A 114,423-nucleotide genomic window follows, 5' to 3' on the forward strand; every position below is an offset into this window, starting at 1 on the left:
GCGGTACGTCGGCCCGCCCGCCTTCTCGCGCAGCAGGCGAAGGTCCGCCGCGAAGCTCACGACGACGTCGTCGCCAGGCCCCAGCGGTCGCTCGCGTCTCGGCACCAGGCCCCCTGATCGTCCAAGCGTTATCGAATGGACATTGTTCACCGAAAACGGCCGGACACTGTACAAAAGTTCTGCGCTACAACCGATGGCGTGCCGATTCGAACCCATGCGGTGACCGTGGTCTTCGCGGGCGTCCCCGAACCGCCCGCGTCCTCGGAGCTGGAGGTGGTCGCTCACACCCCCGACGAACGCGAAGCGGTCTGGCACGCCAGGGCGCTGAAGCCGGACGTCGTCGTCCTGCCGGTCCACCCGCCCTCGCTCGACGGGCTCGCCGTGACACGCGAGGTGTCGTCCCGCGTACCGGGCACCGCCGTACTGGTGCTGACCCCGCCCGGCGACGGCGAACTCGTGGTCGCCGCGATGCTCGCGGGCGCGCGCGGCGTCCTGTCCCGCGGCGCGGGCCCCGACGACCTGGTCCGCTTCATCCGCGGGGTGGCGGCGGGCGCGGTGCTCTTCGGCGAGCGCGCCGCGGACCGGCTCTACGGCCTGCTCGCCGCTTCACAGCCGATGCGGGCGTTCCCGCGGCTGACCCCGCGCGAACACGAGGTGCTCGACCTCCTGGCGGGCGGCCTGACCATCCCGGCCGCCGCGCGGCAGCTGGGGCTCGCGCCCAAGACCGTGCGCAACGTCGTCACGTCGATCCACGCCAAGGCCGGCACGGACGATCGGGAGGTGTTGCTCGCCCAAGCCCGGAACGCCGGGCTCGGCCATCACTCGTAGGTGCGCGGTGTCCAGACGACGCCGTTCTCGGCGCGGGTCTTCGACGAGCCGATGATCAGCAGGCAGCGCATGTCCACACTGGCCGGATCGAGGGTGCCGAGGGTGACCACGCGGATGTCCTCCTCGGGCCCGCCGACGTCTCGGGCGACGACCACCGGCGTCTCCGGCGCGCGGTGCCGGAGCAGGACGTCGCGGGCCTGCGCGAGCTGCGCGGTCCGCGTCCGCGACGCCGGGTTGTACAGCGCGAGCACGAGATCCGCCGCGCCCGCCGCGTCGAGCCGTCGTTCGATGATCTCCCACGGCTTGAGCCGGTCGGAGAGCGAAAGCACGCAGTAGTCGTGGCCCAGCGGCGCGCCGACCCGGGACGCGGCCGCCTGCGCGGCGGTCACACCCGGCACGACCCGCACCCGGGCACCCGCGCCGTGCCCGGCCGCGACCTGCTCCAGCACGGCCGACGCCATCGCGAACACGCCGGGATCGCCCGACGAGACCACCGCGACCTTGGCGCCGTTCGCGGCCAGTTCCAGTGCCTCGACGGCGCGGCCGGCCTCGACGCGATTGCCCGACGCGTGCCGCTGCTGGCCCGCGCGCTGCGGCACCCGGGCGACGTACGGGCCGTACCCGACGATGTGCTCCGCCGCGGCCAGTTCCGCGGTCGCCTCGGGGGTCAGCCAGTCCGGACCCGCCGGGCCCAGGCCGACGACCACGACCTCGCCGCCGGTGTGCGTTTCCACCTCACGGGTGACTTCGGGTTCGTCGGCGAGGCGGGAGGCGTAGGCGGGACTGGGCAGCAGCGCCAGCGAGAAGTACGGCACCGACTCCGGGTCGACGTCGGCGAACGGCTCGACGCGCTGCGCCGGCCAAGTCGCCCGTTCGACGTAGAAGGCGTCGTCCAGCTTCCCGGCTTCGGCCAGTGCCTCGCGGACGTTGCCGAACGTGCGGCCGAGTTTGAGCACCGCCGCGGCCTGCGTGTCGGCCAGGCGCCGCGCGAGCTCCGGGGCGGGCAGCGTGCCCGGCAGGATCGTGAGGACCTCGTCGCGTTGCACCAGCGGGCGGCCGAGCACCGACGACGCCGCGCTGACCGACGTCACGCCCGGCACCACGGTCGCCTCGTAGCGGTCGGCGAGCCGTTCGTGCATGTACATGTAGGAGCCGTAGAAGAACGGGTCGCCTTCGCAGAGCACGACCACGTCGCGTCCGGCGTCGAGGTGTTCGGCGAGCCGTTTCGCGCTCAGCTCGTAGAAGTCGGCGATGGCGCCTTCGTAACCGCCGGGGTGGTCGGTGGTCTCCGTGGTGACCGGGTAGACCAGCTTCTCCTCGATCTGCCCGTCCCGCAGGTACGGCTCGGCGACCGAACGCGCGATGCTCCGGCCGTGCCGCGCGCTGTGATAGGCGATGACGTCGGCCTCGCCGATCAGGCGCGCGGCCTTGACCGTCATCAGTTCCGGGTCACCGGGTCCGAGCCCGACACCCCAGAGTTTCCCGCTCATTCGACCTCACTCGCCATCGCGTTGATCGCGGCGACGGCCATCGCGCTGCCGCCGCGTCGTCCGTGCACCACCAGGTACGGGGCGGGCGCCCGCTTCGCGAGCTCCACTTTGGACTCGGCCGCGCCGATGAAGCCCACCGGCACACCGATGATCGCCGCCGGCGCGCCGACGCCCTCTTCGAGCAGTTCCAGCAGGCGGAACAGCGCGGTGGGCGCGTTGCCGATCGCCACCACTGAACCGGGCAGCTTGTCGCGCCACAGCTCCAGCGCGGCCGCGGACCGGGTGGTGCCCATCCGCTCGGCCAGCCCGGGCACCTTCGGATCGGACAGCGTGCATAGCACCTCGTTGGCGGCAGGCAAACGTTTGCGGGTCACCCCGGAGGCGATCATGTTCGCGTCGCACAGGATCGGCGCGCCCGCTTCGAGCGCGGCACGGCCGGATTCCACCACGTCCAGGCTGTAGCGGAGATCGTCGACCAGGTCGACCATCCCGCAGGCGTGGATCATCCGCACGGCCAGCACCGCGACGTCGTCGGGCAGGATCGCGAGATCCGCCTCCTCACGGATGGTGGCGAACGAATGCCGGTAGATCTCGGCCCCGTCCCGGATGTAGTCGATCACTGTGTCCCTTTCTCCGCCAACGTCCTCGCCAGCTCGCCGACCGGGACGAACGCCCCGTCGACCAGATAACCGTCCCCCGTCGCGAGCACGTCGACGTGCTCGCGCGCGGGTTTGCCGCAGCGCCGTTCACAACCGGCGAAATGGGCTCGCGGGGCCTGCCTGACCCGCGCCGCGTCGGCCCGCACGTCGGCGAGCGACTTGGCGCAGCCCGGCTGCCCGATGCAGGCGCTGATCCCGAGCGAGGGTGCGTCCGGATCGGTGATCAGCCCTGTGCCCGGCGCCAACGGACCGAGGACCAGGATCGACCGCCACGGCGTGACCACGGCGTTCCCGGCCTTCGCGATCGCGCGTGCCTGAGCCGAGGTGAGCCTGCCGAAGACCGGGGCGACCCCGATCGCGTCACCGATCGGCCCGATCGGGAGGCCCGGGTTCACCTCGAACCGCCGCGGCTCCGTCGTCTCGCCGGGAATGCCGCCGAGCAGTGGCTCGACGTCGGCGAGTTCGCCGATCCGCCACGCCGTTCCCCTCGCGCGAAGGAACGCGCGCGCGACCGCGAGCAGTGTCTCGACGGCCTGCCCGGCGTGGACGCGCAGGCCGGTGTCCTCGCCGGCGAGCAGCACGGCGCCGTCGCGCCAGCAGACATCGGCACCCTCACCGGCGACGTCACCCTGGCCGCCGTCGAAGGCGAAAAGGAAGCGTCCCGGGAGTTCGGCCAGCTCCGGAACGGCACACAAGGCCTCGTCGAGTTCCCGGGCGAGCTTTTGCGCGGTCTCGCTCAGCGGCGACGCGAGGATGTTGCGGACGCGTTCGTGCGACGGCGAAGGCAGGAGCCCGGCCGCGGCGAGCCTCCCCGCGAGACCCGGCCGGGTGACGCCGCGCAGCTGCACGTTGCCGCGGGAGGTCAGGTGGAGTGCGCCGTCACCGAGGTCGTCGGCGGCGTCGGCGAGCGCCCGGAACTGGGCCGCCGAGATCGCGCCGCCGGGCAGCCGGATCCGGGCGAGCGGACCGTCGGCCGCGTCGTGCGTGGCGAAAACACCAGGGCACGCGTCGGCTCGGACACGTGCGCTCGTGGACATGCGCTCACTGTAGATGGCCCGTTTCTACGAGAGTATCTCTCTGATTGAATGTAGTAGGTGTGCTACATTCGATCGCAGCACTGAGATGGGGGTGACCAATGAGAGATCCACAGGACGTGATGATCTCCGTCAAAGATCTCCGGATGCGGTACGGCACGAACGACGTCCTCCACGGCGTCGACTTCACCGCGCACCGCGGCGAGGTGATCTGCCTGCTCGGCCCGAACGGGGCGGGCAAGACCACGACGATCGAGATCCTCGAAGGCTTCCGGATGCGGTCGGAGGGCGAGGTCAGCGTGCTGGGCGTCGACCCGGCGCACGCCGACGAGAACTGGAGGGCGCGGCTGGGGGTCGTCCTCCAGGCCTGGCGCGACCACGCGAAATGGCGGGTGCGCGAACTACTGGAGCACCTGGGCGGCTACTACGCGCCGTACTCCACGGACCGCATCAAGCGGCCGTGGGATCCGGACGAACTGGTCGCCGCGGTCGGCCTGACCGAGCACGCGGACAAGAGGGTCCGGATGCTCTCCGGCGGGCAGCGGCGACGGCTCGACGTCGCGATCGGCATCGTCGGCCGCCCGGAACTGCTGTTCCTCGACGAGCCGACCGCCGGGCTCGACCCGGAGGCGCGGCGCGAGTTCCACGACCTCGTGCACCGGCTGACCGATGACGACGACACGACGATCCTGCTGACCACGCACGACCTCGACGAGGCCGAGAAACTGGCCGACCGGATCCTGATCCTGAACCACGGCCGCATCGTGGCCGACGGTTCGGCCGACGCGCTGAGCAGGCAGATCGCCGGCGAGGCCGAGGTGCGCTGGACGCTGCACGGCCAGCGGTTCGTGCATTCCACGACCGAATCGACGAAGTACGTGCACGAACTGTTCAAGCAGCACGGGGACGCCATCGGCGATCTCGAGGTGCGGCGGGCGTCGCTCGAAGACACGTACATGACCCTGGTCCGCAAGGCCGAGTCCCTGGAGGCGGTGGGCGCGCGATGAACACGATTCAGCACAGTGTCCGGCTGGGCGTCCGGCGCGGCTGGCTCGAAGCCCGCCAGATGATGACCAACCGGGAAGACCTCTTCAACACCTTCCTCTTCCCGGCGATCTTCGTGATCGTCATGTTCTTCATGCGCGGCGCGAAACTGCCGGGCACGGAGTTCTCGCTCGGCGCCGCCACCGTGCCGAGCGTGCTGGGCGCGTCGATCGTGTTCAGCGGCATGCTCGGGATGGCGGGAGTCCTCGCCGTCGAACGGGAAGACGGCACGCTCCTGCGCGCCAAGGCCACGCCGAACGGCATGATCGGCTACCTCGTCGGCAAGGTCGTCACGGTGTCGTTGAGCACCGTCATCGGCATGCTGCTGGTACTGATCCCCAGCCTGATCCTGTTCGACGGCATCGCGCCCGGCGGGCTGACGTCGTGGCTGGGCCTGCTGTGGGTGCTGGTGATCGGCCTGCTCGCCACCATGCCGATCGGCGCGATCTTCGGCTCGCTGACCTCGAACGCGCGCAGCATCGGGCTGATCATGCTCCCGACGCTGGGAATCGGCGCGATTTCGGGGATCTTCTACCCGATCACCGCGCTACCGGAGTGGCTGCAGTACCTCGGGCAGGTGTTCCCGATGTACTGGCTCGGCCTCGGCATGCGGTCGGCGCTGCTGCCGGACTCGACGGTGATCATCGAGATCGGGCAGTCCTGGCGGCCTTGGGAGACCCTCGGCGTGCTGTCGGTGTGGGCCGTGATCGGATTGACGCTGGCCCCGGTCGTCCTGCGGCGCATGGCGCGGCGCGAGTCCGGGTCCTCGGTGGCGGCACGACGGGAAAAGGCGATGCAGCGAATTGGCTAGCTCATGAGCGAGGTCGTTTACAACCGGATCGCGATGTTGCGGGCGGAACGGGGCATCTCCCGCCGCGAACTCGCCGATGCGCTGGGCGTGCACTACCAGACCATCGGCTACCTCGAACGCGGCGAGTACAGCCCGAGCCTCTACCTCGCCCTGCGGATCGCGGAGTTCTTCGAGGTGGCGGTGGAGATCATCTTCTCCACCGCCCCCTTCCCGCGGATCGGCGACTCTTCGTCGGAGCGGTCGGCGTGAGCCTGCTGGAGCGGGCGCACGCGCACGCGATCCGGCTGGGACACGACCGCATCGGCGGTGAGGAACTTCTGCTCGCGGTTCTCGACGATGGTGTGGGGTATGTACTCCCTGGCGCTTTGGGGATCTCTCGCGATGTCCTTGTGTGGCAACTGGAGAAAGCTCCTTCGTCGCCTGCCGCCGGGAGCATCGACGGCTATCCGGTCACGGCCGAAGTCCTTGACGTGCCTCGATCATCGGGTTTGGTGGAGCTGATCGCCGGCCTGCTGGCCGCCGGGGGCGGAGCGGCTCGCGTCCTGGGCGAGCACAGGGTGACCGAGGAGCGGGTGCGGGAGGCTTACGCGCGGATCTGGGCTCCCTTTCTGGATGAGAACGCCGTCTGGGGAGGCCCCGGGCCCGGCACTCCGACACCCGGCCCTGCGGACCCGCCTGCCGAGATCGAGGTGCTGACATCCCAGATCGCCGAATTTCGGCGACGCAAGGAAGCGGCCGTCGATGCGCAGGAGTACACCCAGGCGGGCCTCATCCGCGACAAGGAGAAAGAGGTCATGCAGCGGCGGTCCGAGCTCATCCGGGAATGGGCGGCGACCGTCGATCCGGTGGATCTGGCCGAGGCGGTCGTTTCGCTGCGGGAAATGGTCGCCGCCCTTCGCCGCATTTAGCCGACTAATTGCGTGGAACCCTTCGCATTTAGTCGACTAAATGCGTGGGGTGCCTTCGCAGGGTGATTGCCCGGCACCGGTGACCGTGTGGATTTCTGGTCATCCAACGCCCCAAAATCCACACAGTCCATCACCAACGGACCGGTCACGACCGAAACACCGGCACCAGGAACCCTGAGCCTCTCGGGACCTGCCCGCCGTCTCGCCGGCCACACCCGTGAAAGCCGCCACCAAGCTGATCATCATGACTGGACCGGCCAGGCATGACTGTGTGGATTTTGGGACATCTGACGTCCCAAAATCCACACACTCCCTCATCAACGGACCGGCGACGACCTGCCCGCCGCACGGCAACAGCCGCGAAGCCAACATGAAGACCTCCTCATCCGTCCTTAACGGACGATTCAGGAGCGCGCCACAAGCTGATCACCGTGACCGCCTACACCTACACGACCAGCCCACCAAGAAAGCCCACCGAACCCGAAAAACCCAAACCCACCAAGGCATGGCTGATCCCCACAGCCGCCATCCCGGCGCTGGGCACCGCGCTCGTACCCGGCGGACCGGGCTGGCAAGGCGCACTGGTCCTGGCCGTCTTCGCCGCGGCTGTGGGTGCGTGGGTATTGACCAGCCTGGACGACACGTGGATCGCGCTGGCGGCGGTGGCCGTCCTTGCTGTGGCAGGGATTCTGGCGCCCGCCGACCTGTTCGCCACCCTCGGCGCCGATCTGGTGTGGCTGCTGATCGCGGCGTTCGTGCTGGCGGCCGGGCTGACCGGGTCGGGGCTGGTCGACCGGTTCGTGGCCATGGTTCCCGCACGGGCGCGATCGGTGCGCGGGCTGGCGCATTTGTCGACGGTCGCGTTGGTGGTCTCGTCGCTGGTGGTCCCCTCGACGTCGGGGCGGGCGGCGCTGGCCGTGCCGGTGTTCACCGCCTTGGCGGGCGCGCTCCCGCGGATGGTCAAGGCGCTCTCGGTGCTGTTCCCGACGGTGGTGTTGCTGTCGGCGGTCTCGACGCTCATCGGCGCGGGCGCGCATCTGGTGGCCGACCAGCTCCTGCGTGAAGCGACCGGCGACGGCATCGGCTTCCTGCGCTGGCTCTTGCTGGGCCTGCCGCTGGCGGTGGTGTCATCTCATCTCGCGGCCGAGGTCGTTCTGCGGCTGTTCACCACCCGCGAGGACCGCCGTGAGCGGTTCGACCTGCGCGCCGAGTTCCCACCGCGAGGGCCGTGGACGCGGACGGAGCGGTTCGCGGCGGTCACCATCGGAGCCGTGCTGGTGCTGTGGTGCACCGAGCCGTGGCACGGACTGCCGCCCGCGCTGGTCGGCCTCGTCGGCGCCTTGGCGATGTGCGTTCCGCCGCACCGGGTCACCACGGGTACGGCGCTGAAGACCGTGCCGTGGTCGTTGCTGCTGTTCACCGCCGCGACGGCCGCGCTGGGCGGCGCGCTGGTGGCGTCGGGCGCGGCGGCGTGGGTGGCGGACGTGGCTTTGAGTCCGGTCCGCGGCGCGCCGGCGTGGGTCGTACTGATGGCGGTGATCGTGGTGAGCACGGCCGCGCATCTGGCGGTGCAGTCCCGGTCGGCGCGGTCTTCGGTGCTGGTGCCGGTGGTGATCCCGCTCGCGGCGGCCACCGGGCTGGCCCCGGCCGCGGCGGTGTTCGCCTCCACCGCGGCGGCGGGGTTCTGCCACACCCTCACCTCGTCCGCCAAACCCGTCGCCCTGTTCTCCGGCATCGACGGCGTGCCGACCTATTCGTCCAGCGACCTGCTCCGGCTTTCGAAAGTGCTCGCGCCGCTGCACGTGGTCGTGGTCGCCGTCTTCGCCTTGCTCGTCTGGCCGCATTTCGGCCTCTCGCTCATCCCGTGACCCATCAGGAGGAAGTAATGCGGATCGTTGTCGCCCCCAGTGGGTTCAAGGAAAGTCTCGGTGCCGAAGCCGCCGCCGACGCCATCGCCGAGGGAGTGCTGCGGGTCGTCCCGTTCGCGGAGATCGACCGCGTCCCGCTCGTGGACGGCGGGGAGGGTTCGGCCGCGGCGCTGGCCGGGAGCACCGGCGGGAAGATCGTGGACACCGTCGTCACCGGACCGGTCGGGCTGCCGGTGCGCTCCCATTTCGCGATTCTCGGCGACGGCTCGACGGCGGTGGTCGAGATGGCGGCGGCCGCGGGGCTCCGCCTGGTGCCCGCCGATCGCCGCGACCCCGGGCGCACCACCAGCCGCGGCGTCGGCGAGCTGATGATCGCCGCGCTCGACTCGGGCTGTTCGTCGGTGCTCGTCGGCTGCGGTGATTCCGGCGTGTCCGACGGCGGGGCCGGAGCGCTCCAGGCGCTGGGTGCCCGGGTGCTCGACCGCGCAGGTCAGGAGGTGGGCCCCGGCGGGACGGAGCTGGCGCGGGCCCGGCATATCGACGTGTCCGGCCTCGATCCGAGACTCGCGGACACCGAGCTCCGGCTGGCGGTCAACCCGCACAACGTGCTGTGCGGTCCCCGCGGCGTGGCGAGGGTGTTCGGCCCCCAGAAGGGCGCGACCCCCGAGCAGGTGGAAAGACTCGCCGCCGCGCTGGACAACTGGGCCGGCGTCCTGCGCCGCGACCTGGGCGCCGACGTCGCGCTCGTCCCCGGATCGGGTGCTTCCGGCGGTCTCGGCGCGGGACTGTGCGCGGCGCTGGGAGCCCGGCTGCTGCCGCGTTTCGAGGTCCTGCTGGACCACGTCGACCTCGACGCGCGGCTGGCGGCGGCCGATCTCGTGGTCACCGCCGAGGGCACGATCGACGCCCAGACCCCGCACGGGAAGGTGCCCGCCGAGGTGGCGCGCCGGGCCAAGGCGCACGGCAAGCCGGTGGTCGCGCTCGCCGGGCGGATCGGCCTGGACGCCGACACCACCTACGCCGTCGGCATCGACGCCTTCCAGGCCATCCAACCGGGTCCGGTGGACCTGGACGAGGCGATCCTGCGTGGCGCCGAATTCCTGACCGACGCCGCCGAGCGGATGCTGCGGATAGTGCTGGTCGGAACCCGCCTGTCCACGCCCGTTATGTGAAGATTCCTTCATCTTGTCCTCATCTTCGCCACATCGACGACCAGGAGGGTGGAGCCATGCCCCGCTCGCGAATCGCCCTGCTCGTCGCCGCCGTGGCGCTCCCGCTCGGTGCCGCGGTGGTCACCTGGGCCTGGCCGGAGCCGCCCGCGCCAAGGGCACCGATCGAGGTGAAACTGAGAGAGCACCCGGCACCGCCCCCGGCACCGGCCAGCAGCTCGACGCCGGTCGTTGTGCCACCGCCGCCGGTGGTCCCGCCCGGCGACGACCAGGACGACGACGGTGCCGACGACGACTGAACGCAGGACGCGGGCGATCCCCGCGCGGATCCGGATCATGGGCTGGCTGCTGCTGCTCGTCGCCGTGGTGACGGTGGCGACGACGCTGGTCACCTACAACCTCTTGCTGCGCGAGGTCGACAGCGACGTCAACGCCGCGCTCGAACAGGAAGCCGCCGAACTCGGCCAGGTGCTGGAAGAAGGCGTGGACCGCGCCACCGGGCAGCCGTTCCCGGACGTGCGGTCCGCGCTGTCGGCGCATCTGCGCCGCCAGTACGTCGACGACGACGAAGTGGTGCTGGCCTGGACGCCGTCCTCCGGTCCGATCCTGCAGGACCGCGAGGAACCGTTCCGCCTCGGCGAAAGCCCGGGACTGCTGAACCCGATCCTCGCGGACCCGGCGCGCAGCGGCAGCGTCGAGACCCCCGCCGGGGAAATGCGCTGGATCCGCGTCGACGCCTCCGGCACCCGCGAGGGTGACCGGGGTTCCTTCGTCGTCGGCTACTTCGTGGACCGCGACCGTGCCGAGATCGCCACCACCGTGCGGACCCTGCTGTTCGTCGGGTTGCTCGGGCTCGTCCTGGCCGGGGCCGCGGCCTGGCTGGTCGCCGGGCAGATCCTCGCCCCGGTGCGGCTGGTGCGCCGCGCCGCCGCCGAGATCACCGAGCACGACCTGACCCGCCGCATCCCGGTGGACGGCCGCGACGACGTCGCCGCGCTCGCCGAACAGTTCAACGCCATGCTCGACCGGCTCGACCTCGCGTTCGCCACCCAGCGGCGCTTCCTCGACGACGCCGGCCACGAGCTGCGGACGCCCATCACGATCGTGCTCGGCCACCTCGAACTGCTCGACGACGACCCGGTCGCGCGGGCCGAGGCGATCCGGTTGTGCGTCGACGAACTGGACCGGATGAACCGCATCGTCGGCGATCTCCTGCTGCTGGCCAAGGCCGAGCAGCCCGACTTCGTCACCCTCGCCCCCACCGACGTCACCGAGCTGACCAGCGACCTTTACGCCAAGGTCCGCACCATCGGCGATCGTCGCTGGCGGCTGGAGGCGCTCGGCGAAGGCCAGGTGCCGCTCGACGAGCAGCGCACGACCCAGGCCGTGGTGCAGCTGGCCCAGAACGCCGTCCAGCACACCGAAGACGGCGACGAGATCCTGATCGGCTCGGCCGTCTCCGAGGACACCGTGTCGTTCTGGGTGGCCGACCACGGTCCGGGTGTCCCGCAGGAGGACGCCGAGAGGATCTTCCAGCGGTTCAACCGGGGGCCATCGGGCGGCCACCGGAGCGGGGCCGGGCTCGGACTGGCGATCGTGCGCGCCATCGCCGAGGCTCAGCACGGCCTGGTGCGCCTGGAGTCGGCACCCGGCCGCGGCGCCCGGTTCACCATCGAGATCCCTGTTCATCCAGCCGAAGGAGGCACGCCGTGGCCCGCATCCTGATCGCCGAGGACGAGGAGCGCATCGCCTCGTTCGTCCGCAAGGGCCTCGTCGCCAACGGCTTCACCACCACCGTCGTCGCGGACGGTGAGCAGGCCCTCCAGTACGCCCTCGGCGACGGCTACGACCTGCTGGTGCTCGACCTCGGCCTGCCCTCCCGCGACGGCCTGTCCGTGCTTCGGACGCTGCGCGAACACCACAACACCACCCCGGTGGTGATCCTCACCGCGCACGATTCGCCGCAGACCACCCTGGCCGGGCTGGAGGGCGGCGCCGACGACTACATGGCCAAACCGTTCCGCTTCGACGAGCTGCTGGCCAGGATCCGGCTCCGGCTGCGCCGCACCGAACTCGTCGCCGAGACCACCGTGCTGCACGCGGGCCCGCTGTCGCTGGATCTGCGCACGCGCCGCGCGGACGTCGACGGCACCGGCGTCGACCTGACCTCGCGCGAGTTCGCCCTGCTGGAGCTGTTCATCCGCCACCAGGGCCAGGTGCTGACCCGCGAGCAGATCCTCTCCCACGTGTGGGGGTACGACTTCGACCCCGGTTCCAACATCGTCGACGTCTACGTCCGCACCCTGCGCCGCAAGATCGGGGCGGGCCACATCCGCACCGCGCGCGGCATGGGTTACGCGTTCGACCCCGGTCGCACATCACCTTGACTCGCGCCGGGGCGCACCGGAGAGTGAACCGGAGACCCATGCGACGGCAGAGGGAGGAACCCGGTGAGAGTCCGGGGCGGTCCCGCCACTGTCACCCTCCTAGCCAGGGAGGGGAGCCAGGAACTCCGGCCGTCGCGACCACACGACCCGGGGCGCGGACACCCCGAGTGAGGACTGCCGTGATCCTGCTTCTGTCCACTTCGGACACCGACCTGCTCAGCGCCCGCTCCAGCGAGGCCGAGTACCGGCTGGCCAACCCGGCCCGCCTCGACCTCGCCGAGCTGCCCGCCCTGCTCGACGGCGCCAAGATCGTCGTCGTCCGGATCCTCGGCTCCGAGCGCAGCTGGCAAGAGGGGCTCGACACGGTTCGCGCGAGCGGCGCGCACGTGGTGGTCCTCGGCGGTGAGCAGACGCCGGACGCGCAGCTCATGAAGCTGTCCACCGTCCCGGCGGGCACCGCGGCGGAGGCGCACGCGTATCTCGCGCAGGGCGGCCCGGCCAACCTCACCCAGCTGCACCGGTTCCTGAGCGACACCCTCCTTCTGACGGGTGACGGCTTCGAGCCGCCCGCCGTGCAGCCGCTCTGGGGTGTCCTGGAGCGCGAGCCGAAGAGCACCGAGGGTCCGGTCGTCGCGATCCTCTACTACCGGGCACATCACCTGTCCGGGAACACCGAGTTCGTCCACGCCCTCTCCGACGCCGTCGAGGACGCAGGTGGCCGCGCGCTCCCGATCCATTGCGCCTCCCTGCGCACCCGCGAGCCGGAGATGATGGCCGAACTGGCCAAGGCCGACGCGCTCCTGGTCACCGTGCTGGCGGCCGGCGGCACCCGGCCGTCGGAGGTCGGCGCGGGCGGGGACGACGAGGCGTGGGACGTCGCCGAGATGGCCGCGCTCGACATCCCGATCCTGCAGGCGCTGTGCCTCACCAGCGACCGCGAGACCTGGTCCGCGAACGACGACGGCCTCTCCCCGCTCGACGCGGGCAACCAGATGGCCGTCCCCGAGTTCGACGGCCGCCTCATCACCGTCCCGTTCTCGTTCAAGGAGATCGACGACGACGGCCTCCCCAAGTACGTGCCGGACGCCGAACGCGCGTCCCGCGTCGCGAAGATCGCGCTCGCGCACGCCCGGCTGCGCCACACTCCCCCGCCGGAGCGCCGGATCGCGCTGATGCTGTCCGCGTACCCGACGAAGCACTCCCGCGTCGGCAACGCCGTGGGCCTCGACACGCCCGCGTCCGCGATCGAACTGCTGCGCCGCATGCGCGACCAGGGTTACGACCTCGGCGAGGACCCGTTCCCCGGCGTCGAGCCCACCGGCACCGACCAGCCGGACGGGGACGCGCTGATCCACGCGCTCATCGCCGCGGGCGGCCAGGATCCGGAGTGGCTCACCGAGGAACAGCTGTCCGGCAACCCGATCCGCGTGCCCGCCGACAAGTACCGCCAGTGGTTCGCCGAACTGCCCGCGGAACTGCGCGAGGGCATGGAGGAGCACTGGGGTCCCGCCCCCGGCGAGCTCTATGTGGACAACGGGGACATCGTGCTGGCGTCGCTGCAGTCCGGCAACGTCATCCTGATGATCCAGCCGCCACGCGGCTTCGGCGAGAACCCGGTGGCGATCTACCACAATCCGGACCTCCCGCCGAGCCACCACTACCTGGCCGCTTATCGCTGGCTCGAAGAGGAATTCGGCGCGCACGCCGTCGTCCACCTCGGCAAACACGGTTCGCTGGAATGGCTTCCCGGCAAGACCGCGGGTCTCTCGGACTCGTGCGCGCCGGACGCGGTGCTCGGTAATCTGCCGCTGATCTACCCGTTCCTGATCAACGACCCCGGCGAGGGCGCGCAGGCGAAACGGCGCGCGCACGCCACGATCGTCGACCACCTGATCCCGCCGATGGCCCGCGCCGAGAGCTACGGCGACATGGCCCGCCTGGAACAGCTCCTCGACGAGCACGCCAACATCGCCGCGATGGACCCGGCGAAACTGCCCGCGGTCCGCGCGCAGATCTGGACGCTGATCCAGGCCGCGAAACTGGACCACGACCTCGGTGTCGAGGAACGCCCGCACGACGCGGAGTTCGACGACTTCCTGCTGCACATCGACGGCTGGCTGTGCGAGGTCAAGGACGCCCAGATCCGCGACGGCCTGCACATCCTCGGCGCCGCGCCGGTGGGCGAGGCGCGGATCAACCTCGTGCTCGCCATGCTGCGCGCCCAGCAGATGTGGGGCGGCAAACAGGGCGCGGTCCCCGGTCTGCGGTCCGCGTTGGGGCTCAAGGAGAACAGCGACACCCCACTGTCCGAAGTGGACGCCATCGAGCAGACTGCGCGCTCGCTCGTCGAGGCGATGGAGGCCAGGGACTGGTCCCCCGCCGCCGTCGCCGAGGTCGTCGCCGAAGTGCCGGAACACCAGGAGGTCGCCCGCGTGCTGACCTTCGCCGCCACCGAGATCGTGCCGCGGCTGGCGGGCACCGGCGCCGAAATCGACGCCGTGCTCCACGCGCTCGACGGTGGTTACATCCCGGCGGGCCCCAGCGGTTCTCCCCTGCGCGGCCTGATCAACGTGCTGCCGACCGGCCGCAACTTCTACACCGTCGACCCGAAGGCCATCCCGAGCCGCCTCGCGTGGGAGACGGGGCAGGCGCTCGCGGACTCGCTTCTCCGCCGCTACAAGGAGGACACGGGCGACTGGCCGCGTTCGGTCGGTCTCTCGGTCTGGGGCACGTCGGCGATGCGCACGTCGGGCGACGACGCGGCGGAAGTCCTTGCCCTGCTGGGTGTCCAGCCGATCTGGGACGAGGCTTCGCGACGCGTCACCGGTATCGAGGCGATCCCGCTCGCCGAACTCGGCCGTCCGCGGATCGACGTCACCGTGCGGATCAGCGGGTTCTTCCGCGACGCCTTCCCGCATGTGATCACCCTGCTGGACGACGCCGTGCGCCTGGTGGCGAACCTCGACGAGCCGGACGAGCAGAACTTCGTGCGGGCCCACACCCGCGCGGATCTGGCCGCGCACGGCGACGAACGCCGGGCCACCACGAGGATCTTCGGCTCCAAACCGGGCGCGTACGGCGCGGGCCTGCTGCCGCTGATGGATTCCGGGAACTGGCGCGACGACAAGGATCTCGCCGAGGTCTACGCGGTCTGGGGCGGGTTCGCCTACGGCCGCGACCTCGACGGCAGGCCGGCGCGCGAGGACATGGAGAATTCGTACAAGCGGATCGTGGTCGCGGCGAAGAACACCGACACCCGTGAGCACGACATCGCCGACTCCGACGACTACTTCCAGTACCACGGCGGGATGATCGCGACGGTCCGCGCGCTGACCGGGACCGCGCCCGCGTCCTACGTCGGCGACAGCACCACCCCGGACGCCGTCCGCACCCGCACGCTCGGCGAGGAGACCGCCCGGGTCTTCCGGGCCCGCGTGGTCAACCCGCGCTGGCTGGCGGCCATGCGCAAGCACGGCTACAAGGGCGCTTTCGAGCTGGCGGCGACCGTCGACTACCTGTTCGGTTTCGACGCCACCGCCGGGGTGGTCGGCGACTGGATGTACGAGAAGCTCACCGAGTCCTACGTGCTCGACGAGGTCAACCAGGAGTTCCTGCGCCAGGCCAACCCGTGGGCGCTGCGCGGCATCATCGAGCGGCTGAACGAGGCGGCCGATCGAGGGCTGTGGGCGGAGCCGGATGCCGATCTTTTGGCTCAGCTGCGCGAGGTCTACCTATCGCTGGAGGGGGATCTCGAGTCCTGACATCACCCGCTGGAGCAGCGCCGTGGCACTCCCGGCGGTACCACTGTCGTATGCGCAGAACTTAGCGTGACAAGGGCGGTGGGACGTCAATGATCGGGAGGACAGCGATGATCAAGCGTCTGTTGAAGGTCGTGCTTCGCCACGGTTGCTGCTCGGCGTGCACCGGTCTGGGCTGCGGCTGCTGCGACGCCTGCAAGTAGGAACTCAGAGGTGGACACCCGGGATATGGGTGTTCGCGCGGCGGACGTCGGCGGCGAGGGCGGGTACCTCGATCACCCGGCGTCCGGCCGCCTCCAGTGTCTCGGCGCCGACGCAGTCGACGAACACCGACGGCTCGCGCCAGGCGAAGACGACGCGCGGGATGCCGGCGTCGAGGATGAGCCGGGTGCAGCTTCGCGGATGTGACGTCCGAGAACTGCACGGCTCCAGTGACGTGTACATCGTCGCCTCCGCCAGCCTCGGATCACCCGGTTCGAGTTTGGCGAGCGCGGCTTCTTCGGCATGGTTGGCGGGATCACCGCCGCCCGAGAAACCGGTGGAGATCACCTCACCGTCGGCGGCGGTGATCACCGCCCCGACACGGAACGTACGCGGCGGGCAGTTCTCGGCCAGCGCGATGGCCTCACGCAGGTGTTGAATGTCCACATCGGACGGTTCCGGCGTCGCGTGGTACTCCAGGACGGCGATGTCGCCCAGCCTTGCGCTTTCGACCAGGGTCAGCCCGCGCGGGAACGCGCCTGGCCCGACGAAGCGCGGCGCGTTCGGGTCGCCGACGAAGAACGGCGCGATGGCCAGGTGCAGCTCGTCGACCAGGCCCTCGGTGAGGAACTGAGTGTGGATCGCGCCGCCGCCTTCGACCATCAACCGCCGGACTCCGCGCGCATGGAGATCGGCCAGCACTTCCCTCAGGCCGGACAGTTCGACGACGGTCGCCTTCACTCCCGTGACGACGCCGGGAGGGGCGTAGACCAGCTTCTCGGCGTCACCGACGGTGAAGAACTGCGCCGCCGGATCGAGTGACCCGCTCCGTGTGAGGGTGACCTTGACCGGTTGCTCCGGGCGTCCTTCCGCGACCCTTTTCGCGACGAGCTCCGGCGAGCGGACCAGCAACCGCGGGTCGTCCGCGCGCACCGTGTTCGCGCCGACGAGGATCGCGTCCGACGCCGCACGCAGCCCGTCCACCCTGGCCCAGTCCTCCTCGTTGGACAGCACCAGCCGGGTGTCGCTCGCGTCGTCGAGGTAGCCGTCGAGCGAGACCGCGGCGGAGAGCAGGACATGAGGGCGTTGGATCACGATCGCCAGTATGCCCCTCGCTGGCCGTCGAGGTGACGGACCGTGTCTTGGGGGTGGGGTTGTGGCCGGTCGGTTGTTGCCGGGAATCGGCGATGGCTGGGCTGGCCCGATGTTGCGCCGGGGTCGCCCGCAACCGTTGCCGGGTTTCGGCGACGGCTGCGTGCGGGGACCGGCCCTTGATCGGGGCTTGCGCTGTTTGCCGAAATTCGGCAACGGTTGACCATGGGAGCCGGGGAACCACCCGAAACCACATGGCCAAGATCGACACTAGCGCCGTTGCCGAAATTCGGCGACGACTGGCTGCGGGAGCCGGGGGCCGTCCCGTGATCGAGGCCCGCACCGTCGCCGGAATTCGGCAACGACTGCCCGCGAGCCCCAGAGCACCACCCGAAGCCACGCGCCCAAGAGCGACACCAACGCTGCCGCCGGAATTCGGCGACAGTTACGCGCTGAGCCAGGAACCGCCCCGTGATCGAAGCCCGCACCGTCGCCGAGATTCGGCAACGACTGCCCACGGAGCGGCCCGTTGTCACGTCGGATCGACGCACCAGCGCCGTTGCCGGAATTCGGCGACGACCAGCAGGGCCCACAACTCGACCCGAAGTCACGACACCGACGTCAACGCACCCGCGCCGTCGCCATAATCCGGCAATACAAGACACCTGAATCCAGGCAGCTCCCTAAGAAATCCCGCCGACGATGGCACCAGTCCATGATCCAGAACCTCCAGCGGACGGCAACGATGCCGCGTCGGAACATCCTCCCGACGGCCGAACGCCGCAGACCAGATGCCCGCTCAAGCTCCGCAAAAATCGATCGCCACACGACCACCCACGAGGTAACCTGCCACGGTGATCTTCTGAGACGAACCTGCGCCCCCATCCACCTCCTTCGCAGGGAGTCTCATGTCTTCTTCCTTGACGCTTTCCGACGTCACCTACACCTGGCCCGACGGCGCACCGGCGTTCGAGCGCCTTTCGCTCACCCTCGGCACCGGCCGCACCGGCCTGGTCGGCACCAACGGATCCGGCAAGTCCACGCTGCTCAGGCTGCTCGCCGGCGAGCTGCGGCCCACCACCGGTTCCATCACCACACCGGGTGAGCTCGGCTACCTGCCGCAGAACCTCGTCCTCGACACGGAACGCCGCGTCGACGACGTCCTCGGCGTCACCGCGATCCGCGCGGCGATCAGGGCCGTCGAGGACGGTTCCGCCACCGAAGAGCACTTCGCCACCATCGGCGACAACTGGGACGTCGAGGAACGCATCCGCGCGATCCTCGACCGGCTCGGCCTGGGTGCCGTCCGCCTGGACCGGCGGGCGGGAGAGCTGTCCGGCGGCGAGCTCACGCTGCTCGGGCTGGCCGCTCTGCTGCTGCGCCGTCCCGCGGCGTTGCTGCTCGACGAGCCCACGAACAACCTCGACCTGCGGGCGCGTGAACTCGTGCACCGCGAGGTCGCGGGCTGGGGAGGGCTCCTCGTGGTCGTCTCACACGATCGCGAACTGCTCCGGCTGGTCGACCGGATCGCCGAGGTCCGCGACCACGAGGTCACCCTGTACGGCGGCAACCTCGCGGCCTACGAACACGCCGTCGAGGTCGCTCAGGAGGCCGCGCGGCGGCACGTGCGCGCGGCGGAGTCGGACGTCAAACGGCAGAAGCGGGAGCTGGTCGAGGCCGGGATCAAACTCGCCCGGCGCGCCCGCTACGGCCAGCAGATGTGGGACCGGAAACGCGAGCCCAAGGTACGGATGCGCAAACGCCAGGAGGACGCGCAGATCGCCGCGGGCAAGTACCGGAACCTGCACACCGACCGGCTGGAAGGCGCCGTCGAGGCGCTGAAGGCCGCCGAGGAACTGGTGCGGGAGGACGCCGAGATCCGCGTCGAACTGCCGGAAACGACCGTGGCACGCGGCACGGACGTGCTCCGGATCGACGCCGTGCCCCGATTCGGACCAGCGGTGGACCTGCACGTCATGGGCCCAGAGCGGATCGCGCTCGTCGGCCCGAACGGTTCGGGGAAGACCACCCTGCTGCGGACGATCACCGGCGAGCTGCCGCCGAAGTCGGGCGAGGTGGGGCTGTTCGTCCCCGCGAGGCTCCTCCCCCAGCGGATCGACGTACTGGACGACACGCTGTCCATTGTGGACAACGTGCGGCTCGTCGCGCCATCGCTCACGGACAACGAGATCCGCGCGAGGCTCGCGCGATTCCTGTTCCGGGGCAAGGCGGCCGACCGCGAGGTGGCGTCGCTGTCCGGCGGGGAACGGTTCCGGGCCGCGCTGGCGACGTTGCTGCTGACCGAACCGACGCCCCGGCTGCTGCTGCTCGACGAGCCGACGAACAACCTCGACCTGGCGAGCGTGCGGCGGCTCACCGAGGCGCTGCTGGCCTACCGGGGCACGCTGATCGTGGCGAGCCACGACCGGCCGTTCCTCGACGACATCGGCATCACAAGGCAATTAGTCCTCTGAATGCGGTACTTGCACGCGCAAGTACCGCATTCAGAGGACGAAATGCAGGCGGTCAGGCGTCGAAGTCCACGGTGACGGCATCGGAGACGGGCACCGACTGGCAGGTGAGCACGAAACCGGCGTCGACCTCGGCCTTCTCCAGCGCGAAGTTGCGCCGCATGTCCACCTTGCCGTCGCAGATCTTCGCCCGGCAGGTGCCGCACACACCGCCCTTGCAGGCGAACGGCAGATCCGGACGGAACTTCTGCGCGCCGTCGAGCACCGAGGTGCCGCGCGGCAGCGTCATCGTCGTCGACCGGCCGTCGAGGACCAGCGTGACCTCGCTTGACGCACCCACGACGGCCGGGTCGACGTGGTGCACCGGCTCCGGCGGAGTGTCCACATAGAACAGTTCCTGATGCACCCGCCCGTCGGGGACGTCCAGCGAGCGCAGGAGTTCCTGCGCACCGGTCACCATCTCGAACGGCCCGCACAGCCACCAGTGCGCGACGTCCTCGACCGGGATCAGCACGCTGCACAGGCGCCGCAGCTTCTCCGCATCGAGCCGCCCGGTGAACAGTTCGGCCTCGCGCGGCTCACGGGAGAGCACGTGGACGAGTTCCAGCCGCGCGGGGTAGCGGTCCTTCAGATCCGCGAGGTCGTCGGCGAACATGACGGTGTCCGTGCGGCGGTTGCCGTAGAGCACGGTCACCGTCGCGTCGGAGTCGCCGAGCAGCGAGGACGCGATCGACAACACCGGCGTGATCCCGGATCCGGCCGCGATCAGCACATGATGCCCGGCGGCTTCCAGATCGGGGCTGAAGCTGCCGGTCGGCGGCGCGACCTCGATCTCGTCGCCGGGTTTCACGTCGTGCACGAGCCACGACGAGAACAGCCCGCCCGGCACCTCGCGGACACCGACCCGCGGCGCCGCGCCGGCGGGCGCGCAGATCGAGTACGAGCGGCGTTCGTCGCGGCCGTCGATCTCCCGGCGCAGGGTCAGCGACTGGCCCGCCTTGAAGCGGAAGGTGTCCGCGAGGTCTTCGGGCACGTCGAAGGTCACCGCGACGGCGTCGTCGCACAGGCGCTGGACGTCCGCCACCTTCAGGGCGTGGAATCCCGTGTGGCGCAGGGTTGCGGTCACGCTAGATCTCCTTGACGTGTTCGAACGGTTCGAGGCAGAACCGGCAGCGGCGCAAGGCTTTGCACGCGGTCGCGCTGAACCGGGACTGTTCCTCGGTGTCCGCGGAACCGCAGTTCGGGCAGCGGACCGACGACACCGGCGGGCTCAGCGTGAGCGGGATCGGCCCGGTCCGCCGCGGCGCGGCTCCCGGCGGCGCGATCCCTGCTTCGGCCAGTTTCCGTTTGCCGTCCTCGGTGATCCAATCGGTGGACCACGCCGGCTGGAGCACCGTGCGGACCTCGACCTCGCCGTAGCCCGCGCCGGTCAGCGCGTGCACGAGGTCGTCGCGCATGGTGTCCATCGCCGGGCAGCCGGTGTAGGTCGGGGTGATCGCGACGACCACCCGGCCATCCTCTTCGGACACTTCACGCAGCACGCCGAGGTCGGCGAGGGTGAGCATCGGCAGTTCCGGGTCGGTGACCGTGGCCGCCACGGCGTACGCGGTCACCATGTCGCGTCCGGATGTTCCCTGGCGACACTCTGCAGCGTCGCCAGCAGGTAGCCCATCCGCTCGGTGTGCACGCCGTCGCGGCCCATCCGGCCCGAAACCCCGGCGATGGCACCGATTTCGGGACGCTTCAGCGTCGCGACGGCCAGCACCTGGTCCAGGATCGCGTCGAACTCCGGCCGCAGCGACGGCGACTCGACGAACTCGACTTCGTGCGCCGCGAAAAGCTCGTCCACGTACGGCCAGACGGCGTCGAGACCTTCCTGCATCCGCGCGTGGGACAGCTCGGTACCGTCGCCGAGGCGCACGGCCCACTGGGCGGCGTAGTCGCGGTGGTACGCGACTTCCTTGACACCCTTGACCGCGATGGCCGCCAGCACGGGGTCCACAGAGGACTGCAAACGCTGGAGCAGCGCGAGGCGCCAGATCGAGAACACCAGCAGCCGCGCGATCAGATGCCCGAAGTGCCCGCCTTCGAGTTCGGCGAGGCGGACGTTGCGGTATTCCTGCTCGCTGCGGAAGAAGGCGTACGAATCCTCCGAACGCTCACTGCCGTCGGCCTTGCCCGCGCGGGCCAGCAGCAGCCGGGCCTGCCCGAGCAGGTCGAGCGCGATGTTCGCGATCGCGACCTCGTCCTCGAGTTCGGGCGCGTTCGTGCACCACTCCTGCAGCCGGTGCGAGAAGATCAGCGCGTCGTCGCCGAGCATCAGGCAGTAGGCCGCCAGCCGCGCACTGTCCACACCGGACGGAACCGTGGTGTCCACACCGGACAGCGGATCCTCGAACCCGGTGCCGAAGGCCCAGCGGGAGTCGTTCTCCTCGGTGATCGCCTCGTAGGCGTTGTCGAAGCTCATGTCAGATGTGGGGAACGTTGTCGGGGATTTCGTAGAACGTCGGGTGCCGGTACACCTTGTCGCCGCTGGGCGCGAAGAACGGGTCCTTCTCGTCCGGCGAGGACGCCGTGATGGCGCTCGCGCGCACGACCCAGATCGACACGCCCTCGTTGCGGCGGGTGTACAGATCCCGCGCGTGGTGCAACGCCATGTCGTCGTCCGCCGCGTGCAGCGAACCCACGTGCACGTGGTTCAGCCCGCGCTTGCCCCGGACGAACACCTCGTACAACGGCCAGTCGTGTTTCATCGCGAACCCTTCTTCGCTGCGTGCGCCGAGGCGGCTTCCCGCACCCACGCGCCGTCTTCCTGGGCCCGCCGCCGGTGCGCGATGCGCTGGGCGTTGCAGGGGCCGTTGCCCTTCAACACGTTCTTGAACTCGTCCCAGTCGACGGCGCCGAAGTCGTAGTGCCCGCGTTCGGCGTTCCACTTCAGGTCCGGGTCCGGGAAGGTGACCCCCAGCGCCTCGGCCTGCGGAATGGACATGTCGACAAAGCGCTGGCGCAGCTCGTCGTTAGTGTGCCGCTTGACCTTCCACGCCATCGACTGCGCGGTGTTCGGCGAATCCGCGTCCGGCGGGCCGAACATCATCAGCGACGGCCACCACCAGCGGTTCACCGCCTCCTGCACCATCTCGCGCTGCTTCTCGGTGCCGCGCATCATGGTCATCAGCAGTTCGTAGCCCTGCCGCTGGTGGAAGGACTCCTCCTTGCAGATGCGGATCATGGCGCGCGCGTACGGCCCGTACGAGCTGCGGCACAACGGGACCTGGTTGCAGATCGCCGCGCCGTCCACCAGCCAGCCGATCACGCCGACGTCGGCGAAGGTCAGCGTCGGATAGTTGAAGATCGACGAGTACTTCTGCTTGCCGTTGATCAGCTTGTCGGTCAGATCCGCGCGATCGGCGCCGAGCGTGGCCGCCGCGGAGTACAGGTACAGCCCGTGCCCGGCCTCGTCCTGCACCTTGGCGAGCAGGATCGCCTTGCGCCGCAGGGAAGGCGCGCGGGTGATCCAGTTGCCCTCGGGCTGCATGCCGATGATCTCCGAATGCGCGTGCTGCGCGATCTGCCGGATCATCGTCTTGCGGTAGCCCTCGGGCACCCAGTCGCGCGGTTCGATGCGCTGATCGCGCTCGATGGTCGCCTCGAAATGCCGTTCGAGGTCTTCTTCCGGCAACGTCGCGGTCATGACTGCTCCTTCGCCACCAGGGTGAGCACGTCGTACTTGGCGACCGAGTCGCCGTCGGCGTTGGTGACGTCGGCGTCCCAGCGGACCTCGCCGTACTCCTGGTCGATGCGCGGGGTGATCTGCTTGGCGGTCAAGGTCACCGTCAGCGAGTCGCCGACCTTGACCGGGGTGAGGAACCGCAGGTTCTCCAGGCCGTAGTTCGCCAGCACCGGGCCGGGCTCCGGCGAGACGAACAGACCGGCGGCGAACGAGACCACGAGGTACCCGTGCGCCACGATCCCGCCGAACAGCGGGTTCGCCGCCGCGGCCTCGGGATCGGTGTGGGCGTAGAAGGTGTCGCCGGTGAACTCGGCGAAGTGGTCGACGTCCTCCTGGGTGACGGTGCGCGGACCGGCGACCACGGAGTCGCCGATCTTGAGCTCCGCCAAGGACTTCCGGAACGGGTGGACGTCGCCTTCGGTACGCGGCGCACCCGCGACCCAGCGGCCGGTGACCGTGCTCAGGGCGGCGGGCGAACCCTGGACCGCCGTGCGCTGCATGTGGTGCAGCACGCCGCGGACGCCGCCCATCTCCTCACCGCCACCGGCGCGGCCGGGGCCACCGTGCACCAGCTGCGGCATCGGGGAACCGTGACCGGTGGACTCCTTGGCGTCTTCGGCGTCGAGCACCAGCAGGCGGCCGTGGAACGGCGCGACCCCGAGGACGACCTCGCGCACGAACTCCTTGTCGGCGGAAACGACGGAACCCACGAGGCTGCCGCCGCCGCGGGCGGCGAGCTCGATGACCTGCTCGGTGGAGGTGTAGGGCAACAGCGTCGACACCGGGCCGAACGCCTCGACCTCATGCGGCTCGGAGCGCTCCGGGTCGGCCTTCAGCAGCACCGGCGAGATGAACGCGCCACGCTCGGCGTCGGCGCCGACGACCTCGACCTGCTCCGGGTCGCCGAAGACGACCGTGCCGACGTCCAGCAGCGCCTTGAGCGACCGCCGGACCTCCTCGCGCTGCTCCAGGCTGGCCAGGGCACCCATTCGGACGCCTTCGGCGGTCGGGTTGCCGACGGTGGTCTTCGCCAGCCGTGCGCTCGCGGCCGCGGCGACGTCGTCCAGCAGGTCGGCGGGGACGAACGCGCGGCGGATGGCGGTGCACTTCTGGCCCGCCTTGACCGTCATCTCGGTGGTCAGCTGCTTGACGTAGAGATCGAACTCGGTGGTGCCGGGTTTGGCGTCCGGGCCGAGGATCGACAGGTTGAGCGAGTCGGCCTCGGCGTTGAACCGGACGGAGTTGCGCACGATCGCGGGGTGCGCGCGCAGCTTCTGCGCGGTCGACGCGGAGCCGGTGAACGAGACGAGGTCCTGCGCGGTGACGTGGTCGAGCAGGTCGCCGACGCTGCCCGCGACGAACTGCAGCGTGCCCTCGGGCAGGATGCCGGATTCGATGATGATCTCGACCAGCCGCGCGGTGAGGTACGCGGTCTGGCTGGCCGGCTTGATCAGGCTCGGCACGCCGGCGAGGAACGCGGGCGCGAACTTCTCCAGCGGACCCCAGACGGGGAAGTTGAACGCGTTGATCTGCACGGCGACGCCGCGCAGCGGGACGGCGATGTGCTGGGCGACGAAGGTGCCGCCCTTGCTGAGCGGCTCGACGTTGCCGTCGACGTAGACGGTGTCGTTCGGCAGTTCGCGCTTGCCCTTGCTGGAGTAGGCGAACAGGACGCCGATGCCGCCGTCGATGTCGACCATCGAGTCGCCCTTGGTCGCACCCGTGCGCGCGGAGAGCGCGTACAGCTCCTCGCGGTGTTCGCGCAGGTGGGAGGCCAGCGCCTTCAGCAGCGCGGCACGCTGGTGGAAGGTCAGCTCGCGCAGCGCGGGGCCGCCGACGCGACGCCCGTGGTCCAGCGCGGCGGCGAAGTCGATGCCCTCGGACGAGACCCGGGCGACCTCTTCACCGGTGGAGGCGTCGTGCAGCGGTACGCCGTCGTTGTCCGCCGTGTGCCATCCGCCGGAGACGTAGCTGCGCAGCAAAGCCATGGGGCGACCCTTCATGGTGGATTTACAGACCGTCCGTTCAGTAATTCACTGTAGCTCCTGACCGGGGTCTTGCAAACCCCCCCGACGGCGGTGGACCCTTGACATCTGCCCGAAAGCGCGCCTTTACTTGCGGCACCCTTCACCAACCGTCCATTCGGTCAGTAACTAGGTGGTCAGGCTTGACTAGCAACGCCGCGCACACGATGTTCGCCGACGACCAGGCGTCGAAGGCGCTGGGCATCGAGCTGATCGAGGCCGCCGAAGGCCACGCCGTCGCCACCATGCGGATCACCGAGACGATGGTCAACGGCCACGACATCGCCCACGGCGGCTACGTCTTCCTGCTGGCCGACACGACCTTCGCCTGCGCCTGCAACAGCCACGGCCCGGTGACCGTCGCGTCCGGCGCGGAGATCTCCTTCGTCGCGGCGGGCAAACTCGGCGACCATCTCATCGCCACCGCCACCGAGCGGACCCGCTACGGCCGCAACGGCATCTACGACGTCACCGTGCACCGGGAGACCCCCGACGGGCCGGAGGTCGTCGCCGAATTCCGCGGCCGCAGCCGCACCATCCAGAAGGCGTGACGATGACTTTCAGCGACGAAGCCGAGAACCTCACCATCGACGAACTCCAGGCGCTGCAACTGAAACGCCTCCAGTGGACGCTGCGGCACGCGTACGACAACGTGCCCTTCTACACGCGGAAGTTCGACGAAGCGGGCGTTCACCCGGACGACTGCAAGGCGCTGGAAGATCTGGCGAAGTTCCCCTTCACCACCAAGCAGGATCTGCGCGACAACTACCCGTTCGGCATGTTCGCCGTGCCGGAGTCGCAGGTCAGCCGCATCCACGCGTCCAGCGGCACCACCGGGAAACCGACCGTCGTCGGCTACACGTCCGAAGACATCGACACCTGGGCGACGGTGATGGCGCGCTCGATCCGGGCCGCGGGCGGGCGGCCGGGCGACAAGGTCCACGTCGCCTACGGATACGGCCTGTTCACCGGCGGGCTCGGCGCGCATTACGGCGCCGAAAAGCTCGGCTGCACGGTGATCCCGGCGTCCGGCGGCATGACCGCGCGGCAGGTGCAGATCATCACCGATTTCAAGCCCGAGATCATCATGGTCACCCCGTCGTACATGCTGACGCTGCTCGACGAGTTCGAGCGGCAGGGCATCGACCCGCAGACGAGCTCGCTCAAGGTCGGCATCTTCGGCGCTGAGCCGTGGACCGAGCAGATGCGCACGGAGATCGAGGAACGCGTCGGCATCGACGCGGTCGACATCTACGGCCTGTCCGAGGTGATGGGCCCCGGCGTCGCGCAGGAATGCGTCGAGACGAAGGACGGGCTGCACATCTGGGAGGACCACTTCTTCCCCGAGGTGATCGACCCGTTCACCGAAAAACCGACCGACGCCGAGGGTGAGCTGCTGTTCACCTCGCTCACCAAGCAGGCGCTGCCGATCATCCGGTACCGCACGCGCGACCTGACCCGGCTGCTGCCGGGCACCGCGCGGCCGGCGTACCGGCGGATGGAGAAGGTGACCGGGCGTAGCGATGACATGATCATCCTGCGTGGCGTCAACGTCTTCCCCACGCAGATCGAGGAAGTCGTGCTGGTGACCCCCGCGCTCGCGCCGCATTTCCAGCTCATCCGGTCGACGAAGGGCCGGATGGACCACCTGACCGTCCGCGTCGAAGCGCGTCCGGACGCGACCACCGAACAGCGCGCCGAGGCCGCCGCCCGGCTGATCGCCGGGGTGAAGGACGGGGTCGGCGTGAGCGTCGGCGTCGAGGTCGTCGATCCGGACACGCTGGAACGCTCGCTGGGCAAGATGCGCCGCGTCCTCGACGAACGGGACCGCGGTTGAGCACCCCCGCCCGCCGGGGGCGCCCCGGCTACGACCTCGAGTCGCTGCTGCTGGTCGCGGTGAAGCTGTTCAACGAGCGCGGCTACGACGGCACCAGCATGGAGGACCTCTCCCGCAAGCTCGGCATCACGAAATCCGCGATCTACCACCACGTGCCGAGCAAGGAGGAGCTGCTGCGGCTCGCCGTCGACCGCGCGCTGAACGGCCTGTTCGCCGTCGCCGCCGAGACGGAATCCTTCGAGGGCAAGGCGATCGAAAAGCTGGAGCATCTGGTGCGGGGCAGTGTCCTCGTGCTGGTCGAGCAGCTGCCGTTCGTGACCCTGCTGCTGCGGGTGCGCGGCAACACCAAAATCGAACGGGCGGCGCTCGCGCGGCGGCGCGAATTCGACCGGCTGGTCACGGAACTGGTGAAACAGGCCGAAACCGAGGGCGACGTGCGGCCGGACATCGATCCCGCCGTCACCGCGCGCCTGCTGTACGGCATGGTGAACTCGCTGATCGAGTGGTACCGGCCGCGTCGTGGTTCCGCCGGGACCGAACTGGCGGACGCGGTGTGCAAGATCGCCTTCGACGGCCTGCGGACCCAATAGCCGTAACACGCGTGATTGGGGCCGCGACTCGCGTGATTGGAGCCGTTCCGCCTTCAATCACGCGTGTCACGCCTTTGCTGCGCCAGCCTTGTTCGTCGGCCAAGGTTCCCAATGTCGCATTAGGGACGCTGAGCGACTCAAATGCGACATTGGGAACCTTCCCGCGAGCCGCGGCTACTCCCCCGCGGCCTTCGGCGGCCGCCGCGCCTGCCAGACCAGCGCGTCGCGCAGCTGCTGGATGAGCTGTTCGTCGTCGGCCTCCGACGGATCCACCCCGAGCGGGATCCAGCGCTCGCAGACCTCGGCGCCGTTCTCGAAACTCGTGATCACGATCCCCGCGTAGGAGACGCTTTCCTCCCCGGTGTCACCTTGGATGCGGACGTCACGATGCTGCAGCCGCACACTGACCCACCGCCCGGCGCGGCGAACCGGATCGCGTTCAGCACTGGTCATTCGTCCCTACCCATGACACCCGGTCCCCCCGCCCCGAACGTCGCCGTGCGGGCCCCAGGGGTTACCAGCGGGTTGTTCCGAATGAGTAACGGCAGGCGGTCACGTGAAACGGTTACGCTCGGCCCATGAGCACCGACCGGGGTTCCCGGCCGCACGAGCGGTAGCCTGCGAAATCGTGGAACTTCTGCCCTTCGGTGAATACGCGGCCTCTCTCAACCGGAAGCGCACGGCTGCCGGAGTACTGCTCCGCGATGACCGATCGCGAGTGCTGCTGGTGGAGACCACGTACAAACCTGAGTGGGAGATCCCCGGAGGCGCGGTCGAGGCGGAGGAAACGCCGTGGGCGACAGCGGCCCGCGAGCTCCACGAAGAGCTGGGCATCACCCGGTCTCTAGGCGCGTTGCTGGTCGTCGACCACGTCCCCACACAAGGAGTCATGCCGGAGGGCTTGGCCTTCGTGTTCGACGGCGGTTTGATCACCGAAGAAGAAGCATGCGCTATCGAGTCGACAGACCCTGAGATCCGGTCTGTGAGGCTGTGCTCACCGAGGGAGGCTGGCCGGTTGGTGAAGCCGACCCTCCATCGCCGGATCAACGCTGCGCTGTATGCGGTGAACAGCGGCGAGACGATGTTCTGCGAGTCCGGTAGCCCATCCAAAGCTCCCTTTGAAACGGTTACGCTCGGCCCATGAGCACCGATCCGGAGGCCAGGCGGCGCCGCCTCGAACCGGCCGCCCGGCGCGCCGAGATCCTGACCGCGGCCCGGCGGCTGTTCGGCGAGGGCACGTACGCCTCGGTTTCGACCTCGGACATCGCGAAGGCCGCCGGAGTGGCCCGGCCGCTGATCAACCACTACTTCGGCGGCAAACGCGAGCTGTACCTGGAAGTCGTCCGGCAGATGATGATCGTCCCGGCGCCGGTGATCGAGAACCTGCCGGAAACGACCGCCGAAGAGCGGCTGGCGATCAGCGTCCGGCACTGGATCGAGGTCGTCGAGCGCAACGAGCAGGCCTGGCTGACGGCGATCGGGCCGGAGGCGGTGGGCCGCGACCCGGAGATCGAGCGGATCATGCTGGAGGGTGACGAGATCGCCGCCGATCGCGTGCTCGCCGCCGCCTTGATGAGCGACGTCACCGAGGGTCGCGAAGAACTCCGCGCGATGATCCGGTCGTACGGCGGGATGCTGCGCGCGGCGTCACGCGAATGGCTGATCCGCGGCACGCTCGGCCGGGAGGAGCTGCGGGTGTTCCTCACCGAGTCGATCCTGCACCTGCTGCGGGTCACCTACCCGGCCGTGCTCGCAACGCGTTCCGCCGGGCGTAGGCCGCCGGCGTCATCCCCTTCCAGCGTTTGAAGGCGTAGATGAAGCTCGACGCCTCCGCGTAGCCCAGCCGCAGGGCGACGTCCTCCACGGTGAGAGCGCCGGTGTCCAGCATCTCCTCCGCCAGCGCCTGGCGGACCTCGTCGAGCAGGGCCCGGTAGCCGGTCCCGGCCTCGAACAGCCGTCGCCGCAGCGTGCGCGGACTCACCGCGAGCTGCCGCGCGACCTCCTCCATACCGGCGTCGACCCCGCCGAGCCGCACCAGTCTTTCCCGCACCTGCTGGGCGATCCCGGACCGCTCCCGTTTCCGCGACACCAGCAGGTCGCATTGCGCGGCGCACACCGCGACGGTCTGGTCGTTGGCCTGCGGCAGCGGTTTGTCGAGGAGGAGCGGGTCCAGGGTGGCGACGTGCGACGGCGCCGAGAACGACGGCGCCAGCCCGAAGGTCCGCACGTATTCGTCCACAGTGGAGGGTTTGTCGTGCCGGAAGGCCAGGGAGCGCAAGGAGATGTCCGGCAGGATGTCGCGCATGACGGTGTGGATGGCGCCGAGGTCGCGCAGCAGCAGGAAGCGGGCGACGTCACTGGGCACGCGGCTGTCGTCCATGGCGAGCGCGAGCCGTCCCGCCTCGACGGTCACGTGCGGGATGCAGAAGGTGAAGCTCAGGTCCAGGTAGCGCAGAGCGAAGCGCATCGCGTCCCCCAGCGTCGGGCTGCTGATGCACGCGAACCCGAAGATGCCGAACGCGCTGACGCGGTATCGCCTGCTCAGCCGGAGCGCGATCGCGTCCTCCCCGCCGAGCGCGCGGACCAGGGCCCGGACCACTGCGAGTTCCTGACGCGCGTCGACCTGGCCGTCCACGGGGGCGTACTCGTAGGACTCCAGGCCCTCGACGCCGTTCTCGGCGGCGAAGCGGGCCATGAGCACGATGCTCGCCGTGCCGCGCGGGTAGTCCCAGTCCCGGATCACCGGCGGCGGTAGTTCCATGGCCGGGATTATGGATCCCCGGACGACGATCGGCCCATTGAGGACCGTAACTGTCCTTGATCCCCTTTAGGGTGAGCGGTATGTCCGACACGTTGAGCAGGCGCGCGCTGAACCGCGCCATGCTGGACCGGCAGTTGCTGCTCCGGCGTTCGAAGATGACCGCGCTCGAAGCGGTCGAGCATCTGGCCGGGTTGCAGGCGCAGGCGCCGAACCCGCCGTACTTCGCGCTGTGGACGCGACTGCACGGCTTCCGCCAGGAAGACCTGGCGAGTCTCCTGCTCGACAAGAGCGTCGTGCGGATCGCGCTCATGCGCGGCACGGTGCACCTGGTCACGCCGTCGGACGCGCTCGCGTGGCGCCCCATCGTGCAACCGCTCTACGACCGCTCGGTGCTCGGCAACACCCAGTTCGGCCCGGACATCAAGGGCCTCGACCAGCAGGAGATCGCCCGTACCGCCCGCAAACTGCTCGGCGAGCGGCCGCTTTCGTCGGCGGAACTCGGCGCGGAACTGGCGAAGCGGTGGGAGGGCGTGGCGCCGTCGTCGCTGGTGCACGTCGCGCGGGCGTTGCTGCCGCTGGTGCAGATCCCGCCGCGCGGCGTCTGGGGCAAGTCCGGGCAGCCGACATACCAGACCACCGGGGACTGGCTGGGCGCCGAACCGGACGCCGCGCCGTCGCCGGAAGCGATGTTCCGGCGCTACCTGGCCGCGTTCGGACCGGCCAGTGTGCAGGACGCGCAGGCCTGGGCCGGGATCACGAAACTCGGCGACGTCGCCGAGCGGCTGCGCCCGGAGCTGCGGACGTTCCGCGACGAGAACGGCCGCGAGCTCTTCGACCTGCCCGAAGCCTCCCGTCCGGATCCGGACACCCCCGCGCCCGCCCGGCTGCTGGGGCCGTTCGATCAGACCGTCCTGTCCTACGCCGACCGCACGCGGGTGATCAGCGACGAGCACCGCAAGGTCGTCATCACGCAGAACGGCCTGGTCAAGGGCACGATCCTGGTCGGCGGGATGGTGAAGGGCTTCTGGGAGATCAAGACGGTGAAGAAGACGGCTTCGGTGGTGATCACGCCGTTCGAGCGCATCCCGAAGCGGGATCTGGAAGCCCTGGAGAGCTCGGCGCACCGCCTCCTGGCCTGGGCGCATCCGAAGGCCGAGACCCACTCGGTGCATTTCGTCCTCTGAATGCGGTGGTTGGCAGCGCGAACTACCGCATCCAGAGGACGAAATGCGGGAGGGGAGTGGCCGAAAATCTCGATTGAGTGGCCGGTCGTGTACTTCCACCAGGGATGACCGCTGGGTAACTTCGATCGGCATGGGCGATACGAGCGTGCTGATCGTAGGGACGGGCTTCGGCGGAGTCGGGACGGCGATCGAGCTCAAACGCGCCGGGTTCGAGAACTTCACCATCCTGGAGAGCGCCGGCGAACCCGGCGGCGTCTGGCGGGAGAACACGTACCCCGGCGCGGGCTGCGACATCCCGTCGCCGCTGTACTCGTTCTCCTACGAGCCCAACCCCGACTGGCCGAAGCGGTTCTCGCTGCAGCCGGACATCCACGAGTACCTCAAACGCGTGGTGCGCCGCTACGGGCTCGAACCGCATATCCGGTTCGGCGTCCGCGTCACCTCCGCGGCCTTCGACGAGGAGCGCGGGCTGTGGCGGGTGGAGACCGCGGGCGGCGAGACGTTCGAGGCGAACGTCTTCGTGCCCGCCGTCGGCCAGCTTTCGCGGCCCGTCCAGCCGGACATCCCCGGCCAGGAGACCTTCGAGGGCATCAGTTTCCACTCCGCGCGCTGGGATCACGACGCCGACCTGCGCGGCAAGAAGGTCGCGGTGATCGGCACCGGCGCGAGCGCGATCCAGTTCGTGCCCGAACTCCAGCGCCAGGCCGGCGAACTGACGGTGTTCCAGCGCACCGCGCCCTACATCATGGCGAAACGGGACACCAGTTACCGGCGCTGGCAGCAGCGGCTGTTCCGGCACCTGCCGGCGACGCAGCTGCTCGGCAGGCTCCGGATCTTCCTGCTCGCCGAGTACGCGACGTACGCGATGACGAAGCATCCGTTGCTGGCCAAGGTCTTCGAGCTGCGGACGGCCCAGCTGCGCCGCCGTCACATCAAGGACCCGGCGCTGCGCGAGAAGCTCACCCCGGACTACCCGCTGGGCTGCAAACGGATCCTGTTCACCAACGAGTACCTGCCCGCGCTGGCGCAGCACAACGTCGCCGTCGAGACGCGGCGGATCAGCGCGATCACCCCGTCCGGTGTGCGCACCGAGGACGGTGTCGAGCACGAGGCCGACGTCATCGTCTACGGGACCGGCTTCGCGGCGACCGACTTCCTCGGTGAATTGAAAGTGGAAGGCCTCGGCGGAAAAGCGCTGTCGGACGCGTGGAAGGGCGGCGCGCGGGCGTACCTCGGCATGACCGTGCCGGGCTTCCCGAATCTGTTCTGCGTCTACGGCCCCAACACGAACCTCGGTGCCGGCTCGATCATCTACATGATCGAACGGCAGGCCCGCTACATCCGCCAGGCCGTCGAACACCTCGCCAACCCCGGAGTGTCCTATATGGACGTCGTCCCGGAGGTCGAGCAGCGCTACGACGAGGAGATCCAGCGACGGCTCGGCCGCAGTGTGTGGACGACCTGCGCCAGTTGGTACCGCCAGGAGAACGGCCGTGTGAGCACGAACTGGCCCGGTCTGGTCACCGAATACGACCGCCGGACGAAGACCCTCGACCTCGGCGACTACCGGACGGCGGGACCGCGATGAACTACGACGTGCTGGTGATCGGCTCCGGTTTCGGCGGCAGCGTGACCGCGTTGCGGCTCACCGAGAAGGGCTATCGCGTCGGCGTGCTGGAGACCGGCCGCCGGTTCGCCGACGACGAGTTCGCGAAGACGTCCTGGCGGCTGCGGAAATACCTGTGGGCGCCGAAACTGGGCTGCTACGGCATCCAGCGGCTGACCCTGCTGAAGAACACGTTCGTACTGAGCGGCGCGGGTGTCGGCGGCGGCTCGCTCGTCTACGCGAACACGCTCTACGAACCACCGGACACCTTCTACCGGGATCCGCAGTGGGCGCACATCACCGACTGGAAGGCCGAACTCGCCCCGCATTACGACCAGGCGAAACGGATGCTGGGCGTGGTGGAGAACCCGCTGGTCACCCCGGCCGACCGAGTGCTGCGCGAGGTCGCCGAGGACATGGGCATCGCGGACACCTACCGGCCGACGCCGGTCGGCGTCCACTTCGGCGAGCGCGACGTCGACCCGTTCTTCGGCGGAGAGGGCCCGCTGCGCAAGCCGTGCACGCACTGCGGCGAGTGCATGACCGGCTGCCGGGTCGGCGCGAAGAACACGACCGTCAAGAACTACCTGTACCTGGCGGAGAAGGCGGGCGCGGAGGTCCATCCGCTGACCACCGCGGTGTCGGTCCGGCCGGTCGACGGCGGCTACGCGGTGGACACCGTCCGAACAGGACGGTGGGCTCGCAAGGGCAAGCGGACCTTCACCGCCGAACAGGTCGTGTTCGCCGCCGCTTCCCTCGGCACGCAACGGCTTCTGCACTCACTCAAGGATTCGGGCACGCTGCCGGAGCTGTCGCCACGGCTGGGTCTGCTCGCCAGGACGAACTCCGAGGCCGTGCTCGCCGCGCGCTCGCTGCGGAAGGACACGGACTTCACCCGCGGCGTCGCGATCACGTCGTCGATCCATCCCGACGCCGTGACGCATGTCGAGCCGGTGCGCTACGGCAAGGGCAGCAACTTCATGGGCCTGCTGACGACGGTGCTCGTCGACGCCGAGCCGGGTAAACGCCGATGGGTGCTGGGCGCGCGCGAACTGTGGCGGAACCGGCGGCGGCTGGTGCGGCTGCACAACCCGCGACGGTGGTCGGAGCGGATGGTCGGGCTGCTGGTGATGCAGACGCTGAACAATTCCGTGACCACGTACACGAAACGCGGGCTCTTCGGCCGCCGGATGACCACGAAACAGGGCATCGGCGACCCGAACCCCGAGTGGATCCCGGCCGGGCACGAGGTCACGCGGCGGGTGGCGGACAAGATCGGCGGGCTGGCACAGGGCGCGTGGACGGATCTGGCGAACATCCCGATCACCGGGCATTTCATCGGGGGCTGCGCGATCGGCGACAGCGCCGAGACCGGCGTCGTCGACCCGTACCAGCGGGTGCACGGGTATCCGGGGCTGCACATCGCCGACGGCTCGGCGATCTCGGCGAACCTCGGCGTGAACCCGTCGCTGACCATCACCGCGCAGGCGGAACGCGCGATGTCGTTGTGGCCCAACAAGGGCGAGGAGGATCCACGGCCGCCGCTCGGCTCCGCCTACCGGCGCCTGTCCCCCGTCGCCCCGCTGAAGCCCGTCGTCCCACCGGAGGCCCCGGCGGCGTTGCGGTTGCCCCTCACGCCGCTCTGACCCCCGCGCGTTTCGTCCTCTGGATGCGGTAGTTCGCCCTGCCAACTACCGCATCCAGAGGACGAAACGCGTGACATGGAAAGGGCGGAGCACCGTCGCCCGCGCGACGACGGTGCCCCGCCCCGGTCTAGCGGGTCGTCACGGGAGGCCGGCCAGGCCCGCGCTCACCGTGTTCGACCACGCGTAGCCCTGCGAGGCGTCCCAGTTGATCGACCAGGTCATCGCGCCCCGGATCGTCGGGTACGTCGTCGAAGGCTTGAACGAGCCGCAGTTCGTGCCCTTCGCCAGGCAGTTCAGCGCGTTGACCGTGTTGCCGGGCGCCTGGTAGCCACCACCGGCCGCCGAGCCCGACGCGGGCAGGCCGAGACCCACCTGGTCGGCCCGCAGGCCGCTCTGCAACTGGATGCAGGCCAGCGCGGTGAGGAAGTCGACCGTGCCCTGCGAGTAGACTTTCTGGTCGCAGCCGAGCATCGTGCCGCTGTTGTAGTACTGCATGTTGACGATGGTCAGGATGTCCTTGACGTTCAGCGCCAGCTTGAAGTACTCCGCCGCCGGGCTCTGCATGTCGATCGTCTGCGGCGCCATGGTGATGATCGAGCCGCCCGCCGCGTGGATGCTGCGCAGCGCCTGCGCCATGTAGGTCGCGTTGACGCCGTTCTCGAGGTCGATGTCGACGCCGTCGAAGCCGTAGGTCGCGATGAGCGACTTCATGCTGTTGGAGAAGTTCGTCGCCGCGGCCGCGGAGTCGACGCGGATCGTGCCCTTCTCACCGCCGACGGACAGGATGACCTTCTGCCCGCGCGCCTGCGCCGTCTTGATGTCGGCCTTGAACTGCGCGTCGGTGTAGCCGCCGAGCTGGCTCGACAGACCGGAGTCGAGGGTGAAGCTGACCGCGCCCGGCGTGGCCGTCGCGTCGGCGAAGGACACCGCGATGATGTTGTACTTCGTCGGGACGTCGGCGAGCTTGAGCGCCTTCGCGCCGTTGTAGAAGTTCTGCCAGTAGCCGGTGATCACGTGCTTCGGCAGGTTCCCCGTCGGCGGGGTGCTGGTCGTGGTGGTCGGCGGGTTCGACGTGGTGGTCGTCGGGCTCGTGGACGTCGTCGGCGTGGTCGGCGTCGTGGTGGGCGAGCCGCCGGGGCCGTCGAGGTTCACGTCGTCGGCGAAGTACGCGGGCTGGCCGTACCAGCCGTGCAGGTAGATCTCGACGCTGGTGGTGGACGCGCCGGTGGTGAAGCTCAGCGAGAGCTGGCTCCAGGTGCCGCCGCCCTGGGTCCAGGTGTTCTTGTCACCCGTCCCGGTGCCGGTGACACCGAGGTAGGTGTAGCTGCCCTGCACCCACGCCGAAAGCGTGTACGCGGTGTTGGCCTTGACCGCCACGCTCTGCGAACAGCGGGCGTTGTCCTGTCCGGCCGGGGTGGCGCTGAGCGCACGGGTGCCCGAATGGACCGGCGTGGTGACCACCGCGTTGGTGCCGGAGCAGGTCCAGCCGCTCGTGGTCCCGAGTTCGAAGCCCGGGTTGGTCAGGATGTTGGCGGCCGAGGCGTTGCCCGAGACCGCGAAAGTCACCCCCAGGCACACGGCCAGTGACGACAGCAGGGCGAGGAACGCGTGTTTCGGCTTCACTTTCACGACTGGCCTCCACGAACGGGTGATGTCGGCCACATCAAAATGGTACAGACCAATACAACTGTCAAGGGTTCGGTTAGGGGAGGCCATACGAAAGTCGGCTCGGCGCGAGCGGCAGAATGCAGGGTCCGAGAGCACCCGAGGGCGGATTTCAGGAGCGTGGGAGTGAGCGTGCAGGGCCTGCAGACAGTCGAGCAGAAGATCGCCGAAGAACTCGGCGTGCGCGAGGGGCAGGTCAAGGCGGCCGTCGACCTGCTGGACGGCGGATCGACCGTGCCGTTCATCGCCCGGTACCGCAAAGAGGTCACCGGGATGCTGGACGACACCCAGCTCCGCACCCTCGAAGAACGCCTCCGCTACCTGCGGGAACTCGGCGAGCGCAAGGTCGCGGTGCTGGAGTCGATCCGCAGCCAGGGCAAGCTGGACGAGGCGCTCGAAGCCTCGATCATGGCGGCGGACACCAAGTCCCGCCTCGAGGACATCTACCTGCCGTACAAGCCCAAGCGGCGGACGAAGGCGATGATCGCCCGCGAGGCCGGTCTGGAGCCGCTCGCCGACGGGCTGCTGAGCGACCCGAACACCGATCCGCAGGCCGCCGCCGCGGTGTTCGTCGACGCCGACAAGGGTGTCGCCGACGCGCAGGCCGCGCTGGACGGCGCCCGCGCGATCCTCGTCGAGCGCTTCGCCGAGGACGCCGACCTGATCGGCGAGCTGCGCGAGAAGATGTGGGCGGAAGGCCGCCTGGCCTCGAAGGTCCGCGACGGCAAGGCCGAAGAGGGCGCGAAGTTCTCCGACTACTTCGACTTCTCCGAGCCCTACACCAAGCTCCCCTCGCACCGGATCCTCGCGATGTTCCGCGGCGAGAAGGAAGAGATCCTCGACCTGTCGATGGAGTCGGAGGAGCCCTCCGAAGAACCGCGCACCGGGCCGACCGAGTACGAGAACCGGATCGCGCACAAGTTCGGCATCGCCAACGAAGGCCGTCCAGCCGACAAGTGGCTCGGCGACACCGTCCGCTGGGCGTGGCGCACGAAGATCCTGCTGCACCTGGGCATCGACCTGCGGATGCGGCTGCGCCAGTCGGCCGAGGACGACGCCGTCCGCGTGTTCGCCGCGAACCTGCGCGACCTGCTGCTCGCCGCCCCGGCCGGCACCCGCGCCACGATGGGCCTCGACCCGGGCTTCCGGACCGGCGTCAAGGTCGCCGTCGTCGACGCGACCGGCAAGGTCGTCGACACGCACGTGATCTACCCGCACCAGCCCGCGAACAAATGGGACCAGTCCATCGCCGAACTCGCCGCGCTCTGCGCCCGGCACAAGGTGGACCTGATCTCGATCGGCAACGGCACCGCGTCGCGCGAGACCGACAAGCTCGCCGGCGAACTGATCAAGAAGCACCCGGAACTGAAGCTGACCAAGGCCGTCGTCTCGGAGGCCGGCGCGTCGGTCTACTCGGCGTCGGCGTTCGCGTCGCAGGAGCTGCCGGGCATGGACGTCTCGCTGCGCGGCGCGGTCTCCATCGCGCGGCGGCTGCAGGACCCGCTGGCGGAACTGGTGAAGATCGACCCGAAGTCGATCGGCGTCGGGCAGTACCAGCACGACCTGTCGGAGATCTCGCTGTCGCGTTCACTCGACGCGGTGGTCGAAGACTGTGTGAACGCCGTCGGCGTGGACGTCAACACCGCGTCGGCGCCGCTGCTGACCCGCGTTTCGGGCATCACGACGACGCTGGCGGAGAACATCGTCGCGCACCGCGACGAGAACGGGCCGTTCAAGACCCGGAGCGGGCTCAAGGAGGTCGCGCGGCTGGGTCCGAAGGCCTTCGAGCAGTGCGCGGGCTTCCTCCGGATCCCGGACGGCGACGACCCGCTCGACTCGTCCTCGGTGCACCCGGAGGCGTACCCGGTGGTGCGGCGGATCCTTTCGTCCACCGGTACCGACATCCGTTCGCTGATCGGCAACACGCGGACGCTGCAGGCGCTGAAGCCGTCCGAGTTCGTCGACGACACCTTCGGTCTCCCGACCGTGACCGACATCCTCGCCGAACTCGACAAGCCGGGCCGCGACCCGCGTCCCGCGTTCAAGACCGCGACGTTCGCCGACGGCGTCGAGAAGATCGGCGACCTGAAGCCGGGTATGCGTCTGGAAGGCGTCGTGACGAACGTGGCCGCGTTCGGCGCGTTCATCGACGTCGGCGTGCACCAGGACGGGCTCGCGCACGTGTCGGCGCTGTCGAAGAACTTCGTCAAGGACCCGCGTGAGGTCGTGAAGCCGGGCGACATCGTCAAGGTGAAGGTGCTGGAAGTCGATGTGCCGCGCAAGCGGATCTCGCTGACCCTGCGCCTGGACGACGAGCCCGGCAAGCCCGCTCGCGAGCAGGGCGGCGGCGGTCGTGACCGCGGCCAGGGCGGCGGCCAGCGTCAGGGCGGCCAGCGCGGCGGCCAGGGCGGCCGTGGCGGCGGCCGGGACCGCGGCGGCAATTTCGGTGGCGGCGGCGCCATGGCGGACGCGCTCCGGAAGGCCGGCTTCGGCAAGTAGGTCACTTTGCGCGTGAAGGCCCCCTTCCCTCGGCTGAGCCGAGGGAAGGGGGCCTTCACGGGACTTTACGGGTTCATCGCGTAGGCGCCCGAGAGATCGCGGACCAGGGACCACACGTGGTCGAAGCGGGCCGCGTCCACGACCGGCTTCCGGATCGAAGCCAGCGCGAGCGCCTGCTGCGCGTCGGTCGAGGACGACTTCCCGTGCAGGTCGATCGCGGCGACGCTGAAGTCCTGCACCAGCACGGCGAAGATCTGGTCGACGACCTCGGTCTCGATCCCGGTGATCTCCGCCTGCTCCAGCACCAGCTGCCCGTAGACGACCAGCGTGAACAGCTCGGTCAGCGCGAGCCCGAAGTCGAGGTCCTGCTGCTGCGCCTCGTCCGGGGCCGCGTCGGTGAACAGCTTCACCAGCGCCTCGGCCTGTTCGGTGAACCGCGCGGCGTTCGGGATCGCGGACGCCTTGGCGTACGCCTCACGCCAGTCGTGGAACCGCACCTTCGACAGCCCGCGCGCGGGGCCCTGGCGGAACAGGAACTCGTCGTCCGCCGCGTCGGAGCGGGTCGGCACCGGCTCGTAGGCCTGCGGCGCGAACAGGTACGCGGGCACGAACTTCGCGATCAGCGCGAGGTTCACCGCCACCGTGCCTTCGAGCTTCGGCAGGCCGTCGATGTCGTTCTTGGACATCGCGAGATAGGTGTCGGCCTCGAAACCCTTGGCCGCCACCACATCCGCGACCAGGCCGATGACCTTCTGCGCCTCGGTGGTCACCTTCATCTTGGTGATCGGGTTGAACAGCAGGTACCGGCGGTCGTCCGCGTTCGCGCTGCGGAAGTAGTCCACGGCGCGGTCGGAGAACAGCTTCATCGCGACGAGCCGCGCGTACGCCTCGACGAATTCCCTGCGCACGTGCGGGAAATCGGTGACCTTCTTGCCATAGAGCACCCGGTTGTGCGCGTGTGTGATCGCCTCGTACAGCGAGTGCGTCGACATCCCGATGCCGCCGAAGCACAGGTTGAACTTGCCGATGTTGACCGTGTTCAGCGCCGCGGAGAACGCCTCGGCGCCGACGTGCAGGATGTCCTCTTCGGACACCGGATAGTCGTTCAGCTCGAACTCGGCGACGTACATCTGCGACGGCACGACGTTCTTCACCACGCGGTAGTTCGGGTGCTCCGAGTCCGCGTAGAAGAACACGTACTGGTCCGGGCCCTCGACACCTTCGATGCGGCCGAAGACCGACACCGTCCGCGCGCAGTTCCCGTTGCCGATGTAGTACTTCGAGCCGTTCGCGCGGTAGCCGCCCGCACCGTCCGGGGTGAGCACGAGGTCCGACGAGTAGATGTCGGCCCCGTGCTCCTTTTCGGACAGTCCGAACGCGGCGACGCCGCCGGCCGCGAGCGAGTCCGCCGCGCGTTTGCGGGCGGCCTCGTTCGCGCTCTGCCACACCGGGCCCAGGCCGAGGATGGTGACCTGCCACGGGTACCAGTAGTTCAGGCCGTAGAAGCCGAGGATCTCCGACAGGGCCGCGACCCGCGCGGTGTCCCAGCGCTTGTCGGGGTTCCCCTCGGCGTTCGCGCCGGGAGTGAGGAAGGTCGAGAACAGGCCTTCCTTGCCCGCGAACTCGATGAAGTCCGCGTAGAAGGTCCGGTCGTGGTAGTCCTCGACGAGCTTGCGCTTGCCACGCTGTTCGAACCACTCGATGGTGGCACGCAACAGGCGACGCGTCTCCGGGTCGAACTGCTGGGGGTCGTACCCGCCCGGGTTCAGCAACAACGCGGTCGCCGTTTCGCTCATGGTCACTCCTGGTCAGCCGAAGTTACTACCCGGTAACCGTAGCGTCCCGCTTCGCCGTCCGGCCACCGAACTCGACCGAAGTCACCCGTCCACGCTCGTCGCGCAGGAACCGCGCGGTGGGCTTGCGGGTGTCCGCGGCCGGGGCGATCGCGTCTCCGCCGACGAAGACGGCCTCGAACGGCGGAGGCGACGGGAAGTCTTCGATTTCCGCGACGAGCTGGGTCCAGAGGGCGCCGTCCCGGTCGCTGACCACGAACGCCAGGTCACCGGTCCGGTAGCGGCCCAGGTACTCGGCGATATCCGGCTGGGGCACCGGCGGCGGGCTCGCGAGCGGCGGCAGCCCGACCACGTTCTCCAGGCACCAGTCGACGATCTTGGCGCCCAGCGCGGATCCGCCCGCGCTGTTGGTCAGCACCGTGACGGCGAAATCCTCCTCCGGCAAGGTCACGAACTCCGACAGCTGCAGGTTGCTCACGTTGCCGCCGTGCCGGACCAGCCGGGCCTCGCCGTGCGTCGTGTGCAGCCAGCTCAGGCCGACCTCCTCGAAGCGCAGCGCGGCCTTGCGCTGCGGCGCGCGCATGAGATCGCGGGTGGCTTCGCTGAGCGGCGGCTCGCCCTCGGCCTCGCCGGTCAGGAAGAACCGTGCCCACTTCAGCTGGTCGCCCGCCGTGGACCAGAGGCCGCCGCTCGCACTGTCGGCCCGGGTCAGGCCCACGGTGTGCTCGACCGCCGGTCCGTCGTCTCGCAGCACGTGACCGACGGCGTGACGGCGGGTGAGCACCTCCCACGGCAGGTAATACGACTCGGTCATGCCGAGCGGTTCGAGCAGCCGGGCGCGGACGACGTCCTCGAAGGCCTCGCCCGCCGCCACCTCGACGACCCGTCCGGCCAGCTGGAACCCGGCGTTGCAGTAGGAGAACACCTCACCGGGCGTGAAATTCTGCGGGAGGTCGCCGAACTTCGCGATCGCGAGGGCGAGCGCGTCGTCACCCCACCCGGTGGTGAAGTCCACGTCGCCGAGGAACCCGGCCGAATGCGTGAGCAGATGGCGCAGGGTCACCGTCTTCCGCGCCGCCGGATCCACCAGCGGGAGATCGGGAAGGTGCTCGACGACCGGCCGGTCCAGGTCCAGCACCCCGTCTTCGACCAGTGCCAGCACGGCGGCCGCGGCGAACGTCTTGCTGGTGGAGCCGATCATGAACAACGTGCCGGGATCGACCGGGAGCCCGGTGTCCACACTGGACACTCCGGTGGCGAACACCGACTCCTCGCCCCGGTGCGTCACCCCCACCACGGCGCCGGGGACGCGCGCGCGGCGCGCCTCCTCGTCGAGCACCCCTTGCAGTTCCTGAACGTTCGACACCCGTGTCCCCTTTCGTCCGGTCGGGTCAGCGTTTCACCGCGAGGCCGGGTCCGGCTCGTACGAACCGACGAACATCGGCGGGCCGGTGCGGGCGATATCACGTAGCCCGGGAGATCACGACCCAGTACACTGGGCCACGCGGTCCGCTCAGTTCTGCCTCGGGCCGCGTTTCGTTGTCGAAGACCACGCGCCGCGGCCCCCGAGGTCTGCGCCGGGCAGGACAACCGTTTCTACTCTTACGGAGATACCAGGGCGCCCGTGCGCCCACACGCTTATGAGCACACCTACCTTCACCGAGCTCGGCCTGTCCAAGACCCTCGTCGACGCACTCGCCGAACAGGGCGTCACCAGCCCGTTCCCGATTCAGGCCGCCACGCTGCCGCATTCGCTGGCCGGCCGGGACGTCCTCGGCCGCGGCCGCACCGGCTCCGGCAAGACGTACGGCTTCGTGCTGCCCGTCCTCGCCCGGCTCGCCGACGGCCCGACCCGGCGCCGTCCCGGCCGCCCGCGCGCGCTGGTGCTGGCGCCGACCCGCGAGCTGGCGACCCAGATCGAGGCGTCGTTCCTGCCGCTGGCCAAACCGCTCGGCCTCAAGGTCACCACGATCTTCGGTGGGGTCAGCCCGAACCCGCAGATCACTCGCCTGCGTGACGGCGTCGACATCGTCGTCGCCTGCCCCGGCAGGCTCGCCGACCACATGCGCTCCGGCGAGGCGAAACTCGACCACGTCGAGATCACCGTGCTGGACGAGGCCGACCACATGGCCGACCTCGGCTTCCTGCCCGACGTGCGGCGCATCATGGCCGAGACCCCGGAGCGCGGGCAGCGGCTGCTGTTCTCCGCGACCCTCGACGCGGGCGTCGACGTGCTGGTCAAGCGCTTCATGCACGACCCGGTGACGCACAGCGTCGACTCGGCGCAGTCCCCGGTCTCGACCATGAAGCACCACGTGCTGCACCTGGAGGAGACCCACCGGCTGCCGGTGCTGATCGACCTCACCGCCGCCCCGGGCCGCACGCTGGTGTTCACCCGCACGAAGCACCGCGCGAAGCAGCTGACGCGCAAGCTCATGGCCTCCGGCGTGCCGGCGGTCGAACTGCACGGCAACCTCGGCCAGACGGCGCGGACCCGCAACCTGGAGGCGTTCGCCTCCGGCGCGGCGAAGACGCTGGTCGCGACCGACATCGCCGCGCGCGGTATCCACGTCGACGACGTCACGCTCGTCATCCACGCCGACCCGCCGGTCGAGCACAAGGCGTACCTGCACCGGTCCGGCCGGACGGCGCGGGCCGGGGCGTCCGGCACCGTCGTCACGCTGATGACCGACGCGCAGATCGGCGACGTCCGCGACCTCACCCGCAAGGCGGGGATCAAGCCGACCACGACGCAGCTCGGCCCCGGCCACCCGCTGCTGTCGGAACTGGCGCCCGGTGAGCGTTCGTTCACCGCGTCGCCGCGGCGGCCGATCGTGGACACGCGGCCTAAGAAGGTCACCGCGTCCGGCGAGGCGATCCCGGCCAAGGGTGACGACGAAGAGCGTCCGGCTCGCGGTGGACGTGGCGCCCGCGGTGGACGTGGCCGTGGTCCCTCGGCCGGTGGCCGTGGCGCTTCCGGCGGCGGACGGGGCGCTTCGGGCGGCGGACGTCGCGGTGGCGCCTCGGACGGCCGCTCGCGTTCCGAGGGCGACCGTCGCGGTGCTTCCGCGGGCCAGGGCCGTCGCGGCGCCGAGTCCACCGGACGTCGCGAAGGCGCGCCCAAGGGCGGTCAGGGTCGTCGTGCCGCCGCCGAGGCGCAGCCGCGCCGCGGCTCCGGCGCCGCCAAGTCGCAATCCTCGCGGAACCAGTCCGGCGGCGCTCCGGCCCGCCGCGGCGGTGCCGCCGCGTTCTCCTCGGGGACCCGGGCCGGCTCGCGCCGCTCGCGCTGACCCACCCCGGGCACGCGTGATTGAAGGCGGATCACGCGTGTCCGGAGGCGTAACTCGCGTGACTGAAGGCGTAACTCCGTGATCCGGCTCCGATCACGCGAGTTGCGCCTCTGATCACGCGAGTTACGGCTCCGATCACGCGTGGCGGGCGGCGGCTCGGGCTTCGGCGGCCGCGCGACGCTCTTCGAAACGCGACGCCTGGGTGTCGAGGGCCTTGAGGAACTGGTCGAGTTCGTCCCGCGCCTTCTCCCCCACCTCGCCGAGTCCTTCGAGCTCGAAGATCTTCCACTGCCGCAGCAACGGCCAGATCACCTCGTCGTGGTGGATCCGCAGGTCGTAGATGCCCGCCTTCGCGATCAGGGCGGCCTTCCGCACGAAGCTCGGGATCACCGCGCCCGGCATCTGGAACTGGACGACCTCGTCGGTGATGGCGCGCATCATCGCGTCGGGTGACAGCTCCAGCGACGCCTGCACCAGGTTCCGGTAGAAGAGCATGTGCAGGTTCTCGTCCATCGCGACCCGCGCGAGCAGCTTCTCGCACAACGGATCCTGCGTGTACTTCCCGGTGTTGCGGTGCGAGATCCGCGTCGCGAGCTCCTGGAACGACACGTACGCGAAGACGTTCAGCAGCTCCTTGTCGCCGCTGTCGTACCCGGCCTGCATGGTCTGCATCCGCATCCGTTCCAGCTCGACCGGATCGACCGCGCGCGTCACCAGCAGATAGTCGCGGATGCAGATGCCGTGGCGGCCCTCTTCGGCGGTCCAGCGGTGCACCCACGTGCCCCACGCGCCGTCCCGGCCGAAGGCGCGCTCGATCTCGCGGTGGTAGCTCGGCAGGTTGTCCTCGGTGAGGAGGTTGACCTCCAAGGACGTCCGCGCGATCGGCGACACCCTCGACTGCTCGGGATCCCACGCCTCCCCGCCGAGGTCGGCGAAGTTCCGGCCCTCGTCCCACGGCACGTATTCGTGCGGCATCCATTCCTTGGCGACCGAGAGATGCCGGTTGAGGTTCTCCTCGACCGTCCCTTCGAGTTCGAGCATCAGCCGGGTGGTTTCGGGGACCGCCATGCGTTTCGTCCTTCCAGGGTACGGAAAACGCTACCTACGACACCGTAACTTACGGTGTCGTAGGTTTGCCACCCGCGGAAGATGAACGCTCAGGAGCCCGCCAGCTTCGGCACCAGCTGCTCGATCGCGTACGGGATGCTCAGCACGGTGTTGAACGAGATCGCGGCACCGACCGGCGGGTTCTCGTAAGTGATGAACAGATCCCGCTTCTCCGCCGACACCTTCAGCTTCCCGTACACCGGATCGGCCCGCACCCTGCTCTCGGCGCCGACGTCGGAGTTCAGCCACACCAAGCGGTCCGCGTCGAACAGGTCGAACCGCTCCGACGTGACCTCGACGACGTTGTTCTCCGGTTTGCTCAGCGCCTTCACCGGCTCGAAGGGCCGGAAGCCCAGCTCGGTCATGAAGATCATCTTCGGATCGGTCGTGGTGAACGCGGAGAACTTGCCCGCCTCGAAGGTGTCGGCGACGACCATCGTCAGCTTCGCGAACTCGGGGTGCTCCGCCCGAGCCCGCGCGAAGCGGCCGTCGATGCCGGCGATCAACTCGTCGGCTTTCTGCGGCAGCCCCAGCGCGCGGCCGACCATCCGGGTCATCTCCTGCCACGGCGCCGCGTAGTCCGCGAACTTCGACGGCTGCGCGACGACCGGCGCGAGCTGCGCGAGTTTGTCGTACTGCTCCTTCTTCATCCCGCTGTACTGGGCGAGGATGAGATCCGGCTTCAGCGCGGCGATCTTCTCGAAGTTGTAGTCGTCGCGTTCGCCGACGACCTCCGGCGCCTTGTCGCCCCAGCGCGCCTGGGTCCACGGCCACTTCCCGTACGGCCGCTCCTTGAACCAGTCGACCGCGCCGACCGGCCGGATCCCGAGCGCCAGCACGGCGTCGTGGTCGGACAGGCCGAGCGTGACGATCCGCGACGGCTGCTTCTCGACCGTCGTCGACCCGTACTTGTGCTCGACGGTCACCGGAAAGGTGCCCCGCGCCTCCGGCGGCACCAGGGTCTCGTCGACCGACTGCGAGGAACCACAACCGGCCACCAGCAACGACATCATCAGCGCGGTCAGGAACGCCTTGACCCGCACCCCAGGAACTGACATGCGGGTAAGGCTAGCCTGCCCAAAGTCCTAAAGGGACGCGGTGAGACCACGGGCACGCAGGACCGAACGTTCCAGCGGACGGAACACGACCAGCTCGATCCCGACCCCGACCAGCAGGATCAGGAAGATGGCCGACATCACGGCCTCCATGCTGTTGAACGACGAGCCTTCGTGCAGGTACGCGCCGAGCCCCTTGCCGAGCGCCGGGGACAGCGCGATCAGCTCGGCGGCCATCAGCGAACGCCACGAGAACGCCCAGCCCTGCTTGAGCCCGGCGAGGAATCCGGGCAACGCGGCGGGCAGCAGGATGTGCCGCGCCGACGAGAGCCGGTTCGCGCCCATCACCTGGCCGACGCGCGGCAGGATCGGCGGGATCTGGTCGATCCCGGCGACCAGGCCGTTCGCGATCGAAGGAACCGAACCCAGCAGCACCACGAAGTAGATCGACGCGTCGTTCAGCCCGAACCACAGGATCGCCGCGGGCACCCAGGCCACCGACGGAAGGCTCTGCAGCCCGGTCAGGAACGGCCCGACGGCAGCCCGGACGACCCGGACCTTCGCCACCAGCAGGCCGAGCGGGGTCCCGATGACCACGCCGATCAGGAAGCCCAGCGCCGCCCGGTGCACCGACGTCCAGACGAATTCGAAGATCTCGCCGTCGACGGTGATGCCGACGAGTTCGTCCCACACCGCGAGCGGCGCGGGCAGCATCGCTTCCGGCCAGAACGCGGCGGCCCACAGTGCCTGCCACAGCGCGACCAGCAGCGCCAGGAAGACCACCGGCGGCACGAAGCCGCGCAGGAACCGCTTGCCCCGGCTTTCCCGGCGTTCGCCGGTCGGGGTGTCGAGCGAGTCGAGCCCCGCGCCGACGGCCTCGTCGGCGTCCTCCACCGCGGTTTCAGGGCGGTCAAGCCGCGGCATGGGTACTGATCACCTCCCGGAGATGACCGGTGATCTCCAGCGTCAGCTCTTCGGCGTCGGAGCCCTGGACGTCGCGCCATTCCCGCACGACCCGGCCCGGCCGCGACGACAGCAGCACCACCCGCTGGCCCAGCCGGACGGCCTCGCGGACGTCGTGGGTCACGAACAGCACCGAGGTGCCGGTGCTGCGGTAGACGCGCAGCAGTTCACCCTGCAGGACGTCGCGGGTGATGGCGTCGAGCGCGGCGAACGGCTCGTCCATCAGCAGCAGCGACTGTTCCGCGTCACCGCCGACGCGCAGGGTCGCGGCCAGCGCCCTGGCGAGCGCGACGCGCTGCCGCATCCCGCCGGACAGCTCGTGCGGCCGCTTGCCGCCCGCGCCGCCGAGGCGGACGAGTTCGAGCAGTTCGGCCGCCTTCTCGCGGCGCTCGGCCCGGCCGAAACCGGCGAGCCGCAGCGGCAGTTCCACGTTGCGGGCCGCGGTCAGCCACGGCATCAGCGCGGCCTCCTGGAACATGACCGCCGGCCGGGAGGTTTCGAGCGTGATCGACCCCGACGTCGGCTGGTCGAGGCCGGCGACCAGGTTCAGCAGGGTGCTCTTGCCGCAGCCGGAGGCGCCGAGGAGACAGACGAATTCGCCGGGCGCGACCGTCAGGTCCATCCCGTCGAGGGCCACGACGGCGCGGCCGGTCGGCCCGAACGCCTTCCGCACCCCGTCGAGCCGCACGGCGACCTCGGTGGACAGGCCGGGCTCCAAGGTGGTCGTCATCGCTGATCCCCTCCGGTCACTTCGTCAGCCCGGGCGCGTTCACGCCGGGCTTGCCCTGCTCCTTGAGCACGGCGTTGAGCGGGCCGAAATCGGCGAACCCCTTGAGGTCCACCGCGGACTTCACCACGCCCGCGGTCACCGAGTCCTGCGCGAGCTGGGTGAAGGTCGACGCCACCGGATCGATGCCGAGTTCGATGCCGGAGAACGCGCGGTCGAGAACGGCCTCGCTCAGTGTGCTGCCCGCGAGCGCCTTGAGTTCTCCGTTGACCACCTTCTTCGCCTCGGCGGGGTTGGTCTTCGCCCATTCGATCGCGGCGAGTTCACCCTTGAGGATGGCGGTGACGGTCTCCGGGTGCTGCTGGAGGAACTCGCTGCGGACGATCACGACCGTGGTCGGGAACTTGCCCTCGGGCCACAGGTTCTTCTCGTCGATCAGGACCTTCGCGCCCGCGTCCAGCACGAGCCGCGAAGACCACGGTTCGGGCAGCCAGCCGCCGTCGAGCTCGCCCTTCTTGAAGGCGTCGAACGTCTTCGGGTTGTCGAGGTTCGTGACCTTGACGTCCGGCAGCTTCTTCTCGGCGACGAACTTCTTGAGCGCGACGTCCTGGGTGTTCGCCAGCGACGGCGTCGCGATGTTCTTGCCGCTCAGCTGCTCGGGGGTGGTGATCTCGGGCTTCACCACCAGCTGCGCGCCGCCGGTGACCGCGCCGGAGACGAGCTGGATGGCGCCCTTGGACTTGGTGAAGGCGTTGATCGCGGGCCCGGAGCCGATGAAGGCGATGTCGAGCGAGTTGCCGAGCAGCGCGTTGACCTCTTCGGGGCCGGCGTTGAACGTCTGCGTGGTGAGCTTCGTCGAGCCGAGTTCCTTGGCGAAGAAACCGTTCTTGGTGCCGATCAGCGCGGGCGCGTGCGTCACGTTGGGGAAGTACCCGACGCGCACCTCGGCCGCGGCGCCCTGGCTCTTCTGCTCCGCCGGGGCGGCGCCGCTGTCCGCGCGTGAACACCCCGCGATCCCGCCGGCCAGTGTCAGGGCGGCGAAGGCCGCGGCCAGCAAGCGGGTTCTGTGGTGGGTGCGCACGGGAGGTCGCCTTTCGGAGGGTACGACTCGGCTCGGGTGACGGCGCGAGAGTCGCATGTTCACCCACGTGCCTGCATCGCCATCCGAATGACGGGAAAGATGCTGAGAAAGCTTGACACCTGGCGGAACAGTTGTTCCACATTTCAGGACCGGTGTAACGGTCCGGGCCGAACGGACGAATCACGGTCAGTGGTGACGCACCCTCGGACCGTCGCGATGGCGGGCGTGCTGACCGCCGGGATCGGCATGGGCGTCGTCGCGACGACCCTCAAAATCGCCGACGGCGGACACACCGTTCTCGACACCACCTTGTCGTCCGCGACGGGATTCCTCTTCCTCCTCGCCGGCGCCGTCGCGCACGTACGCCGCGCCTCGAACCCCATCGGCCTCCTCATCGCCCTGGTGGGGCTCGCGTTGTTCACCGAGGACCTCCAATTCGCCGACGAGCCGCTGACGCACACCGTCGGCCTGGCACTCGCGGCCGCGTCCAGCCCGGTGATCGCGCATCTCGTGCTCGCCTTCCCCCACGGGAAACTCCAGTCGCGCGGGGAGCGGGTGCTCGCGTTCTCCGCGTACGCCGTGGTCTTCTCTTCGGCCGTGCTCGGCCTGCTGGTCAACGACGATCCGCGGAACCTCGCCGCGGTCGCCGCCTCACCGGAGGCCGAAGAGCTGGTGAAACGGCTGCTGGAGCTGGTCGGCGCGCTGATCGGCGGCGGGGTCGTGGTGGTGCTGCTCTACCGCTGGCTCACCGGGCGGCTTCCGCAGCGCCGGCTGCTCTCCCCCGTCCTCGCGATCGCCGTGGTGGGCGCGGTGAGCACCACGGTCGGCAGCGCGCTCGGCTCCGGGCACCCGTTCTCCGAGCCGCTGCTGGACGTCTACCGGATCTCGTTCTGCCTGTGGCCGCTGACGTTCCTGATCGGGGTGCTGCGGGCGCGGGTCGGCAACGCGGAGATGATCCGGCTCCTGCTGGAACGCGACGGCTCCGGGCTGGCCGCGCTCGTGCAGGACGACGAGGTGTGGAAGGACAGCCGGTCGATCGACGCGCTCAACGCCGCGGCCGGGCTGGTGCTGGACAACCAGCGGCTGGCCGCGGAACTGGAGGAGCGGCTCGTCGAGGTCCAGGCCTCCCGCGCCCGGATCGTCGCCGCCGCGGACGACGAGCGGCGGCGGGTCGAGCGGGACCTGCACGACGGGGCACAGCAACGCCTGGTCAGTGTCGTACTGCTGCTGCGGATGGCGGAACGGCGGCTCGGGGACGACCTCACGCCCGCCGTCGCGACCCTGCTGGGGAACACGATCGACGAACTGCAGGCCACTGTCACCGAACTGCGTGAACTCGCGCGCGGGCTCCGGCCGCCGATCCTCACCGAGGCCGGACTGATCCCCGCGGTCCGCTCGCTGCTGGACCGGGTGCCGATCGCCGTGGACCTCGCGGGGGCGGACGTGCCCCGGCTCAGCGGTGCCGTCGAGGCCACGGCGTACTTCGTCGTCTCCGAAGCGGTCACCAACGCGTTGAAACACGCGCAGGCCGAGCAGGTCCGGGTGTGTATCCGCGTCGAGGAGGACGGCCTGCGGGTGGACGTCCACGACGACGGCGTCGGTACGGCCGACATCGGCGGCGGTTCCGGGCTGCACGGGCTGCGCGACCGGGTCCGCGCGCTCGGCGGTGAACTGACGGTCGCCAGCGAACCCGGCTCGGGCACCACGGTTTCCGCCGTCATCCCGACGGACGGTTAGACATCTGCTGCGGTCCGGTGCCCGTGACTGCTCGGACGACACGCGTGATCAGGTGGACGACACGCGTGTCCAGGTGGACGACACTCGGCGGACCCGGCCGCGTGCGCGTGTCGTCCATCTAGTCACGCGTGTCGTCCATCCGATCACGCGTGTCGTCCCCGCAGTCACGCGAAATGCCCGATCGCAGGTGTTTGGGCCACGGCTCCAGACCGAATCGCGCTGACGACCGACGGACGGTTAAGCGAGTCCTCGGATCGCGCGTGCGGGCGGCCGTGTCCCCTGGATCGACGCGACCATCTCCAGCACCTGCCGGGTGCGCCGGACTTCGTGCACCCGGAACACCTTCGCGCCTTCGGCCACCGCCCAGGCCGTCGCGGCGAGGGTGCCGTCGACGCGCTCCGCGAGTTCCACGCCGAGCGTTTCCCCGACGAAGTCCTTATTGGACAGTGCCATCAGCACGGGCCAGCCGGTGTCCGCGAGTTCCCGCGCGTGCCGCAGGAGTGCCAGGCTGTGCCAGGTGTTCTTGCCGAAGTCGTGCGTCGGGTCGATCAGCACCCCTTCACGCGGGACGCCGAGCGCCACGACGGCTTCGGCGTGCGCCGTCGTCTCCGCGACGACGTCCGCGACGACGTCCGGGTACCGCACGCGGAACGGGCGGGTGCGCGGGACGGCGTTCCCGGTGTGCGAGCAGACGTAGCCGGTGCCGAATTCCGCGGCGACCTCGGCCAGTTTCGGATCGGCGCCCGCCCAGGTGTCGTTGATGAGGTCCGCGCCCGCCTCCGCCGCGCGCCTGCCGACCTCGTGACGCCAGGTGTCGACGCTGATCACCAGGTCGGGATGCAGTTCGCGGATCCGCTCGACGAACGGGACCACCCGTCGGATCTCTTCCTCGACGTCCACGTCCGCGCCGGGGCCCGCCTTGACCCCGCCGATGTCCACGATGTCGGCCCCCTCGGCCACCACCCGGTCGACGGCGGCGAGCGCGTCCGGATCCGAGAAGGTCGCGCCCTTGTCGTAGAACGAATCGGGGGTCCGGTTGACGATGGCCATGACCAGGGCGCGGTCCCGGGCGACGCGGCGCCCGCGGAAGGTCAGCTCGTTCACGCACCGATCGTAGGCGAGCGGAAGGAAAGTGCCGCCCAGCGGGACCGTCCCGCCGACCGGGAGCGCCCATTCGGGTGGCGTATCTGATATATGACGTAAGAGATCGGATCTCTCTTGACTCGCCGACGAACACGCGGGTAGACGTTGTTCAGCCGGGATGGCGACGGACGGCGGATCGGCATCCCGGCCACTCATTCCCCCGGTTTCCCCGGCGCAGGAAGGACCTCGAATGGCACCGGATCCTCTTCGCGCGGCACGACTTTCGCGGCGCACCGTGCTGGCGGGAACCGCGGGCGCCCTCGGCGCGCTCACCCTGCCCGGCGTGGCCACCGCGGCTCCGGTGGACTGGTCGCGCGCGGTCGTCGATTCGACCATGAAGCGCCACACGCCTGCCACGCTCGGCGGCTGGGGCTACACCCGCGGCCTCTACCTCTACGGCCAGTACCTGGTGTACCGGCGCACCGGCGAGAAGTCCTACCTCGACTACATCCTCGCCTGGTACGACCGCTTCGTCACCGACAGCGGCATTTCCAACGGGTTCACCAATCTCGACGCGATGCGCTCCGGGCAGATGTTCCCCTTGCTGTACACCGAAACCGGGCAGGCGAAGTACAAGACCGCGGCGGACCAGCTGCGCGCCAGGTTCCCGTCCTATCCCCGGACGTCCGACGGCGGGATGTTCCACGCCACGAGCCGGGTCGGGCAGCTGTGGGCGGACGGCGTGTACATGGCGCAGCCGTTCCTCGCCCTGTACGGCAAGACTTTCGGCGATGCCGCCTACTGCTACGAAGAGGCCGCGAAGAACGTCAGCGTCTACTTCGACCATCTCAAAGAGCCCGCCAAGGGCCTGCTCTACCACGCCTACGACGAAGACGGCTCGGAACCGTGGGCTTCGGGCACCGGACGGCATTCGAAGTACCACTGGGGGCGGGCGATCGGCTGGCTCGGGATGACGGCGATCGACCTCCTCGAAATCCTCCCCCGCGACCATCCGCGACGGCGTCGTCTCGTGGAGGTCGTCAGATTCCTCGCGGCCGGCTACACGCGCTGGCAGGACCGGGCTTCGGGCCGCTGGTTCCAGGTCGTCGACCGGGGCGGCGACAAGGACAACTGGCTGGAGACCTCGGCTTCGGCGATGTACACGTTCCTGCTCTCCCGCGCGGTGCAACGCGGCTACGTGGGCCCGGAGTACGGCCCTGTGGCCGCGAAGGGCCACCGCGGGGTGCTGTCCCAGGTTTCGACCAATCCCGAAGGATTGACCGATATCGCGAACATTTCCGAAGGCACCAACGTCGGCGACACGGCGTATTACTACGCGCGTAAACGCAACACCAACGATTTCCACGGTCTCGGCGCGTTCCTCATCATGAATGAGCAACTGGCCCGCTGAGGTCGCCGCACCGGCCGAAGGACGCCTTCCCCGCTTCCGACCTGGGGAAAGCGTCCTTCGGTCGTTTTCCGGGCGGATGCCGGGTATTGACGGGAGGCGCTAACATCGCGTGCTGCGAAGCCCACTCCCAGGAGGGACGACCGGATGCGCGAGACGCCGCCCCCGGCTTCTTATACCCGGCTCGAACTCGGTGACACCAGCACGATCCCGGTCGGTGTGACGGTTTCACCGCACATCTCACTGGTTTCGATGCTCGTCGAGGTCGTCGGCGGGTACGACCGCGGCCTTCCCGCCCCCTGGCGGCGTCAGGTGGGCTCGGCGATCCCCGAGCAGGGATACCGTGCGGCGGGCGCGCTCGCCCGCCGCGGCACCTCGGTGCAGCCGGACTTCATCGTCCCGATCAGCCCGGGCGAGGACTCTTCCGCCGCCGCCCAGGCGGAGATGCTGCGCGAACTGCCGGAAGCCGACGTCCTGAAAGGCCTGGAAGAGGTCTTCGGCGACCGGTTACCCGCGCAGTGGCGGCAGGCCGCCGACCATCCGAGACGCTGGGTCGCCTCGCTCGCGGACGCCTTCACCGCGACCAGGCTGGCGACCGAAAACCTCTGGACCAAGGCCCGTCCCCTGCTCGACCGCGAGATCGAACGTATCGGCGTCGCCTCCGTCCGCGGCGGGACGGACGCGGTACTCGGCCTGCTGCGGCCGCATTTCCGGTTCAGCAACGGGTGTCTCCTGCTGCCCGACGCCGAACCGGCGCGGTACACCACGCGTGGCCGCAAGCTGATCCTCGTCCCGATGCTCGCGGGCAGCCGCTCGGTGGTGTCCAACTTCGACGAAGAGGACGCCATCTGGATCGGCTACCCGCTCCCGGGGCTCGACGGCCTGCTCGACGGTGGCAAGACCGAGCCGGCGCCCGGTGTCGACGGGCTCGATCTGGTGGTCGGCGCCCACCGCGCGAAACTGTTGCGGCATCTGGGAAAACCCGCCCGGATGGGCGAGATCGCGAATCTGCTGTCATGCGCCGCGAGCACCGCCACCTATCACTGCGAACAGCTCGTTTCGGCGGGGTTGATCCAGCGGCACCGCGAGGGCCAGGTCGTCCTGGTGGTCCGGACTCCTCGCGGTGACGCGCTGGTGGACCTGCTCTCCTGACTAGACCCGCTGTAGCCCCGGCTTCCCCGCTTCGACGACGTACGAGCGGTCCGCGGCCAAGGTCACCTTCGAGAAGTCGTACTCGCTGGTGTCCGAAACCGTCATGAAATCCGCCCGCATCTGCGTTTGCGACGCCGTCACCCGGACATAGCCGCGCTTTCCCCGGCAGTACTTGATGTGCGGGTTGTGCGAAAGCCACGTCGACGACGGGTCGGTCGCGGTGTCGCTGTTGCTCGTCACCGAGGTCGTCACGAGTTCCGAACCGAACACCGGGTCGCTGTGGTTGAAGTAGTCGCGGCGCAGATCGGCCGCCCAGTGCCGGTGGACGTCGCCGGTCAGCACGATCGGGTTCGGCACCTTGCGGTCCACGATGCCCTTCGCGATCCGGTCGCGCGAGGCCTCGTAACCCTGCCAGGAGTCGGGGCTCTCGCACGTCGCCTTGTTGCCGTCGCCGTCACGGGTGGCGAAGAAGACCTGCTGGCCGAGGAAGTCCCACTTCGCCGGGTGGGTCTCCAGCGCCTTCAGCAGCCACGCTTCCTGCGTGGCACCCAGGATGCCGCGCGACGTCGACCGCATGTCCGTGCACGCCGGCCCCGCCGAACCGGACGGGTCAGGCACCTGCGCGCTGCGGTACTGACGGGTGTCGAGCATGTGGAACCGCGCGAGGTTGCCCCACGTGAACTGGCGGTACAGGCGGATCGACGCGCCGCTCGGCTTGGCGGTCGACCGGATCGGCATGTTCTCGTAGAACGCCTGGAAACCGGCGGCCTTGCGCGTGTCCGTCGCCGGGCTGGTGGTGCCGTTCCAGTTGTTCATCACCTCGTGGTCGTCGAAGACCACGAGCCACGGCGCCATCGCGTGCGCCTTCTGCAGATCGGCGTCGGTCTTGTGCTGGGCGTGCCGCGCGCGGTACTGGGCCAGGGTCGTGACGTCCTCGGTGAAAGCCAGCCTGCGCGGGTTCAGCTCGGCGGCGGCGCGGCCGGACTTCCGCTCGTACATGTAGTCGCCCAGGAACAGTACCAGTTCCGGGTTGTCGGCGAGCATGCCCTTGTACGAGTGGTACCAGCCCTCCTCCCAATGCTGGCAGGAGGAGAAGCAGTACTTCAGCTGGTTCACCGCGGCACCGGCGGCGGGAGCGGTCCTGGTCCGGCCGACCGGCGAGATGTAGCCACTGGTCTTGAACCGGTAGAAGTATTCACGTCCCGGCTCGAGTCCGACCGGTTCGATGTGCACGCTGTGCCCGGAGGCGCGGGCCGCGGTCGCGGTGCCCCGCTGCGCGATCGAGGAGAACGCCTGGTCGTTCGCGATCTCCCAGTCCACTGTGTACGAAGCGTCCGGCATCCCGCCGAAACCGTCGGGGTTCAGCGGGGCGGGCGCGAGCCGCGTCCACAGCACGACGCTGTCCGGCAGCGGGTCACCCGAGGCGACACCGAGCTGGAACGGGTCGTGGATGGCGGGCGCCGCCGCCAGCGTTCTCGCGTTCGCCCACGAAGGCACCGTCGACGACAACGCCGCCGCCGAAACCGCCGCGGCACCGCCGAGGAGTACCGCGCGCCGATTCACCTGGCCCATGAAAATTCAACCTTTCGAAGTGGGGAAGAAGAGGGAGGGATTTCACGCGGCGTAATCGGTGATGCCGCCACTACAGGCTTCGAGCGTCGGATTGGCGGCGGCGTTGGCGACGCAGACCTTGTAATAGACCCACGAGCCCTTCGCGACCGGCACGGCCTTGTCGACGTGGGTGCCGTTGCCGCCGGAGGCCCAGACGTAGAACGGGCCGGCGCCGCCCTTCAGCCAGTAGGCGACCACGGCGGACTTGCCGTCGGCGTCCTTGTCGTAGACGAGGAAATGCGCGTCCGACGAACGGAACTGCCCCTCACCCGCGCAGACGCCGGTGGAGCATTCGGCGCTACCGGAACCGACTCCGCAGTCGGGCGCGATCCGCTGGTCCGAGCCGGTGTAGACGTAGCTGTCGGAGATGTAGCCGCCCAGCGCGGGAACGTAGTCCCACAACGTCGTCGTGCCCAGCGGGCCGGCGACCGAGGTCCCGGTCGTCTGGCAGTCGATGGTCACCGTGGCGCCGTTGGCCACCGTGCGCACCGCGGTCGAGGAGGTGCTGGGGGCGCGGCGGACGTTCAGCGGATCACCCGCCGTCTTCACCGTCCCGGTGGCCGCGGCCATCGCGGGAGTGGCTCCGGCGAGGCCCAAGGCGCCCGCCGTCACCAGCACGAGAAAGAAACCGGCGAGCCGCCGGACACTTGAACGCTTCATGACCGCAGGGTCGACCGGCGTCGTACACATCACGTACAAACGCCGACCCGGTGTCTGCACATGCATGCGAATGGATCTAGCCAACCATGGCGGGACGGCAATATTATCGGCGGATATGGGGCTCCTGCCGTATTGGCGGTTTAGGTGACTATTCTCGGGTTTCGCGTTCTCGGTCCGCTCGAAGTGGCGGTGGACGGGCAGGTGGTGCCGCTCGGCGGCCCCAAACCACGTCTGCTGCTGGCCGCTCTCCTGCTCCAGCCCAACGTCGTCGTCTCCACCGAACTGCTGATCGAGGTCCTGTGGCCGTCGTCGGCGCCCCGGTCGGCGGCCGCGAACATCCGTACCTACGTCCATTCACTCCGCAAACGCCTCGCCGACCACGACCCCGCGCTCGGGGAACGCATCGGGAGCCGGGCGTCCGGCTACATCCTCAAGGCCACGCCGGAGGAGATCGACCACATCCGGTTCGGCGAATTGGCCGCCCGCGCGCAGGACGCGCTCGGCCGGGGTGACGCCGGAGCCGCTCTCGACCTGCTGGATCAAGCCGAAGCCCTGTGGCGCGGGGAAGTACTCGAGGGTCTCCCCCACGACCACGGCTGGGGCGCGACCGTGGCGCGGCTGTCGGAACTGCGGCTGGCGGTGCAGGAACAACGGCTGCGGGCGAGGATCGAACTCGGCCGGACCGACGGGGCCGTCGCCGAACTGCGCGGCCTGGTCACCGAGCATCCCCTGCGCGAGGAGCTCTGGCAGCAGCTGATCCTCGCGCTGCGGGCCGACGGCCGCACGGCCGACGCGATCGAGGCCTACGAAACGGCCGAGAAGGTGCTGGCCGAGGAGCTCGGCACCGAGCCGGGCCCGCGGCTGAGGGAGCTGCGGGCCTCGCTGGTGATCACGCCGTCCGCGACCCAGGACGCGGTGTCCGCCGCCCTCACCCGGCCGATGGCGCCGGTCTGCCAGCTGCCGCTGGACCTGCCGGACTTCACCGGCCGCGACGACGTGGTCGGCGAGCTCGTCGGCCTCTTCCGTGAACGCCGCGAGCAGGGAAAGCCGGCGATCGCGGTGCTTTCGGGGGCGCCGGGGATCGGCAAATCCTCCGTCGCGATCCGGGTGGCGCACGCGGTCCGCGACGATTTCCCGGACGGTCAGCTGCACGTCGACCTCGCCGGGACGTCGTCCTCGCCCCGGCCCCCGATGACCGTGCTCGCCGAACTGCTCCGCGCGCTGGGCGTCCCGGACGCGGGGCTGCCGCGCGATCTCCCCGAACGCGCGGCACTGCTGCGGTCCCGGCTGTCGACCATGCGGATGTGCGTGGTCCTCGACGACGCCGGCAGCGCGGCGCAGGTCCGGCCGCTGCTGCCCGGCGCGGGTTCGTGCGCGGTGCTGATCACCAGCCGGATCCGGATGCCGGATCTGGCCGGGGCCACCCCGGTCGACATCGAGCTCCTTCCCGAAGCCGAGGCCGCGGCGCTGCTCGAAGGCATCGTCGGCGCCGAGCGGGTCGCCGCGGAACCGGAATGCGCGGCCGCGATCCTGCGCCACTGCGGGTATCTGCCGCTGGCGATCCGGGTCGCCGGGGCGAAGCTGACGCACCGGCCGGGCTGGACGTTGCGCGTGCTGGCGGACCGGCTGCGGGACGAAAGACGAAGATTGGACGAACTCCGCGTCGGCGATCTCGCCGTCCGGGCGAGTGTCACCCTCAGCTACGACCTGCTGCCCATGTCGGCGGCGACCGCGTTCCGCGGCCTCGGCGGCCTCGGTTCGGTGCAGTTCCCCGGCTGGGTGGTGGCGGCCCTGCTCCGCCGCGAGCACGGCGACGACGTCCTCGACGTGCTGGTGGACGCCCATCTGGTCGAACTCGGCGGCTCGGACACCACCGGCGAGCCCCGGTACCGCCTGCACGACCTGTTGCGGTGTTACGCGCTCGAACTCCGCGCGCAGGACGTGCCGTCGAAGGCGCACGACGCCACGAAACGGGTGCTGGAGGGCTATCTCGCGCTCGCGGTCGAGGCCGCGGACCGGCTGCCGATCCACTTCTTCGGCCTGTACCGGGACGACACCGCGGCCCAGCCCGCCCTCCCACGGGGGACCGGACGGCTGATCGAGGATCCGGCCGCGTGGTTCGCCGCCGAGCGGCACACCTGTGTCGCCGCCGTCTCGCTGGCCGCCGACCTCGGCTTCGATGCGCTGGCCTGGCGGCTAGCCGCCGCGCTGGCGCCGTATTTCGACCAGCGCGGCCACCAGGACGACTGGCTGCACACGCACGCCGTCGCACTGGCCGCCGCCCGGCGCTCCGGCGAGGTCCGCGGCGAGGCGATCATCCAGCGCAACCTCGGGCAGATCCAGCTGTACCAGGACAGCTACGCCGAAGCCCTGGTCGCGTTCGAGCAGTCGCAACTGCTGTTCGACAAGGTCGGCGACGCGCAGGGCGCGGCGATCGCGCTGGCCGGGCTCGGCACCGTGCTGCGGATCAAGGGCGAGGACACCGTCGCGCTGGAGCACTGTCACGCGGCGCTCGACCAGTTCTCGGCGGCAGGCGATCCGCACGGCGAGGCCCTCGCGCGGATCGCGATCGGCGCGGTGTGGCTGGCGCGGCGCCGGTTCGACGAAGCGGAACGCTGGTTCACCGAGGCGCTCGAGCAGTCCGCCCGGATCGGGGACCGGCATCGGGAGGCACACGCGTTGAAGCGGCTCGCGATGCTCCGGCAGCACCAGGGCGACCTCGCGGGCGCGCGGGAGTGGGTCGACCGCGCCATCGCCCTCTTCAACGAACTCGGCGACGACCACTGCGTCGGCTACGCGAACCAGAATCTCGGTGAGCTGTACCTGCACAGCGGCGACCTGGCGCACGCGCAACTGCTGCTGGTCAATTCGCTGAGCGTGCACCGGCGCAACGGGGACCGCCGGTCCGAGGCCGAGGTGTCGCAGTTGCTCGGGGAACTGCACGAGGCGCTGAGCCAGCCCGAGCGGTCGCGGACGTATTCGGAACGCGCGCTGGCGTTGTGGCGGGAACTCTCCGCCCGGCCGCAGGAATCCGCGCTCGCTTCGCGCCTTCAGGAGTCGGCCGAAGCGTCCTACAACGACTCGGCGAGCGCCTGACCTTTTCGCCTTTCGGCACCTGATCGCGCTGTTCACGCACCGCGATCAGGTGCCGACTTGCGTTTGTATCGATCGTGTACAGGCCCCGGCGAAGCTCCCTTCGTAGCAACCGAGAGTGCTCGAAGGGAGACCGGAATGGTCCGGACCGTGAAGGCCCGCCGGGTGATGGCGGCCGTGCTGGCCATGGGGGCGGTCACCGCGCTCGCCGCCAGCCCCGCGAACGCCGCGCCCGAAGGAAGCTGGCGCGCCGACCTGTCCACTGTGGACGGCGATGACGTCAACGTCCGCAGCGACGGCGGTGTGCTCAGCCTGGAAAACGCCGCCTGGCACAGAAAACCCGACTCCATCGGCAGCCAGGGCTACCTGCTGCTGGCCGAGCAGAAGCTCGCGAAGCCGGTCAACCGCGTCACCGCCCAGGTGACCGCCGACGCGCCGAAGGGCACCGAGGTCGAGGTCGACGTCCGCGGCAAGCTCAACTCGCAGGACTGGACGGAGTGGACGCCCGCCGACGGGGGCACCCAGCTGTCCGCTTCGGTCTCCACGGTCCAGGTCCGCGTCGGACTGCGCACGGTGAACGACGGCGTGACCGCGAAGGTCAGCGACGTCACCCTCCTGGGTGAGCTCGCCCCGCAGGTCAACGCGATCGGCGCGGCCGCGGCCCCGCTGACGTACAAGGTCTACGGCACCCGCGAAGGCCTCGTCGGCGGCACCACCGCCAACGGGCACGTGATCAAGTCCCGCGACCACTTCGTCGCGCTCCCCTCGGGCCGCGGTCTGGCGCCGAAGAACACTGGCAACTACACCGTCCGCATCTGCCGCACCGACAACAGCCGCTGCGAATACGCGCCGGTGTGGGACGTCGGCCCGTGGAACACCAAGGACGACTACTGGAACCCGTCGGCCACCCGCCAGATGTGGAAGAACCTGCCGCAGGGCAAGCCCGAGGCGCAGGCCGCGTACCAGGACGGCTACAACGGCGGCAAGGACGAGTTCGGCCGCAAGGTGGCCAACCCGGCGGGCATCGACCTCGCGGACGGCACCTTCTGGGACGGCCTGAAGATGACGGACAACGGCTGGGTCAACGTCTCCTACCTGTGGACCGGCTCCGGCCCGACCGGCGTCGTCAGCACGGCCGGCGACCCGATGAACGTCCGCGCGTCGGCGAGCACCTCGGCGGCGATCAAGGGCCTCGCGGCGAACTACGCGAAGGTCAACATCGAATGCTACGTCGAGGGCGAGACCGTCACCGGCAAGTTCGGCACCAGCAACATCTGGGACCGGATCGGCCCGGGACACTACATCTCCGACACCTACCTGCAGACCGGATCGGACCTGCCGGTGGCACCCAAGTGCTGACGCACTCCTGATCGCGAAGGCCCGGCGTACCCCATAACGCCGGGCCTTCGCCCTTTTGTCCGCCCTTTCCGCCGCTCGTGCGGACCTGGGGCCGGGGCGTGCGCCATCGAGACTTGCGGTAGCCACGACCTGAGGGGGTCCCCATGAATCCGCCCGAAACGACCACGTTGCGCGAGAAGCTCTCCGGCACGGTGATCACCGCCGCCGATCCCGGTTACGACACCGCCCGCGCCGTGTGGAACGGCGACATCGACCGGCGCCCGGCGGTGGTCGCCGAATGCGCCACGCGCGAAGACGTCGTCGCCGCACTGGCCTTCGGCCGCGAAAAGGGCCTCGAAATCACGGTGCGCGGCGGCGGGCACAGTTTCAGCGGCTCCGCCGTGGCCGACGACGGCCTGGTGATCGACCTCGGCGGGCTGCGCCGGATCACCGTCGATCCCGGCGCCCGCACCGCGGTGGTCGGAGGCGGCGCCGTCTGGGCCGACGTCGACGAAACGACGCAGCGGTACGGGCTCGCGACGGTGGGCGGCACGGTGAGCGACACCGGCGTCGGCGGGCTCACCCTCGGAGGCGGCTTCGGCTGGCTGACGGCGAAACACGGGCTCACGATCGACAATCTGCTTTCGGCGGAGGTCGTGACGGCCGACGGCCGGATCCTGCGGGCGTCGGAGGCGGAGCATCCGGATCTGTTCTGGGCCTTGCGTGGTGGTGGCGGGAACTTCGGCGTGGTCACGGAATTCGAGTTCCGGCTGCACCGGGTCGGCCTCGCCGAGGTCGGGCTGTTCTTCTGGACGCTGGACGACGCGCCCGAAGCACTCCGCTTCGCGAAGGACGTGATCGCGACGCTGCCGCCGGGCACCGGTTCCATGCTCGTCGGGATCACCGCGCCGCCCGCGCCGTTCGTCCCGCCGGAGCATCACCTCGCGCCGGGGCTCGCGCTGGTCGTCGCCGGCTTCGACGGCCCCGAGCGGCACGCCCGGATCGTCGAGCGGATCCGGGAGGGGCTGCCCGCGGCGTTCGAACTCGTCACCCCGATGCCGTACGCGGAGCTGCAGAAACTACTCGACCCGACCGCGCCACGGGGCATCCTCGCCTACGAGAAGTCGCTTTACGTCTCCTCACTGTCCGAAAAGGTCATCGACGTGATCGCCGCGCGCCTGCCGGACAAGGCGTCGCCGACGACCGTGCTGCCGATCGTGCCGTTGCAGGACACGTTCTCGACGGTGCCCGACGACGCGACGGCGTTCGGCGGGCCGCGCACACCCGGGTTCGTCATCGGCCTCGCAGCGACCGCTCCGACACCGGAACTCCTGGCCACCGACCGCGCCTGGGCGCGGGCGCTCTGGGAAGAACTCCTGCCGCATTCCAACAACTACGGCGGTTATCTGAACTTCATGAACGAATACGACGAAGACCGCGTGCGCACGGCGTTCGGCGCGGAGAAATACGCCCGGCTGGCCGCCATCAAGGCGGTGTACGACCCGGACAACGTGTTCCATCACAACGCGAACATCCGTCCCGCTGAGTGACGCATTTATTCACAACCATGAACGCTCTTCACAAGCCCGTAATCGCCGTGCGAAACTCCCGTGACGCATTTCCCACTGACGATTGGCGGGCATGGTGAGCGTTTCCCGGCGAACCCTCCTGACCACCGCCGCCGGGGCCGCCGTCGCGGCGACGACGACGATCACCCCGGCCGCCAGTGCGGCCGGGGAACTGAGGACTTTCCGCCGAACGGCCGATTACGCGGTGACCAAACTGCGCGCCGTCGCCCCCGGCGTGACGGCCTTTCCGGAGATCACCCGATTCGAGAAATGGACCTATTCACAGAACGGCGGCTGGATCGGCGGATTCTGGCCGGGCACATTGTGGCTCGCCTCGATCTACAGTGGTGATGCGCGATTCCGCACGCTCGCCATGGCGTCGGCGGAAAAGCTCGCGCCGCGTCAATACGAGACACGGGATCACGACCTCGGATTCCTCTTCTATCCGTCGTGGGTGACCGGCTGGCGGCTGACCGGCGACGAGAAGTGGCGCACCGGCGCGCTCAACGCCGCCGCGTCGCTCATCCAGCGCTACAACGAAAAGGGGCGGTTCATCCGGGCGTGGGGCGCGCTCGGCACTCCGGGCAACGCGGGCCGGGTCATCGTCGACACGATGATGAACCTGGACCTGCTGACCTTCGCGAGCAAGCAGACCGGCGACCGGAAGTACCTCGACATCGCCGTCTCGCACGCGAAGACCACCGAACGGGTCTTCGTGCGCCCGGACGGCTCGACACCGCACGTGTTCGACTTCGATCCGGACACCGGCGCCGAGATCGGGCCGAACACCGTGCAGGGCTACAGCCCGACGTCGTGCTGGTCGCGCGGCCAGGCCTGGGGGATCTACGGGTTCACCACGATGTACCGGCGCTCCGGGGACCCGCTGTTCCTGCGGACCGCACAACGCATGGCCGACTTCGCGCTGCGCGCGCTGACTCCGGACCACGTGCCGGTGTGGGACTACCTCGCCCCGCAGGCGCCGTACGACATCAAGGACTCCTCCGCCGGAGCCGTGATGGCGTGCGGACTGCTCGATCTGGCGAAGGTGGCGAACCGGCCGCAGTACCGCGAAGCGGCGATCCGGATCCTCACCGCGCTGTGCGACACGTGCCTGACCGTGAAATCCACGCGGGCCGAGGCGATCATGGCGCGGGGCACGCGCAACCGGCGGGCCGAGGACGGTGTCGAGGTTTCGTTGCCGTACGGCGACTACTACCTGCTGGAGGGGATTCTGCGGGTGCTGATGCCGCGGGAGATCGACCGGGCCATCGATCTGTCGAGCGTCTGATCCTGGAGTTTCCGCGGCTGCGCATGACCAGTGGTGCAGCCGCGAAGCCCCCGACGGCCGGCTCAGTGACCACCGTGGTGCGCGTGGACCTTCGCGTGCCCCAGCCCCCGCCCGATCATCCACTTGTTCACCGGCACCGTCAGCACGAACGCGACGGCCAGCGAGAACGCCAGCGCACCCCAGAACAGCAGGCTCCCGAGCCCGGCGTCCATGGCGCCCGGCACCACCAGCATGACCGCGTTGTCGACGATCTCCATGACCGCGATCGACACGGTGTCCGCGGCCAGCGCCACCTTGAGCGCGGCGCCGAACGGCAGCCCCGACTTCAGCACGCCGCGCATGGTCAGCGCGTAGCCGAAGACGAAGGCGAGCGCCACCGCGAGGACGATCGTCGCCAGGTTGCCGAAGCCGAGTGCCGTACCGATGACCATGCCGAGGATCTCACCGATCGCACAGCCGGTGAGGCAGTGCAGGGTCGCCGATACCGCCATCGACCAGCTTGCTCCATGCCGTGCGTCATCCATGCCGCAGACCATACCCCCGGCCCGTATGTAATGCGCGATGAGCCGTCGCTCACCGTCACCCCCGTAGGCCGACTGGGTAATCGTCCCAGGTCGATGAACTCACTTCCGTAACCCTTTGCGCTCATCCGGTTGACCGGGGTAACCAGGAGCCCTAGTTTCGCCGGAGGTCTCCACCGCGCGTAGACCGATCGGCTGGTTCAGATGGTTCCGTGACTATGGGGTGGAGATGCGAGGGCCGACGAAGACGCTCGTCGTTGCCACTGTGCTCGCTTTGGGCATGGTGTTCGGGCTGGCGGGCTGTGACGGCGAAGAACCGGCGGGCATGGCGGCCAAGCCGATCCGGATCGCGTTCGTGCCGAAGGTCGCCGGCATCCCGTACTTCGAGGCGATGAACACCGGCGGGCAGGCCGCGGCCAAGCAGCTCGGTGTCGAATGGAGCTCGACCGGTCCGGCGACGGTGGACCCCGCGGCGCAGGTCTCGATCGTCCGCGGGCTCGTCGACCAGCAGGTGGACGTCATCGCGATCGCGCCGAACGACCCCAGGGCGATCGCGCCCGCGATCACCGACGCGCGGGCCAAGGGCGTCCACGTGATCACTTCGGACACCGACGCGCCCGGCACCGATCGCGAGCTCTTCGTCAATCAGGCGACCCCGGAAGGCATCGGCAAGGCGCTCACCGACGCGCTGATGAAGAAGATGGGGAACGCGGGCAAGTACGCGATCGTCTCCTGTGGCGAGACGGCCGAGAACCTCAACGCGTGGATCGCCGTTCAGCGCGCCTATACGGCTACCGCGTATCCCCATGCCCAGCTCGTCGAGACGGTCTACGCCGGCGAGGACAAGGACAACGCCACCGCGCTCGCCAAACAGCTGATGACCAAGTACCCGGACCTCACCGGCCTGGTCGGCGAATGCACGACGTCCGCGCCCGGCGTCGCCGAAGCGGTCCGCTCGCAGCAGAAGATCGGCCGCGTCTTCACCGTCGGCGTCGGGACACCGCAGGCGATCAAGCCGTACCTGCTGGACGGTTCCGCGTCGCTTTCGGTGCTGTGGAACGTCGAATCGCTCGGCTACCTCACCGCATGGGCGGGCAAGCAGATCGCCGAGGGCAAACGGCCCGGCCCGTCGAACAAGGTCAACCTCGAACTCCCCGCGATCAAGTACGAGGAAGACACGAAGACCCTGCTGCTGGGCGACCCGCTCCTGATCACGCGCGAGAACGTGGACCAGTTCAAGTACTGACTCACCGGGCCCGCCGGACGGCACCGGCCGCCGCGCCACCGCCGAGGATCAGGACCAGCGCGGTCAATCCCCAGCGCCGTTTCTCCTTCGTACGGGCGTGCGGGTCGACCTCCTCCGCCGTTTCCTTCCGTTCCCTGGGCGCCACCGAACGAGCGGGCCTCGGCGCGGAAACCGGCGGCTGCGGCATCACCTGAGGAGCGGACGTGGGCGCCGGGCTCGACGACGGCGTAGGGCTCGGTGAAGAAGACGGACTGGGCGACGGCGGCGAGGAACTGGAAGTAGGCGTGGGGGAAGGAGAAGACGTCGGCGTAGGTGCCGGCGTCGGCTTCGGAGGCTCGGGTTTGGGTGGTTCAGGTTTGGGCGGTTCAGGCTTGGGCGGCTCGGGCGCGGTGAGGCAGCCCGCGGCGTCCGAACCCGCCAGCGGTGGTCCTGAAAGCACCACGCTCACCTGCCCGCTCCGGTCCAGCCGGTAGAGCACGCTGCGCCCGCCGATCCGGTTCGCCGTGGCGTACAGGGCACCGTCGCGACCGAGCACGACCGAGCCGTAGACGTCGGCGGGCGGGAAACGCGCGTCTTCGGCCTCACGGACCTTGCCGGTTTCCGGGTCGATGGTGATCACGGCGCCCTTTCCGCGCCAGGTGGTGGAAACCCCGTACAGCAATCCGTTGTGGTACGCGAAATCGTTGACGTCGTGGGCGAGCGTGATCGGCCGCAGGAACACCGTCCGGATCACCCGCAGATACCGCTCCCCCGGCGTCAGGTCCACTGTGTACAGTGTGCCGTTCCTGAGCAGGTACCAGGAATTCCCGCCGATCGCGCCGGCGGTCACCCCCGCGACGGGGCTCCACAGCGGCAGCCGGTTCCCGGCACGGGTGATCGGGCCGAGGTCCTGGGTCTTCCCCTCCCGGTCGATCGTCACCGCGTGCGCGCCCCGGCTGAGTCCTTCGGCGACGCCGAAGACCAGATTCCGTGTCGCGGAGTAGCCGAGCGCGTTGAGCCGGTAGCCCGGCTCGGTCACCCGTGACGTCGTACCCGAGCCGACGTCGAGCCAGCGCAGCTTCGACTTCCCGTACGACCCGGTCTCCGCCTGCACTACCAGGCAGGACTCGGCGGCTCGCGCGGCCATCGGCGCCAGCAGCGCCGACGCCCCCACCAGCCCGGCGACGGCCACCGTCGCCGCCCCCCGGGTCACCCGGTCCACTGTGCTCACCGGCTCAAGAGATCCTCGCCAGCGCGGCGGTGAACGCGTCCGGCGGGATCCGCACCCCACCCCCGAACGGGTTCTGCAGCTGGTAGATCGCGAACAGCAGCAACGTGACCGTGCCGGCCAGGGTGGACACGATCACCAGATGCGCGGCCAGCCGGGTACCGCCGAACAGGTTGGGCAGCAGTGCCGAGATCAGGCTGCCGAGAATGAGCGCGAACCACACGACGCCGCCGACCCGGCCGCCCACGACCGCGTTGAGCCGCTCCTGCCGGGCCTCGTAGACCTGCCAGAGCTGTGTGTTCGCCTCGGTCTTGCGCTCGCGGAGCCAGTCGTCGTCCGTCGGGGCCTTGTCCACCGCCTTGCGCAACCGGTCGAGCAGCGTCCAGCCGGTGTCCGGAAGGGTCGTCTCGCCCCCGGCCATCAGCGGCCATTCCTTCTGCTCGACCGTGGTCATGTACTCGGTGCTCAGCTTCCGCACCTCGTCCTTGACCTCGGTCCCCAGCGAGTCGGCGGCCCAGACGGCGGCGACCAGGCTGTCCGCTTCGTGGTACGAGCCCTCGCGCGCCGCGCTCGCGGAGTCGAAGAGGGAGATCAGGATGAACGCGACCAGGACGGCGTGCAGCCCGCCGACGATGGTGAACACCTGGCCGGCGGCGTCGTTGTTGTCGGGCCGTCCTTCGTCCCAGCCGAATTTGCGGACGAGGTAGCCGACGAGACCCGCGAGGGCCGCCGCGCCGACGACCCAGGCGATGCCGGTCAGGTAAATGCCCATTCGAGTCCTTCCAGGCGGAGACTGCTGAAACTAGTTCACGCTTCGCCGAACGGAAAAGACCGGTTGAATCAATTCATACCTGCGGCGGACCGACACCAGTCGATCATCACCGGCTCGGCCCAATTTCCCACGACTCGAAACCATTTCCGACACGCGCCGGAAAGGCCCGTCACCGGTCGGAGAGCGCGGCTTCACGACCGAGTGAGCGGCCACCACGAGAAGTCACCACCCTCGTCCCGTACCGGCATTTCGCGCGGTGACGGCACCCGATCGGCCGTCCGGCACCGCGCATCCGGCCCAATCCGGCAAACAGGTGAACCTCTCCGTAGACCCGATCGAGTTGTTTGACCCGGCATTACCCCTTGCTATGTTGATTTTGCGCCCACCCCACTCGAATGGGTATCCGCGAATTGCGAAAAATCGCGGCTCACCGGGTCGAATGAAAGGGAGTCCGTTGACGACCATCGAGACCCATACCGGCGCCCGGCCCGCCGGTGAGGTACTGACCTGGAGCCGGAATCTGCTCGATCCGGCACTGCGTGAGGCCGTCGACGGATTGCCCGAATCGATGCGGCTCATCGCCGGCTACCACTTCGGCTGGTGGGACGAACACGGCCGTCCGTCCACTTCGGACAGCGGGAAGGCCTTGCGGCCCGCATTGGCGTTGTTGTCGGCTCAAGCGGTCGGCGGCGACGCCGAGATCGCCGTCCCGGTGGGCGTCGCGGTGGAGATGGTGCACAACTTCTCCCTGCTGCACGACGACGTGATGGACTCCGACACCACACGGCGGCACCGCCCGACGGCCTGGACCGTTTTCGGCACCGGCGCGGCGATCCTCGCCGGGGACGCCTTGCTGTGCCGGGCCTTCGAGGTGCTGGCGCCGTTCGGGCAGACCGCGTTGCGGGTGCTCAGCACCGCCGTGATCGACCTGCTGGAAGGGCAGAGCGCGGATCTGAAATTCGAGGAACGCGGTGACGTCGACACCGCCGAATGCGTGCGCATGGCCGAGGGGAAGACCGGCGCGTTGCTCGGGGCGTCGTGCACGCTCGGGGCGCTGGCCGGAGAAGGGAGGCAGGATCAGATCGACCGGCTGACCGAGTACGGGAGGGCACTCGGGCTGGCGTTCCAGCACATCGACGATCTCCTCGGGATCTGGGGTGATCCGGCGGTGACCGGGAAACCGGTCCACTCGGATCTTTCCAACCGGAAGAAGTCCCTGCCGGTGGTGGCCGCGCTCCACTCGGGGACGGACGCCGGGCGAGAGCTGGATGCCTTGTACCGCAAGGAAAGTCTCGACGCCGCGGAGTTGCCCCACGCGGCGGAGCTGGTGGACCGGGCGGGCGGCCGGACGTGGAGCCAGGAGCAGGCCGACGCGCTCCTGACCGGCGCGCTGCACCATCTCGCCGTCTCGAACCCGGTGCCCCGCCCAGGCGCCGAGCTCGCGGCCCTCGCGAAACTGGTGGTGCGGCGACGTTATTGAAGGCGGGCGCGGTAAGGCAGGGGTGGGCAGGGAAGAGCCCACCCCTGTCCCCTCAGCTCAGCGACCGGGACGGGTCAGGCCCTTGTCCGCGGCGCCACGGCTGAGGACGACCTCGTCGGTGGCCTTGAGCGCTTCCGCGCCGGCGTTCCCGGCCGGTCCCGCGGTCAGGTCGAGCAACCGGATCGGCGGGCCGAGCTGGACCAGCGTCGGAACGTACTCGGCCTTGTCGACCTTCCAGCGTTCGCCGTCCCGTACGAACCGGAACCGCGCCGCGGCGCCCTGTTCGGTTGAGCCCTTCGGCTCCGAATGCCGGGCGACGCTGTTGCCGAGACCGTAGGCGACCCACTTGCCGTTGATCTGCTCGAAGGGCTGCACGACGTGCGCGTGGTGGCCGATGATCAGGTCGATCGAGTCGTCACCGAGGAGTTTCTTCGCCAGCGTGCGCTGTTCGGCGGTCGGGTCGTGCTGGTATTCGGTGCCCCAGTGCAGGCTCGCGAGGACGACCTGGGCGCCCGCCTTCCGCGCGGCCTTGGCCTGGGAGATCACGTCTTCGGCGTCGATCTGGTTGACCAGCCAGGGTTTGCCCGCGGGCACCTTGATCCCGTTGAACCCGTAGGAGAAGGAAATCTGCGCGACCTTGACGCCGTTGACGTCGACGATCAGCGGCTTCTTCGCCTCTTCGGCCGAACGCGCCGAACCGGTGTGCTTGATCCCCGCCTCGTCGAGTTTGTCCAGCGTGCGTGTGGCGCCGTCCACACCTTGGTCGATCGTGTGGTTCGACGCCGTCGAGCAGTTGTCGTACCCGGTGTCCTTGAGCGCGTCGACGATTTCGGGCGGCGCGCTGAAGGACGGGTAGCCGCTGTACGGCCCGCCTTTGGGCGCGAGCGGGGTCTCGAGGTGGCAGATGCCGAGGTCGGCCCCGGAGATCAGCGGCTTGATCCCGGCCAGTAGCGGCCGGTAGTCGATCTTGCCGCCACCGTCCTCCTTCGCCTGCTCGGTCAGCGCGGGGTGGATCAGCACGTCACCGGTGGCGACCACGGTGAACGACCCGTCCGGCGCCTGGCTCGCCTGCGGCGCTTCGGGCGCGGCGGGCGGTTGCCGCTGCTCAGGGGTGCCGCTGCACGCGGCGAGCAGGACGGCGGCGCCGAGGAGGGCGGTGGCTTGACGGAGGCGGGAGCTGAACATCGATTCCCTCGATCGGGTGACAGTCCCCTCCATCCTGCCTTACGCGCGGTCACTGGACAGCGTCACGCCTGGTCGCGCAGTATCGCTGCCATGACCGCGCGCCCCCGGTTCGGCCTGATCGCTTTCGTCGTCGCCGTGTTCTGGCTGACCGCGGCCTGCGGATCTTCGGCCGACCGGACGACGGCGGACGGCACCGCCGGGGCGATCGCGAACGCGATGACCGACGGCGACAATCCCGCGCTACTGGCCTTGACCTGCCCGCGCACGCCGGACAAGCCCGCCGCTCCCGACAAGCTGGTCTCCGGCGAAACACCGGTCACCGTCGGCAGTGTGGATCAGAAGGGACAGGCCGCGATGGTCGTCCTGAACGACCAGCGGAACGAGAAACGCGCATACGGCGCCCTGCTGATCGAAGGCGACGACGGGAATTGGTGCATCTTCGGCTTCCGCAACTGCCCTCGCGAGGTGCAGGTGACCAGCTCGAATTTCGTGACGGTCTGCCGCGGCTGACTCGGCCGGAGGCCGCACACCGTGATCGCTCTTCAATCACGTGAGTTCGCCGCCCAATCACGCGTGTGCGCCGTCTGATCACGCGTGTGCGCCGTCTGATCACGCGTGTGCGCCGTCTGATCACGGGGCCCTCAGGCCAGGCAGTCGCCGGGTTCTCCCCGGCGCAGCGCCGGATCCTCCTGAGTGAAGGTCCGCGCGACCCCAGGCCCGCTGGATCGCGTCTCGAACCGGACGGTCACCCGGCCGTGCCCGGCGCCCTGCACCCAGCCGGTGCCGAACTCGTCGTGCACGACGTCGTCGCCGGGCCGCCAAGTCGACGCGACCACGGGCGCCGGCGCGGGCGCCCGCTCGACCACCGGCACGTCCGGAGCCGGCACGGAAAGCGTGAACAGCGGATCCTGATGCGGTACCGAAAGCCCGGACAACGCGACACCGGCCAGCCGCACCCCGCCGAATTCGGTCGGGTCGATCAGCAGCCGTTCCGCCATCGCGGCGAGCTGGTCGAATTCGTCGGTGGGCGAGGCCATCGTCTCCGAACGCGTCACCGTGCTGAAGTCGGTGTGCCGCAGTTTCACCACCACCGTCCGCGCGACCCGGCCGGCGTTGACGAGCCGCCGGTGCGCGTGCACGGCGAGGTCGCGGACCTCGCGCCGCAGGCTCGGCAGGTCGATCAGGTCCCGGTCGAAGGTCGTCTCCGCGCTGACCTGCTTGAGTTCCGCGCGGTCGGACACCGGCCGGTCGTCGACACCGGTGGCCAGCCGCCGCAGATCCCGCCCGACCACACTGCCCAAAGTGGACACCGCGTCGGCGTCGGAGAGCGCGGTCAGCTGCCCCAGCGTCCGGACGCCGATCGCCCGCAGTTTCCCCTCCGCCACCGGGCCGATCCCCCACAGCACCCTGGTCGGCAGCGGGGCGAGGAAATCGCGTTCGGTGCCCTGGTCGACGACGAGCAGCCCGTCCGGTTTCGCCAGATCCGAAGCGACCTTCGCGACCTGTTTCCCCGACGCCGCCCCGATCGACGCGACCAGGCCGATGTCGGAGCGGATGTGCTCCCGCAGGCGCGCGCCGAACTCCCGCACGTCTTCCGACGACGCGCCGACCAGCGACGGCGGTTCCGCGAAGGCCTCGTCGAGGGAGATCCGTTCCAGCACGGGCGCGTACGTGGCGACGAGGTCGAACACCCGGGTGCTCAGCAGTTCGTACAGTTTGAACCGCGGCGGCAGGATGACCCCGTTCGGCGGCAGCAGCCGCCGGGCCTGCGACATCGGCATCGCCGATTTGATCCCGTGTTCGCGCGCCTGGTAGCTCGCCCCGGCGACCACGCCGCGCGGGCCCGCGCCGCCGACCAGGACCGGACGGTGCGCCAGGGTCGGCCGGGTCAGCTGTTCACAGGAGGCGTAGAACGCGTCCATGTCCAGGTGGATGACCCACCGGTCATGCCCGCCCATCGCCCGGCACCTCGAGAAGACGGTGCAGGGCCTTCGTGTACTCCTCGAACGCGGCCCGGCCGCGGGTGGTCAGCTCGACCAGCGTCACCGGCGTGCGATGTTCGAAGGCCTTGGTGATCCCGACGTAGCCGGCGTCCTCGAGTTTGCGCAGATGCGTCGACAGGTTGCCCGGCGTCATGTCCAGCAGTTGCTGCAACCGCGGGAAGGTGATGCTGTCCCCCGGCCCCAGGCTCGACAGGGCCACCGTGACCCGCAGCCGCGCCTGCGCGTGGATCACCGGATCGAGCTGGGGCAGCCCGTCGTCGGTCATCGCGCCCGTACCAGGAAGACCAGGGACGCCACCAGGAAGCCACCGCCGCCCGCGACGCTCAGCACGAGGAAGTTGTACGGTCCCCCGGCCAGCACGCTCGCCGCGCCGCACGCGATGATCCACACGCCGAGGCCGTACTGCAGTTTGCTCTGCCACAGCATTCCGCCGGCGAGGTACATCAGGCCGGTCAGCATGAGCGCGGTCCCGGACCACAGCAACGGGATCAGGTCGGCGTCGATGCCCAGCCGGATCAGCGCGGTGTTCACCACCGTCAGCCCGCCGAACGCGATCATCCAGCTCCACCCGTACATCGCGCCGACGAGCCGGGACGGGCCGTGCACGCCGCGGCTCGAACGGATGCCGTAGATCGCCGAGTACGTCATGGCCCCGGCGAAACCGACGACGGTGAGCACGGCGGCGACCCACAGCGGCATCAGGGCGGTCGGCGGGGCGGAGACGTAGATCAGCCCGAAGCCGAACAGCCACACCAGACCCCAGACGCCGAGCAGCACGGCCGGATTCGGCCCGATCTCGCGCCGGGTCCGCTCGGCCTGCGTGGCGATGAGCGCGAGCGACTCCTCGGGCGTCATCGGCCGCTCGTCGCCGTCCCGTTCATCCTCCACCACTTGGGAAAACTAACACGGGTTCACAGCCTCGCCGTGTCGAGCCGGAACCTCGCCATCACCACGAGCGCGGGCACCACCAGCCACGCCGCGAGCACTCCGGCGGCGGTCAGCAGGCCCGAACCGCCGAGCACCGGCGCGCGGCCGATCTCGCCGAGCCAGTACGTCGGCATGAGGTGCCCGGCGGTGTTCATCCAGCCGGGCAGGACCTGCAGCGGGATCCACAATCCGCCGAACATGCCCAGCGGCAGCATCAGCGCGCCGGTCACGGCCTGGACGGTGTCGCCCTTGCCGAACAGGCCGATCATCAGGCCCAGTACGGCGAAGGGCAGCGTCCCGAGCCACAGCGTGCCGAAGATCGTGAGCCACTGGCCGGTTTCGAGCCGGATGCCGCGGATCATCCCGGCCGCGAAGATCACCAGCAGGACGGGCAAGGCGACGAACAATCCGGCCGCCACCTTGACCATCAGGTAGCCGGGCGCCCGCAACGGGGTCAGCCGCAGGGTGCGCTGCCAGCCGTCGGTGCGTTCGGTGGCGACGCGGGTGCCGGTGAACAGCGCGGCGGTCATGGCGCCGTACGCGGCCATGTTCACCATGGTCACGGTCGCGGTCGAGATGCCAGGGGCGATCTCGCGGGCGCCGAAGATGCCGCCGAACAACAGGAACATCGCCAGCGGCATACCGATGGTGAACAACGCGAACTGCGGGCTGCGCACGATGCGCTTGATCTCCAGCGCGAGGTAGGCCGGGTTCATCTCAAGGCTCCTTCAGCCTCATCGGCGGTCAGCGCGATGAAGGCTTCTTCCAGTCCCACAGCGGTGATTTCGATGTTCGCGGCGAGCGGGAACTCGCGCAGCAGGCCGCGGATGGCGGCGTCGGAGTCGGCACAGTTCAGTTCCGCGTGCCCCGCGCGCAACACGGCTCGCGAGACCCCGGGCAGCGCGGCGAGCGCGGCTTGGGTGGCGTCCGGGACGACGGCGCGCAGCACCCGCCCGGCGACCGCGGCCCGCACGTCGCCGACGGGACCGTCCGCGACGACCCGGCCGTGCCGCATGAGCACGACGCGGTCGGCGTAATCCTCGGCCTCGGCGAGGTAATGCGTCGCGAAGAGGACGGTGCGGCCCGTCCCGGTGAACTCGCGCATCGACGCCCAGAACCGGCGCCGCCCGTCGACGTCCATGGCCGCGGTGGGTTCGTCGAGCACCAGCAGATCCGGATCGCCGACCAGTGCGAGCGCGAACCGGACCCGCTGCTGCTCGCCGCCGGAGAGCTTGCCGCAGCGGCGGTTCGCGTACTCGGTGACGCCCGCCCGCTTGAGCACCTCGCGGACCGGCAGCGGATTCCGGTGCAGCGACGCGAACAGGCCGACGAGTTCGGCGACCGTGGCGTCCCGCAGCAGCGTCCCGTTCTGCGCCATCGCGCCGACCATCCCCCGGTCCATCGCCTCGGCCGCGCTGAGCCCGGCGACCCGGATCTGGCCGGAGTCCGGCCTGCTCAGCCCCAGCAGCATGTCGATGGTGGTCGACTTGCCCGCGCCGTTCGGCCCGAGCAGCGCCACCACCTCCCCTGGCGCGACCCGCACACTGACGTCTTCGACGGCCAGGACGTCACCGAAGCGCTTGACCAGCCCTTCGAGGCTGAACGCGTCCGCCATGACTCTCCCCCTTCGAGCACTCTGAACCACAAAGCTCACATGCACTTTGTAACACAAAGTCCCCTGACTCGGAAAGCTTGGAGCGCGTGAAGGCCCCCTTCCCTCGGCTGAGCCGAGGGAAGGGGGCCTTCACGCGCATCCTTTAGGCGGGCACCCGAGAGGTGGCGGCCTGAGGAACCGAAGCGGGTGCCGGAGGCGGCACCGGGAGCGGCAGCGGCGCGCATTCGACGTCGGCCGTGCGCCCCGGCTTGCGGTCGGGCAGCGCCCCGGTCGCCAGGTAATCGGCGATCCGGTTGTCGACGCAAGCGTTTCCGCGCGGGGTGATGGCGTGGCTCGTGCCGCCCGGCTCACCGATCAGGCGAGCGCCCGGGAACCGGCTGCGCACCTCGAGGCTGCCCTCGTACGGCGTCGCCGCGTCGAGCGTCTCGCCGATCATCAGCACGCTCGGCACCTTCGAGCCGTCGACCTTGACCGGCTTGGCGGGTTTCGCCGGCCAGAACAGGCAGGGCGCGTTGAACCAGGCGTTCTGCCAGGTGAAGTACGGCGCCTTCTCGTACGTCCGCCAGTTGTCGCGCTTCCACTGCTGCCAGCTCGGCGGCCACTTCACGTCCGTGCACTGGACGGCGAGGTAGACGGCGTACCCGTTGTCGTCGCCGCGACCGCCGAAGGCCTCGAACAGGCCCTTCATCGTCTGCCAGTCGCCGTTGTTGACGAACTTCGCGAGCGCGTCACCGAGCAGCGTCCACCGCAGCTGGTAGTACGACGCCTGCTGGAAGACGTCGAGGAGTTCGTCCGGCCCGATGAAACCGCCGGCCGGGACGGCGGCCACCTTCTTCAGTTGTTCATTGAAGACCTGCTTCACCGCGGCCTGCGTCTTGCCGAGGTGATAGACGCCGTCGTGCTGCGCGACCCAGCCGAACCAGATGTTGAGGTTGACGTCGAAGGCCACGTCCTGGTTGAGGTTCGCCTGGTACCAGACGTTGCGGGGGTCCACAGTGGAATCGAGGACCATCCGCCGGACGTGCTGCGGGAACAGCGTCCCGTAGACCTGGCCGAGGTAGGTGCCGTAGGAGTACCCGTAGAAGTTCAGCTGCTCCACGCGGAGCGCCTTGCGGATACTTTCCATGTCCTTGACCGTGTCGGTCGTCTTGATGTTCTCCAGCAGCGCGCGGCTGTTCTTCTCCGCGCACGCGTCGGCGTAGGACTTCGAGCGCTGCAGCCAGGTCTTCTCCAGCTGCCGCGTGGTCGGCACGTAGTTCGGCCGGTTGTAGTCCATGTAGTCGGGGATGCACGAAAGCGCGGGCTTGCTGGAGCCGACGCCGCGCGGGTCGAAGCCCACCCAGTCGTAGGCGTCACCGGCGCGGTTCGGCACGCGGGTGCCGCGGGTGGCGAGCAGCAGCCCGGAGCCACCCGGACCGCCGGGGTTGGTGAGCATGACGCCCTGATACTGCGCGTCGGGCGTCTTGTGCTTGACGCGGCTGAGCGCGAGCTGGATCTTCTCGCCGCGCGGCCTCGAATAGTCCAGCGGAACGGACAGGTAACCGCATTCGGCGCCGGCGTTGATCAACGTCGGGTCGGTGCAGGCTCCCCAGGTGATCGTCTCGACGGGCTGTGCCGCCTCCGCCGCGCCGGCGGGCGCGGTCACCGCGACCGAGGCGAGCGTGGCCGCGGCCAGCGCGGTGATGAGAACACGTCTCAAGGTTTCTCCCTTTCCCTCCAAAGGTGAAAGCCCCGAAACCCTATCCACGTCCGTGACCTGCGGAACCCTTCCGGCGAAGGTCCCTACCAACGGCGGGTCCCGATCGCGGCAAACCGGGCAACCGGTTAATCGGTTGGGATGCTTCGCCGACCTCGCTAGGCTGTCGATCATGATCTACTTCATCCGCCTGCGCACCGCCTGAGACGGCGTGACCGCAGGGCCGCCCGCGATCGGGAGGCCCCTTTTTCTGCGCGCCGTCTGACGTCCCTCCACGGATTCAGACAGGACATCATGCAGAACCAGCACATCGCCATGATCGGCTCCACCGCGCCGAGTCATATCTATCCCTCGCTGGCGATCATCCGTGAGCTGGTCGCTCGCGGGCACCGGGTCAGCTACGCCGTGGGCGAGCCGCTCACCGGGCTGATCGAGCCGACCGGGGCCGAGGTCGTCGCGCACCCGTCGATCCTCCCGCTCGGCGACCAGTCGGCGTGGCCGGAGGATCCGGCGTCGCAGATGCGGGTCTTCCTCGACGAGGGTATCCAGGCGATGCCGGTGCTCACCGATTTCTACGACGAGAACCGCCCGGACCTGCTGCTGTACGACATCGGCGGGCTTCCGGCGCCGCTGCTGGCCAGGCGGTACGGCGTGCCGGCGGTGCAGCTTTCCCCGACGTACGTCGCCTGGGAAGGCTACGAGGAGGACATGGGCGAGATCGTCACCGCGATCCGGACCTCACCGTCCGGAAAGGACTATTTCGCCACGTTCACCCGCTGGCTGAACGAAAACGGCATCGAGGCCGACGCCTGGGACTGGATCTCCCATCCGCCCCAGGTGCTCGCGCTGCTGCCGAGGGCGATGCAGCCGAACGTCGAACGGGTGCCGTCGACGGTCCGGTTCGTCGGCCCGGCGCTGGACCCGGAACGCCTCGCCGACCGGAGCTGGACCCCGCCGTCGAACGGCCGGAAAGTCCTCCTGATGTCGCTCGGCACGGCGTTCACCGACCAGCTCGACCTGTTCCGTGCCTGCGTGGACGGGTTCCGCGACTCGGACTGGCACGTGGTCATCTCGATCGGCCAGACCGATCCGGCCGCGCTCGGGCCGCTGCCGGAGCACATCGAGGTCCATCGGTTCGTGCCGCAGCTCGCGGTGCTGGAGGCCGCGTCGGCGTTCATCACGCACGCCGGTATGGGCGGCAGCACGGAATCGCTGTGGTACGGCGTGCCGACCGTCGCGATCCCGCTGGCCACCGACGGCTTCGGCAACGCGGCGAAACTGGCCGAACTCGGCGTCGGTGAGCAGCTGCCTGCCGACGAGGTGACGGCCTCGACGCTGCGGGCCGCTGTCGAGCGGGTCGCCGGGTCGGCCTCGGTGGCCGCGCGCCTGGCCGAGGTGCGGGCCGAGACGCGCGGGAACGGCGGGATCGACCGGGCCGCCGACGCGGTGGAGTCCTTCCTCGCGTAGCTCCCCAGTGCTATGAACGGTCCGTTCCTTGCAAATTTTGCAAGGAACGGACCGTTCATAGCACGCGCGTCAGGTGCCCCGGATCTCGTTCAGGTAGTTGTAGATCGTGTACCGCGTGACGTCGAGTTCCCCGGCGAGGTGGTCCACCGAGTCCTTGATGAGGAAGAAGCCCGCCTCGTCCAGTTCCCGGACCACGGCCGCCTTGTGCCGTTTCTTCATCAGGTCCACCGGGATCCCGGCCTTCGCCACCGCACGCCCGACCAGGAACCGCTGCAGGCTGTCGACGTCGGGCGGGAACGTCTCGGGCTCGTGCCCATTGGCCTTCGGCGCGCCGTCGGACAGCCGGTTGACGCACAGGCAGCCGATCGCGACCCCGTCGGCATCGCGCAGGAACAACGTCGACGAGCGGATCGCGCGCCCGTCGGGGCCGTGGGTCTCGTAGTTCGTCAGGTCCTGCGTGGTGCCGCGGCGGACGAGCCCGAGCAGCAGATCCGTCATCGGCCCGCCGACCGTCCGGCCGGTGAGGTCGCCCGCGATGGCGACGATCGAATCCGGCAGCCTGCTCAGATCGTGCAGCAGGACCTCGTTGCCCGGCCCCAGCATCGCCGCGAGCGCGTGCACCGCCGGGACGAGCGCGGTGAGCAGATCGCCGGACGCCGCCGACGCGATGACGGGCGTCTCGAAGACCCGGGCCGGTTTCTTCAGCCGGTCCAACGCCGAACGCACCTGTTCCGCCGCGCTCGCCGGAGTGGACGCGTGCGGCGACAGCCGGACGTGTTCCGGCCGCACGGTCGCCGCGATCCCGGCGTTCGCCAGCGCGGACCCCACCTGTTCGGCCGCGTGCCCCGGCAGGGTGAAGGCGAGGATCCCGGCCCGTCGCTCGACGGCCGAAACCACCTCGCCACCAACGGCTTTCACGACGTCTTCGAGTTCGCCGACCCGTTCGGCGATCCGCCCGGCGATGGCGCCGACACCCGCTTCCTCGACCAGTTCCAGCGCGGCCGCGAACGCCCCCGAGGTGATCGGGCTCAGGTTCGAGATCGACCACGCGGCCGCGGTGTCGTCGGCCGGGTGGATCTCGTCGTCGAACAGGCCGGGATCGCGGGCACCGGTCCAGCCGGAAAGGATCGGCTCCATCCGCTCCAGCGCGCGGTCGGACAGCACGGCGAAACCGGTGCCCCAGCCCGCCCGCAGCCACTTCTGCCCGCCGACGACGAGCACGTCCGCGACCTCCCACGGCGCCTCGGCCACCCCGAAGCCCTGGATCCCGTCCACCACGAGCAGCCGGTCCCCCACCGCCTCCCGGATCGCCGCCAGATCGGCGCGGTACCCGGTGCGGAAGTCGACCGCGCTCACGCTCACCAGCGACGTCTCCGGGGTCAGCGCCGCCTTGACCGCGTCCGCGGTGACGTTGCCCAGCGGCAGCCGCCGCACGGTCAGCCGGCCCGCCTGTTCCGCGCGCGCCCACGGGTAGGTGTTGGCCGGGAACTCCGCCGCCGACACCAGCGCCTCGCCGCCCGGCGCGTTGAACGCGGCCTGGAACAAGCCGAGACTGGTGTGCGGCAACAGCACCGTGTGGTCGGTGTCGCTGCCGGAAAGCCGCGCCGCGGCGGCCTTGGCCCTGGTCTCCTGCCGCATCAGGTCGTCCACTGTGGACGGACCAGCCTTGGTCGAGGCGTCGAGCAGGCTCGCCGTCGTGTCGAGCACGGCGTGCGAGGGCGGGCCGAACCGGGCGAAGTCGAGGTACCCGGCGGGCTCGCCGAACTGCAGCAGGTACCGCGGCGAGATCCGCGTCATGCGAGGACCCTGGCCAGGAACTGCTTGGTCCGCTCGTGCTTCGGGGCGCTCAGGATCTCCCCCGGCGGCCCGGTCTCGACGACCGTGCCGTCGGCCATGAACACCACCTCGTCCGCGGCCTCGGCCGCGAACCCCATTTCGTGCGTCACCACGACCATCGTCATCCCCTCCGCGGCCAACGTACCCATCACCGCCAGCACCTCGCCGACGAGTTCCGGATCCAGCGCCGACGTCGGCTCGTCGAACAGCATCAGCTTCGGTTTCATCGCGAGCGACCGGGCGATCGCGACCCGCTGCTGCTGCCCGCCGGAAAGCTGCGCCGGGTACGCGTCGGCGCGATGCGCGAGACCGACCCGGTCGAGCAGATCGAGCGCCTGCTCCCTGGCTTCCTCCATGGGGACGCCGAGCACCCGCACCGGCCCCTCGACGACGTTCTGCAGCGCCGTCCGGTGGCCGAACAGGTTGAACCGCTGGAACACCATGCCGATGTCGCGCCGCTGCCGGGCGACCTCGCGTTCCTTCAGCTCGTACAGCTTGCCGTCACGCAGCCGGAACCCGATCGGCTCGCCGTCGACCCAGACCTGCCCGGCGTCGATCGTCTCCAGATGGTTGACACAGCGCAGGAAGGTGCTCTTTCCTGCGCCGGACGGGCCGAGCAGGCATACGACCTGTCCTTTGTGGACTTCGAGGTCGATGCCGCCCAGCACCTCGGTGTGGCCGTAGCTTTTGCGGACGCCGACGGCCTTGAGCAGTGGCTCAGACACGTTCACTCCTCACCAGTGGCGCGGTGCGCAGGGCCTTGGCGGCGCGGGAGAACGGGCTCCGCGACCGGTCTTCGGAGTCGAAGGCGCGCTCCAGGTAGTGCTGCCCCACCCCGGCGACGGTCACCACGACCATGTACCAGACGGCGGCGGCCAGCAGGGTCTCCATCACCAGCAGGTTGTTGGACGAGATGTTGTTGGCGGCGTGGATCAGCTCGGTCACGCCGATCACCGACGCCATCGACGTGCCCTTGAGCATGTTGATGAAGTCGTTGCCGGTCGGCGGGATGATCACCCGCATCGCCTGCGGCAGCACCACGCGGCGCAGCGTCGCGCCCGGCGACATCCCGATCGACTTCGCCGCCTCGGTCTGTCCACTGTCGACACTGTTCAGCCCGGCGCGGACGATCTCCGCCATGTACGCGCTTTCGTTGAGCGCCAAGCCGAGCAGCGCGGCGGTGAACGCGGTGATCAGCACGTTGGTCTGCTCGTGCAGCAGATAACCGCCGAACGGCAGCGGGATCGAGATGAACTCGAAGACCAGCGCCAGGTTGTACCAGATCAGGATCTGCAGCAGCACCGGAAGCCCGCGGAACAGCCAGATGTAGCCCGCCGCGAACCAGCGCGCCACCGGATTCGCCGACCGGCGCATCAACGCGATCACGATCCCGATGACGATCGCCGAACCCTGCGCGATCACCGCGAGCAGCACGGTGTTGAGCAGACCGACCGCCATCACGCGGTACCACAGGAACTCCGGGACCGAATCCCACTGGATCTGCGCGTTGCCGAGCGCGATCCCGAGCAGGATCAGCAGCGTCAGGATGATCGCGCCGCTGACCCACCGGCCCCAGTGTTTGCGCCGGACGATCGGCAGCGGCTCAACTTCCGCCATTGAGCTTCGCCTCCTTGACCGCGCCTTGCTCGACGCCCCAGGCCTGGAGGATCTTGCCGTAGCCGCCGTCGGCGATCAGCAATTGCAGTGCCTTCTGGATCGACTCGGCGAGCGGCTTGTTCTCCTTGTTGACTCCGATCCCGTACGGACCGCCGTTGATCGGCTCGCCGGGGACGACCTCGAAGAACTTGCCCTCGCCCGCGGTCCGCGAGATGTAGACCGCACTGGGCAGGTCGTTGAGGATGGCGGCGACCCGGCCGGTGCGGAGCTGGTTCTGGTTCTGGGTGTCGGAATCGGTCGCGGTGACGGTCAACGCGGGCTTGCCCGCCTGCGTGCATTTGCCGTTCTGCTCTTCGGCGAACTTCTGGTGGCTCGTCCCCTGAACCACCGCGACGTTCTTGCCGCACAACGTGTCCGGCCCCGAGATCTGGTCGGGGTTGCCCTTGCGGACCATGATCGTGATGCCGGACGAGAAGTAGTCGACGAAATCGATCTGCGCCTGACGGGTCTTCGTGTCGTTCATCGCGGCCATCGTGAGGTCGACGCGGCCGGACTGGAGGCTCGTGATCAGCGAACCGAACGCCATGTCCTGGTGGTGCACGGTGACGCCCAGTTTCTTGCCGATGGCCTTGGCGAGGTCGACCTCGTAGCCGATCGGGGTCTTGCCGTCGGCGGCGTAGAAGTTGTTCGGCGCGGACTGCAGGTTCGACGCCAGGTGCAGCATCCCCGCCTGCGCGTACTTCGCGGGCAGGGTGCCGGCGACGGCGGCGTCCTTCTGGACGGACTCGATCAGCGCGGTCGTGTCCGGGATCGCGGCGGGCGCTCCCGGGGCCGCCGGTTCCTGGCCGCCGGCGCCGTCGGGCCCGCCTCCGCAGGCCGCGGTGACGAGCGCGGCCAGGCCGGTGAGCACGGCCAAGCGCCAGGTTCGGTTCAGAGTGAGCGGCGTCGACGGCATGACGGACCTCCACGGTGCCTCGGGTGGTCGCCGACGCTACAACTGGGTGTTGAAGAGGTCAACTGGGTGTTGAAATCTTGTCCTGTCGGATGTCATGAAAGGGTCGTTCAGGACAAAAGATGTCCTGAACGACCCTTTCATGACACTTCAGTAAGCGGTGGTCACCGCCGGATCAGACCGCGACGTAGTTCCCCGAGAGGATGATCAGGACCTGCACGGTGATGCCGGTGCCGTAGTAGTCCTTGGCGTTCGGCGACCAGGTGGTGATCGACGTCCACAGCTTGTCCAGCCAGGCCTGGCTGCCCGGGTCGTTCATCGCCGCGATGGCGAACGACGCGGTGAAGCAGGGGTGCTGCCCGGTCTCACCCGGCAGCTTGGACCCGGACAGGGTGTAGCCGGAGGTGATCTTGGCCGGGTTGCCGCCGGTGTTCTGCTGGATCCAGGTGTTCATCTTCCGCACCTGCCCCTGCGCCGGGCTGCCCGAGACGGTGATCCCGTCGACACCGAGCCGCCACGGGTCACGGCAGGCGTTGTAGCCGTAGTGCGGGTCGTGGTCCTCGAGGAAGCCGTCCGGCGCGGGCTTCGGCGTGGAGTTGGTGTTGACCACGAAGTCCGGGATCAGGCCGGTCTTCGGCGCGTACTGCTGCTGCAGTTGCGTGACCGCCTTCTCCTGCCGGGTGCGGACCTGACCCCAGAAGGAGTCACCAGTGGCCTTCTCGAACGCGCGAAGGTGTCCGGGCATCCAGTCCGAGGAGCGCGAGCTGTTGATGTACTTGCCGCTGTCGGCCCAGTCCGCCAGCCGCATGAACTTGGTGTCGGGGTTGACCTCGCTGCGCTTGATCGCCTTGATGATCCGCAGCGCCTCGGCCTTGTAGTTGACCGAACCCCCGCTGCCCCAGACCTTGTCGGCGAGGAGCAGGCCGTACGCGATCTCGAGGTCGCCGTCGGTCGCCGCGTCACTGCCGTTGACGCTCTTGCAGTTCTCGTCCTGCTCGGCGGCGTGCAGATCCTTGTCGATCACGGACGGGTGCGCCTTCACGAACTTCAGGATGCCGTCGAAGACCGTGCGCGCCTGCGAGTCCTTGCCCGCCATCATGGCCGCGATGGTCATGCCGTAGCCCTGACCCTCGGCCACGAAGGCGTGGTCGGCGTCCGGCGCCTTGACCGCGTACGTGCCCGCGCCACACTTGGTGGTCAGGAAGTTCTTCTTCCAGTAGTCGTAGTACTTGGCGAGCGCCGCGTCCTGCGCCGACTGGGAGACGGACGGGCGCAGAACGCCCGGCAGGTAAGGGGTCCCCTGAGCGGTCGCCGCGGTGGCGGGGGCGGTCTTGGCGATCAGCCCGGCGGTCAGCGCGGCCGCGGCCAGCGCTGTCCGAACGGTCTTTCTCATGGCTCCTCCGGGAAACGTCGTTGGTGGCGGCGGCGCGTTCCGAGAGTGACATCCGGATCGGGCAAAAACAAGAGAGTTAAGAAAGTTTCCTTACTATTACCTCAAATGACGCCTGTATGACCGGTGCCTTAGCGTTGACACCATGAAGATCGACCTGAGCGAACGCGGCGAAGCCTTCCGGGAATTCTGGACCGAGCGGCATCTCGCCACCCTGACCACCGTCCGCCCGGACGGCACCCCGCACGTCGTCGCGGTCGGGGTCACGGTGGACTTCGAGGCCGGGATCGCCCGGGTGATCACGTTCCGCTCGTCCAAGAAGGCGCGCCTGGTCAAGGAAGCGGGCGAAGGCGGCATTCCGGTCGCCGCCTGCCAGATCGACGGGCCCCGGTGGTCCACTTTGGAGGGCCGCGCCGTGCTGCGCGAAGACCCGGAGTCCGTGCGCGACGCGGAGAATCGCTACGCCGCGCGCTACCGGCAGCCGAAGCCGAACCCGGAACGCGTGGTCATCGAGATCACCGTGACGCGAGTGCTCGGCAACGCCTAGCCGGCGAGCACCAGCCGGGTGTATTCGTCCAGGATCTCGCCGAGGTCGGTGAATCCGCCCGCCGAGGCCACCTGCTGGTAGCCCACCAGCATCGCCAGCCCGAGCGAGGTCACGACCTCCGCGCGACGCCGGTCGGGGATCAGCTCGGCCACCACCCTCCCGACCGTCTTGACCCGGGCGTCGTCGACGCGTTTCTGTGCCACGCGAACGGTTTCGTCGTTCGCCGCCCAGGCGCGGATGGCCGCCTCGGCGCGGTGGCGGAGTCCGCGCGTCAGGCTCATCAGCGCGGCGAAATCCGCCTCGGGGCCGCCGGAACCGAAGTCCAGTTCTCGCAGGATCCGCACCTGCCGCTGCGCCCAGAAGTCGAGCAGGGAACCGACGAACCCGGGCCAGCCGCCGAAATGGTGGTAGAAGGATCCGCTGGTGACGCCGAGGCGCCTGCCGAGCGCGCCGACGTTGAGCCCGGCGAACCCGGACTCGGCGAGGATCTCCAGCGCCGCGTCGAAGTACTGCTCGCGGCTGACCGTGGAAGGCATCAGACGGCGCGCTCCCGCCCCTCCCAGTACGGGCGCCGCAGGGTGCGTTTGAGGATCTTGCCGGTCGCGTTGCGCGGCAACGCCTCCACGATCTCGACCGTGCGCGGGCATTTGTAGTGCGCCAGGCGTTCCCGGCAGTACTCGACGAGTTCGGCGGCGTCGACGCGCTCTCCCGGAGCCGGGGCGACCACGGCCTTGACCTGCTCTCCCCAGCGGTCGTCGGGGACCCCGATCACGGCGACCTCGCCGACCGCGGGATGTTCGGCGATGACCCGCTCCACCTCCGGCGAGTAGACGTTCTCGCCACCGGTGATGATCATGTCCTTCACCCGGTCTTCGATGAACACGAAACCGCCGTCGTCGGCCCTGCCGACGTCACCGCTGCGGACCCAGCCGTCGACGATCGTCTCGGCGGTCGCCTCGGGTTTGCCCAGATAGCCCGCCATCGCCTGATCGGTACGGAACCACAGCTCGCCGGGAGTCCCCGGCTCGCAGTCTTCGAGCGTTGCCGGGTCGACGACGCGCATCCCCACCCCGGGCAGCACCGTGCCCGCCGACGCCAGCCGCTCCGGCCGGGCGGGGTCGCGATGCGCGTCCGGGCTGAGCGTCGTCACCACGCCGGACAGCTCGGTCATGCCGTAGACCTGCACGAACCGCGTATCCGGCCAGGCCGCGAGTGCCTTGCGCAGCAACGGGAGCGGCATCGGCGAAGCGCCGTAGCCCAGGTACTTCAACCGCGCGAACGCGGCGACGGCCTGCTCCCCCGCCTGCATGATGCCGGCGACCACCGCGGGCACCAGGAACGCGTGTGTGGCCCCTTCGGCGAGCGCGCCCAGCAAGGACTTGCCGTCGGGCTCGCGCGTCATCGTCGTCGGCTGCCCGTAGTGGAAACCGATGATCGCGTAACAACTCCCGCCGACGTGGAACAGCGGCATCGCGACCAGGTTGCGGTCGCCGTCGCCCATCGGGAACGCGGCCCCGGCGTTGCGGCTGTGCGCCAGCAGGTTCCGGTGGGTCAGGACGGCGCCCTTGGGGAAACCGGTGGTACCGCTGGTGTAGATGATCAGCGCGCCGTCGTGTTCGCCGACGTCGGGTGAGGGTCCGGCAGGTGTCGCGTCTGCCAGGAAGTCCTCGTACTGGTCGTCTTCTCCTCCGACGACGATCACCCGCTCGACCGACGGCAGCCGATCGCACAGGGCCTCGACGGCGGGTAGCAGTTCCGGCCCGGCGAAGACGATCCGCGCGCCACTGTCACCGAGGACGTACGCCAGTTCCTCCGGGGCGAGACGCCAGTTGACGACCGCGTTCGCCGCGCCGAGGGAGGACGCGCCGAAGGTCACCTCCAGGCAGGCGGGCGTGTTCTTGTCGACGAAGGCGACCCGGTCGCCTCTGCCGATTCCGGCGGCCGCGAGCGCGCCGGTGACTCGCCTCGCCCGGTCGTCGAGTTCGGCCCAGGTGAGCCGCCGACCTTGGAAGGAGAGGGCCTCCCGCTCGGGGATCGCCTTCGCCCAGTGCGCGAAAAGTTCACCGAGAAGCCGCACATCCGGACGCGCGTCGTCGGGCATGCCGGACCCCTTTCGCCTGGTCAGAGCCGCCATAGAGTGCTCTATGGTGACTCGGCGACCGGCAGGCGTCAAGCCACGAACAGGCTGAGCAGTCCCTCGACCGAACGCACGATCACCCGGGCGGCGGCACGTTCGGCGTGCGCGGCGTCGGCCCGTTCCGCCTCGTGCCGCCAGCGGACGAGCGCGCTTTCGGCTCCCGCGTGGATCTCGGCCGGATCCGCGTCGGGTTCGAGACCCAGCCGCTCGGTGGGCGCGAGACCCTGCGCGCCGAGCAGCCGGACGGCCTCCTCGGCGATCTCCCCCGACAAGGCCGTGCGCCCACCGCGAATGCCCGCGATGAGCCGCAGCTCCCGGAAGTCGTGCGCGGCCGCGGCGAAACGTTCCACGCGGGCGGCCAGCCGGTCACCGTGCGGAAGGGGCTCCGCGGCCAGAAGGCCTTCCAAGCGCACCACCGCCGTGCGCGCCTTCAACGCGTCGGCCCTCGCGACGAAGCATCCGGCGAGCGTGTCCCTCAAGTCACCGAGACCACTGCGGTGCACGAGTTCCGCCGAGAGTTTGAGCCTGCTGTCGCAGCCCGTGCGGATCAGGGTGATCGCCAGCCGGACCCCGTAGAGCCCGAACCGCGACACCAGGTGCTTCCGCGATTCCGGCGAGACCCGCACCGGGAAGGGATCGTCCACAAAGGAATCGACGGACAGCAGATACCGTTCCAGCTCCGGCCGGGAGATCGACGCCAGTGCGCGCAGCACCTCGAATTCGTCGTCCCGCAACGCTCGTCCCGCGTAGCCCAGCTGTCCGGCGACCGCGATGACCCCTTGGAATCCCGCGCAATCCGGGTCCTCGCGCCAAGCTCGGCGGGCCAGCTGTTTCGCGGTGAGCAAGGCGTCGATCCGGCCCGCGCCGACCTCGTCCGCCCTGCCGAGCACGAGCACCGAGTTCACCGCCGTCTGCCGCGCGAACGCCGAACCGCCCACCTGCCGGGTGCCGGCGAGTTCGTCGGGTTCGAGATGGCGTACCAACCGCACCGTCGCGTCGACGTGTTCGGCGAAGGCCGGAGTGTCGAACAGATCGATCTCGCGCAAGGCCCGCGTCGGCCATTCCGCCAACGCGGACACCAAAGTGGACTTCCCGGTCCCCGGTGTGCCGATGAAGCCGACGCGCAGCGGTTCGTCCAGCCGCTCCAGGCATTCCCGCAGCATCGCCACCGCGTGCGGACGGTCCCGGTAGTGCGCGGCGGCTTCGTTCAGCAGTTCCCGGACATCGAGGGTGGTCACGCCGACAGCTCCCGGATATCACGGGCGGTCGCGCCCAAAGCTCCCGCCTTCCGGTGCAGGGCGGCCAGCCGGTCGATCTCCTTCTTGACCCGCTGGGTACGCCGGTCCCGTTCGGCGGAGCCGGCGATGATCAGTTCCCGTTGGCGCGTCAGCTCTTCCGAGAGCTGGTCGGACAGCGCGGCGAAATGGTCGCGCAGGCGGCGCTGCACCTGACGGACCTCGTCCTTGATCTCCTTGCTGAACCGGATGAACACGTCGTCGACGTGGCGCTGCGCCGCGGCCTTCGCGAGCGCCTGGCGGCGCTGCAACCGCATCCCGCCTTCGTCACGCACGCTCTTGGTGGCGAACGCGACACCGGCACCGAGCGACACCGGGTTGATCAACGGCAGTCCGGCGAGACTGGTGACCAGGCCGAACATCAGCACGCCACCGTAGGAACCGCGCAAACCGGTGAAGAGTTTCTGCCCGATCTTGAACCGCTCGATCTTGGGCGTGCCGACCTCGGGGATCGAGTCCACTCCGGACCCGGTCAGCGGCAGTTCCGGGGCGTGGCCGTAATGCGGCCCGAAGGTCGACGCGACCGCTTGCGCGATCCACTCCGACCGGTCGGACACCCAGTTGTAGTTCGTCTCGACGGCCTCGGCGAGGCTTTCTTCCAGCCAGGTCTGGAAATCCGGCCAGATCTGCACCGGGTCTCCTTCGTCGAAGGTGCGGTCGACATGCCGCACGATCACCCGGGTCCGCTCGCGCAGATCGTATTCCGCGTCGGAGATCAGGTCGGTGATCTCGTCGGACAACATGTTCTGCCAGCGGACGTTCTGCCGCCGCAGCTCCTCGGTGCGGCGTTGTGCCTGGTGCAGCAGGGTGACCTGGTCCACGCCGTTGTCCTGCGAGACGGCGTTCAGCCGGGTCTGCAGCGTCTCGACCAGTTCGACCGCCGCCGCGCGCACACTCACCGCGGCGGCGAGCGCGCGGGTGCGTTCGATCGGGCGCGCGGCCTGTTCTCCCACCCAGTTCAGGAGTTCCGGGAAGCCGGACCGTCCGTTGAGGGCGGCGTCGCCGGCCTTCGCGGCGGCCTGACGCACCGTCGCGGACACGGGGAAGACGTCGGCGACGACTCCGGTCTCCGACAGCGCGGCGCGATTGCGGGCGGCGAGGTCCCGCCAGTCCGGGCTCACGTCGATCTTGGTCAGTGCCAGCACCAAGGCCGGGCACCAGGTCCGGATGTGCCGCGCCAGCGCGAGTTCGGCGGGCTGGAGTTCCTGGGTCGCGTCGGAGACGAGGATCACCGCGTGCGCGTCGGCGAGCACGTCGAGGGTGGCCGCCGTGCGCGGGGACCGGGGATCCCCGATCGCCGGGGTGTCCACCAGCACCAGTCCGGTGCCGAGGAGTTCGCGCGGCAGACCGACTTCGACCCGGCGCAGCGAACCGGGCGGCCGGACCTCGAGTTCCTTGGCGAGGTCGCCGACCGGCACGTTCTCCCTGGCGTGCCCGACCAGGGTGGCGGCGGGATCCGCGGCGTACCCGATCTCCGTGGGCACGGCGGGCGTACTCGCGTCCCCGACCGCGCAGACCGGCGCGTTCAGCAGCGCGTTGAGCAGGTAACCCTTGCCCTGCTTGGGAAAACCGACCACCGCGATCCGGGTGCCCGGTGCCCGCTGGTCCCGTCTGCGCCGGAGTCGTTCGGCCAGGTCGGCGCGACCGTGGGCGGCACAGGCGTCCAAGGTCTCGTTGAGCACGTCGAGCCAGGCGGGGGCTGTCACGGGGATGCAGTGTTCCCTTAACCAAGCGCGGAATCAATGTGGCATGGGCCAACATGCCGTGCGGGCCCCGCGACCTGGTGTGGTCGCGGGGCCCTGGGCACAGATATGAAGAATGTTCGGATCAGCCGATGTGGATGTCGTTGTTCGAACCGATGTCACCGGTGCCGATGTTGACGTCGTTGAGGTTGCCGATGGTGTGGCCGATGTTGTTGCCGACCTCGGAAACCGTGTCGTGGACGTCGCCGACACCGGCGTGGTTCGCGACGTTGGCGACCTCGTTGGCCACGTTGCCGGTCACGTCGCCGTCGTTGTGGGCGATGTTGTTGGCGACGTCACCGTTGCCGTAGTTGTTCGCGATGTCGTGCACCTTGGTGGTGACGTCCGCGACGCCCGTCGTCTGACCGATGACGCTGGTCAGGTCGCCGACCGTGGACAGGAAGTTCGGGGCGTCGCCCGCGACACCGTCGGCGCGCGGCAGGTCGCTGGTCAGGTCGCCGACGGCCGGGACCGAGTCGACGGCGGGCAGACCGGCGGTGTCCACGGCCGGGACGCCGTGGGCCAGGTCGGTCGCGGTGTCGACGGCGCCGGTGGCGATGTCGCCGGCCTGGCCGACGGAAGCGGCGTCGAGGCCACGCGAAAGGTCGTCGGTCAGGCCGAAGCTGCCGACGGTGTTCTGCGCGAGGGCGGTCACGCCGGCGGCGGCGTTCGACACGTCGGTCACGTCGGAGACGGCCGGGACGGCGGGCAGGCCCGGGACGTCGACCGGCAGGTCGCCCACGGCCGGGACGGCCGGCAGGCCACCCAGCTCCGGCAGCTCGGGCAGGCCCGGCACGGCCGGGACACCCGGGAGACCGGCCTCGGGCAGACCCGGCAGGGCACCGGCGCCGGGGACGGCGACCGGCAGGCCGGCGGTCAGCGCGGTGAGCTGGTCGATCGCGCCCTGGACACCGTCGGCGCACTCGCCGTCGGTGCCGTTGACGGCGTTCGTGATGCCGCCGAAGCCGGCCAGGTTGTCGGCGGTGGCGGCGGTGGTTCCGGTGAGGTCGGTGGCGGTGCCGACCGGGACGAAGTCGAGCACCAGCGGGACGACCTCGTGCACGTCGGCGGCGTTGATGTCGCCGAGGCCGGCGTCGGCCAGCACCTGCTGCGGGTCGTTGGCGAACGCCGCGCGGGCCGCGGTGTCGTTCAGCAGGTTCAGCGTGAAGTCGTGCAGGGTCTGGACGGAACCCATGAAAGGACTCTCCTGGGGGTCTAGGTCGGTGGGGCGCGCCCAGCGGCCGGAGGGCACGGCTGAGCGCAGGTCACCGAAGTTAGTGAGCCGGTGCCGATGGGCACATCGGGGATCACTCCTGGTCGTCGCTCACTCAGCCAATAGGGGATCGGTATGACATCGTTAGGGCGTTAGGGGCTTAACCGAGACGCACTCGGTTGGGTTTAATGCCAACCCTCACCCGGATGGGTCAAGCCGTTCAGGTGAGTGGCCCTATTTGGTCCTTAGGGGCTGGTCAAGCGAAGGAGGATGCTCGTTGCCCTACGTCCTCGGCATCGATATCGCCTCGACCCGCACCACCGCCGCCACCTGCGTGAACTCCGGCGACGGCTGGGGCGTGCCCGAGCCGTCGTGGCTCGGCGCGCGCGGCCCGGCGGCGGCGTCGGCGGTGTTCCTCGACGACGACGGCTACCTGCTCACCGGGGACGCCGCGGTCGAGGCGGGCCGGTCCGCGCCCGCCCGGCTGCTCACCGGGTTCCACGAACGGGTCGGCGACGACGTGCCCGTGATCGTCGGCGGCGAACGGTTCCCGGCCGAATCCCTCAGCGCGGTCCTCGTCGACGCGGCGGTGGATCAAGCGGCCGAACGCTTCGGGGAGAAACCGCACCACATCGTGCTCACGCACCCCGTCGGCTGGGGTTCGTTCCGCCGGGACCTGCTGCGCCGGGCGCTGGCCGAGGCCGGATTCCCCCGTGCCGCACTGGTTGCGTCGCCCGTCGCCGCGCTGCACGCGTATCTCGCCCCGCACGGCGATGTCACCGCCGGTGTCTGCGAATTCGGCCCGGACGGCGCGGTCGTCACGATCGCCGCCGCCACCGCCGTCAACGGCTGGCAACCGATCAAAACGCTGGAAGGTGTCGACCCTGCCGAGGCCGTCGGCAAGGTGTTCGAACTCGCGCACGGCGCCGGGGTCACGCCCCAGTCGCTGGCGGGCATCGTGCTCTGCGGCGAGGCACCGCCGGTTCCCGGCCGGACACCGTGCCCCCTCTTCGCGTCGAGCGACCCGGTGCTGACGGTGGCGACCGGCGCGGCCAACATCGCCGCGCGACGTGACCTTCCTCAACCCGGCGGGGCGGGATCGCACGCCGTCGCGACCATCGAGACCACCCTGCTCCCCCGGGTCGACGTGTCCGAAGAGCTCACCGAGCGGCCCGAACGGCCGCCGGTGGACATCACCCCGTTCCCCTTGCCAGAACGCACCGGGGCGGCGAAACTGCTCAGCCGGCGCAAGCCCCTCGTCGCCGGAGCCGCGGTCGTGGTGCTGGCCGCGACCACCCTGCTGCTCACCCTGACCACTCGAGAAGCCACCGCCGACAAGGGTCCCGAAGCCCCTCCCACCACTTCGAGCTCGTGCGCGCCGCCCACCCCCGGTGCCACGCCGTCCACCCCCGAAGGTCGCTGTTGAACGCACTGCTCGACCAGCCCGGCATCATCCATCCGGGTGCCCGGCGCCTGCTCGACGAGGTGACCACCGCCCCGGAAGCCCCGGTGCGGGTCGCCGTCGTCGCCCCCGGCGGGCACGGCAAGACCCATCTGCTCGGCCTGCTCGGACGTCGCTACGCCGACGCCGGTGTCGAGGCACTGCTGATCGACGACGCCAATCAGCTCGACGACGACGAACTCGCGAAGATCAGGGCGCGCACGGAGGAAACGACGGCACCCGTAGTCCTGGCCTTCCGGACTGCGGCACGCACGAAAGCCTTGCGCACCCTCGCCGATTCCTTCGGCAGGTCGGTGTCCTTGGGCGCTTTCGGCGTCGACGACGTCCGGCGGCTCGTCGAGCACGCCGGTGGCGACGCGGCCACCGCGGCGGAGGTCCACGTCAGAACCGGTGGTGTGCCGGGACTCGTGGTGCGCGCGGTCACCGGGCGGCTCGCGGACTTCCGCGGCGAACTGGAGCAGCTGGACGACGACGTGTACCGCTTCCTGATCGCGGCGGAAGCGGGTGCGGGCCGGAATCTCGATCTCCTCGCCGCGCTCCTGAACCGTGATCGCGAAGGTCTGCCCGAGGTCTTCGACAGTGCCAGGGCGACCGGTCTCCTCGGCGAGGACGACGTCCTGCTGCCGATCGCCGCCGAGGCCATCCGGACCTGGGGTTCGCCGGGACGACGGCTGACGGTGCTGCAGCGACTGGTGGAACTCCAGTTGCGGGACGGGCTTCCGGTGCTGGACCTCGCCCGGTCGTTGCTGGGAACGGGAAGTTCGGGCGCGAGCGCGGCGGCGGCCTTCGAAGCGGCCGCCCGCGAGGCGATGCCCGACGACACGAAACTCGCGGCGCGGTTCTACGAGGCCGCGTCCGAGGCCGGTGGGCGCGGCGCGGCGCTCACCGTCGGCTGGGCGCACGCCGCGGCGCTGGCCGGGGACCTCGACACCGCACTGCGGCTCGGGGACGGCATGCTCGGCAGCACCTCGGACACGGACGCCCGGGCCGCGGGCGCCGAAGTGGCCGGGACCGTGCTGGCGCATCGCGGCGAACTGGCGCACAGCGCGGAGCTGTACCAATGGTCCGGGCGGGCCGAATCGAAGGCGTTCGCCGCGATCGCGTTGCTGGGCACCGGAAAACTCGAGGCCGCCCGGGGTGTGCTGGAAACCCCCGAAGTCCCGACGTTGTTCGCCGGAGCCGCCTCGCGAATGGCACGGGCGATCACCGGCTCGGTGTCGGGCTGTGGCGCCGAAACCCTGTCCGCGTTGCTGGGCGCGGCCTCGATGCTGGAATCGGCGGGCGCGCCGGCGCCGCTCCCGGACAGCCCGGCGGCCCTGGCGGCGTTGGTGGGCCTGCATTCCGGCGAACTCGCGCTGGCCGAGTCGGTGTTGAGCCGCGCGGCGAACGGCCGGATCGGCGGCGACCTGCTCGCGAAACGGCACCGGCTGCTGCTCGGCTGGGTCGCGATGACCGCGGGCGACCTCAAGACGGCCGCCGAAGCGTTGATGCCACCGGACGGCCTCGAAGCGCGCGACGAACTCTTCGCCGCCACCCTGCACTTGGGCCTGGCGCGGCGCGCGAGCGATCTTCCCGGCCTGCAACGTTCGTGGGACCGGGCGTATCAGGCTTCGATGCGCCAGCAGCCGGACCTGTATTCGCTGCTGCCACTGGGAGAACTCGCGATCGCGGCCGCACGGGGCGGCGCGAGCGCCAAACTGGCCGGGCAGCTGGAACGGGCACACGCCGTGCTCGACGCGCTCGGCAACCCTCCACTGTGGACAGCCACCCTGCGCTGGCACGAACTGCACGCCGCGATCACCGTCGAGGATCACACGTCGGCGAGAGAACATCTGGCCGCGTTGAACGATTTCGCGCCCTGCGGCCGTTATCCCGCGGCCCTCGCCGCCGCGGCGACCGGCTGGCTCGCGGTCTTGACCGGAAGCTTCGATCCAGAATCGATCACCGCGGCCGCGTCGGAACTGCACGAACTCGGGCTCTGCTGGGACGCCTCCCGGCTGGCCGGGCAGGCGGCGATCCGGACCTCCGACCGCAAAGCGATGGTCCAGCTGCTCGAAGCGGCCCGGCAATTCCAAGGCAGGGCACCGGAACCCGTCCCGGCCACCGGATTGAGCGCCTTGAGCGAACGGGAACTGGAAGTCGCCCGCCTCGTCGCCGGCGGGCTGACGTACAAGCAGGCCGGGAGCGAACTGTTCATCTCGGGGAAGACCGTGGAACACCACATGGCGCGGATCCGGGGGAAACTCGGGGCCGGGGACCGGCGGGAACTGCTGGCGATGCTGCGGGAGTTGCTCGCGGCGGGCGAGGGTTGAGTAGTTGAACGCCTTCTACCACCTGTGCTTCGTCGTCCGAGACATCGGACAGGCGACCGGAGACCTCACCCGCACTCTCGGCGTGACCTGGAGTCCGGTCCGTGCGGGCACCCTCGGGGATTGGGACTACGAAATCGTGTTCTCGACCGGCGGGCCACCGTTCTTCGAGGTGATCCACGGACCCGCCGGAAGTCCGTGGGACGCGACCGAGGGGTCCCGCTTCGACCACATCGGCTACTGGTCCAAGGACGTCGTGACGGACAAACAACGCCTGGCGGACCGAGGCGCGCCGATCGAGTTCGACTCCTGCCCCTACGGTCGCTCCTTCACCTACCACCGGCTCGACAGCATCGGGGCCAGGATCGAACTGGTCGATCTCGCGGTCCAGCCGGGCTTCCGCGACACGTGGGCCAAGGACGCGGCGCCGATGCCACCTCTCGACCTCGACGACCTGTGACGGTCAGCCCAGCACCGTGCCCGAATTCGCGGTGTTTCGGTTGCGCTTACGGGAGAACGCACCCAGGTCGATCTCCAGGCCGGTGCGCGGGGCCCGGAACCGGACAGGCGACGCGTCGTGGTCGGCGCCGTTCTCCGCCTGGCCGATCAGCTCCGTCATCAACTGTCCCACCACCGGCGCGTTCTTGAACTGATTGCCGCTCGTTCCGATCGCGAGGTAGAAACCGTCGAGTTCGGTGCGGTCATAAATCGGAGTCCAATCGTCGGTGACGTCGTAGACGCCCACCACGCCGCGCGCCCGGTTGGGCACCGCCAGTTCGGGCAACCGCCGTGCGGCCCGCGTCACCTGGGCCTCGAAGACCGCGGCCGTCGGGTGGATGTCGACGGTGTCCGGGTCGTCGGTCCACTGCATCGGATCGCACTCCGGTTCCGTTCCGCCCACGAGCAGGCCACCTCCTCCTTCGCCGCGGAAGTAGGTGCCCAGATCCATATCCGCCACCATGGGCCCTCCATAACCCTCCGGGACCGGCACGTGCGCCACCTCCTGCCTCATCGGTCGCACACCGACCGTGAAATCGGAACCCACACTCGCCAACCGATTCACCGCGCCCGACCAGGGACCGGCCGCGTTGACCACGACGGCGCAGGAAACCCGGGTGCCGTCCGCCAGTCGCACCGACCTCACGCGCGCGCCTGACTTCTCCACGCCCGCCACCGTGCTGCGGAAGCGGAATTCCGCCCCGCGTGCCGAGGCCGCGGAAGCGAGGTTCACGGCGGCGAGGCCGGGGTCCGAGACGTAACCGGCGTCCGGGGTGTACACGCCACCGAGCGAGTGTTTCGCGTCCTCCCAGAATTCCTCGTCGTCGAGCCGCTTCGGCGGCCAATAGCGGCCGGCGTCGATACCGGGAACGCGCTCGGCCAAGGTCGCGCTGTCCCATTCCTCGTAGGGAACACCGATCTCGTCGAACAACGGAAGCCACGATGTCCGCGGAGCCGCCTCGACGTCCAGCATGACCAGCCCGCTTTCGCGGAACAGCGCGAGGTCGCCGACATCGTGCCCGAGGTGGCCTGCCCAATCGAGCCAGCCGAAATGCGCCTCCCACGCCGTCGCCACCCCGGCGGTGGTGGAGAAGTTGAACCGGATGATCGCACTCGATGCCGAGGTCGATCCCTGTCCTGGCCCCGCGGCTCGGTCGAGCACGACGACCCGGTACCCCGACCGCGCGAGCTCAAGGGCGATCGACGAACCGATCACCCCCGCTCCGATCACGACCACGTCGGCACTCGGGCGTTTACCGGGCACGGCAGGTCCTGAGGTAGCTGAGGAACGAGGCCTGCAGGCCGGTCACGTGCGTTTCGCGCAGCACCGCGCTGGTGACGGCTTTGCCGCGCGAGGTGAGACGATGCAGAACGGTGGCCGCGTTCTTCGCGAGATTCTGGTAAACGGTCAGGTCTCCGAGAAGCTCCCGGTCGTTGACGGTCAGGTGGAGCTCGGCGGTGGGAAGGCCGTCGCCCAGTTCTTCGAGCATCGCGAAGATCCGGCTGTTTTCGCCGATGACGCCGGGGCTGCCCGCTCCGATGCTCCCGAAAAGCGTACTGCCGCTGAGCCAGGCGTAGAGGCTGAAGAGGCCGCCGTAGGAGTAGCCGAAAAGGCCGTGGCCGCTCGTGGCCGTGCCGTAGTCGCGTTCGATCCGCGGGTGCAGTTCCGCGGTGAGGAAGCTCAGGAACGCGTCGGCGTGGGTATCGCGCAATTCGGCGAGGTAGGCGTCGGATTCCTCGCGGGTCCTCGCGCCCGCCTGGAATCCCATCTCCACGGCATCGACGAGTTCCTTGGCGACGGGTTCGCCGGGCGGCACGAGGTCCCGGTTGCGCAGCCGGTCCCAGTGCTGTGCTTCCTCGCCCGCGTAGCCGACGCTGACTTGGATGTAGGGCTGTATCCGTTGCATGGGGTCCGCCTGGGTGACGATGAGCGGAGCCGTCTGGCCCACGGCGAAGTTGCCGTCGACCACGTACACGGCAGGCGTCGGCGTCGTGGCGGGGTCATAACCCGGTGGTGTGGTGACCCAGACGCCGTAGTCGTGCCCACCACTAGAGCGCGTCTCGAAGTAGTCGGTGTCGGCGAGGCAGCCTTGCCACATGGTGCTCATCGAAGGTCCTTCACGATTCGGCCGGCCTTGAGAACGAGGACGGCGTTGGCGGGATCAGCGAACAGCTCCGGGTCTTCGACCGGGTTGCCGTTCCACAACACGAGGTCTGCCTGCGCGCCGAGAGCGATGACACCGACCTGGCCGGACAGGCCGAGGATCTCGGCGTTGGTCTTGGTGGCCGCCACGAGGGCTTCCATCGGCGTTTCGAGCTTCGCGCGCAGCCTGAGCTCCTCGCCCCGACGGTGCTGCGCCGGACCGATGAGGTCGGAACCCAGCCCGATCCGCACTCCGGCCTCCTTGGCGACGGCGAGCGCCTCGGTCATCCGCTCGCGGACACCCAGCACCCGATCGCGGGTCGATTCGTCGAGACCGGCTCCGGCGGTGTCGTGCAGCAGTTGCTCGACGACGGCGAACGTGGGCACGAGGGCGACCTCGCGACCGGCCATCAGGGTGGCCGTGGCCTCGTCGAGGTCGGTGCCGTGCTCGACGCAGCGCGCCCCGGCCTCGACCGCGTTCCGGATGCCGTCGTTGTTGTGGGCGTGGACCGTCACATAGGTGCCCCGCGCCGCGGCTTCCTGGACGGCGACGGCGATCTCCTCGACGGTGAACTGGGTGTCGGTCAGCCGATCGTGGGCCCCGACCACGCCGCCGGTCACGCAGAGCTTCAGGAAGGAGGCTCCTCGGCGGAAGGCTTCGCGCACGTTGTGCCGCAGCTCGTCCGCGTTGCCCGACATCATGGACAGGGCGCACAGACCCGGAAGGTGATGGCTGCTCCACAGCTCGGTCGGTTCCCACTCGGCCCCGTAGTAGCCGTGTCCACCGATCTGGCATTGAACCGGCCCGCAGGACAGGACGCGGGGTCCTCGGACCTTGCCCTTGGCGATCGTGGTGACGACGCCGCCGTCGATCCCGCCGGTGTCCCGAACGGTGGTGAAGCCTGCATCAAGCGCCGCGCCGGCCGTGGCGAAGATGTCCGCCGCGAGCTCGGCGGCGCTCAGCCGGAACGAGAACTGCGACTGGATCGGGCTCGACAGGCCCAAGTGGACGTGAGCGTCGATCAGGCCGGGCGTCATCGTCAGACCGTCGGCCTCCAGGCGCTCGCCGTGTGCGGCGGAGGCACCGACCTGCGTGATTCGCCCGTCTTCAATGCTGACGGCGACGTCGGCCGGGTCGCGACCCGATCCGTCGACGACCGTCGCGCCGACCACTTGAACACGTCCCACGAGTCGTTCCCTCCGCCGCCGTGACTGCGATCATGTGTAAGCGACGGCGCCGCCGTCTCTTATCCAATGGATAAACTGTGGGAGTGATCCTGTCAAGCAAGGAACGCAAGGGCGACGCACGCGAGCGTCTCCTGGCTCGGCTTCTCGACGCCTTCGATGAGGACCTGCCCGCCCCGGAGGTGTCGCTCCGTGAGATCGCCGCCAGGGCCGGGACCAACCACGCCCACCTGCGCTACCACTTCGGGTCGCTCCCCGGCGTGTTGGCGGCCATGCTCAAGGCGCAGCGCACCCGAGACAACGAGGTGCTTTTCGAGACCGCCCAGCAAGGCACCTTCGACGACTTCGTCGTGGCGATCTGGCGGGCCTACACCAGCCCGGAACAGTTGTCCCGCGTCCGCGGCTTCTTTCACGTCGTCGGCCTGGCCGCGTACGGCCCAGAGGACTTTCGCGAGTTCATCGACTCGCTCGACGACCTGACCAAGATGCTGGCCTCGCTCGCGGAACGCGAAGGGCTCGACGCCGAGGAAGCGCTGACGCTGGCCACCGTCACCATTGCCGCGATGCGTGGCCTGCTCCTGCAGGAGGTCCTGACCCCGGCGGGCCACTCCGAGGCCGCGGTCGCTTTGATCCTGCGCATGCACAAGGGCGGATCCGGTCCACGGACATCCACTGGGCAAGGACAGTGACCGATTTTCCGGCGGACGTGGAGACGCACTACCGACGTCTGGCAGCACAACGGCGCTGGCCGCCGGAGACCGAAGCCGCGTTCCGGGCGAGCGTGGCGAGGTACCGGACGTTGGACGAAAGCTCCGAGCCTCGCCGGTACTACGAGTACGTGGATGACGAAGGCCTGGTCGACGAAGGAGCCCGCTGGCTGTGGGAGGCGATCGTGGTCGACCACGAGACGGTGGCCGTCAAGCAGATCGAGCAGGATTCGTCCGGGGCCGTTCGCCGCTATTGGTGGCGGAACATCGAGGATGACGCCGGCGGACTCACCGACCAGGCACTCGACTCCGGCCTCACACCTGTTTCCCGAGCCACGTTCTACGCGCTGTGGGACAGTGCCACCGGCAAGTGACGCCCTGTGGCCGGGAGCGGGACACACTCCCGGCCACCGATGCGCTTACTCGGGCAGGGTGTCGGTCCATTCGGCGTCGATCCGGGCGCCGGCGGGGTCGGCCACCTTGTGCACCGCCCCGTCCATGGCGACGAAGATCGACGTCCCGTTCACCCGTCCGGTCGCCGGATCGACGACGAGCCGCTCGCCCGTCGGCAGCCTCAAGCCTTGACCGCCCGGCACCGTGCCGAGGTTTTCGACACCTGGATATCCGGCGATCGCGCGCAAGGCCGTGGCCCGGACCCCCGGCGTGGCCGGCAGGGTGGACACCAGTGAGATCAACGACTGGAAGCCGGCTTGTTCCCGGTCGCTCGCGGTGAGCTCACCCGCGCTCGTCCTGGCGTCGCTGCGCTCGAGCGCATCGGCGATCCAAGCCTTCAACTCGCCCGGGTCCGTCGGCAGGGCACGCAACTGCTCGAGGGTCAGATCGACGGCGACCAGTGAGAACGGGGTGGCCGAAAGCGCCTTCAGCGACATGACCTTGCCTCCCGTCTTCGCTCCCCGCATCCACGACTGACCGTCCGGCTTGATCCAGTACTCGTACTCGTCCGCCCCGGTCACCTTCACGTGCCAATACGTGCCGGTCCCTTCAGGGGAACGCTCCGCGGCGGTGGCGGCCGCGAGCAGGACCTCCTGTCCGGTGACCGTTCGCACCGGCGGACCGTCGACCGGTGCGGCAGGCATGGCCGCGATCGCCACGGCGGCAGCGGCCGCCGCCGCGAGCCCGGCCCCCGCGATCAGCCATCCGCTCCTCCGCCCGGAGGCGCGGCCACCGCGGATCCGGTTCTGGAGCCGGTGACGGCTGCGGTCGATCACGTCCTGGGACGGCTCGTCCGGGGTCATCGCGGCGCGCAGGGTCTGCAGGTCATTCATCGAGTGCCTCCGGAGTGAGGATGAGGTTGAGCTTCTTGCGTGCACGGTTGAGCCGGGAACCCACCGTGCCGGAGGAGATACCGAGCGCCGCGGCCACTTCCTCGTACCCGAGCTGGCCGAGCGCCACGAGCAGCAGCACGTCCCGTTCCCCGGCGGACAGCCGCGACAGCGCGTTCGCAAGCCGAGGAAGCAGCAGTCGGGCCGCCACCGACGCGACCACTCTGCTCTCGTGCCCCTCGACCGCCGGCGCGACGCTCACCCGTGCCAGCGCCCGATAGTGGCGAGCCTCCTTGCGGCGGTGCCTGGCCACCAGATTCGTGGCGATGCCGAACAGCCAGACCCGCACCTCACCGCGTTCGGCGTCGAATGTGTGGCGCCGGTCGAACGCGACGAGGAACGTCTCCGCGGCGATGTCCTCCGCGGTCTGTGCGTCCAGCCGTCCGGCCACATACCGGTAGATGGCCGCGAAGTAGCGATCGTGCACTTCGGTGAACAATTCCGGGTCCTGCGGCAACCGGGCGGCCAGGTCGGCGTCGGTCACCTGCTCACCCGTTCCCGCTGTCATATGCCCGCCTCTGACATGTGCTTCCTTCCCGTCGACGGTCGGCTTTCACCACTACTTCGCCGACGGCCGGTTTCTTCTTCCCGCCCGGCGAAGGCTCGTTCGCCTTCCGGGAGGCACATCGTCGAGGTTGTCCAGGACGTAGCCTTACTCCGGCCTCGGCAGCGCCGCCACGCGGCCTGACCGCTCGATGCGGCAATTCCGGTTGTCGTCTCAGCGTCCGGAACGCCATGCTGCGACCATGATCCAGGCACGGATTGGCTCCGGCCACGAATTCCTGCGGCTGACCGCCGATGTCGCCGAGAACGGTCCACCAGAGTCCTTGCTGGCCGAGCTTCGACTTCACGGCTTGTCAGCGTCAGTTCAGGTCGTGCACCACTATGCGACCGGGTTCGCCGATCTCGCGGAGTTCTTCCAGCGGCACGTGGACGACTGGCGTGGATGGGACGGAGTCCGAACCTGGGAGTCGCTCGAAAGGGACCTGAGAATCGACGCGTCCCACCAGTACGGCCACGTGCAGCTACGGGTCACCATCCAGAGGTTTCAACCCGACTGGGGAAACGAAGGCTGGACCGCGACCGGTGATTTGACGATCGAGCCCGGTGAGCAACTGTCGCAGATCGCCCAAGAGGTCAAGGCGCTGGCAACCGGCTCATGACGGTTCCCTTCACCTGGGCTCAGAGCCGACGACCCGTGGCCGCTTCCCACCATTCGGCGTGCCAGGTCTCCTGTTCCGCGACACTCACGATCTGGTCGAGATCCGCATCGGCCAGCGTATCGACGAGGTCGGCTTCCGAAGTCTTTTCGCCAGTGCGCATGACGTAGATCTGCATACCGCCGCCCATGTCCCTGCACATCCCGCTCGGGTACGTGTCGCGGCGGGCGCCTTGAACGGCGATCGCCCAGCCCCCGGGCTCCAGCTGACGACGCAGCCGGACGAGCGACTCGAACATGTCCATGGCGGTGGCCGTAAACCGATCACCGTCGAGGAAGAGCTCGATCCGATAGAGCGGCCTTGGCCCGTCGTAACCGTCGAGCCAGCCCCGCAGCCGCGCTCGGCGCCGATCGCCGGCCCGCGCCACCGACACTTCTCGGTCTTCCAGCAGCCTCGGGTAGTCGCTCACCCTCCCATTCAATCAGCCGCGGCGACGATCGTGTTTCAGTCTGGGCGAACAGCCATGACTGGCCCGTTCACTCTCCGCGCAAATCCGATCACGATCTCAGCCCAATTCGAACGTGAGTTCGACTATGATCATGGGCATGACCACAACTCTCGTTTACAACCCGAAAGCCGCTCGCTTTCTTGACGCCGCGTTCGACGAAGAGCTTTCCCTTCGGCGGACACAGGGACGTCAGGTGCGGGCGTTAGCCGACTTCGCCACTCGTGGCGGGTCCCGAAGATCCGTGACCGAGGAGGTCGCCCTGCGCTTCTCGGTCACCCGCAATCACGCGTTCCTGCTCGTCGAGACTTCCTGCGCCCTGGTCGCCCGCCTGCCGAACACGCTGGCGGCGCTGGAGCGCGGTGATATCGACCTGTACAAGGCTTCCAAGGTCATGCAACTGACACGAGAGGTGTCGGACGAAGTCGCGGCGCAGGTCGATGCCTGGATGGCCAAACGTTTCGCCGATCGTGATCCCGGAGCGATCCGGGGTTCGGTGAGACACGCCGTGCAGAAATTCGATCCCGACGGCTATCGCGAACGAGCCGCCAGGAAACGCGCGTTGCGCCATATCTCGTTGGAACACGACGACGAGACCATGTCCACACTCTCCGGCCATCTTCCCACGGAAGTCGCCAGTTCCATCTACGCCTCGATGAGCCGCGCCGCGCGATCGCGGCGGAACAAGGACAAATCCCGGACGCTCGACCAGCATCGCGCCGATATCTTCGCCGAACGACTGCTGGCCGAGAACGGCCGGGGCAAGCCGCGAGCCCACATCCATGTCTATGTCGACTTCTTGACACTCGTCGGCGCGCGCGACGACCCCGCGACACTGGCGGGGTACGGCCCCATCCCCGACTGGCTGGTCCGCGAAATCGCCTCCGACCCCTCGTCCACCTGGTCCCGGCTGATCACCGACTCCGCCACAGGCCAACTGCTCGAGGCGGGCGGCGACAAGTACCGGTCACCGGCGTCCTTGGCCCGGTTGATCAAGGCGAGGGATCGCGAGTGCACCCAACCGGGCTGCCATCTGCCGGCCGAGGTCTCCGAGATCGACCATATCGTCGCGCGGGCTCGCAACGGAAAGACCAATCACCACAACTGCCATATCCACTGCAAGAACCACAACCTGCTCAAAGAGGAACCCGGGTGGTCGGCCGTGCCCACCGGCGACGGCGGCATGATCATCACCACGCCGAGCGGCCATACCTACGAGACAGCGCCAGAGCCGTTCCACGAACCGCGCACAGGACCCGAGGGCGACGAACCTCAGACCTGAGCACGTAAACGGATGGCGGCGGAGGGTCCCCACAGGACCGTCCGAGGCCTTCGGCACTCGATGACATCAAGCCCTGGTTCCCAATGCCTTCAAGGCCGCCCTGATCACCCGACGGGAAGGATCCTCAAGCATCGACCTCACCGAATCCACCGGAACGGCGTCCAGAATCCGAAGTGCGCCAACGGCTTGCGCCCGCACGCCGACCACAGGGTGGCTCAGCAACGGATACAGCAGCTGCCCGTCTTCTTGCCGCCCCGACTCGGCAAGTCCCGCGATGGCGCCCAAGGAAGGGTTCGCAGCGGAAACGGCCGACCGGTACCAGTCGACAGCGTCGACGCCCGTACGCCGGGCAGCATCCCGTGCGAGCGCACGGATCAGCGTGGAACGGTCGTCCAGCAGACCGGCGATTTCGGTCCAGTGGCCGAAGCGAGCGAGTCCGGTCAGCGCGCTGATCCGCACCTCTCCGTGCCGGCAGGCAGCCAGCTTGCGCAGGATGTCCACGCGACCGGTCCACACGGCCTCGCGGGCGGCGGCCTCACCGGCTCGGGCACGAAGACTCTTGTCGGAATTCGTCAGGGCAACCCGGACCATCTCGTCGAGTTTGAGATCGCCACGCCGGGTTCTGACCTCGAACGCGAACCTCGGCACCGCGGAGGTCACCGAGCACATCAACTGGTCGAGCACCGCCACGGGAGCGTCGTAAGCAGCCGCGTACAACTGTTGCACGCCGAAGCCCCAACGACGACGGCGCCGCAAGTGAAGCATCGTTTCGGCGGCGGGCCGTAAATAAGTCGCCGGATCGTCGTGAAGCAGCCGGACGACACCCATGCGGGCGACATCACGGACCGGAGACGCCCAATCCGTCATGCGCACCAGCAGGAACGGAAGCATCTCCGGACGCGGGCTCGCCAGCATCTTCGTGACCGCGAACTCCCGAACCCGACCGTTACCGTGTGACGCGGCGATCGCCGTCGTCAACGGTCCGGCCCCACGTCCCGTGAGTCGCAGACCGACGTCGTCCAAGGCCCGCTGAGACCTGCAGTACACGTCGAGAGTCGTGACAAGCGCCGGTGTCTCGGTGATCGTCTCGAAGGCGGCCTTGATTTCGGCGGCGTCGCCGGACTTGTCGACGCGCATGAGCGCATCGATGAGTACGCCGAAGCGATGCCCCCTGCTCTCCAGAGTTTCCTGGAGTGCCTCGGCCACGGACTTCCTTCTCTCGAAGATCACCCGGCGATCTTCCCGGATCCGCCGCCCACCGCGCTCATCCTTTTCGCGGGTAGACGCCCGACCACAAGGCGCGTAGGAACAGGAGAATGGCTGAGGAAAGGTCCAGACGAGTTTTCCTGTCCACGTCGGCCGCGCTCTCGGCGGCCGCCCTGTCATCAACGGCCCTGTCATCAACGGCTCTCGCACCGACCGCCGGCGCTGAGGTCCCGGCCAATAACGAAAAGCCCGGCGACCGCCTCACCCCACAACGACCCGACGCCGAACTCCGGGCGATCCTCCGGGAGATAGACGAACACCGCATCGAAGCCACCGTACGTAGACTCGCGGCCTTCGGAACCCGGCACACGTTGTCCTCGCAGACCGACCCTGTCCGGGGGATCGGCGCCGCCCGCGACTGGATCCTTGCGGAGATGACGAAATCCGCGGAGCGGTCAGGCGGCCGGATGACGGTCGAGACACAGTCGTATCTGCAGCAGCCCGCTCCACCCCGGATCCCGGTCGCGACCACCATTACCAACGTCGTCGCCACTCTGCGCGGCTCCACCACTCCGGAACGGGTCTACGTCGTGTCTGGCCACTACGACTCGCGTTGTTCGGATCCGCTCGACGCGACGAAGGACGCGCCGGGCGCCGACGACGACGCCTCCGGAGTGGCCGTCGCGATGGAGCTCGCCCGGGTGCTCGCCACTCGCCGTCCGGCCGCGACCATCGTGTTCGCCGCGGTCGCCGGTGAGGAACAGGGCCTGTTCGGCGCACGGCACATGGCCACGCTGTTCAAGGCGGCCGGCACGAACGTGCAGGCGATGTTCACCAACGACATCGTCGGTTCGAGCCGGGCCGATGACGGCACGCGGGACCCGCGTACGATCCGGTTGTTCGCCGAGGGCGTGCCGACGTCGGAAACCCCCGCGCAGGCGGACATCCGACGCGCGGTCGGCGGGGAGAACGATTCGCCCTCCCGCCAGCTGGCGCGGTTCGTGCGCTCGGTCGCGGAGAACGAAGCGACCGGCATGACCGTACGGGTCATCCACCGGCGCGACCGCTACCTCCGGGGCGGCGACCACATCCCGTTCCTGGAGCAGGGATATCCGGCCGCGCGGTTCACCGAACCGCATGAGGACTACGCCCATCAGCACCAGGACGTCCGGGTGGAGAACGGCAAGCAATTCGGCGATCTGCCCGAATTCTGCGACTTCCCGTTCATCGCCAGGGTCGCGCGGGTGAACGCCGCGACGATGTGGTCGCTGGCGACCGCGCCCGGCACCCCCGAAGACGTCCGGATCCGGACGAACCGGCTGACGAACGAGACGGATCTCGTGTGGCGGCGCGGGACCGACCCGGATCTCGCCGGTTACGAGGTCGTCTGGCGGGAGACGACGGCGGCCGACTGGACGCACGTCGTCAGGGTCGGCGACACGACCGAGGCTAAGGTGGATCTGTCGAAGGACAACGTGTTCTTCGGTGTCCGCGCGGTCGGGAAGAACGGCCACCGCGGTCCGGTCGCGTTTCCGACGCCCTTGAGTTGAGGTCGCTGAGCTGATGCCACGATGACGGTCACCCCCGGCGACCTCGACGCCGCGATCACGAGCGTGGTCGGCGAACTGCGCCAGGCGTCGGGCCGAGACTGGTCGGCGGCGCCAGGCACCGGCGAGCTGAACGCCTGGCGCACGGCCGAACACCTCGGCGACTGCCTCATCTCCTACGCGGGCCTGCTGATCGCGCGGCCGTCGACACCGCGTTTCGTCTGCTTCGAATCCGTCGCCGACCAGGCCGCGACTCCGTCGGAGATGCTGGAGTTCGTCACGGTCGCCGGCGGCATCCTGGGTGCCACGCTCCGCACGGTGGCCCCGGACGTCCGCGCGTACCACCCGAGCGGCCGCGCCGACCTCGAAGGTTTCGCCGGGATGGGCTGTGTCGAAGTCCTCGTCCACGGCGAGGACATGGCCAGAGGTCTCCAAGTCACGCTCAATCCGCCGCGCGACGTCTGTTCGCGCGTGCTCGCGCGGATGTTCCCGGAAGTGGACGTCGCCGGCGTCGATCCCTGGACCGCGTTGCTGTGGGCGACGGACCGCTTGGAGCTACCGGGGCGGCCGTCGCGCGCCGGGTGGCAATGGCGAGGCACCCCACTCGACGATCCACCGTTCAGCGAGACCTGAAGGCCACCACAGCGGCTTGGGCGCCGTCTCGCCATGCCACGGCGGGTTCGTCGACCGGCCCGGCCTGCAAGGCCCGCAGATGCCAGGCGGCGGGCGGATGCCATTCCGCCGAAGACGAATCGCCGAACAGCCGGGCCCGTTCCATCACGGCCGGGCCCAGCACCGGATCCGCCGCGACCTGATCCCACCAAGCGTCCCAGGAGCCGTCGTCGTCAGTCGCGGACGCCACGGCTTCCGTCTCCGGCATGTCGTCCACATTGGCCACGAATCCACCCGCCCGCACCAATCCGACGAGTTCGCCGTACAACGCGGACAACCGGTCCGGCGGCAGGTAGTGCAACGCCATGATCGCCAGTACGGCGTCGTAGCCGCTGTACGGCAGCAAGCCCCTCCAGCCGGGATCACGCAGATCGGCCCGGACCACCTCGACCGAGGACGGCAGTGACGCCCCGGCGATCGCCAGCATCACCGGGTCGAGATCGACCAGCGTGACCTCCGCCTCCGGAAAACGCGCGAGCAGCCGGGAACAGAGCGTGCCCGTGCCGCCACCTACGTCCAGCACCCGCGGCGCCCGGCCGTCACAGCGCGCCGCGATCAGGTCGATCATCCGCTCGATCGCCTGCTCACGCCCTGGCTGATACCTCGCCATGAGGCGTTCCCAGCTGTCGTTCCAGTCCCCAGAAGTCATACCGGTAATGATAATCGATATCACTCCATAAGCACTGCGTCGCGGATCGTCTCCAGGCAGTAGCCGAGGTACGGCCGATCGGCGCAACTTGGCTACTGACGCGTTTGCCGCCACGGAGGCCGGGAACTTTTCCGGTATGTCCAGATGGCGAACCACCAGTAGGAGCAACACCGCCGTGCGCGTCATCACCGGCATCGGCGCGCTGTTCGCTTTCATCGAGCTGCTGTACATGGTGATGGTGCTCGCGGGAGCCAACGCGGGCAACGGCTTCTTCATCTTCATCCAAGCGCTGGCGAGGCCGTTGGCGTTGTTCTGGCCGGGCCTCTTCCCGGTGAGTGACCCGAATCTCGCGGTCATCCTCGACTACGGTCTGGCCGCGGCGTTCTGGGTGATCCTGGCGGGCGTGATCGCCCGTTTCGCGGCCCGCTGACCCCCTGCGGCGGCGATCGGCGTCCCGTTCGGCGACACTGGACGGATGAGCGACGGCAGATGGTTCGACCTGAACCCGCTTCCCGAGCTGTTCGGCCTGGCCGCCGCCGGGCGGGCGCTGCTGCCGAACGTGCCCGTGACCCCGGCCGCGATCCTGAAGACCGTGACCGAGCAGCTGGTCGGCCGGAGGCTCACGGCCAAGGTGGACGGGCACGACGTCGGCCTCACCCTGACCGGGCTCGACTACCAGGCCGACAGCCTGAGCCTGGCCGCCACCGGCCGGGTCGGCGACGTCCGCATCGTCGTCGAGGACGTCGACTGGCCGGAAACCCGACTGGAACGCATCACCGTGCTGGCGTCGAACGTCCGCCTTCGCTCGCTCCCCTCCCCTGCCGCCATCCCCGAGCAGGTGAAGATGGCGATCCGGGTAGCCCCGGAAGTCCTCCAGGCACGTGTGGCCGAGGTCCGGCCGGGCATCATCGTGACCCCCGGCGAGGACGGGCATTTCCACATCCGCTGGGAAAAGCGGCCCCGCTGGGGTCATCTCGCCCTGGAGTCCACTGTGGAGCACGACGCCGTCGTCCTCCGGCCGATGTCCGTCCACATCGGACGCCGCCGGTTCGGCCCGCCGTCCCGGCTCAAACCGATCGTGCTACCGCTACCCGAACTCCCGCAAGGGATCCGGCTCACCGCGGTCGAAGCGCACGACGGTCACCTGGTCCTGCACGCACTGGCCGAGGAATGGCCGGAGAAGCTGTCCACCATCCCGCTCGGCGACCTGCTGGGCTGGGTGACGACGGCCGTGACCACGTTGACCCTGCCGAGACTCGGCGGCCGCTGATCGCTCGCGGCCGCCGAGCCGGACCATCGAGCTAGCTGTGCAACGGGCCCTGCGCGACGCGCACCGCAGGTGCGGCAGGCTTCGCGACAGCCGCGGCGGTTTCCGCCTCCGCGAGGGCGGACGACCGCACGAGACCGGTCTTCTTGCCGCACACCCTCTTCTTCTCGTCCGTGGTCATCTTCTTGCCCACGGTCCTGGTCTGGCCCACGACACCGGGCGCCGGGCCCTCACCGCTGAAGTTCCAGACGTACCACTGGTGGTGGCCCCAGCGGCGCTTGTCGTACCACATGTCGTACGAGCCGTAGCCCACGCGCATCACCGGAGAGCGGTCCAGACCCGCCCAATAGCCCGGATTCACCTCGATCCGGGTCTCGACGTTCTCGCTGGTCTCCCAGCCCCACTCCTGGCCCCACGTGCGCTTGTACGCGACCGTCCACTGGACGAGGAACTCGAAGCCCGCGCTCACGCTGATCTCGTTCGACACCGTGTTCTTCCCGCTGCGGGTGTCCCGCTTGCCGATCACCTGGGTGATCTTGTTGGCGCTGCAGTTGAAGACCGTGTCCACCCGGTTCCACTCGCCGTAGAAGTCCTGGCCGCGCTGGTCGACGTGGGCGTTGCAGGTCTTGGTGGCGCGGCCGCAGTCCTTGAGCAGCTCGGCGCGGGACGGCCCGCGCGAATACACCACGGAGCTGCCCTTGTCGTTCATGTCCGACCCGTAGTTGGCGCTGTCGTTGGCGTACCACTCCTGGGTGGCGCCCTGGTATTCGGCGTGCTCGTACATCGTGATGTAGCAGTTGTAGAAGGTCTTGAACGAGGAGACCTTGTCGTTCATGGAGCCGAGGTAGCCGATGGTCTGGTTCGTCCCCTCGACGCACGGCGATCCGGTGACGGCGACACTGGCGCCGCCGAAGTTCGCGTGTTCGTAGAGCACGCTGATCACTGTCGCGGACGCGCCGACCTCGCCGGCCGAAGCCGCGGCGAGGGACTCGCCCACGCTGTCGAAGCACCGGAAGGCTCCGGTGATCGTGTCGGCGACGCAGTGCTCGTCACGTTCCGCGGCGTTCGCCGGGACGACGCAGGCGAGACACATCGCCACAGCGGCCAGGAAGGCCGCCCCGAGTCTGTACTTGTGCACGTCTGAACTCCCTGGGGAAGACGGATTACCGACCATGATCGGATCGGCGTCACGAGTTCACCACGGGGAAACCGGCTTGCCCATGCAGAACGACCGGCAGACTGTTTTTCGCTTACCACTGAACGGGACTGTCAGGCCGATTCGCCGCGCTCGCGCAGATATCGCGTGTGGTCGGCCTGCTGATGGACGTCACCGGCATAGAAACGTTCCGCTATCCGGTGCGCTTCGGTCTCCAGCAGCTCCAGTTGCGCGAGGAGTTCGTCGGCCGGCCGTTTGGCGGCGAACCACCACGGCAGGTTCAGATAGGTTTCCACCGAAAGCGGCAGATCCGTCCGCGCCAACCGGGTGACGGCGTGCTGGACGTCCGGGTTCTCCGCCCACCGCTCCGGCCGCGAAAGCAGGTCTTCGAGCACTTCGGCGATCCGGCGCACACCGTCCACAGAGGACCCCGGCATCCGCTGTGCCCGCTCGGTCACCTTGCCCACCAACGATTCGAGGTCGGCCCGCAGCTGCCCGGCCTCGGCGACGGCGTCCGGCGAGACCAGCCGGACCCGCTCGGGCGGCGCGAGCAGGGCGAACACCGCGTACAGCCCGGCGACGACCAGCGGCCACAACCCGCCGACGACGCCGGTCAGGTACAGCGCCAGCCCGATCAGCCCGCCGACGCAGCCCGCGAGGTTCTTCGTGGAGCCGAGGTACCCGATCACTGGTACCCGCGGATTTCCTGGAACACCTTGGGCAGCACGTCGCCTCGCGCGTCGAACACGTTGCCACCGGTGCGTTTCGCGACCTCACCGAGTTCGGCGGAGTCGCCTTCGCCGAAGATCACGGTGAACACCGGGATCTGCCGCATCGCCTCCGGCAGCGACGGGAACGTCAGCTGGAAGTCCGAGAACTTGGAGCCGTTCGCGTTCTGCCCGTCGGTCATCAGCACGATCGAATTGAAGCGATCGGGGTCCCGCGCGACCAAAGGCCCCATGATGTCGTACGCGCGCCGGAGGCTGTCGTAGATCGCCGTGCCCCCGTTCGCGTCAAGGCCCTCAGCGAAGCGCTTGATCTTGTCCAGCGCGAGTTGTGGATCGCCTTCCGGGACGGTGAACGTCTCCGGGCTGCCGGGCACGGTGTCGAACGGCAGCATCGTGACCTCCTCGCGGCTGCGGAACCGGCGGTACCGCCCGGTCAGCGAACCGTCGGCACCGGTCAGCCCGATCAGCGCGGCGCGCAGCGACTCGATCCGGTCGCCCGCCATGGAGCCGGAGGTGTCGAGCACGTACAGCGTCCGCGACGGCCGCCGGATCTTGTCGAAGTAGGCGCCCAGCAAAGCGTCGACCGCTTGCTGCGTCGCGGGGAACGGCAGCTCGACGAGGTCCTTCCGCGCGAACTGCTGCCCCAGCTGGACCCCCGGCACGACCGGACGGCGTTGCGTGGTCTCCATGATCTTGCGCTGGGTGTCCGGCGTCCGCAGCCGCTCGGCGAGCTTGCGGTGGGCGTCCCGCGCGTCGGAATTCGCGCTCTGCAACAACGTCAGCGGATAGTCGGCGGTCACGACACCGTCGGAGGGATACACCAGCGTCAGCGGTTCGGGAAGTTTGCCGCTCGCGTTCATCGACAGCAGGACGGACTCGTAGTTGATCAGGCCGTCGACCTTCTTGCCGGGATCCTGGCCGCTCGCCCGTCGTTGGTAGGCCTCGGAAAGCCAGCCCGACGAGCCCGCGGACATCGCCTGCGCGCTGAAGAACTCGGTCAGTTTCGGGGTGACGGAAGCGATCTGCTGCGCGTCGATCGCGTTGCCCGCCCCCGCGAGCGCCGACGCCACGCCGACGAGCGCCGAGAAACCCGAGTTCGACGCGGACGGATCGGTCATGCCGTAGGTGAACGCCTTCTTCCCGGCCTGTTCGGCGATTTCGCCCCAGCCCACCGGCCTGCCGGTCCAGCCGAGCCGTTGCGCCGACGACGCGGACAGCCCGAGCACCACCGGCGAACTCATGATCTTCACCTGCTCGCCCAGCCGTTTCGCGGCCTCCGGAACCGCCGCCGGATACCGGTTCGACGAGAACCAGACGGCGTCGTATTGGCCGTCCGCCTTGCCGTTCGCCAGCGACTCGGTGCCTTCCAGTGTGCCGGTGAACTGGAATTTGACCTGGACGCCGGTCGCCGCCGCCTCCTGCTCCAGCAGCGGCTGCAGGTCGGCAAGTTCGCTGCCCGCGAGCACCCGCAAGGTGCCCGCTTCGGCCTCCCCCAGTCCCGTCCCGCCTTCGCTCGAATCGCAGGAAACCAGTGACAGCGCGCAGATCGCCGCCACCGTGAGCCCAGCCCAGCGTTTCACGATGCCCCCTCGGCCGCCGCCGTCTCGTGAGACCGGCGCAGATGGTCTTCGGCCCGCCGGATCTCCCCGGACAGCGCCTCCACGGTCGCCGCCATCGTCGAGACGGCCCCCGCCTTGAACTCGTCGATCGCGTCGATGCTCCGGTAGATCCGCTCGAACGACTCGCGGATCGTCGCCACCGCCACCGCCGGATCGCTGCCCGCGCGCTGGATCTCGGCGCTGCGCAGTTCCAGCATCTCCGCGTTGGCCCTGATCAGTCCGTCGGTGGTCGCCTGCACGGCCTGGATCTCGTCGAGCACGTCGCGCTGCCCGGCGAGCGCCCCGCTCACCACCAGCGCGACCCGCAACGCCGCGACCGTGGTCGACACCGCCCGCTCGATCCCGCGGATCAGCTCGTCGTTGTTGCGCCGCACCAGATCCAACGCCAGGTACCCCTGCGCGCTGACGGCGAGCTGGGTCAGCAGATCCTGATGCCGCTGCCGGATCGGATGCAACGCGTCCGCCCGCAATGCCTTGGCACGCACGGGGTCGGTGAAGTCGAAGATCCCGGCTTGACGATCGACGGCCGTGTCGACGGCTTCGGCGAACGCGGCCGCTTCCGACAGCTTGCCGAGCGTCGCCCACAAACGTTCTCGCTCACCCTTGAGCGCGGCGTTGTCCCGCCGCAGAAGGTCTTGCCGCGCGCGCAGGTCCAGCACGAGCGCGTTCACCGGCTCGTTGGCCGCGCGATAGCGGTCGAGTGCCTTCTTCGCGCTGCCCGCGACCGGGATGAGCCCCATCAGCTTCCGGCCGGTGATCGGCAGCTTCGCCGGGTCGATCTCCGCCACGGCCCGCCGGAGCCCGGCCAGGCTCACCGTCGCCTGGTGTTGTGGCGACCCGATTTCCGTGAGCGCCCGCGTCGACCGGTCCAGCAGCGCACCGGCGACGGTCGCCGCCGCACGCATGTCGGACTCGCCGACCGCGAGCAGTTCGTCCAGGACGCGCGTGAAGTCGGGCGATCGGACGTCAAGGGCTTCGAGACGCCGGGCGAACCCCTCCGCGCGCTTCGCGATCTCAGCGTGGACCTCCGGCGCCAGGGTGACCAGGCCGGCGGCCCGCTCGGCCGGGATCGCCTCCACCGGTTCGGGTGGAGTGAGCGTGAAATCGTCCATCAGTACTGCTTCTTCACCGCGTCGAGCAGCCGCTCCAGCGTTTCGTACGAGGGCGGCTCGACGGCGTCCACCAGATCTGCGGGCACCGGCGCCTTGGCCGCGGCGACGACGTCGGCGAACAGGCGCGGGTCCCCGGTGCGAAAACCGAAGGTGGCGGCGAGTTTCCCCAGTTCCGGGTCGGTCGCGAGCAGCCTGCCGACCTGGTCGCCGTTCGGCTTCAGCGGCACGAGCGTGTGCTTGGAGTACACCGTCGGCGCCGTGTAGAGCAGGCGCATGTCCGGCCGGATCGAACCGTCGGCGCGTACCAGCCTGTCGACGAACTGCGACTCGTAGATCAGCGCCATGGGCGTCTTGCCCATCCCGGCCGCGAGGTAGTCCTCGAACGGGCCTTCGGTGCTGTTCTGCGTGTAGCCCTGGTCGATGAACAGCTTCGACACCGCGGGCAGCACCTTCGCCTCGGCTTCCGGCGTGCTGACGACGTTGTTCCCGTTGGCGACGAACGAGACGATCGACAGGTACATCGCCGCCGAGTTCGATTCGCGCGGGTCCGTGGTCGTGACCAGTACGTTCTTGCGCGCGGGGAACGCGGTGTTGCCGGGAAGCTGGTCCCAGCGCGTGCCCTTCTGCGCGGCTTCGAGGTACTTCGCGATGTCGAGCACCTGATACTCGCCGGCGCCCTTGCGCACGATCCCGTTGGCGGTCAGGAGGTTCACGATCGGCTCGAAGGTCGCGACGGCCATCGGCGACTGGAACGGCGTGTGCACGCCGGTCACCTGATGGTCGCGCTGGATCCGTTGCGCGGCGGGCGA

Annotated in this window: 102 protein-coding genes and 1 riboswitch (2 of these 103 cut by a window edge); of the genes, 45 read left to right on the forward strand and 57 right to left on the reverse strand. The window is 69.3% G+C overall.

Translation table 11 applies throughout. From position 1 onward, the window contains the following. Positions 1-105, reverse strand: partial view of a WD40 repeat domain-containing protein gene (locus DMC61_RS16975; protein ID WP_125690093.1) — the 5' end (the start) only. The gene continues 3,564 nt to the left of window position 1, outside the view; 105 of the gene's 3,669 nt are visible here — the first part of the coding sequence; it begins with the start codon at positions 103-105; its stop codon lies off the left edge, out of view. A gap of 93 nt (positions 106-198) precedes the next feature. On the opposite strand from DMC61_RS16975, the gene DMC61_RS16980 reads away from it, so the two are divergent. Further along, the gene (locus DMC61_RS16980) at positions 199-828 is read left to right on the forward strand and encodes a response regulator transcription factor (RefSeq protein WP_233594830.1); all 630 of its coding nucleotides are present in this window, start codon (positions 199-201) and stop codon (positions 826-828) included. Here the strand turns inward: DMC61_RS16980 and DMC61_RS16985 are convergent. From DMC61_RS16985 to DMC61_RS16995, 3 genes are read right to left on the reverse strand one after another with little or no spacing between them, the layout of a single operon-like run. Further along, positions 819-2,318 carry a precorrin-2 C(20)-methyltransferase gene (locus DMC61_RS16985; protein ID WP_125690094.1) on the reverse strand — a complete coding sequence of 500 codons (1,500 nt, stop codon included), beginning with the start codon at positions 2,316-2,318 and terminating at the stop codon, positions 819-821. The genes DMC61_RS16980 and DMC61_RS16985 overlap by 10 nt on opposite strands. Continuing rightward, positions 2,315-2,938, reverse strand: coding sequence for a precorrin-8X methylmutase (locus DMC61_RS16990; protein WP_016332061.1), 624 nt, complete (start codon positions 2,936-2,938; stop codon positions 2,315-2,317). Before DMC61_RS16990 ends, DMC61_RS16985 begins: the two co-directional genes overlap by 4 nt. Beyond that, complete coding sequence (locus DMC61_RS16995; RefSeq protein ID WP_125690095.1) at positions 2,935-4,014, reverse strand: precorrin-3B synthase; 1,080 nt, start codon at positions 4,012-4,014, stop codon at positions 2,935-2,937. Before DMC61_RS16995 ends, DMC61_RS16990 begins: the two co-directional genes overlap by 4 nt. A 98-nt stretch (positions 4,015-4,112) precedes the next feature. On the opposite strand from DMC61_RS16995, the gene DMC61_RS17000 reads away from it, so the two are divergent. The 10 genes from DMC61_RS17000 to cobN all read left to right on the forward strand — a co-directional run bounded on the left by DMC61_RS17000 (position 4,113) and on the right by cobN (position 15,959). Further along, positions 4,113-5,018, forward strand: a complete 906-nt coding sequence (locus tag DMC61_RS17000; RefSeq protein ID WP_016332059.1) for an ABC transporter ATP-binding protein — start codon at positions 4,113-4,115, stop codon at positions 5,016-5,018. Next, positions 5,015-5,866, forward strand: coding sequence for an ABC transporter permease (locus DMC61_RS17005; RefSeq protein WP_072028422.1), 852 nt, complete (start codon positions 5,015-5,017; stop codon positions 5,864-5,866). Before DMC61_RS17000 ends, DMC61_RS17005 begins: the two co-directional genes overlap by 4 nt. 3 nt (positions 5,867-5,869) lie before the next feature. Then, positions 5,870-6,115, forward strand: coding sequence for a helix-turn-helix transcriptional regulator (locus DMC61_RS17010; protein ID WP_005162705.1), 246 nt, complete (start codon positions 5,870-5,872; stop codon positions 6,113-6,115). Next, the gene (locus tag DMC61_RS17015) at positions 6,112-6,774 is read left to right on the forward strand and encodes a Clp protease N-terminal domain-containing protein (RefSeq protein WP_125690096.1); all 663 of its coding nucleotides are present in this window, start codon (positions 6,112-6,114) and stop codon (positions 6,772-6,774) included. Before DMC61_RS17010 ends, DMC61_RS17015 begins: the two co-directional genes overlap by 4 nt. Positions 6,775-7,205: 431 nt before the next feature. Next, positions 7,206-8,642: an SLC13 family permease gene (locus DMC61_RS17020; protein WP_125690097.1), complete on the forward strand. Its 1,437-nt coding sequence runs from the start codon at positions 7,206-7,208 to the stop codon at positions 8,640-8,642. A gap of 17 nt (positions 8,643-8,659) precedes the next feature. Beyond that, on the forward strand, positions 8,660-9,814 hold the full coding sequence (locus DMC61_RS17025; protein WP_125690098.1) for a glycerate kinase: 1,155 nt from the start codon (positions 8,660-8,662) through the stop codon (positions 9,812-9,814). A gap of 56 nt (positions 9,815-9,870) precedes the next feature. Continuing rightward, entirely contained in the window at positions 9,871-10,110 is a 240-nt protein-coding gene (locus DMC61_RS17030) for a small hydrophilic protein (RefSeq protein WP_125690099.1), read from the forward strand. Then, positions 10,094-11,536: a cell wall metabolism sensor histidine kinase WalK gene (locus tag DMC61_RS17035; protein WP_233594831.1), complete on the forward strand. Its 1,443-nt coding sequence runs from the start codon at positions 10,094-10,096 to the stop codon at positions 11,534-11,536. The genes DMC61_RS17030 and DMC61_RS17035 overlap by 17 nt, the downstream gene beginning before the upstream one ends. Next, positions 11,521-12,198: a response regulator transcription factor gene (locus tag DMC61_RS17040; RefSeq protein ID WP_016332050.1), complete on the forward strand. Its 678-nt coding sequence runs from the start codon at positions 11,521-11,523 to the stop codon at positions 12,196-12,198. Before DMC61_RS17035 ends, DMC61_RS17040 begins: the two co-directional genes overlap by 16 nt. A gap of 53 nt (positions 12,199-12,251) precedes the next feature. Next, positions 12,252-12,324, forward strand: a riboswitch (cobalamin riboswitch). Between the two features lie 53 nt (positions 12,325-12,377). Then, complete coding sequence (gene cobN, locus DMC61_RS17045; protein WP_125690101.1) at positions 12,378-15,959, forward strand: cobaltochelatase subunit CobN; 3,582 nt, start codon at positions 12,378-12,380, stop codon at positions 15,957-15,959. A 204-nt stretch (positions 15,960-16,163) separates the two neighbouring features. Here cobN and DMC61_RS17050 read toward each other — a convergent pair whose 3' ends face one another. Next, complete coding sequence (locus DMC61_RS17050) at positions 16,164-17,252, reverse strand: dihydrofolate reductase family protein (RefSeq protein ID WP_125690102.1); 1,089 nt, start codon at positions 17,250-17,252, stop codon at positions 16,164-16,166. A 905-nt stretch (positions 17,253-18,157) separates the two neighbouring features. Here DMC61_RS17050 and DMC61_RS17055 point away from each other — a divergent pair. Then, entirely contained in the window at positions 18,158-19,723 is a 1,566-nt protein-coding gene (locus tag DMC61_RS17055) for an ABC-F family ATP-binding cassette domain-containing protein (RefSeq protein WP_199750017.1), read from the forward strand. A gap of 52 nt (positions 19,724-19,775) precedes the next feature. Here the strand turns inward: DMC61_RS17055 and paaE are convergent, their stop codons facing one another. From paaE to paaZ, 6 genes are read right to left on the reverse strand one after another with little or no spacing between them, the layout of a single operon-like run. After that, positions 19,776-20,846 (reverse strand): 1,2-phenylacetyl-CoA epoxidase subunit PaaE, encoded by a 1,071-nt coding sequence (paaE, locus tag DMC61_RS17060; RefSeq protein ID WP_125690103.1) that lies wholly within the window; start codon positions 20,844-20,846, stop codon positions 19,776-19,778. Between the two features lies 1 nt (position 20,847). Further along, complete coding sequence (gene paaD, locus DMC61_RS17065) at positions 20,848-21,336, reverse strand: 1,2-phenylacetyl-CoA epoxidase subunit PaaD (protein ID WP_016332044.1); 489 nt, start codon at positions 21,334-21,336, stop codon at positions 20,848-20,850. Continuing rightward, positions 21,330-22,187, reverse strand: coding sequence for a 1,2-phenylacetyl-CoA epoxidase subunit PaaC (gene paaC, locus DMC61_RS17070; protein ID WP_125690104.1), 858 nt, complete (start codon positions 22,185-22,187; stop codon positions 21,330-21,332). The genes paaD and paaC overlap by 7 nt, the downstream gene beginning before the upstream one ends. A gap of 1 nt (position 22,188) precedes the next feature. Then, the gene (gene paaB, locus DMC61_RS17075; protein ID WP_016332042.1) at positions 22,189-22,473 is read right to left on the reverse strand and encodes a 1,2-phenylacetyl-CoA epoxidase subunit PaaB; all 285 of its coding nucleotides are present in this window, start codon (positions 22,471-22,473) and stop codon (positions 22,189-22,191) included. After that, positions 22,470-23,411, reverse strand: coding sequence for a 1,2-phenylacetyl-CoA epoxidase subunit PaaA (gene paaA / locus DMC61_RS17080; RefSeq protein WP_016332041.1), 942 nt, complete (start codon positions 23,409-23,411; stop codon positions 22,470-22,472). The genes paaB and paaA overlap by 4 nt, the downstream gene beginning before the upstream one ends. Next, positions 23,408-25,438, reverse strand: a complete 2,031-nt coding sequence (gene paaZ / locus DMC61_RS17085) for a phenylacetic acid degradation bifunctional protein PaaZ (protein ID WP_125690105.1) — start codon at positions 25,436-25,438, stop codon at positions 23,408-23,410. Before paaZ ends, paaA begins: the two co-directional genes overlap by 4 nt. Before the next feature lie 203 nt (positions 25,439-25,641). Between paaZ and paaI the strand changes: the two genes are divergently transcribed. From paaI to DMC61_RS17100, 3 genes are read left to right on the forward strand one after another with little or no spacing between them, the layout of a single operon-like run. After that, a complete protein-coding gene (gene paaI, locus DMC61_RS17090) occupies positions 25,642-26,025 on the forward strand; it encodes a hydroxyphenylacetyl-CoA thioesterase PaaI (RefSeq protein WP_016332039.1) in 384 nt (127 codons plus the stop codon). A gap of 2 nt (positions 26,026-26,027) precedes the next feature. Then, entirely contained in the window at positions 26,028-27,311 is a 1,284-nt protein-coding gene (paaK, locus tag DMC61_RS17095; protein ID WP_125690106.1) for a phenylacetate--CoA ligase PaaK, read from the forward strand. Continuing rightward, entirely contained in the window at positions 27,308-27,901 is a 594-nt protein-coding gene (locus tag DMC61_RS17100) for a TetR/AcrR family transcriptional regulator (protein WP_125690107.1), read from the forward strand. Before paaK ends, DMC61_RS17100 begins: the two co-directional genes overlap by 4 nt. A gap of 174 nt (positions 27,902-28,075) precedes the next feature. Here the strand turns inward: DMC61_RS17100 and DMC61_RS17105 are convergent, their stop codons facing one another. Next, the gene (locus DMC61_RS17105) at positions 28,076-28,354 is read right to left on the reverse strand and encodes a hypothetical protein (protein ID WP_125690108.1); all 279 of its coding nucleotides are present in this window, start codon (positions 28,352-28,354) and stop codon (positions 28,076-28,078) included. Positions 28,355-28,529: 175 nt separating this feature from the next. Between DMC61_RS17105 and DMC61_RS17110 the strand changes: the two genes are divergently transcribed. Together DMC61_RS17110 and DMC61_RS17115 are read left to right on the forward strand one after the other, a co-directional pair. Then, on the forward strand, positions 28,530-29,045 hold the full coding sequence (locus DMC61_RS17110) for an NUDIX hydrolase (protein ID WP_125690109.1): 516 nt from the start codon (positions 28,530-28,532) through the stop codon (positions 29,043-29,045). Continuing rightward, complete coding sequence (locus DMC61_RS17115) at positions 29,042-29,707, forward strand: TetR/AcrR family transcriptional regulator (protein ID WP_038517900.1); 666 nt, start codon at positions 29,042-29,044, stop codon at positions 29,705-29,707. The genes DMC61_RS17110 and DMC61_RS17115 overlap by 4 nt, the downstream gene beginning before the upstream one ends. Here the strand turns inward: DMC61_RS17115 and DMC61_RS17120 are convergent. Beyond that, a complete protein-coding gene (locus DMC61_RS17120) occupies positions 29,634-30,662 on the reverse strand; it encodes an AraC family transcriptional regulator (RefSeq protein WP_125690110.1) in 1,029 nt (342 codons plus the stop codon). The two genes, DMC61_RS17115 and DMC61_RS17120, sit on opposite strands and share 74 nt — an antisense overlap. 80 nt (positions 30,663-30,742) lie before the next feature. Here DMC61_RS17120 and DMC61_RS17125 point away from each other — a divergent pair, with 80 nt between their 5' ends. The 3 genes from DMC61_RS17125 to DMC61_RS17135 all read left to right on the forward strand — a co-directional run bounded on the left by DMC61_RS17125 (position 30,743) and on the right by DMC61_RS17135 (position 35,098). Next, on the forward strand, positions 30,743-31,846 hold the full coding sequence (locus DMC61_RS17125; RefSeq protein WP_125690111.1) for a winged helix DNA-binding domain-containing protein: 1,104 nt from the start codon (positions 30,743-30,745) through the stop codon (positions 31,844-31,846). A 130-nt stretch (positions 31,847-31,976) separates the two neighbouring features. Next, the gene (locus DMC61_RS17130; protein ID WP_125690112.1) at positions 31,977-33,434 is read left to right on the forward strand and encodes an NAD(P)/FAD-dependent oxidoreductase; all 1,458 of its coding nucleotides are present in this window, start codon (positions 31,977-31,979) and stop codon (positions 33,432-33,434) included. Continuing rightward, positions 33,431-35,098 carry a GMC oxidoreductase gene (locus DMC61_RS17135; protein WP_125690113.1) on the forward strand — a complete coding sequence of 556 codons (1,668 nt, stop codon included), beginning with the start codon at positions 33,431-33,433 and terminating at the stop codon, positions 35,096-35,098. Before DMC61_RS17130 ends, DMC61_RS17135 begins: the two co-directional genes overlap by 4 nt. Positions 35,099-35,236: 138 nt before the next feature. Here DMC61_RS17135 and DMC61_RS17140 read toward each other — a convergent pair whose 3' ends face one another. Next, complete coding sequence (locus tag DMC61_RS17140) at positions 35,237-36,727, reverse strand: chitinase (RefSeq protein ID WP_125690114.1); 1,491 nt, start codon at positions 36,725-36,727, stop codon at positions 35,237-35,239. A gap of 162 nt (positions 36,728-36,889) precedes the next feature. Here DMC61_RS17140 and DMC61_RS17145 point away from each other — a divergent pair, with 162 nt between their 5' ends. After that, positions 36,890-39,262, forward strand: a complete 2,373-nt coding sequence (locus tag DMC61_RS17145) for a Tex family protein (RefSeq protein WP_016332029.1) — start codon at positions 36,890-36,892, stop codon at positions 39,260-39,262. A gap of 65 nt (positions 39,263-39,327) precedes the next feature. On the opposite strand, the gene DMC61_RS17150 is transcribed toward DMC61_RS17145, so the two are convergent. Continuing rightward, positions 39,328-41,058 carry an acyl-CoA dehydrogenase gene (locus tag DMC61_RS17150; RefSeq protein WP_199750018.1) on the reverse strand — a complete coding sequence of 577 codons (1,731 nt, stop codon included), beginning with the start codon at positions 41,056-41,058 and terminating at the stop codon, positions 39,328-39,330. A gap of 25 nt (positions 41,059-41,083) precedes the next feature. Continuing rightward, complete coding sequence (locus DMC61_RS17155; protein WP_125690115.1) at positions 41,084-42,421, reverse strand: serine hydrolase; 1,338 nt, start codon at positions 42,419-42,421, stop codon at positions 41,084-41,086. 274 nt (positions 42,422-42,695) lie between these two features. Between DMC61_RS17155 and DMC61_RS17160 the strand changes: the two genes are divergently transcribed. Continuing rightward, on the forward strand, positions 42,696-44,345 hold the full coding sequence (locus tag DMC61_RS17160) for a DEAD/DEAH box helicase (protein WP_125690116.1): 1,650 nt from the start codon (positions 42,696-42,698) through the stop codon (positions 44,343-44,345). A 135-nt stretch (positions 44,346-44,480) separates the two neighbouring features. On the opposite strand, the gene DMC61_RS17165 is transcribed toward DMC61_RS17160, so the two are convergent. The 5 genes from DMC61_RS17165 to DMC61_RS17185 form a co-directional block, all read right to left on the reverse strand. Next, positions 44,481-45,413, reverse strand: a complete 933-nt coding sequence (locus DMC61_RS17165) for an acyl-ACP desaturase (RefSeq protein ID WP_063277033.1) — start codon at positions 45,411-45,413, stop codon at positions 44,481-44,483. A gap of 89 nt (positions 45,414-45,502) precedes the next feature. Continuing rightward, the gene (locus tag DMC61_RS17170; protein ID WP_233594832.1) at positions 45,503-46,510 is read right to left on the reverse strand and encodes an iron-siderophore ABC transporter substrate-binding protein; all 1,008 of its coding nucleotides are present in this window, start codon (positions 46,508-46,510) and stop codon (positions 45,503-45,505) included. Between the two features lie 27 nt (positions 46,511-46,537). Then, on the reverse strand, positions 46,538-47,431 hold the full coding sequence (locus DMC61_RS17175) for an ABC transporter permease (protein WP_125690117.1): 894 nt from the start codon (positions 47,429-47,431) through the stop codon (positions 46,538-46,540). After that, on the reverse strand, positions 47,418-48,200 hold the full coding sequence (locus tag DMC61_RS17180) for an ABC transporter ATP-binding protein (protein ID WP_125690118.1): 783 nt from the start codon (positions 48,198-48,200) through the stop codon (positions 47,418-47,420). Before DMC61_RS17180 ends, DMC61_RS17175 begins: the two co-directional genes overlap by 14 nt. A gap of 16 nt (positions 48,201-48,216) precedes the next feature. Further along, positions 48,217-49,278 carry an ABC transporter substrate-binding protein gene (locus DMC61_RS17185; protein WP_125690119.1) on the reverse strand — a complete coding sequence of 354 codons (1,062 nt, stop codon included), beginning with the start codon at positions 49,276-49,278 and terminating at the stop codon, positions 48,217-48,219. Between the two features lie 216 nt (positions 49,279-49,494). On the opposite strand from DMC61_RS17185, the gene DMC61_RS17190 reads away from it, so the two are divergent. Next, on the forward strand, positions 49,495-51,015 hold the full coding sequence (locus tag DMC61_RS17190; protein ID WP_125690461.1) for a sensor histidine kinase: 1,521 nt from the start codon (positions 49,495-49,497) through the stop codon (positions 51,013-51,015). 237 nt (positions 51,016-51,252) lie between these two features. Here DMC61_RS17190 and folP read toward each other — a convergent pair whose 3' ends face one another. After that, on the reverse strand, positions 51,253-52,119 hold the full coding sequence (folP, locus tag DMC61_RS17195; RefSeq protein ID WP_199750019.1) for a dihydropteroate synthase: 867 nt from the start codon (positions 52,117-52,119) through the stop codon (positions 51,253-51,255). A 229-nt stretch (positions 52,120-52,348) separates the two neighbouring features. Between folP and DMC61_RS17200 the strand changes: the two genes are divergently transcribed. Together DMC61_RS17200 and DMC61_RS17205 are read left to right on the forward strand one after the other, a co-directional pair. Next, entirely contained in the window at positions 52,349-53,509 is a 1,161-nt protein-coding gene (locus tag DMC61_RS17200) for a glycoside hydrolase family 105 protein (protein WP_125690120.1), read from the forward strand. A gap of 144 nt (positions 53,510-53,653) precedes the next feature. Beyond that, positions 53,654-54,658: a helix-turn-helix domain-containing protein gene (locus DMC61_RS17205; RefSeq protein ID WP_072028450.1), complete on the forward strand. Its 1,005-nt coding sequence runs from the start codon at positions 53,654-53,656 to the stop codon at positions 54,656-54,658. On the opposite strand, the gene DMC61_RS17210 is transcribed toward DMC61_RS17205, so the two are convergent. Both DMC61_RS17210 and DMC61_RS17215 read right to left on the reverse strand, forming a co-directional pair. Then, entirely contained in the window at positions 54,659-56,230 is a 1,572-nt protein-coding gene (locus DMC61_RS17210; RefSeq protein ID WP_125690121.1) for an alkaline phosphatase, read from the reverse strand. A gap of 42 nt (positions 56,231-56,272) precedes the next feature. Then, positions 56,273-56,929 carry an SH3 domain-containing protein gene (locus tag DMC61_RS17215; RefSeq protein WP_016332016.1) on the reverse strand — a complete coding sequence of 219 codons (657 nt, stop codon included), beginning with the start codon at positions 56,927-56,929 and terminating at the stop codon, positions 56,273-56,275. 144 nt (positions 56,930-57,073) lie between these two features. Between DMC61_RS17215 and DMC61_RS17220 the strand changes: the two genes are divergently transcribed. The 4 genes from DMC61_RS17220 to DMC61_RS17235 all read left to right on the forward strand — a co-directional run bounded on the left by DMC61_RS17220 (position 57,074) and on the right by DMC61_RS17235 (position 64,216). Next, positions 57,074-60,025: a BTAD domain-containing putative transcriptional regulator gene (locus tag DMC61_RS17220; RefSeq protein ID WP_125690122.1), complete on the forward strand. Its 2,952-nt coding sequence runs from the start codon at positions 57,074-57,076 to the stop codon at positions 60,023-60,025. Positions 60,026-60,160: 135 nt separating this feature from the next. Next, the gene (locus DMC61_RS17225) at positions 60,161-61,381 is read left to right on the forward strand and encodes a hypothetical protein (protein ID WP_125690123.1); all 1,221 of its coding nucleotides are present in this window, start codon (positions 60,161-60,163) and stop codon (positions 61,379-61,381) included. A gap of 143 nt (positions 61,382-61,524) precedes the next feature. Next, a complete protein-coding gene (locus DMC61_RS17230) occupies positions 61,525-62,910 on the forward strand; it encodes an FAD-binding oxidoreductase (RefSeq protein ID WP_125690124.1) in 1,386 nt (461 codons plus the stop codon). 94 nt (positions 62,911-63,004) lie between these two features. After that, positions 63,005-64,216 (forward strand): glycoside hydrolase family 88 protein, encoded by a 1,212-nt coding sequence (locus DMC61_RS17235; protein WP_125690463.1) that lies wholly within the window; start codon positions 63,005-63,007, stop codon positions 64,214-64,216. 62 nt (positions 64,217-64,278) lie between these two features. On the opposite strand, the gene DMC61_RS17240 is transcribed toward DMC61_RS17235, so the two are convergent. Beyond that, positions 64,279-64,707 (reverse strand): DUF4396 domain-containing protein, encoded by a 429-nt coding sequence (locus DMC61_RS17240; protein ID WP_125690464.1) that lies wholly within the window; start codon positions 64,705-64,707, stop codon positions 64,279-64,281. 259 nt (positions 64,708-64,966) lie between these two features. Here DMC61_RS17240 and DMC61_RS17245 point away from each other — a divergent pair, with 259 nt between their 5' ends. Next, the gene (locus DMC61_RS17245) at positions 64,967-65,983 is read left to right on the forward strand and encodes an autoinducer 2 ABC transporter substrate-binding protein (protein WP_199750020.1); all 1,017 of its coding nucleotides are present in this window, start codon (positions 64,967-64,969) and stop codon (positions 65,981-65,983) included. Position 65,984: 1 nt separating this feature from the next. On the opposite strand, the gene DMC61_RS17250 is transcribed toward DMC61_RS17245, so the two are convergent. Continuing rightward, entirely contained in the window at positions 65,985-67,193 is a 1,209-nt protein-coding gene (locus tag DMC61_RS17250) for a serine protease (RefSeq protein WP_125690126.1), read from the reverse strand. Positions 67,194-67,197: 4 nt separating this feature from the next. Then, a complete protein-coding gene (locus DMC61_RS17255) occupies positions 67,198-67,962 on the reverse strand; it encodes a DUF4239 domain-containing protein (protein WP_125690127.1) in 765 nt (254 codons plus the stop codon). A 454-nt stretch (positions 67,963-68,416) separates the two neighbouring features. On the opposite strand from DMC61_RS17255, the gene DMC61_RS17260 reads away from it, so the two are divergent. After that, positions 68,417-69,442, forward strand: a complete 1,026-nt coding sequence (locus tag DMC61_RS17260) for a family 2 encapsulin nanocompartment cargo protein polyprenyl transferase (RefSeq protein WP_016332007.1) — start codon at positions 68,417-68,419, stop codon at positions 69,440-69,442. Between the two features lie 57 nt (positions 69,443-69,499). On the opposite strand, the gene DMC61_RS17265 is transcribed toward DMC61_RS17260, so the two are convergent. Beyond that, complete coding sequence (locus DMC61_RS17265; RefSeq protein WP_125690128.1) at positions 69,500-70,627, reverse strand: CapA family protein; 1,128 nt, start codon at positions 70,625-70,627, stop codon at positions 69,500-69,502. A 90-nt stretch (positions 70,628-70,717) separates the two neighbouring features. Between DMC61_RS17265 and DMC61_RS17270 the strand changes: the two genes are divergently transcribed. Then, positions 70,718-71,137 carry a hypothetical protein gene (locus tag DMC61_RS17270; protein ID WP_125690129.1) on the forward strand — a complete coding sequence of 140 codons (420 nt, stop codon included), beginning with the start codon at positions 70,718-70,720 and terminating at the stop codon, positions 71,135-71,137. A 131-nt stretch (positions 71,138-71,268) separates the two neighbouring features. On the opposite strand, the gene DMC61_RS17275 is transcribed toward DMC61_RS17270, so the two are convergent. The 6 genes from DMC61_RS17275 to DMC61_RS17300 all read right to left on the reverse strand — a co-directional run bounded on the left by DMC61_RS17275 (position 71,269) and on the right by DMC61_RS17300 (position 76,871). Next, positions 71,269-72,585 (reverse strand): DNA polymerase IV, encoded by a 1,317-nt coding sequence (locus DMC61_RS17275; RefSeq protein WP_125690130.1) that lies wholly within the window; start codon positions 72,583-72,585, stop codon positions 71,269-71,271. Beyond that, the gene (locus tag DMC61_RS17280; protein WP_063277051.1) at positions 72,572-72,895 is read right to left on the reverse strand and encodes a transcriptional regulator; all 324 of its coding nucleotides are present in this window, start codon (positions 72,893-72,895) and stop codon (positions 72,572-72,574) included. Before DMC61_RS17280 ends, DMC61_RS17275 begins: the two co-directional genes overlap by 14 nt. Further along, complete coding sequence (locus DMC61_RS17285; RefSeq protein WP_016332003.1) at positions 72,892-73,521, reverse strand: hypothetical protein; 630 nt, start codon at positions 73,519-73,521, stop codon at positions 72,892-72,894. The genes DMC61_RS17280 and DMC61_RS17285 overlap by 4 nt, the downstream gene beginning before the upstream one ends. Before the next feature lie 20 nt (positions 73,522-73,541). Beyond that, on the reverse strand, positions 73,542-74,273 hold the full coding sequence (locus DMC61_RS17290) for an ABC transporter permease (RefSeq protein ID WP_016332002.1): 732 nt from the start codon (positions 74,271-74,273) through the stop codon (positions 73,542-73,544). Further along, entirely contained in the window at positions 74,270-75,172 is a 903-nt protein-coding gene (locus DMC61_RS17295; RefSeq protein ID WP_125690131.1) for an ABC transporter ATP-binding protein, read from the reverse strand. The genes DMC61_RS17290 and DMC61_RS17295 overlap by 4 nt, the downstream gene beginning before the upstream one ends. Before the next feature lie 142 nt (positions 75,173-75,314). After that, positions 75,315-76,871 carry an alpha/beta hydrolase gene (locus DMC61_RS17300; protein WP_125690132.1) on the reverse strand — a complete coding sequence of 519 codons (1,557 nt, stop codon included), beginning with the start codon at positions 76,869-76,871 and terminating at the stop codon, positions 75,315-75,317. A 291-nt stretch (positions 76,872-77,162) separates the two neighbouring features. Between DMC61_RS17300 and DMC61_RS17305 the strand changes: the two genes are divergently transcribed. Then, a complete protein-coding gene (locus tag DMC61_RS17305; protein WP_125690133.1) occupies positions 77,163-78,335 on the forward strand; it encodes a macrolide family glycosyltransferase in 1,173 nt (390 codons plus the stop codon). Between the two features lie 69 nt (positions 78,336-78,404). Here DMC61_RS17305 and DMC61_RS17310 read toward each other — a convergent pair whose 3' ends face one another. From DMC61_RS17310 to DMC61_RS17330, 5 genes are all read right to left on the reverse strand, one after another. Then, positions 78,405-80,132 carry an aminotransferase class V-fold PLP-dependent enzyme gene (locus DMC61_RS17310; RefSeq protein WP_125690134.1) on the reverse strand — a complete coding sequence of 576 codons (1,728 nt, stop codon included), beginning with the start codon at positions 80,130-80,132 and terminating at the stop codon, positions 78,405-78,407. Beyond that, positions 80,129-80,896 (reverse strand): amino acid ABC transporter ATP-binding protein, encoded by a 768-nt coding sequence (locus tag DMC61_RS17315; protein WP_125690135.1) that lies wholly within the window; start codon positions 80,894-80,896, stop codon positions 80,129-80,131. Before DMC61_RS17315 ends, DMC61_RS17310 begins: the two co-directional genes overlap by 4 nt. Beyond that, entirely contained in the window at positions 80,889-81,788 is a 900-nt protein-coding gene (locus DMC61_RS17320; RefSeq protein ID WP_125690136.1) for an amino acid ABC transporter permease, read from the reverse strand. Before DMC61_RS17320 ends, DMC61_RS17315 begins: the two co-directional genes overlap by 8 nt. After that, positions 81,775-82,743 (reverse strand): ABC transporter substrate-binding protein, encoded by a 969-nt coding sequence (locus DMC61_RS17325; RefSeq protein ID WP_125690137.1) that lies wholly within the window; start codon positions 82,741-82,743, stop codon positions 81,775-81,777. Before DMC61_RS17325 ends, DMC61_RS17320 begins: the two co-directional genes overlap by 14 nt. Before the next feature lie 172 nt (positions 82,744-82,915). Beyond that, positions 82,916-84,133, reverse strand: coding sequence for a glycosyl hydrolase family 8 (locus DMC61_RS17330; RefSeq protein ID WP_125690138.1), 1,218 nt, complete (start codon positions 84,131-84,133; stop codon positions 82,916-82,918). A 142-nt stretch (positions 84,134-84,275) separates the two neighbouring features. On the opposite strand from DMC61_RS17330, the gene DMC61_RS17335 reads away from it, so the two are divergent. After that, positions 84,276-84,677 carry a PPOX class F420-dependent oxidoreductase gene (locus tag DMC61_RS17335; protein ID WP_125690139.1) on the forward strand — a complete coding sequence of 134 codons (402 nt, stop codon included), beginning with the start codon at positions 84,276-84,278 and terminating at the stop codon, positions 84,675-84,677. Here the strand turns inward: DMC61_RS17335 and DMC61_RS17340 are convergent. From DMC61_RS17340 to DMC61_RS42020, 5 genes are all read right to left on the reverse strand, one after another. Beyond that, on the reverse strand, positions 84,674-85,213 hold the full coding sequence (locus tag DMC61_RS17340; protein ID WP_125690140.1) for a TetR/AcrR family transcriptional regulator: 540 nt from the start codon (positions 85,211-85,213) through the stop codon (positions 84,674-84,676). The two genes, DMC61_RS17335 and DMC61_RS17340, sit on opposite strands and share 4 nt — an antisense overlap. Then, the gene (locus tag DMC61_RS17345; protein ID WP_125690141.1) at positions 85,213-86,778 is read right to left on the reverse strand and encodes a long-chain-fatty-acid--CoA ligase; all 1,566 of its coding nucleotides are present in this window, start codon (positions 86,776-86,778) and stop codon (positions 85,213-85,215) included. The genes DMC61_RS17340 and DMC61_RS17345 overlap by 1 nt, the downstream gene beginning before the upstream one ends. 68 nt (positions 86,779-86,846) lie before the next feature. Next, entirely contained in the window at positions 86,847-88,052 is a 1,206-nt protein-coding gene (locus DMC61_RS17350) for a GTPase (protein WP_125690142.1), read from the reverse strand. Next, positions 88,049-89,815, reverse strand: coding sequence for a dynamin family protein (locus DMC61_RS17355; protein ID WP_125690143.1), 1,767 nt, complete (start codon positions 89,813-89,815; stop codon positions 88,049-88,051). The genes DMC61_RS17350 and DMC61_RS17355 overlap by 4 nt, the downstream gene beginning before the upstream one ends. Positions 89,816-89,936: 121 nt before the next feature. Next, positions 89,937-91,046, reverse strand: a complete 1,110-nt coding sequence (locus DMC61_RS42020; protein WP_125690144.1) for an IniB N-terminal domain-containing protein — start codon at positions 91,044-91,046, stop codon at positions 89,937-89,939. Between the two features lie 295 nt (positions 91,047-91,341). Here DMC61_RS42020 and DMC61_RS17365 point away from each other — a divergent pair, with 295 nt between their 5' ends. From DMC61_RS17365 to DMC61_RS17375, 3 genes are read left to right on the forward strand one after another with little or no spacing between them, the layout of a single operon-like run. Further along, positions 91,342-92,490, forward strand: a complete 1,149-nt coding sequence (locus DMC61_RS17365) for a molecular chaperone DnaK (protein WP_125690145.1) — start codon at positions 91,342-91,344, stop codon at positions 92,488-92,490. Further along, positions 92,487-94,838: a LuxR C-terminal-related transcriptional regulator gene (locus DMC61_RS17370; protein ID WP_125690146.1), complete on the forward strand. Its 2,352-nt coding sequence runs from the start codon at positions 92,487-92,489 to the stop codon at positions 94,836-94,838. The genes DMC61_RS17365 and DMC61_RS17370 overlap by 4 nt, the downstream gene beginning before the upstream one ends. A 4-nt stretch (positions 94,839-94,842) precedes the next feature. Continuing rightward, on the forward strand, positions 94,843-95,295 hold the full coding sequence (locus DMC61_RS17375; RefSeq protein WP_125690147.1) for a VOC family protein: 453 nt from the start codon (positions 94,843-94,845) through the stop codon (positions 95,293-95,295). Between the two features lie 3 nt (positions 95,296-95,298). Here DMC61_RS17375 and DMC61_RS17380 read toward each other — a convergent pair whose 3' ends face one another. The 3 genes from DMC61_RS17380 to DMC61_RS17390 are packed head-to-tail and all read right to left on the reverse strand — an operon-like array spanning position 95,299 to position 98,664. Next, positions 95,299-96,597, reverse strand: a complete 1,299-nt coding sequence (locus DMC61_RS17380) for an FAD-binding oxidoreductase (protein ID WP_199750021.1) — start codon at positions 96,595-96,597, stop codon at positions 95,299-95,301. Next, the gene (locus tag DMC61_RS17385; RefSeq protein ID WP_125690148.1) at positions 96,587-97,441 is read right to left on the reverse strand and encodes an alpha/beta hydrolase; all 855 of its coding nucleotides are present in this window, start codon (positions 97,439-97,441) and stop codon (positions 96,587-96,589) included. The genes DMC61_RS17380 and DMC61_RS17385 overlap by 11 nt, the downstream gene beginning before the upstream one ends. After that, positions 97,438-98,664: an amidohydrolase family protein gene (locus tag DMC61_RS17390; RefSeq protein ID WP_125690149.1), complete on the reverse strand. Its 1,227-nt coding sequence runs from the start codon at positions 98,662-98,664 to the stop codon at positions 97,438-97,440. Before DMC61_RS17390 ends, DMC61_RS17385 begins: the two co-directional genes overlap by 4 nt. An 83-nt stretch (positions 98,665-98,747) precedes the next feature. On the opposite strand from DMC61_RS17390, the gene DMC61_RS17395 reads away from it, so the two are divergent. Beyond that, positions 98,748-99,350: a TetR/AcrR family transcriptional regulator gene (locus tag DMC61_RS17395; RefSeq protein WP_125690150.1), complete on the forward strand. Its 603-nt coding sequence runs from the start codon at positions 98,748-98,750 to the stop codon at positions 99,348-99,350. Continuing rightward, positions 99,347-99,742 (forward strand): hypothetical protein, encoded by a 396-nt coding sequence (locus tag DMC61_RS17400; protein ID WP_125690151.1) that lies wholly within the window; start codon positions 99,347-99,349, stop codon positions 99,740-99,742. The genes DMC61_RS17395 and DMC61_RS17400 overlap by 4 nt, the downstream gene beginning before the upstream one ends. Positions 99,743-99,787: 45 nt before the next feature. Here DMC61_RS17400 and DMC61_RS17405 read toward each other — a convergent pair whose 3' ends face one another. Next, the gene (locus tag DMC61_RS17405; RefSeq protein ID WP_125690152.1) at positions 99,788-100,654 is read right to left on the reverse strand and encodes a CU044_5270 family protein; all 867 of its coding nucleotides are present in this window, start codon (positions 100,652-100,654) and stop codon (positions 99,788-99,790) included. After that, the gene (locus DMC61_RS17410) at positions 100,647-101,219 is read right to left on the reverse strand and encodes an RNA polymerase sigma factor (RefSeq protein WP_199750022.1); all 573 of its coding nucleotides are present in this window, start codon (positions 101,217-101,219) and stop codon (positions 100,647-100,649) included. The genes DMC61_RS17405 and DMC61_RS17410 overlap by 8 nt, the downstream gene beginning before the upstream one ends. Before the next feature lie 238 nt (positions 101,220-101,457). Between DMC61_RS17410 and DMC61_RS17415 the strand changes: the two genes are divergently transcribed. Continuing rightward, on the forward strand, positions 101,458-101,874 hold the full coding sequence (locus DMC61_RS17415; RefSeq protein WP_063277076.1) for a DUF6228 family protein: 417 nt from the start codon (positions 101,458-101,460) through the stop codon (positions 101,872-101,874). 19 nt (positions 101,875-101,893) lie between these two features. Here the strand turns inward: DMC61_RS17415 and DMC61_RS17420 are convergent, their stop codons facing one another. Further along, the gene (locus tag DMC61_RS17420; protein WP_125690153.1) at positions 101,894-102,340 is read right to left on the reverse strand and encodes a hypothetical protein; all 447 of its coding nucleotides are present in this window, start codon (positions 102,338-102,340) and stop codon (positions 101,894-101,896) included. 136 nt (positions 102,341-102,476) lie between these two features. Here DMC61_RS17420 and DMC61_RS17425 point away from each other — a divergent pair, with 136 nt between their 5' ends. Further along, positions 102,477-103,658: an HNH endonuclease signature motif containing protein gene (locus tag DMC61_RS17425; protein ID WP_125690154.1), complete on the forward strand. Its 1,182-nt coding sequence runs from the start codon at positions 102,477-102,479 to the stop codon at positions 103,656-103,658. A gap of 66 nt (positions 103,659-103,724) precedes the next feature. Here the strand turns inward: DMC61_RS17425 and DMC61_RS17430 are convergent, their stop codons facing one another. Continuing rightward, the gene (locus tag DMC61_RS17430; RefSeq protein ID WP_125690155.1) at positions 103,725-104,864 is read right to left on the reverse strand and encodes a HEAT repeat domain-containing protein; all 1,140 of its coding nucleotides are present in this window, start codon (positions 104,862-104,864) and stop codon (positions 103,725-103,727) included. Positions 104,865-105,298: 434 nt separating this feature from the next. Between DMC61_RS17430 and DMC61_RS17435 the strand changes: the two genes are divergently transcribed. Both DMC61_RS17435 and DMC61_RS17440 read left to right on the forward strand, forming a co-directional pair. Beyond that, the gene (locus tag DMC61_RS17435; RefSeq protein ID WP_233594833.1) at positions 105,299-106,414 is read left to right on the forward strand and encodes a M28 family metallopeptidase; all 1,116 of its coding nucleotides are present in this window, start codon (positions 105,299-105,301) and stop codon (positions 106,412-106,414) included. Positions 106,415-106,435: 21 nt separating this feature from the next. Continuing rightward, a complete protein-coding gene (locus DMC61_RS17440; RefSeq protein ID WP_125690157.1) occupies positions 106,436-107,044 on the forward strand; it encodes a hypothetical protein in 609 nt (202 codons plus the stop codon). Here DMC61_RS17440 and DMC61_RS17445 read toward each other — a convergent pair. Beyond that, entirely contained in the window at positions 107,031-107,732 is a 702-nt protein-coding gene (locus DMC61_RS17445; protein WP_158634098.1) for a trans-aconitate 2-methyltransferase, read from the reverse strand. The two genes, DMC61_RS17440 and DMC61_RS17445, sit on opposite strands and share 14 nt — an antisense overlap. A 175-nt stretch (positions 107,733-107,907) precedes the next feature. Between DMC61_RS17445 and DMC61_RS17450 the strand changes: the two genes are divergently transcribed. Together DMC61_RS17450 and DMC61_RS17455 are read left to right on the forward strand one after the other, a co-directional pair. Then, a complete protein-coding gene (locus DMC61_RS17450) occupies positions 107,908-108,162 on the forward strand; it encodes a hypothetical protein (RefSeq protein WP_016331969.1) in 255 nt (84 codons plus the stop codon). Between the two features lie 45 nt (positions 108,163-108,207). Continuing rightward, a complete protein-coding gene (locus DMC61_RS17455; protein WP_125690159.1) occupies positions 108,208-109,002 on the forward strand; it encodes an LmeA family phospholipid-binding protein in 795 nt (264 codons plus the stop codon). 31 nt (positions 109,003-109,033) lie between these two features. Here the strand turns inward: DMC61_RS17455 and DMC61_RS17460 are convergent, their stop codons facing one another. From DMC61_RS17460 to DMC61_RS17480, 5 genes are all read right to left on the reverse strand, one after another. After that, positions 109,034-110,137, reverse strand: a complete 1,104-nt coding sequence (locus DMC61_RS17460; protein WP_125690160.1) for a peptidase inhibitor family I36 protein — start codon at positions 110,135-110,137, stop codon at positions 109,034-109,036. 131 nt (positions 110,138-110,268) lie between these two features. After that, positions 110,269-110,844 carry a hypothetical protein gene (locus DMC61_RS17465; protein WP_125690161.1) on the reverse strand — a complete coding sequence of 192 codons (576 nt, stop codon included), beginning with the start codon at positions 110,842-110,844 and terminating at the stop codon, positions 110,269-110,271. Beyond that, a complete protein-coding gene (locus tag DMC61_RS17470; RefSeq protein ID WP_125690162.1) occupies positions 110,841-112,463 on the reverse strand; it encodes a VWA domain-containing protein in 1,623 nt (540 codons plus the stop codon). Before DMC61_RS17470 ends, DMC61_RS17465 begins: the two co-directional genes overlap by 4 nt. After that, positions 112,460-113,614, reverse strand: a complete 1,155-nt coding sequence (locus DMC61_RS17475; protein ID WP_063277087.1) for a toxic anion resistance protein — start codon at positions 113,612-113,614, stop codon at positions 112,460-112,462. Before DMC61_RS17475 ends, DMC61_RS17470 begins: the two co-directional genes overlap by 4 nt. Further along, a protein-coding gene (locus tag DMC61_RS17480; protein WP_125690163.1) for a hypothetical protein crosses the window boundary here: on the reverse strand, positions 113,614-114,423 show its 3' portion. 279 nt of this gene lie beyond the right edge of the window; only the last 810 of its 1,089 coding nucleotides appear in the window; its start codon lies beyond the right edge, outside the window — the gene reads right to left on this strand; the stop codon is at positions 113,614-113,616. Before DMC61_RS17480 ends, DMC61_RS17475 begins: the two co-directional genes overlap by 1 nt.

It is taken from the genome of Amycolatopsis sp. WAC 04169 (genome assembly GCF_003947535.1).
In the GTDB taxonomy this organism is placed as follows: domain Bacteria; phylum Actinomycetota; class Actinomycetes; order Mycobacteriales; family Pseudonocardiaceae; genus Amycolatopsis; species Amycolatopsis keratiniphila.

What these genes read in the sequence shown, in the direction of transcription:
- DMC61_RS16985 (WP_125690094.1), bottom strand. Translation starts at nt 2,318, where the DNA reads ATGAGCGGGAAACTCTGGGGTGTCGGGCTCGGACCCGGTGACCCGGAA.
- DMC61_RS16995 (WP_125690095.1), bottom strand. Translation starts at nt 4,014, where the DNA reads ATGTCCACGAGCGCACGTGTCCGAGCCGACGCGTGCCCTGGTGTTTTC.
- DMC61_RS17000 (WP_016332059.1), top strand. Translation starts at nt 4,113, where the DNA reads ATGAGAGATCCACAGGACGTGATGATCTCCGTCAAAGATCTCCGGATG.
- DMC61_RS17005 (WP_072028422.1), top strand. Translation starts at nt 5,015, where the DNA reads ATGAACACGATTCAGCACAGTGTCCGGCTGGGCGTCCGGCGCGGCTGG.
- DMC61_RS17010 (WP_005162705.1), top strand. Translation starts at nt 5,870, where the DNA reads ATGAGCGAGGTCGTTTACAACCGGATCGCGATGTTGCGGGCGGAACGG.
- DMC61_RS17025 (WP_125690098.1), top strand. Translation starts at nt 8,660, where the DNA reads ATGCGGATCGTTGTCGCCCCCAGTGGGTTCAAGGAAAGTCTCGGTGCC.
- DMC61_RS17030 (WP_125690099.1), top strand. Translation starts at nt 9,871, where the DNA reads ATGCCCCGCTCGCGAATCGCCCTGCTCGTCGCCGCCGTGGCGCTCCCG.
- DMC61_RS17055 (WP_199750017.1), top strand. Translation starts at nt 18,158, where the DNA reads ATGTCTTCTTCCTTGACGCTTTCCGACGTCACCTACACCTGGCCCGAC.
- paaD (WP_016332044.1), bottom strand. Translation starts at nt 21,336, where the DNA reads ATGGTGACCGCGTACGCCGTGGCGGCCACGGTCACCGACCCGGAACTG.
- paaC (WP_125690104.1), bottom strand. Translation starts at nt 22,187, where the DNA reads ATGAGCTTCGACAACGCCTACGAGGCGATCACCGAGGAGAACGACTCC.
- paaB (WP_016332042.1), bottom strand. Translation starts at nt 22,473, where the DNA reads ATGAAACACGACTGGCCGTTGTACGAGGTGTTCGTCCGGGGCAAGCGC.
- paaA (WP_016332041.1), bottom strand. Translation starts at nt 23,411, where the DNA reads ATGACCGCGACGTTGCCGGAAGAAGACCTCGAACGGCATTTCGAGGCG.
- paaZ (WP_125690105.1), bottom strand. Translation starts at nt 25,438, where the DNA reads ATGGCTTTGCTGCGCAGCTACGTCTCCGGCGGATGGCACACGGCGGAC.
- paaI (WP_016332039.1), top strand. Translation starts at nt 25,642, where the DNA reads ATGTTCGCCGACGACCAGGCGTCGAAGGCGCTGGGCATCGAGCTGATC.
- paaK (WP_125690106.1), top strand. Translation starts at nt 26,028, where the DNA reads ATGACTTTCAGCGACGAAGCCGAGAACCTCACCATCGACGAACTCCAG.
- DMC61_RS17105 (WP_125690108.1), bottom strand. Translation starts at nt 28,354, where the DNA reads ATGACCAGTGCTGAACGCGATCCGGTTCGCCGCGCCGGGCGGTGGGTC.
- DMC61_RS17115 (WP_038517900.1), top strand. Translation starts at nt 29,042, where the DNA reads ATGAGCACCGATCCGGAGGCCAGGCGGCGCCGCCTCGAACCGGCCGCC.
- DMC61_RS17120 (WP_125690110.1), bottom strand. Translation starts at nt 30,662, where the DNA reads ATGGAACTACCGCCGCCGGTGATCCGGGACTGGGACTACCCGCGCGGC.
- DMC61_RS17125 (WP_125690111.1), top strand. Translation starts at nt 30,743, where the DNA reads ATGTCCGACACGTTGAGCAGGCGCGCGCTGAACCGCGCCATGCTGGAC.
- DMC61_RS17130 (WP_125690112.1), top strand. Translation starts at nt 31,977, where the DNA reads ATGGGCGATACGAGCGTGCTGATCGTAGGGACGGGCTTCGGCGGAGTC.
- DMC61_RS17135 (WP_125690113.1), top strand. Translation starts at nt 33,431, where the DNA reads ATGAACTACGACGTGCTGGTGATCGGCTCCGGTTTCGGCGGCAGCGTG.
- DMC61_RS17150 (WP_199750018.1), bottom strand. Translation starts at nt 41,058, where the DNA reads ATGAGCGAAACGGCGACCGCGTTGTTGCTGAACCCGGGCGGGTACGAC.
- DMC61_RS17160 (WP_125690116.1), top strand. Translation starts at nt 42,696, where the DNA reads ATGAGCACACCTACCTTCACCGAGCTCGGCCTGTCCAAGACCCTCGTC.
- DMC61_RS17165 (WP_063277033.1), bottom strand. Translation starts at nt 45,413, where the DNA reads ATGGCGGTCCCCGAAACCACCCGGCTGATGCTCGAACTCGAAGGGACG.
- DMC61_RS17170 (WP_233594832.1), bottom strand. Translation starts at nt 46,510, where the DNA reads ATGTCAGTTCCTGGGGTGCGGGTCAAGGCGTTCCTGACCGCGCTGATG.
- DMC61_RS17175 (WP_125690117.1), bottom strand. Translation starts at nt 47,431, where the DNA reads ATGCCGCGGCTTGACCGCCCTGAAACCGCGGTGGAGGACGCCGACGAG.
- DMC61_RS17180 (WP_125690118.1), bottom strand. Translation starts at nt 48,200, where the DNA reads ATGACGACCACCTTGGAGCCCGGCCTGTCCACCGAGGTCGCCGTGCGG.
- DMC61_RS17190 (WP_125690461.1), top strand. Translation starts at nt 49,495, where the DNA reads ATGGCGGGCGTGCTGACCGCCGGGATCGGCATGGGCGTCGTCGCGACG.
- DMC61_RS17200 (WP_125690120.1), top strand. Translation starts at nt 52,349, where the DNA reads ATGGCACCGGATCCTCTTCGCGCGGCACGACTTTCGCGGCGCACCGTG.
- DMC61_RS17205 (WP_072028450.1), top strand. Translation starts at nt 53,654, where the DNA reads ATGCGCGAGACGCCGCCCCCGGCTTCTTATACCCGGCTCGAACTCGGT.
- DMC61_RS17210 (WP_125690121.1), bottom strand. Translation starts at nt 56,230, where the DNA reads ATGGGCCAGGTGAATCGGCGCGCGGTACTCCTCGGCGGTGCCGCGGCG.
- DMC61_RS17215 (WP_016332016.1), bottom strand. Translation starts at nt 56,929, where the DNA reads ATGAAGCGTTCAAGTGTCCGGCGGCTCGCCGGTTTCTTTCTCGTGCTG.
- DMC61_RS17225 (WP_125690123.1), top strand. Translation starts at nt 60,161, where the DNA reads ATGGTCCGGACCGTGAAGGCCCGCCGGGTGATGGCGGCCGTGCTGGCC.
- DMC61_RS17230 (WP_125690124.1), top strand. Translation starts at nt 61,525, where the DNA reads ATGAATCCGCCCGAAACGACCACGTTGCGCGAGAAGCTCTCCGGCACG.
- DMC61_RS17240 (WP_125690464.1), bottom strand. Translation starts at nt 64,707, where the DNA reads ATGGCGGTATCGGCGACCCTGCACTGCCTCACCGGCTGTGCGATCGGT.
- DMC61_RS17245 (WP_199750020.1), top strand. Translation starts at nt 64,967, where the DNA reads ATGCGAGGGCCGACGAAGACGCTCGTCGTTGCCACTGTGCTCGCTTTG.
- DMC61_RS17255 (WP_125690127.1), bottom strand. Translation starts at nt 67,962, where the DNA reads ATGGGCATTTACCTGACCGGCATCGCCTGGGTCGTCGGCGCGGCGGCC.
- DMC61_RS17265 (WP_125690128.1), bottom strand. Translation starts at nt 70,627, where the DNA reads ATGTTCAGCTCCCGCCTCCGTCAAGCCACCGCCCTCCTCGGCGCCGCC.
- DMC61_RS17270 (WP_125690129.1), top strand. Translation starts at nt 70,718, where the DNA reads ATGACCGCGCGCCCCCGGTTCGGCCTGATCGCTTTCGTCGTCGCCGTG.
- DMC61_RS17275 (WP_125690130.1), bottom strand. Translation starts at nt 72,585, where the DNA reads ATGGGCGGGCATGACCGGTGGGTCATCCACCTGGACATGGACGCGTTC.
- DMC61_RS17280 (WP_063277051.1), bottom strand. Translation starts at nt 72,895, where the DNA reads ATGACCGACGACGGGCTGCCCCAGCTCGATCCGGTGATCCACGCGCAG.
- DMC61_RS17290 (WP_016332002.1), bottom strand. Translation starts at nt 74,273, where the DNA reads ATGAACCCGGCCTACCTCGCGCTGGAGATCAAGCGCATCGTGCGCAGC.
- DMC61_RS17295 (WP_125690131.1), bottom strand. Translation starts at nt 75,172, where the DNA reads ATGGCGGACGCGTTCAGCCTCGAAGGGCTGGTCAAGCGCTTCGGTGAC.
- DMC61_RS17305 (WP_125690133.1), top strand. Translation starts at nt 77,163, where the DNA reads ATGCAGAACCAGCACATCGCCATGATCGGCTCCACCGCGCCGAGTCAT.
- DMC61_RS17310 (WP_125690134.1), bottom strand. Translation starts at nt 80,132, where the DNA reads ATGACGCGGATCTCGCCGCGGTACCTGCTGCAGTTCGGCGAGCCCGCC.
- DMC61_RS17320 (WP_125690136.1), bottom strand. Translation starts at nt 81,788, where the DNA reads ATGGCGGAAGTTGAGCCGCTGCCGATCGTCCGGCGCAAACACTGGGGC.
- DMC61_RS17325 (WP_125690137.1), bottom strand. Translation starts at nt 82,743, where the DNA reads ATGCCGTCGACGCCGCTCACTCTGAACCGAACCTGGCGCTTGGCCGTG.
- DMC61_RS17330 (WP_125690138.1), bottom strand. Translation starts at nt 84,133, where the DNA reads ATGAGAAAGACCGTTCGGACAGCGCTGGCCGCGGCCGCGCTGACCGCC.
- DMC61_RS17335 (WP_125690139.1), top strand. Translation starts at nt 84,276, where the DNA reads ATGAAGATCGACCTGAGCGAACGCGGCGAAGCCTTCCGGGAATTCTGG.
- DMC61_RS17340 (WP_125690140.1), bottom strand. Translation starts at nt 85,213, where the DNA reads ATGCCTTCCACGGTCAGCCGCGAGCAGTACTTCGACGCGGCGCTGGAG.
- DMC61_RS17345 (WP_125690141.1), bottom strand. Translation starts at nt 86,778, where the DNA reads ATGCCCGACGACGCGCGTCCGGATGTGCGGCTTCTCGGTGAACTTTTC.
- DMC61_RS42020 (WP_125690144.1), bottom strand. Translation starts at nt 91,046, where the DNA reads ATGGGTTCCGTCCAGACCCTGCACGACTTCACGCTGAACCTGCTGAAC.
- DMC61_RS17385 (WP_125690148.1), bottom strand. Translation starts at nt 97,441, where the DNA reads ATGAGCACCATGTGGCAAGGCTGCCTCGCCGACACCGACTACTTCGAG.
- DMC61_RS17405 (WP_125690152.1), bottom strand. Translation starts at nt 100,654, where the DNA reads ATGAATGACCTGCAGACCCTGCGCGCCGCGATGACCCCGGACGAGCCG.
- DMC61_RS17410 (WP_199750022.1), bottom strand. Translation starts at nt 101,219, where the DNA reads ATGACAGCGGGAACGGGTGAGCAGGTGACCGACGCCGACCTGGCCGCC.
- DMC61_RS17415 (WP_063277076.1), top strand. Translation starts at nt 101,458, where the DNA reads ATGATCCAGGCACGGATTGGCTCCGGCCACGAATTCCTGCGGCTGACC.
- DMC61_RS17425 (WP_125690154.1), top strand. Translation starts at nt 102,477, where the DNA reads ATGACCACAACTCTCGTTTACAACCCGAAAGCCGCTCGCTTTCTTGAC.
- DMC61_RS17435 (WP_233594833.1), top strand. Translation starts at nt 105,299, where the DNA reads ATGACGAAATCCGCGGAGCGGTCAGGCGGCCGGATGACGGTCGAGACA.
- DMC61_RS17440 (WP_125690157.1), top strand. Translation starts at nt 106,436, where the DNA reads ATGACGGTCACCCCCGGCGACCTCGACGCCGCGATCACGAGCGTGGTC.
- DMC61_RS17445 (WP_158634098.1), bottom strand. Translation starts at nt 107,732, where the DNA reads ATGACTTCTGGGGACTGGAACGACAGCTGGGAACGCCTCATGGCGAGG.
- DMC61_RS17455 (WP_125690159.1), top strand. Translation starts at nt 108,208, where the DNA reads ATGAGCGACGGCAGATGGTTCGACCTGAACCCGCTTCCCGAGCTGTTC.
- DMC61_RS17475 (WP_063277087.1), bottom strand. Translation starts at nt 113,614, where the DNA reads ATGGACGATTTCACGCTCACTCCACCCGAACCGGTGGAGGCGATCCCG.